Source organism: Methylomonas sp. EFPC1 (genome assembly GCF_016925515.1).
Taxonomy (GTDB): Bacteria; Pseudomonadota; Gammaproteobacteria; order Methylococcales; family Methylomonadaceae; genus Methylomonas; species Methylomonas defluvii.
The window spans coordinates 1-115,343 of the sequence record NZ_CP070494.1; the positions used below are offsets into that span (position 1 = coordinate 1).

The following is a 115,343-nucleotide window of genomic DNA, read 5'->3' on the forward strand; positions in this document are numbered from 1 at the left end:
ATGAGTGTGATTTGGAACAACTGCCTGGCCAAGCTTGAACATGAAATTCCCAGTACCGATTTCAGCACCTGGATCAGGCCGCTGCAAGCAGTGGAAAGCGACAGCCAGTTAAAATTGCTTGCCCCCAACCGGTTTATTATCGACCACATCAAACAGCATTTTTTCGCGATCATCGAAGACTCCGTAAACGAATTTTCCAATGCAACTTTGGCGGTGCAGTTTGAAATCGGCAGTAAAAAATCGCCGGCCATCAAAGCACCGGCACTTAATAAGAGTCCGACGCAAAAGAAGAATCAACCGAATTTTTTAAACAAAGCCTTCACCTTTGAAAGCTTTGTGGAAGGTAAATCCAATCAATTGGCCAGAGCGGCTTCGATGACGGTTTCCGACAATATCGGCAAAGTCTACAACCCGCTGTTTATCTACGGCAGTTCCGGTCTGGGTAAAACCCACTTGATGCATGCCATCGGTAACGCGGTGTTGTTGAAAAAGCCCGACGCCAATATCGTCTATCTGCATTCCGAGAAGTTTGTGCAGGACATGGTCAAGGCGTTGCAACAAAACAGCATCAACCAATTTAAAGAATACTATCGCAGCATCGATATTTTATTGATGGACGACATCCAGTTTCTGGCCGGTAAGGAGCGTTCGCAGGAAGAGTTTTTTCACACCTTTAACAACCTGCTGGATAACAAACATCAGGTGGTTTTGACTTGCGACAAATATCCCAAGGAAATCGACGGTTTGGAAGATCGTTTGAAATCGCGCTTCGGTTGGGGTTTGCCAGTGGCTATCGAACCGCCGGATCTGGAAACCCGGGCCGCCATCTTGATTAAAAAGGCTATGCAGGTCGGTGTGGATCTGGATCAAGACATAGCCTTTTTTATCGCCAAGCGGATACCTTCCAATGTTAGAGATTTGGAAGGTGCATTACGGCGGGTGGTAGCCAACTCACAATTTACCGGCCGCGACATTACCTTGGAATTTACCAAGGAAGCGTTGCACGATTTGATCAGCTTGCAAGACAAGTTGATCAGTATCGATAACATTCAAAAGACCGTGGCTGAATATTTCAAGATCAGGGTAGCCGATTTATCCTCAAAAAACCGCAAACAATCCATCACCCGACCCAGACAGGTGGCGATGTGCCTGGCTAGGGAATTGACCTCGCACAGTTATCCGGAAATTGGTGATGCATTTGGCGGACGCGATCACACCACAGTCATCAATGCCTGCAAGCGGGTGGCTGAGTTGAAAGATGACGATGTGAAGATGGCGGAAGATTACAAAAACCTGTTGAGAACCTTATCGCATTAATTGCGCTTAAGTTGTGGATAAAGTGTGCCGAAAATACCCTATCCAGGTTATCCACAAACCTCATACAAGCTAAAACGGTATCCGGCAACAATGTTTGATACATGCTAAGATTTTGATTTAAATTAGATAAAACCGGTTTTCCACAGCTTTTTGTTTACATAGTAGTAACAATATATAAAAGATATTTATATGAAATTTATTATTAGCCGAGATCAAATTTTGCCGCCGCTGCAGCAAATCGTCAGCGTTATCGAGAAAAGGCAGACCATGCCGATTCTGTCCAATGTGTTGTTGCAGGCTAGCGACGAGCAACTGGTCATGACCGGTACGGATACGGAAATCCAGATCGTTGCTAAGTTAAATATCGAATCAATAGCGCATTCCGGGGAAATCACGGTTCCTGCTAGGAAATTTCTGGATATTTGCCGCTTATTACCCAATGGCGCGGAAATTCATTTCGAGTTGCAAGACGATAAAGTCAAAGTTGTCTCCGGCCGCAGCAGATTTTCCTTAAGTACCTTGCCAGCTGAACACTACCCTGAATTCAATGAGTCAGAGTTTGAACACAGCTTTTTGCTGAATGCCGGCAAATTCAAGAAGGCGTTGGATAAAACCGTGTTTTGCATGGCTAATCAAGATGTACGCTATTACTTGAACGGTTTGTTGTTGAACGTGAGTAATTCCAAGCTAAAGCTGGTCGCTTCCGATGGTCATCGTTTGTCGATTTATGAAGACGATATAGGACAAGCGACCGGTTATGAATCCCGCATTATCATGCCCAGAAAAGCGGTGCAGGAACTTAGCCGCTTGCTGGACGATGCAGACGCTGAACTAAACATCCAGTTTTCCAGCAACAACATCCGAATTTATTACAAGGATGTAGTGTTCTCCTCCAAACTGATCGATGCCAAGTTTCCGGATTTCAGTAAAGTGTTTAATCAAAGCTTTATGAGTCCTTTGCTAATCCAAAAACAAGTCTTGAGAGATGCGTTAACGCGGGTGGCGATTCTGTCTAATGAAAAATACAAGGGCGTGACTTTCGATATATCCGGCGATTTGCTGAAACTCAGTACGCATAATCCTGAGCATGACGAGGCCGAGGAAGAGTTGATCATCGATTATCAAGGTGAGCCGTTGAGTATTTCGTTTAACTCGCAGTACATGTTGGATGCTGTATCTAATTTGGACTCCGAAATGGCGGTGCTAACCATAGCCGGCAATGCCAGCAGTTGTTTTATTGAAGAACCCGAACAGCCTTTATTTAAATTTATTGTGATGCCGATGCGGATGTAGGTTGTCCAGGGATTATGACCTTGTTAAAGCTGGATGTGCTGTCGGTCAGAAACATCCATTCCGCAAGTATCTCGCCGTCGCCCGCCATTAATTTCATCACCGGCGCCAATGCCAGCGGCAAGAGTTCGCTGCTGGAAGCTATTTTTATTTTGGGTAGATCCCGTTCGTTTAGAACGACCCATACCAAGCAGGCAATTTCTTTCGAACAGTCGCAATTGACCGTGTCGGCACAAAATCGGCAACAGTCCGGTTCAGTCAGTACGTTGGGGATACAGATTGACAATAAACAATGCCAGATCCGCATCGATCAGGAAGATCGGCAAAAAGCGGATTTGGCTTACGCATTGCCGGTGCAATTGATTCATCCCAAGAGTTATCGCTTGCTGGACTCCGGGCCGCAAATCCGTAGAGAGTTTTTAGACTGGGGGATTTTTAATCAGCACAAAAACTTTCTGCCCTGTTGGCGCAAGTTTAATAAGGCTTTGCAGCAACGCAACGCTTTGTTGAAAACCCGGCAAATCAAACAGCTTCCGGCCTGGGACAAAGAACTTGTGGAATATGGGCAGGTGATTAACGATTTTCGTTTGGCCTATGTCGCCAGCTTGCAACCGGTGTTTTTAGAAATGGCTGGTCATTTTTTGGATAAGGATGATGTCGATTTACGCTTCTTGCCAGGCTGGGACGATAGACAAGCCTTAGACTTTATTTTGAAAAACGATCTAGACCGAGATATGCGCTATGGCTTTACACATAGCGGCCCGCACCGGGCGGATTTTCAAACTTATCAAAACAAAAGACTGGCGAAAGACTATCTGTCACGCGGGCAACAAAAGCTTTTGGTCTTGGCTTTGTTGTTAGCGCAAGTGACTTTATTAAACCAGGAAAGCCCATACTCGTGCGTCATTCTCATTGACGATCTAGCGTCCGAATTGGATACAGAAAACCGGGCAAAATTGATAAAATACCTCGTTGGATTGAGTTGCCAGGTTTTTATCAGCAGTACCGATATAGCTGATTTTGGCGACTTAAGTACAGTAGAAAACTATAAATGGTTTCACGTGGAACAAGGCGATGTAAAACAATTTTGATGTTTCACGTGGAACAAATAATAAAAATTAACAACTCCCATCACACACGATACAACCGATTCATGCGTGACATGAAGACCGGGCATCGTTGCGGTAAAACACAACACAATGGATATACCCATGAGTGAAAATTACGACAGTTCGAATATCACCGTACTAAAAGGCTTGGATGCGGTCAGAAAACGTCCAGGCATGTACATTGGCGACACCGATGACGGTTCCGGCTTGCATCACATGGTGTTCGAAGTGGTCGATAACTCCATCGACGAAGCGCTGGCTGGTTATTGCAAAGGCGTCGATGTCGTTATTCATGAAAATGGGTCCGTATCCGTTTACGACGATGGTCGCGGTATTCCGGTGGATATACACAAGGAAGAAGGCCGCTCCGCCGCCGAAGTAATTATGACCATCCTGCATGCCGGCGGTAAGTTTGACGACAACGCCTACAAAGTCTCCGGCGGTTTACACGGCGTAGGCGTCTCCGTGGTGAATGCCTTGTCTGAAGAGTTAACGTTGAAGATCCGCAAGAACGGCAAACTGCACATGCAAAAATACGTGCTCGGGGAGCCCGTAGCGCCGCTAGCGGTGATAGGTGATTGTGAGGGCAGCGGCACCTACATCAACTTCAAGCCCAGCCCAACTATCTTCACCAATATCGAATTTCACTACGACATCCTCGCCAAGCGTTTGCGCGAACTGTCGTTTTTGAATTCCGGCGTGCGAATCTCCTTGCGCGACGAAAGAACCGGCAAGGAAGATGTATTCGAATTTGAAGGCGGCATCAGTGCCTTCGTCCAACATCTCAACAAAAACAAAACACCATTGTTTGAAAAAGTTTTTCACTTTGTCGCCGAGAAAGAAGGCGTCACGGTGGAAGTGGCGATGCAATGGAACGACTCCTACCAAGAGAACGTATTCTGCTATACCAACAACATTCCGCAACGCGACGGCGGTACGCATTTGGCCGGCTTTAGAGGCGCCTTGACTCGTACCATCAACCAATACATCGAAACCAACGGCTTGGCTAAAAAAGAAAAGGTCGCCACCACCGGCGACGACGCCCGCGAAGGTTTAACTGCCGTGTTATCGGTGAAAGTCCCCGATCCCAAGTTCTCCTCGCAGACCAAAGACAAATTGGTGTCATCGGAAGTCAAACCCTTGGTCGAATCGACCATGAACGAAAAACTGCAAGAGTTCTTACTGGAACAACCGCAAGTCGCTAAAGCCATTGCCGCCAAAATTATCGATGCAGCCAGAGCACGTGAAGCGGCTAGAAAAGCTCGGGAAATGACCCGCCGCAAAACCACCCTGGATATTGCCGGTTTACCCGGCAAACTCGCCGATTGCCAGGAAAAAGACCCGGCCTTGTCCGAACTGTTCATCGTGGAAGGGGACTCGGCGGGCGGCTCAGCAAAGCAAGGCCGTGATCGCCGTACCCAAGCTATTCTGCCGTTGAAAGGTAAAATTCTTAACGTGGAACGCGCCCGCTTCGACAGAATGATTTCCTCGGAAGAAGTCGGCACCCTGATCACCGCGTTGGGCTGCGGCATCGGTAAAGACGAATACAACATCGATAAACTCCGCTACCACCGCATCATCATCATGACCGACGCGGACGTCGACGGCTCGCACATTCGCACCCTGCTACTGACTTTCTTCTATCGGCAATTGCCGGAGCTGGTCGAGCGCGGCCACATCTACATCGCCCAACCGCCGTTGTACAAAGTCAAAAAAGGTAAACAAGAACATTACGTCAAAGACGACAACGCCTTAAACCAATACTTGATCCAATTGGCGTTGGACAAAGCTCAACTACAAACCGATGCCGACACCCCGGTGATCCAAGGCCAAGGCCTGGAAAAACTGGCGACGGAATTTGCCGACGTGATGAGCATCATCAATCGCCTGTCCAGACGCTACGACGACCTGTACCTGGAGCAAATGACCTACATGCAGGTGTTAAGCGACGAAATCAAAGCCGACCAGCAAAAGCTGCAAGCCTGGTTGGATTTACTGCAAAAAAATCTGAACGAAGGCGGCCATAAGGCTATATTCAGCACCCAATTAAAATATCGCGGGAGCGATGATTTTGATGTGGAAGTCAGCAAACGCTTGCACGGCATCACCAAAAGCTTTGTTTTGCACGCACCGTTCTTTGCCGGCAACGATTATCAAAAAATCGCCCGCTACGTGGAAAAAACCCTCAGCATGTTCGGCGAAACCTCCGTCATGCGCATGGGCGAACGCGAACAGCAAGTGGATAACTTTAAGCAAGCATTCGAATGGATGATGAAAGAAGTCAAAAAAGGCCAGCATATCCAGCGCTACAAAGGTTTGGGCGAAATGAACCCGGAACAGCTTTGGGAAACCACTCTCGACGCCAACGGCCGCCGCATGCTGCAAGTCACCATCAACGACGTAGTTGCCGCCGACGAAATCTTCACCACCCTAATGGGCGATGTGGTGGAACCGCGTCGGGATTTTATTGTGAAGAATGCGCTGGATGTGGCGAATTTGGATGTTTGACTTGTCGGATGCCACAATTAGTGAAAAGTGTGCCAAATTAGTGAAAAACTAATGACACAAATAATGAAATAATCCGACGGTTCTTGCTTATTTTTTCAGACTAAGAACATCGCATCGCAAAAAGCAGGTACTTGTTTTGAGGTACCTGCTTATCTGAATTTAATTTGGATTGGTGGAATTGCCTAATACAAGCTGCTGTTTCCCATGGCCTCGATACTGGTTCCCTGAGGGAAACAGCAACAGCGTATTTGTTCAAAGCGGTTACTTGGCTTTACCGCCTGCCGAAGACAGCCATTATTATCAAGCTCTTCCTAGACAACTTGCCGAGTTAAGTCAGATTCCGGTATTGATTCTGTTAGGTGAACCTGGCTATGGAAAAAGCCACGCTTTAGCGGATGAACGGAAACGGCTCGAAAAGGAACACCTTGAAGATTTAGTCATTTTTGAAGACCTTAAAACCTTTGTCCCTGGCTCTGAACAGCGATTGCTCGATTCGGATACATTTAAGCTTGTTGAACAAGGGCGGCGTTTATGGATACTCCTCGATAGCTTTGACGAATGCACGCTCCCAGCTCCAGGGGATTGGCTAATCAGCAATTTTATTAACAAGATCAAACATCCCGAGCGGGTTTTTGTACGCATTACTTGCAGGCCATCTCACTGGCCGGAAAGATTGGAAAAGGCCTTTTCGGGGCGTTGGCGCTCAGTTACTGAATCTCCCGTCGCGTCTTGGCGCTTATGCCCATTACGTCAAGACGATATACGGCTAGCTGCAAACCTTAGCCAAATTGATGCCGAAGGATTTTTAAATACCGTAACTGAACGTAATGTGGAGCAATTGGCAGCCCTGCCGGTTACGTTGCGATTCATGCTCGGGCTTTTTAAAGAAAATCGTTTACCGAAGTTGCGAACCGAGATTTTCGAGCAAGGATTGGAACTGCTCTGCGAGGATAGTCCGGAGCGGCAAATCAATGGTGTCAAAAGCCAAATTCCGGCTGGGGATAGATTTCGAATCGCTACTAAGATTGCGCTGGGTTATGTCTTGCAGGGTTGTAATAGTGTTTGGTTCGGGCCGCGTGTTCAATGCCCAATCGGTTTGTTCGATGCCAAGCAAGTAGCTTGCAAAGAGGTGGGCCAGGAAATAAGTGATGAAGCCGTCAAAGAGACCCTCGAATTGACCGGAATCTTCGCTAGGGTTGACGGTAAGCATTTTCAATTTGCCAGCCGCACCTTTGCCGAATTTTTAGCCGCTTGGTACATCGCAAAAAGTCCGGTGCCTACCTCGCAAAAGTTAAAGGTGCTTTTGCATCCTGATAGCCAACGGCTGATCCCGGATTTGCATGAAACAACAGCGTGGTTGGCCGCACTAGATATTGATTTTAGAAGTTGGCTAATTAATCACGAACCAGAAGCTGCATTAGAGGCTGATTTTGCGACACTGGCGCAAGCCGACTTGCCGGCTCTCGTTGATGGAATGTTGCGTTTGGCTACAGAGGAGCAGCGTCCTTCATACGATCGGCAAGGTGTTTATCGGGTGCATCCCTCAGCGCTTGTTGAGCGCATGGTTGCCCGAGGTCTTTAGCCTACCCAGCGGTCAAAGGGATGCGCCACCTTAAGGGGGGGTTGAAGGTTTGTTTTTAAACAGGATTTAGTGGTTTCGTTGAGCGTCACTTAGCGGCGCGCCCTTTACCTTTGCGTTACCTAATAATAAAGAATAGATGAGTACATTTCTACTTACATGGAAGCCCGATGAATGGGGTTACGAAAAACTCAAAGAGCGGCTTGATTTACATGGGGCTGGTGAAACTATTCAACGTTGGAGTTGCGGCCGCACCAAAAACATCCCGCTATGCATTTGCAATTTAGCGTGTTAAACGGCGTCGAAGTTTTTCCAGAAATCGGCCCCATGTCGAATTTCGTAAGTTCTTTAAAAAATAACTTGTCCAACTACCTGAAAAAGTTGAATGTTTATTTTGATCAAGAATCGGAGAATTATCCACGCCGGTTAACACGAGTGAGTGCAATGGCCGAACTTGCTTTATAAAAGTGAAGGGTGCGAAATTTTTCAATATTAGTGGCACAAAATCCGGAGTTTTTCATTTTTTGTGTCAAAAGAGGGTATAGTGTATGACACAAAAAATGAAAAACCGCTTTAAATTCAATGAACCATTTTTCACTTAATTTGGCATTCGACATGACTAGTTGTCGTGTGTCAGATCTCATAATTTCTTAAATAAATCTCAGAATTCTTGTACGAAATCTCAAAATTTATTAAACGTGCTCCGAAGTGGTCCGCTAATGGCGGACCATATTTAATGCTGAGTTTTTGTACGCCAAAAAGATAGAGAAGCGATTATTCTGAGAGTCATTGTTCCACCACACCTCATTTACGTTTCAGCACAACAGGTAAAACTCTAAAATTGACTAAAACTGAGGTCATCAAGATAAATTCAGCATAATGAGTTTGAACTTGGAATCTAACCATACAACCAGCTGATTGAATGGCAATGGTCGGTGGTGATAAACAGGCTTAACCCTCTCATAAAGGATTACATGAAGTTCACTGAAGATACGCGCGTCAAGATTCCAGTCATCCTGCATTTGGTTCGCCTCGGTTACCAATACTTATCGCTGAAGGAACAGCAATGGGATTTGGAGACCAACCTATTTCCCGATCTGTTCAAAACCGCAATCAGCAAGATCAATCCCGGCGTGGCCGATGCCGACGTTGATCGTTTGTTGGCAGATGTAAAACTCACGCTGGATAACGACGACCTCGGTCAAGCTTTCTACAGTAAGATAGCGGATCGCTCCGGCACCAAGCTGATCGACTTCGAGAACTTCAACAATAATAGTTTCCATGTCGTTACCGAGCTGACCTATAAAAACGGTGACGAAGAGTTCCGGCCCGACATCACTTTGCTGATCAACGGCATGCCGCTGGTGTTTATCGAAGTTAAAAAGCCTAACAACCGCGAAGGCATATTGGCGGAACGCGACCGGATCAATAAACGCTTTCAAAACGCCAAGTTCAAGCGTTTCGTCAACGTCACCCAGTTGATGATCTTCTCCAATAACATGGAATACGACGAAGGCGACGTTCAACCGATTCAGGGCGCGTTTTATGCCAGTCCGTCTTATCTGGAACCGCAATTCAACTATTTCCGCGAAGAAGAGGTATTGAATTGGACGGCTTTGCTCAAGCCCTTATCCGACGAGACGGAACTGAACGTCCTGAAAGACAATAATCTCGAAGTCATCCGCAGTAATCCTGAGTTCATCACCAATAAAGAACCTAACAGGCCAACTAATCTTATTTGCACTTCGTTGCTGAGCCGGGAGCGATTGGCTTTCGTATTGCGTTAAGCATTTGACGCCAGAATATGCGTTTATCTTGGACAATCTGGACGATAAAACGCGTAGTAGCGTGGAAGAAAAAGAGGCCGATGAAGGCGCGCGTAATGCGCTTATTCCCCCAGAAATATGGATGCAATCCGCTGTGAGTATCTCGCACGATCAAGAAGATGCGATTAAATTGGCCGATGATTTAAGAATCCATCCAGCCATTGTCGCCGGCCGGGTTCGCTACCAAACCAATGATTGGCGATTGTTGAGTCGCTTGATTAAGGGAGGCAGTGTAAGAGAACTGTTTGAAAAACAAGGATAAAGAAAAAGGGCAAAAGTTGGAGCTTTTGCCCTTTTTTTAATTTTTGCCTGAGGACATTGACGTGTCCAACAGGCAAGGCATTGGGTGGTACAGGTTCCCCTTTGCCCTCGTAGTGTGCTTTAAGGCCCTGAAAGTTTAGCAGATGCTACGAGTTTGTCTATTTCCTGTGAAGCATTTTTACAGGAGGTTGCCATGGCAATTCCCTTGAAAACTGTGTTTGTGCGCAGATACCGCCGCCGTAGATTCGGCCAGTGGGAAAACGTTTGTCAGCACAGACGCCGTCCGCCGAGACGTTAAAGGTTGGCAGCAAGGTTGGGTTATCGACTGCCTTGCTGTTTTAACTTTGCCATTACCATTTCAATTTATTTTGAATCAGGACAAATTATGTATATCTGTAAAAAAAGAATCAGAAATATTGATCGTTATGTAAGAAACCTCAGAATTGGGCAGGAAATTATTCTGTCTGTTTCTGCTAACCAAGTCGAGTCTGGAATCTTACAAAAAATTGGATTTAGCGCCAGATTAGAGCCGGGTGAAACTGTTTTGCCGGATGTCATCGGTTCGATTACCGATTTCAATTCAAGCGGTAAATATATCGTGCACAAAGACCAAGATATGGAAACAGTGTATCGGCAGAGCGAATGGAAGTGGAATGAATTTCGTGGGCGTGATAATACGGTAGAGATGTCAAAAATCGTTGAGGTTCCTTATAAACGTTACCCGCGCTATTATCGTTAAGTTCGCCCAGATAGAATTGGGCGTAACGTCGCTGTGCCTGTGGTGTCAGGTCCATTCTTAGGAAATCATCATGCTTGGCGGTTCGGGCAAATTCAAGAATCTGCATCACCCGTAACGCCAAAGCATCTATGGTGATCTGGGGTGTTTCTTTTGGAAATGGCAATATTTCAGACCGTTCCGCCCAAATCATTAAAAACCGATTAGCCAAACCATTCGTCATTTCCCGGGATGTCATCAATGCCATCAATTCATGCGGTGTAATGGCTCCGCTCATGCAAACATGCGGATTACTCGCATATAGCTGGTTGGATTTGGTGGCCGGTTTCAGGCATATGCCGTCCCAGCAATCACGCAAGGCGGCTGACAGCGTGTTGCCTTTGCCTCGGCCATGATGAAGTATATTGGCGAATTCCGATTCAATGACCCAGAGCCGTTTGTCATCAATCGCTGGAATATTTTGTCTGCCGTGCCGGTAGCCGTCGTGAATCAGGGCCACTAGACCTTCGCGGCTAGACAGGCCGCCGCGATGGATTTGCGGTGCGAACTCCGGTTTCAGTTGTTGCATCGCCTGGGCGAGTCGAATGGTCAGCGATACAGCATCGCCTTTGCGGCCCCGACCCGAGCGACCAATATGCAATACGAAAAGTCTTGCGTGATGCCAGGTATTACCAATGGGTAGATACGGGCCACGGCCAATGGCGCAGGAAAGATAGGTCATGAAGTTGGCGGCAATCGCGTAAGGATTGGTTTCTGTGGCCGTGCTGCCAGCCCTAGCCACATCTCCCACCAACCCATACAAACAAATTTCGGAGGGCTGAGGTGAATTTCGATGAATCTCGAAATCGTCATGACATTGCGTATTCGGATCAATATCTACTTCGTCCGCTGGGATATTGCAAATCATCGATTGCCCGCTCATACCCTTGTCCGACAATGAGCCTTATTTATCCAGCGATACCGTCTGGATGATGTTCTCGAATTCGGCCAGCACGTCAGGCTGATGAAGCCGCAGGTAACGCGACACCTGTGGATTATCGAGTAGTTTGGACAAATATCCCTTGGCCAGAACCAAATTTAGAATGACCTCGCCATAGGTTTGCTCGACCAATTTGTACTGCCCATGTAAATTAGTCATTTCTCGTTCCATTTTGCTGATTTGCTCGGGCGTTACGCCATTGATTCGCTTGGCTTTGCTGGGTTCGACCAATAAATTGTCAGGCGTCGCCATCAACAATGCCTGGGCGTAGGGCACGGTCAAATTGTTGGCTGACACCATGAGTTCCACGCATTCCAATTGTCGAATGGGTTTCATTTTCCGCAGCACCGGACTCACATAAGCCGAGAATTCCTGGTCCTTCAAGAGCTCAACTACCTCAGCGCATAAGCCATCCAGTAAATTGAGCTTTTTGTCCACGAAACTGATATCCATGTTCAACGCAATGGCGAGCCGCTCCCGGGAGACACCGCGTTCCACTGCTCGACGAATCATGTAATGTTCATGCACGGTAGAAAGCCGGTTGATACGATTGTTGTAGGTATAGGATTCGTCGTCAGTGGCTATGAGACAGGGGGCATCGTCATATTCAAACTGGCGCAGCACCATCAACCGAATATGGCCATCCAGCAGAATGTGGTGCCCCGTCGCTTTATTAGCCTTGCCGATGGTCAAAGGCTCTATCAGGCCGACTTCGGCAATTGATGATTGAATTTGCTTAAACTTCCGGGAGTTCAGCAAACCCTCTGGCGTTTTTCGAGAAGGTAAAATCCGATCGAGCGGAATCACCAATTGTGACATTTCAAAACCGAGGGGTAATTCTGTCACAGCTAATGGCCTCCCGCCGATACACGCTCTGCCAGGTATTTCGGCAGCGTTTCCAAGCTTTCGGCGCGCAGCAATGTTGTAAAATTTTCATCCGCGAGCAATTCTCGCAAGGCGCCGACGACGAACATCAGACGTTGTTGGGCAAATTCCGCCTTTTTGATCATCAGTTTTTGGCGGTCGACTTCCTTTTGATAACTTCTCACCAAGCTGATCGTCGTAACCTCTTTGGGCGTTTTGCGCGGGGCTGCATGTGCGATGGATCGCCCTAGACTTTGGCGTTGTAAAATAACCTTCCGCGCCTGAGTCAACTGCTTGCCTCTTAACTCACCCGATTCGTAAGCCTCCTGGAGAGCGACTTGTACATCTTTTTCGGCGTTGCCGACGTTTGCAATTTCTAGCGCGGTATTTAAAGGGATTCGTCCGCTTTCAACGGCGACAATCAACCGCTCTTCTCCTTGATCCAGTAACATCAAAATGCCTTGGACATAACAGGCGCTTAACCCCGTTTTTTTGGCAATGATTGCCTTGTCATAACCCTGATCCCTCAATTGCTGAATGCCGGCCAATAACTCAAGCGGTCGACATTGGCGGCGGGCAATGTTTTCCGCCAGGCTCATGATGAAGGCGTCTTCATCGTCGACCTGAATGACTTGCGCTGGAATTCTGGTTTCCCCAAGTTCTTGATAGGCTTTGAGTCGCCCCTCGCCACAAATCAGCAGGAATTGATCTTGGCCATCCGCAGAGAGGCGGGGTGTCACCGTAATGGGCTTCTTGAGGCCAATGGTTTTGATGTTGTTAACGATCTCGCCAAAAACACGATGATTACGATCACGCGGGTTGAGTGCCACAATCAGTTCAATGGGAATCATGTGGACACTACCTTGCCGATGTTGTTTGGTCATGCCGCTCTCCGGATCCGGCTGCGTTCGGCCATGCCGTACAAGTAATCAAGTGTGTGGAACCTGTAACTTTCGAATTCAATGCCGTTGTGTTCACCGAGACTGATCTTGGGTATGCCGAAATCCAGCTTCGGCAATAAGTAGTAATCCAAAGGCGCCTGATTAGGTTGGTCCAAACGGACTACGATGGTGATATCTGGGGCCAAGCTGGTATCGAATCTGACTTTCCAGCGATAATGGCCGTTATCGAGAGTCTGGCACCGAGCCAGGACAACAGAGACTGAAAACTCGCGATTAATCAGCAGCAGATCGGTGGCCGGATCGCGCTCGACACTGCCACCGAGGTTGGCAATTTTCTGTTCGGTTTGCAAAACAATCTGCGGGTGGAGGCGGCGAAGGAACTGATTCACTTCGAGATAGTGGTAATCCCGGTCAGGGTTAAAACCGACGGTTTGGTAGGCACGGATCAGACTGCCGAAGTGGTGAACGTAGGCGGCTTTGGACGGCATGTCATCGGCTTCGTCGATGATCAGCCCTGAGAGGAAGCCTCGGCGTTCGTAGAGATTGCGCAGTTTTTCGATCAGTTCGTCTTTGCTGTATCGATGTGCCCGCGCCCGAATAATGCCTTGTGCCGTGTAGAACAGCTCCGGGGAAACGATGCCTTCAAAAGCGCCTTCCTTCTTGATCCACATATCCGGCGAATTAACGATGCGAAGCTTTTTTAGTTTGAAGGATATGCGGTTGTAAATATTATTCCCGATGTACTTCTCGTTACTCAGGACCTCGCGAACGGTACCGCGCGTCCAGTGACGATCCTGGTCGGTACGGACACCTCGCTCATTCAGTCGATTGGCTATTTCGGTTTCGCTGATGCCTTCATCGACGAACCATCGGTACATCTGATTGACGACCTTAATTTCATTATCCGGACCCGGCATCAGAATGACTCGATCGGTCTGTAGACTTTTATGTTCGCCTCTGGCTAGTTCGCCTTTGTGTGCGCCCGATTGATCAATCAATACCCGGCGTAATCCATAACCGGCAGGTCCGCCTTGGCGGAAGCCCATCTCTATCAGTCGGCACTGCCCCGCAAATACTTTGGTGGATAGTTCGCGACTGTATTCGCCGGCCATCGCGCGTTTGACGCCTTTGACGATGGTGGATACCGGTGAGCCGTCGTTTTCGAACTGCTCAGCGCAATAGGCGACCTGGATGCCGGCGCGGCGGCAAATATATTCGTAATAAGCCGACTCGTCGGCATCCTGAAACCGCCCCCAGCGACTAACGTCATAAACCAAGATGACTTGAAATTCCTGAGTACCGGCTTCGACATCCTTGATCAATTGCTGTAAAGCCTGTCGACCATCAATCCGTAATCCGCTTTTACCCTCGTCAGCGTAAGTTCGCACGATTACCAGGTTACGTCGGGCGGCATATTCTCGAATTTTGTCACCCTGATTTTCCGTGGAATATTGTTGGTGTTCCGTCGACATCCGCACGTATTGAGCGGCTTTAAGTGCAGGAGGATGCCCACTATCGGTTTCATTGGTATCGTCTGATTGCATAGCCCATCCCGTAAGCGCCAATTTGCATGTTGTCCTTGTTCAGCCTGATCCAAAGCCAGTCAATTCGGATCAGATGTGTCCAGTTTCAAGGACTTATTTACGTGTAACGGTAATATCAGCCATTGGTAATGTCTATCAGGTCATCTCTTTGCAATTTTCACGGAATCCGTGCAAACACAGGCATGCACCGTGATCTCTACGATCCACACGTCCATCTTTGCAATAGGGTCGTCTGACTTGCGGCTCAGCTGATAGATGCCTGGAGGTAGCGAATTAACTGGAATTGACGCGTCCCTCTTTGCAATTGAGCGGGTAGCCGCTTGCCGATTTCGACCCCGTTGCAAAGCTCGATTTCGCTCGGCATACTTTGGATGTGATTTGCGATATTGGCGCCAATAGTCAGGATTGCGATCAATCCAGGCCTGCTGTGCGCGATTCTGGTTATCCAGATAATCAGGGTCATTCTGCAACTTGTTCCGCTGCCACTGCTTTTTACGCTGGCGCTGGCAACCGGGAGCTGAGCAATAGGATTGATGTGGAGTTTGTGGTCGAGGTTGAAATAGCTGGCCACATGCAGGGCATTGTTTGTTCTCCATGAAACACTCCACGCAAAAACCTGTATAGAGCATGGAATTGCCGCTTTTGGGTGTAAATGGGTGTATTTATGGATAATGGGTGTTATTGGGCGTAAGATTGGTCACATGATAAACTCTGACACCATCCAGATTACCCCGGAGATTCTTGGCTTAATCGCCAAAATTGATGAGTTCAAAGGTGCCTGGCGTGCATTGGGCACACTGGCGCCTGATCGCCTTTCCGCATTGCGACGAGTCGCAACGATTGAAAGCATCGGGTCATCCACTCGCATTGAAGGCAGCAAATTATCCGACCGCGATGTTGAGCGCTTGTTGTCGAATTTGCAGATCAAGACCTTTACCACACGAGACGAACAGGAAGTGGCGGGTTATGCCGAAGTCATGGATTTGGTATTTGCTTCCTGGGCGGACATCGCGCTGACCGAGAACCATATCAAGCAATTGCACCGCGACCTGCTGGTCTACAGCGAAAAGGATTCCTGGCATCGAGGCAACTACAAATCATCCTCCAACAGCGTGGTTGCTTTTGACGAAAACGGATTGCAACTTGGTGTGGTATTCGAAACCGCTACGCCCTTTGATACCCCAAGATTAATGACCGAATTGGTCACGTGGACTCAGGCAGAACGCAGTTTAGCGCAATTGCATCCGTTGTTATTGATTGGTTTGTGGGTAGTTATTTTCCTTGAAATCCATCCTTTTCAAGATGGTAATGGCCGATTGAGTAGGGTGTTGACCACATTGCTGCTTTTACAAGCAGGTTATAGCTACGTGCCTTATAGCTCGCTGGAAAGCGTCATCGAAATGAACAAGGAAGCCTACTATCTGGCGTTAAGACAGACCCAAGGAACGATTCGAACCGAAGCGCCGAACTGGCAACCTTGGCTTTTGTTTTTCTTGCGTTCGCTTGCCGAGCAAATGCGTCGCCTCAACAAAAAAGTTGAGCGTGAAAAATTGGTTCTGGCGCCGTTGCCCGAGCTATCGCTGCAGATTGTCGAATTCACTCGAGAACACGGTCGCATGACGATGGCAGATGCCATCAGACTAACTGGAAGCAGTCGAAACACCCTGAAGCAACACTTCAGAGCGTTGGTTGAGCTGGGACACCTCAATCAGCTTGGTAGTGGTCGCGGTGTTTGGTATGAGCTTCGCTGATCCAAAATGGACCTCGGTTCAATTATGGAATCGGGAATTGAACTACTTGCCAAACCAGCCTGCGAAACCTCATTAAAAACAGTAGGTTTGTGGCGCTTCAAAAGACCGTAAAAAACTACTTCCCTAACGAACCCGCAACAGCCTGCATCGACTCGCAATAGCAGAGCAGACGCGGTTTGTTTCAAGTGGCGACACCACCACCAATTATCAAAGTCCAACTGGTCTCAGTTGGACTTTGATAATTGCCTGTTACTGCGAGTTCATGCGGGTTTGTGCACACGTAATGTGTTACTAGATTGGTTTATTTTTTGTAAGATATTGAATTTTAATGATTAAAATCAATTTATCAAAAATTATGAGATTTTGTTAGGTTTTAACCTTTAATTATGAGATTTTTTAAAGAAATGAAAATCTCATAATTTATGCAACTGGTTGATTTTTATGAAGGTCAGTTTTTCAGAAATTATGAGATCCGACATGTCGAGTGACACAAAAAGTGAAAAGTGTGCCAAATTAGTGAAAAACTAGTGACACAAAAAATGAAATAATCCGACAGTTTGTTTTTCAGCCATTCTTAAAATTTGGCTTTACGTTAAAACCAGGTAAATCCAATGGTTTACCTGGTTTTATCAATTCACAAGTTATTAGTTACAGAAATTTGTTTGTTAACTTTGTTATTTGGATTGAACAGAGAAAATTTTGAGTCTTGCTGGCGTTCGATCGAATCGTGGTGATCACTACCAAACATTAATCGCGTTTCAATGGGCGTTAAGCATCTATGCAAGCGATGAATATCAATGGTTGGAGATTGATTCAACTTCTCTGGATGCGGGTGGAAAAACTGTATCTGTCGACGATATTGTGATTGGTTGTATTGATGGCAGTTTGATTTGTTGTCAGTGTAAAAAGAACCAGAAAGACTTTAAGCCTTGGTTAATTTCTGACTTGGGCGATGAATTGGAAAAGGCCGCGCAATTCCTCGCGGATAATCAAAATTCTCGAGTCAAATTCTATTCGCGGAATGATTTTGGTGCTCTTGCAAAATTGCGAGAGCATGCAAGGACTCAGCCCAACGATAAGGCCTATCGCCAAAGCCTAAGCTCTGAGCATCAAAAGACGGATGCTGACTTGGCAAAATACTTGTGCAATGCATCTGGCCTAACGACTTACGACTGGCTTCAACGCACTACATTTGAACTTTCGAACGAATTTGAACGTGCGGAAGAACTTTTAAAAGAGCGTCTAAATAACCACGTCTCTAACGCGAATACCGCATTTGATGTTTTGTGGGCAAAGTTAGATAGGCTTGGTGCTCGTACCTATCGTTCAGCTTCCTCCGCTCAACCGTCACATCGGCTAACAAAAGCCGATATATGTGAAATATTGGAAAAATCGGGTGCAACTCGAGTTTCACCAATTTCTCAGCAAGAGTTGCAACACTCATTTGTTAACGCTTCAGCAGTTGGTAGGCATTGGCGTCGCGATATCGCTGGCAAGCGCTTACACATCGATACTGTTGATGAATTAATTGCGGCTATTGAATCATCAGATCGTTCGATATTGGTCAGCGGAATTCCAGGTTCAGGAAAGACTTGCGTACTGCTTGAGTTGCAGGAAGCCCTGGAAAATCGCGCTGATCTAGCCTCTATGTTTATCCAGAGTCGAGAATATGCAAATTGCCTGACGCCAGAAGCTAGATCAGCACACGGTTTGCCGAAGGATTTGGTTGGTGTAGTTGGCAGGATGGCTGATCGAAAACCTAGTGGCGGAATCCTTTGCTGAGCAATCAGTGCTGCATCGTTGATAGAAAACATTGGCAGAATATTCCTGATCGTTTCACGGATGACATCCTAGATGGTGCGGCTACTTATCTTGCCTATCGCTTCGGAAATCATCATCCAAGTAACAACGAATGGAAGCCGATTGATGAACCTAATCCGCAAGTCTTGGCAAGCCTGATTCTTGATGAACTCGAACGGCATTCCGCACATTGGCATCATTGCCGGGCAGCCGCTGAAGCACTTGAAGCCTGCGCAAACGTAATTGATGACGATCGAGACGCGTCTCGATTGCTCTTCATAGCTATTGGCTTCTTGAATTTTTGGGAGGTGGAAAATGATTGGGATGATCTTATTGGTGTAGGAATCAATATGGCCCGTGGCAAGGTGGCTGAGGCCGTCATGATACTTGCGACCAACTGGTCAGAAAAATGTCGACAATTTCCTGAAATACTGGTGCCAACACTGAGACGTCTTGCTCGCGACCCCGGCCCGGCCATTCGCGCGTTAATTTTGCGTCGGTTACCTTATTTTCAAAGTTACTCACCTAAATTAGGTTGGGAAATTTTTCATTTGGCGTTGGAGGATGATGACGAGCGCCTCTGGGTCATTGCTGAGCCCTGCCTCTATTACACTTATCACAATCAATTTGCGCAAGTATCTCCCATTCTGGAGCGCATCGTGACTTCCACAACTGGGAAATCACTGGAAGCTTGGGGACGAATTTCTGCCCTGGCAACATTTTTAGGTCATATTTCATTAAATGATTTTGTTGCCAGGTTATGCTCGCTCGATAGTATTGATGCTTGGAAAGGCGCGGCATCAGTGTGGACCCATCATGAAAACGTGGCACATCATCGCGAGCAGTGCTTTTTCGGGATATTGAAAGGTTTGCAACAATCAGGCGAAATCCCAATTTCAGTTGCTGCAGAAATGTCTTCGTTGTTTCGGAAGAACGATCCATTCACTTGTGTTTCTTTGGAAATTATTAATTTGTACTTTTCCGCAATCGAACAGAAAACAACCGATCAGCGTTTTGATCTGTATGGGTTTGACGATTGGCTGAATGCTATTTCTTTGAATAGCCCTGATGAAGCATTGGCCACAGCTGAGAGATTTACTGTATTTGTCCGACGTAGCAATCATCGCTTGTATGATTTTGGGGTATTTGCACAACTTTTAACGAGGTTGTTTCGAGAAGCAGAGGAGCGGGAAGAATCTGACCAAGGCGTTATGTTACAGCGTGTTATTGCCCTTCAAGATTCTTTTCTGACAATTGGCGTTGATGGTTTACAAGACTGGTTGCGCGCTGCGGAACGACCATAGGTCGTTTTTTTTAATTAAAATAAAGACTGTTATTGATCAGATGGAAGAAATTTAAACTTGAGCATCTCATCCGGGCTTACGGATACCAACAACATCTTGCACGATAAATCGATTCGATGTCTTCAGGTCTTTTGGGAAGCAGTAACCCTTTGGATGATCACGGGAATAGCAGATATGAATTTGAATAATACGATACGCGCAGCAATAAAGCGCAATGCCCGTTGGTTATTGCGCCTTACGGTCTTGCATTTGGACATTGCCGGCAGATGATGGCGATTATTCAATACGATGGAATTTATTGAAAGGATGTTTTTCCAGAAAAATATCAACCGGTGAACGGGTTTCAAAAAGTCGTCAAAAACGGCGTGAACGCGGTATTTACCCGAAGGGCACAAGTGGCAGTGACGGTTTTTGGCGCATTTAATCGAAGACCAAGATGATTTAAATCGGCATATCGATTATATCCATTGGAATCCGGTGAAGCATGGATATGTGAAACGGGTGATGGATTGGCCGCATTCCAGTTTTCATCAATTTGTGAAACGCGGCATTTATTCAAATGATTGGGGAAGTAATGAGCAATATGAAATTCAAGGTGTCGAGTAACGCGAGCGATGCGCCTCCTTACGTCGGCAGCATCCTATCAGCGCATCTTATGGGCTTGTATGGAGAATAACTTCATGAGTAGGATAATGAATGCGGTAAAGAATATTTTTATATTAATAGTATGGCTTTTATTGGGCTTTAAATTATTCATCCCAGCTCAACCTTTTTTATGTAAGGTTTATAGTAATTTTGTAAATTTCCCTAAGCTTAAAGATGCTGTTATTTACGAGGGAACTGTATACGTAGAGGGTGAAGAAAAATGTAGAAGAGGCTCATGCGCCCCGCCTACTTATTATGTAGTCAACTCTTCCGGTAAACATGAGATTTATTGGGGATTGCCAGGTGATAGATATGAACGTTTTCCAAAAAACTCTATACAAGGTGCAACTGGTAAATTTTGGTTTCATCCAATATACGGTTCACTCCAAGAAAACTTCACAATTCATAAAAATGAATTTAACAATTCAGATACGTGGGAAGGACAAAGCTTCTTTCATGGTATCGAGGAAAGCAAAAGTTTATTTGAAGAGCATTTCAAATATAGAGAATACATCCCAATGGCAATTCCATTTTTCATATTTCTCATTTTTTTTTATAGAGCTATGAAAAAACTTTATTTAACGACTAAATCCACTTCGGAAGGATGAGTAAATGAGCGTAGCTACAACTGATGATTACATAAAGGCAGCCGAGATACTTTTTAAAACGTTTGGCACTCCTGGGGATGTTTTCGGCGGCGGTGTTAACTATAGTAACTATATAGCCGATGGGAAGACCACTGATGCAGCTGGTGCCGCGCTAGCCATTGGAAAAATAACCACAAATCTGCTAACTTTAATAACAGATATTCCTGGTGTTTCAAACATCCCTGGAATTGACATCTTAGGGTTAATAAAAAATGTCAATGATTTGACAAATACTCAGAATGATATTGGTATTACTAGTGATAAAGTTGTTGCAGTTATTGGCGACCTATCTGCTATAGGAGCTTTTGCCAGTACGTCCTTGGGCCCTGCTGGATTGCCTTTGCTTATTGGTTTATCAACAGTGAGTTTAGTGGCTTCATTGTATTCTACTTACACCGGAATCATCATTGACCAAGAAAATGCCGCGTTATTAAAATGGACTACAGATAATATCACCTCTTTTGGAGGTATAAATAGTTTGAAATGGGATAACTATCAAACAACAATTTTTAAGGATAGTTTTAATAAAAATCCGGCAATGATGCCAACATTATTGCTATTAAGGGAAATTGACAGCACAATTACTCCAGATAAAGCATTAAAACTAATCGAAAATTCTGGCGTTTCAACATTACTAGACGGACGTATTCCTGAGGTATCCAACACTATAAATTCACTTCATCAATTGCTATTTGGCGTTGGCACTCAGGCAGTAACCACGAAAGAAGGTGTCAATACCTTAATTAATACGCTATGGAATGACTTCAAAGCGAACCCGCTCGCCGGAAATGTCGAAATGGTCGACATAGTCTCTATCCCTCTTAAAACAGCCGACGTATGGACCGATTTTGGCTCCTTTTTGAGTTTGGCTTACCTCACCCCTTTCGCGATCAAAGCAAACACGCCAGAAGCAGAGCAGTTCCTCAATACCATACATGCGGGGATTGCCGCCCAGTGGGAGTTTGACAAAACACTGACACCTGAGCAAATCAGTAATGGCGAAGCCACTTATTCCTATAAATGGGTACAAGATCGGCTTTCCATGTTGAGTTGGTTAGGCGCGTCCTACGCATCGGACACCCAATCTATTTCGATAAATTCAATGGGCATGAATTCATCGAAACATTTCCTCGATATGACCAGCGGCAAAGAAATCAATGTGGTCGGTCTGGGCGATGTGCAACAGATTATTTTCGGGGATGATACCAGTACGCTGTTGCCCGAAGGCGGAAACTTGGATGATCACATCTATGGCGGCGGCGGTGACGATGGCCTTAAGGGCAATGGCGGAAACGATTACCTTGAAGGAGGGGCAGGTAGCGATGTTCTGGATGGAGGCGATGGGAGTGATACCCTGGTCGGCGGCGAAGGTATCGATTTTCTTGAAGGCAGCAAGGGTAACGATAAGTTAATAGGTGGTAAGGGTAATGATATCTATATCTTCAAGCAGGGTGATGGCTTCGACACTATCTCGGATAGCGACGGCTTAGGCAAAATCCAATGGGACAACTTAGAACTGAAAGGCTCGAATACAGATACCCTCGATCTTGCCAAATGGAAAAAATTGAGCAACACCTTATGGCAGGACGAGACCAACGACATCACCTACAGTCTCAAAATCCAAGCGGATGGTAGCAATACGTTGTTTATCAATAAACTGGGTGATCAGATACAAGTTAAAAATTGGACGGATGGTGACCTAGGGATTACGCTAGGCAACATCACAGCACCGACTAGTGCCTTTACCTACACCGGTGACCAAAGAGCACTCATCGTGGGCTCCTCGGGTTCGCTGAAGTACGATTGGGGCGCGACCTCCTGGGCGGCTGACGGTACGCTGACCGGCGGCGTTGTCGAACAAGATTTCAACGATGTGATTTATGGCGACCAGTATGCGGTTAACGACAAAGATGTCATCAACGGCCTGGGCGGCAACGACGCTCTGGATGGGCGGGGCGGCAACGATCAGATCGACGGCGGCGCGGGTGACGACTTGATCGGCGGTGGGGTGGGTTCCGACACCATCCACGGAGGTACCGGCAACGACGAAATCCTCAGCGCCACCGGCTTAAATGCGCCGCAACGCACCGGCCCTAACGATGTCTGGCAAGCGCCCGCCGGCAAAACGGTGCAGACTCAAGGCAGCACCTGGGGAATTTACGATAACGGAAATAATACTTATGTCATTAGTGGCGGCGGATCATTGGCGCTGGATAATGCGCCGGATGTCGTATTTGGCGACGGTGGAGACGACCGCATTGTCGGTGGTCATGGGGACGACTATCTGGACGGTGGCACGGAAAATGATACGCTAACCGGCAACGGTGGTAACGATATTATCGATGGCGGCAGCGGCAAAGACTTTATTCAGGGTGACGGCATAATAACCCCAGGATTTTATTCGACGACCTCCGCATCGCTGCATGGTAAGGACTTTCTGGACGGCGGCGCGGGTAACGACGTACTGTTCGGTAACGGCAATGACGATATTTTGCTCGGCGGTGCCGATAACGATAATTTGTGGGGCGACGATTCGGAAAGTGATTTGGCCTTGCAATATCACGGCAACGATTATTTGGACGGCGGCGCGGGTGACGACAAACTCTACGGCAACGGTGGCGACGATACCCTGATTGGCGGCACTGGTAACGATGATCTATACGGCGGCGCGGGTTTCGATACCTACATCATCAATGCTGGCGACGGTATCGACCACATCATCGACAGCGATTCCGAGAAAAACAGCAAAATCATCTTCGGCAACGGTGTGAATTCGAGCGATGTTAAATTGCGCTTGGGTTCGCTGATGCTTGACCTGGGCAACGGCAACGCCGTGCACATCGAAAACTTCGATCAGACCGACGTCTTTAACAGCTCAGCGGTCAGCAGCTTCGAATTCGCCGACGGCACCACGCTCAGCATCGACCAACTGTTGGCACGTGGTTTTGATTTGGATGGCACCGATCAGGATGACATCATTTTTGGTACCAATACCACTGATCGCATCAACGGAATGGCAGGCAATGACCAGTTGGTCGGCGGCGCCGGCAACGACACCCTTTTGGGGGGAGCCGGCATGGATTATTTGCAGGGTGACGATGGAGATGATTACCTTGACGGCGGAGATGGCGATGACCTTAGCATCCTGAATGGCAACGTGCTGTTTGACGGCGGCCTTTCGGGCGGGGCCGGTGACGATACGCTGTATGGCCGTGCGGGGAAAGATGAACTGGTTGGAGGAGACGGCCAAGACCTGCTCGACGGCGGCACGGAAGACGATTTTCTGTTTGGCGAAGCCGGCAATGACAGGCTATTAGGTGGGGATGGTGACGATAAACTGGGAGGCGGGGACGGCAACGATACGCTCAGCGGTGGTGCAGGTGCGGATTACTTCAATGGCGGCGCCGGTGACGACACCTACCTGGATGTTACTGCGGAGGACGTAATCTTTGACAACCAAGGCAGCGATACCATCGAATTGTTAAGTGCGAACGGGCTGGCCGCAACTGGCGCACTCAGCAAAACCGGCAATTCAAGCGTGGCCGTGAAGCTGGATAACGGCGACACGCTAAACCTGATCAATGCGTTTTATGGCACCCATTACAACTTAAAATTTGCCAATAACGCGATCATTGATCTTGAGGCCATGATCGGCAACACCCTCACTACTGCCGTTTCCCTGGGGCTGGACGACAACGGCGGGCGCTTATACGGTGGTGCCGGCAATGACTTACTCCAAGGTGGCTCTGGTAATGATGTTCTGCTTGGCTATTTAGGTAACGACACGCTTAAGGGGGGCGTCGGTAACAACATTCTGAGCGGTGGGGATGGCAACGATACGCTATTTGGCAATGGAACCGGCATAGGCCTCAGTGGCGATGACGTGCTAAATGGCGGCGTAGGCGATGACACAATTTATGCTGAAGAGGGGAATGATACTATTCGAGGCGGCACCGGCAATGACATCCTGAGTGGTGGCTTGGGGAACGATATTTATTTGTTTGGTCGAGGCGATGGCTATGATGGAATTTATGAAACAGCATACCTAAACGGTTCCAGCGAAGATGTGTTACGGCTTGATGCCGGTATCCTGCCCGAGCACGTGACTTTGCATCGGATGAAAGATCAATACGGCTCTACTCGCATAGCGCTGGTGATCGATGGGTCAAGTACACAAATCCAATTCAATGATTTGACCTCATCGGATTATTCGATTGAACGTATCGAGTTTGACGGTGGTTTAGGTGCTGTATGGACAGCAGCAGATATCAGCGCACATATTCAAGTCGGTGTGCGGAACGATATGGTGGGCACTTCGGCGGATGATGTGTTCATCGTTGACAACGAGTTAGACACCATAATCGAAGCAGCGGATTCGGGAACGGATACTGTTCTGGCCTCACGAACATTTGCCTTGTCTAACAATATAGAAAATCTCACATTAACGGGCTTTCTAAATATTGGTGCTATGGGCAATGCCCTTAATAATACCCTAATAGGGAATAGCGGCAACAATATTATTGAAGGAAACGGCGGTTATGATACTGGTCAAGGTGGCCTTGGGGATGACACTTATTTCACGGTTGAAAACATAGTGGAATATGCGGATGGGGGGATCGATACCTGGGTAAATCCGGGCGGCGGCACTCTATTCGACAATGTCGAAAATCTGAGTTTATACGATGGCAACAATAGCCACTCGATTTATACCGTTTATGCCTATGGCAATGGCTTGGATAATATTTTGACTTCTGGTGGCTATGGGGTTCAGGGTGATGTGTTTGATGGAAGAGCGGGTGCCGATACGGTCATTGTAAAAGGTAATGATGCACCTATCGTATATATCGATAACATAGGCGACAAAATTGTCGGCGTAGCTTACGAAATCCGTAGTTCTATCGATTACAGCTTGGCTCAGCCAGCAGTCAACGTCAACACCGGTCAGCCTGTACCGACGAGCACATCCAACCGATTGGTGCTGGTCGGAGCCGATGCCATTAGCGGCGTAGGTAACGTTCTAGCCAATTTTCTGGACGGCTCACAGAATGCAGCGTCGAACACATTAGTTGGCGGTGTCGGTAACGACACCTATGTGATTAGTTTGAACGACCGCGTTATTGAAGCCGCAAACGAGGGTAGTGATGATGTAAGGTTTTGGACTTTTGCGCCAGACTCGGGTAGCGAAATCAACATCGCTGATTTGATGATGGATAACGTCGAATCTTTCACATTGGCGGGTTATGCCAACAATGCTACGCTGAGGGGTAACGCTCAAAATAATATTCTAAGTGTCGCATTGCAGAATTCTTCCAACGCTGGTCGTTTAATGGGAGAAGGAGGTAATGATAAGCTCTACGGCGGTGCCGGGGCTGACGTTCTGAACGGCGGAACAGGTGCCGATGAAATGCGGGGTGGTATAGGAAATGACCTTTACGTCGTCGATGATATAAACGACAGTGTGATCGAATATGAAAATCAAGGATGGTCAGACGCTGTTGAAACAAGTGTGGGTTTTACTTTGGGAAGTAATCTTGAAATTCTCACTTTGACTGGAGCAGCAGATATAGATGGATATGGCAATTCGCTGGGCAATACACTTACTGGTAATAGCGCCGCCAATACCTTGGATGGCGGTGCTGGTGATGACATTTTAATAGGTGGTGACGGGAATGATGTCTTGATAGGCGGCGCTGGTAACGATTCTTTAACTGGGGGAGGTGCTAACGATGTTTTGATGGGCGGTGCGGGAAGCGATACATACTATTTCGACAGAGGCTTTGGTCAGGACACAATTAACAGTTATGACCTGACTGTCGGAAAAATAGATGCAGTTGAGTTTTCATCGGGCATATTGCCATCTGAAGTCGGCGTTAGCCGCATTGACAATGACTTGATTCTTTCGTTAGCAGGGACCTCCGATACGCTTACTATTCAACATTATTTTGATAACGATGGCGTTACGCCATTCTCGATAGAGCAGATCAGGTTTAAGAATTACCCAACGAACACGGTCTGGAACTTGACTACTATTAATGCCAAGTTGAACAACCAAGCACCAGTCGTGGCAACGCCATTGCCAGACTTGAGCTTGGTCGAGGGAAGGCCTTTCGACTATTTTGTGCCCTCAAATACGTTTGCCGATGACCTTGATCCGTCAAGTTCCCTGGTGTTGGGGGCAACTTTGTCCGACGGAAGCCCTTTGCCCAGTTGGTTGCATTTTTATGGCACATATTTTTCGGGTCGGCCAATTGGGACCGGTACGGTGAGCGTGCGGGTCACGGCACAAGATACTGCGGGACTGAAGGGATCAGATACGTTCGACATTGTGACCTTTTACCAAGATCTGATGATTACCGGTACTCAATCAAACGAAAGCGGCTATGGGGGCACAGGCAACGATTCGTTGTACGGCTTAGGCGGCAATGACTATTTATTCGGATATGAGGGCAACGATGTCCTTGACGGGGGAGCGGGCAATGATGGTCTTTACGGTGGTATGGGCAATGATAGCTATGTGGTTGACAGCCTATCCGACTATACGACTGAGGACTTTAACGAAGGAATTGATTTAGTTCAAAGTTCTATCACTTGGACCCTAAGTGCCAACGTAGAAAATTTGACATTGACTGGCAACGCCGTTGTGAATGGCACGGGCAACGAACTTGACAACGTGCTGATAGGCAACAGTGTAGCCAACACCTTGACTGGTCTCGGTGGCAACGACCGACTTATTGGCAATGCGGGTAACGATACGATGATAGGCGGGACGGGGGATGATATTTACATTGTCGATAGCTCGGCTGATGTAATCACCGAAAACCTTAACGAGGGTCTAGACAGTGTAGAGTCGACTGCTACATACACATTAACCGCTAATGTGGAAAACCTCACCCTTACAGGTACTACTGCCATCAACGGTACCGGGAATGCCTTGAATAATGTTCTTACCGGCAATAGTGCTGTAAACACACTGACAGGTGGTGCGGGCAATGACCGGCTTGACGGCAAAGCCGGTGCAGATAAGATGTTAGGCGGTACAGGCAACGATACGTACGTTGTCGACATCTCAACCGATGTAATCACCGAGAATGCTAACGAAGGTACCGACACCGTTGAGACCGGTATTACCTACACGTTAGGCACCAATGTCGAAAATTTGGTGCTGACCGGTACTGCAGCCATCAACGGCACAGGCAATACGCTCAACAATGTTATCACCGGTAACAGCTCAGCGAATACGCTTTCCGGAGGTACTGGAGCGGATACACTGATTGGCGGTATGGGTAATGACATCTATGTAGTCGATAACACCCTAGATATTGTCACGGAAAATGTTAATGAAGGCGCCGATAAGGTTCAGTCTAGCGTTACCTATTCGCTGGGTGCTAATGTTGAAGATCTTACCTTAACGGGCACTACTGCTATCAACGGGACCGGTAACGGCCTGGATAACGTTCTGACGGGTAATAGCGCGGTGAATACGCTTACCGGCGGTGCCGGTAATGATCGGCTCGATGGTAAGGCCGGTGCAGATAAGATGTTAGGCGGATTAGGCGATGACACTTACGTCGTCGATGTCTCAACCGATGTTATCACTGAGAATACCAATGAAGGCAGCGATACCGTGGAAACCGGCATTACCTACACGTTAGGAGCCAATCTGGAGAACCTGTTGTTGACAGGCACCACAGCCATCAATGGCACCGGCAATACCCTCAATAATGTGTTAACCGGGAATAGCGCTGTCAATACGCTAACAGGCGGTGCGGGTAATGATAGGCTCGATGGCAAAGGCGGTGCTGACAAAATGCTGGGGGGAACAGGCGACGACACCTTTGTTGTCGATGTTTCAACCGACGTTCTCACCGAGAATGCCAATGAAGGCACCGACACCGTAGAAACCGGTATTACATACACCTTGGGCACGAACCTTGAAAACCTGACCTTGACCGGCTCAACTGCCATCAATGGCACGGGCAATGCCTTGAACAACGTGCTGAAGGGCAACAGCGCCGTCAACAGCTTATCCGCTGCGGCGGGTAACGATACCCTGGATGGCGGTGCAGGCGTGGATACGCTGACCGGCGGCACCGGCAACGATACCTATGTCTTGGGTCGGGGCTACGGTGCCGACACCGTGGTCGAGAACGATGCAACGGCGGGTAACACCGACATCGCGCAATTTCTGTCCGGTATCACCGCCGACCAGCTCTGGTTCCAGCATGTCGGCAACAATCTGGAAGCGAGCGTTATTGGTACCTCCGATAAATTAGTGATGAAGGACTGGTATACCGGCACCGCCAACCACGTCGAGCAGTTCAAAACCACCGACGGTGCGTTGACCCTACTGGATAGCCAAGTGGAAAACCTGGTGTCGGCGATGGCCGCGTTCGCGCCGCCGGCCGCCGATCAAACCACTTTGCCGACTAATTACCAGACGGCACTGGCACCGGTGATTGCGGCTAACTGGCATTAAAGGACCTTTCGAGGTACCGGCTAAAGGCCAAAGCGGCGCGAATTGGCGAGTCTGATTCGATGCGGCTTTGGCCTTGGTTTGGTGCTCCGGGTCCCTACCCATTTAATATTTTTACTCTCATTTTTCTTTCAAGCTGTTTTTGCGTGCAATGACCAATTCTTCCCCCTCTCCCGCTAGTGCTGCCCCCGCCGCGCCCCTCGACACCGGCTTGGCTTGCCTGGCGATGCTGGCCCGCCTGCACGGCGTCGCCATCGATCCCGATCAATTGGCTCACCAGTTTCGGCCCAGCGGCCAGCTATTGGGTTGTGACGATATTCTGCTGGCCGCCAAAACACTGGGCTTGCAGGCCAAACGGGTCAAAACCACAGTAGCCCGCTTGGATAAGACACCGCTACCGGCCGTGGCGATTAGTGGCGATGGAACATTTTTCGTCCTGGCCCGCGTCGATAACGGCCAAGTGTTGATTCACGACCCAGCTGCGGCCCGCCCGGAACAAATGCCGTTAGAGACTTTCGCCGAGCGTTGGTCCGGCGCATTGATCTTATTCACCTCGCGCGCCTCGCTGGCGGCCGAACTGGGCAAGTTCGATTTCACCTGGTTTATCCCTGCCATCGTCAAATACCGCAAACTGTTGTTGGAAGTATTGTTGGTCAGTCTGGTCTTGCAGTTGTTTGCCCTGGTCACGCCTTTGTTCTTTCAGGTGGTGATGGACAAGGTCCTGGTGCATAGAGGTTTTACCACCTTGGACGTGATCGCCATCGGCCTGTTGGTGGTGACCTTGTTCGAAGTGTTGCTGACCGGCTTGCGCGGTTATGTGTTTGCCCATACCACCAGCCGTATCGATGTCGAACTGGGAGCCAGGCTGTTTCGGCATCTGTTAAATCTACCGATGGCTTACTTCGAAGCGCGGCGGGTTGGCGACTCGGTGGCGCGGGTGCGCGAATTGGAAAACATTCGGGCCTTTCTGACCGGCAATGCGGTGACGGTGGTGTTGGACTTGTTGTTCTCGGTGGTGTTTCTGGCGGTGATGGCCTATTACAGCGTGGACCTGACCTTGATCGTCTTGGTGTCTTTACCGTGTTATGTCTTACTGTCGGTATTGTATACCCCACTATTACGCGGTCGCTTGCACGAAAAATTCAATCGCGGCGCCGAGAATCAGGCATTTTTAGTCGAGGCGATTTCCGGCATCGGTACCGTCAAGGCCATGGCGGTGGAGCCGCAACTGACCCGGCATTGGGACAAGCAATTGGCCGGTTATGTTTCGGCCGGGTTTCGTACCGCCAGCGTTGGCCTGTTCGCCAATGCCGGCGTCACGTTGATCGGTAAACTGGTTACCGTCGCCACCATGTGGCTGGGCGCCCGTCTGGTCATTGATGGCGAACTCAGCGTCGGTCAGTTGATCGCCTTTAATATGCTGGCCGGCCATGTGGCGCAACCGGTGATGCGTTTGTCGCAGCTGTGGACCGACTTTCAGCAGACCGGCATTTCGATGCAGCGCCTGGGTGACATCCTCAATAGCCGTGGCGAAACGGCAGGCAACAAGAGCAGCCTGCCGCCGATTCAAGGCAAAATCGAGTTCGACCAAGTGGTGTTCCGCTATAACCCGGACGGCTCGGAAGTGCTGAAAGGCATCAGTCTGGACATCGCCGCCGGCGAAGTGATCGGCATCGTCGGCCGTTCCGGTTCCGGCAAGAGCACACTGACCAAGTTGCTGCAACGCCTCTATGTCCCCGAACGCGGGCGGGTGCTGGTGGACGGCATGGATTTGGCCTTGGCCGACGTTTCGTCCCTGCGCCGGCAGATCGGCGTGGTGTTGCAGGAAAACGTGTTGTTCAATCGCAGTATTCGCGACAACATTGCCTTGACCGATCCCGGCGCACCCTTACCGCAAATTATTGCTGCCGCCAAACTAGCCGGCGCCCACGACTTTATCCTGGAACTGCCGGAAGCCTACGACACCATGGTCGGCGAGCACGGCTCGACCCTATCCGGCGGCCAACGCCAGCGCATCGCGATTGCCAGGGCCTTGATCAGCAATCCGCGCATCCTGATCTTCGACGAAGCCACCAGTGCACTGGATTACGAATCCGAACGCATCATTCAGAACAATATGAAAGCCATCTGCCAAGGTAGAACCGTCATTATCATCGCCCACCGCTTGAGCGCGGTACGCGATGCCAACCGTATTATCGTCATGGAGCGCGGCCAGGTCGTTGAGGCCGGCAGTCATAGTGAATTGTTGACCCACGAGTTGGGCCATTACAGCCGGCTGCATCGGCTGCAGATGGGATAATACGATGTTGAAACTTCAAGCAAGCCTAGAACTGTTACACCGCTACCGACAAGCCTTTCGGCACGCCTGGGCTCGTCGGGCTGAACTGGATAGCGTTCCTCGTTTGGCGCACGAAAGTGCTTTTCTGCCCGCCGCACTGGCTTTGCAGGAAACCCCGGTTTCACCGGCACCGCGCTTAGCAATCTGGTTACTAATCAGCTTTGCGTTGCTAGCGGTGTTGTGGGCCGGTTTCGGCCGGATCGACATCGTTGCGACTGCCCAGGGCAAGATCGTCCCCAACGACAGGGTCAAGACGATTCAGCCGCTGGAAACCGCCACGGTCAAAGCCATCCACGTCAACGACGGTCAAGCGGTTAAGGCTGGCGATGTGCTGATCGAACTGGATGCGACCGCCGCCGATGCCGATACCGCCAGCATCGCTAACGATTTACGCACCGCGCAACTGACGGCGGCTAGGGACAGCGCCTTTTTGCAGAGCTTGCAAACCCTGCAAAACGGTAAACCGCAAAAGCCGCAACTCCAGGCGCCGGACGCGATGCCTTCTGAGCAAGTCCAACACGAACAACGTCTGCTGGACGGCGAATGGCAGGAACTGACCAGTAAACTGGAACGCCTGGAAGCGGATAAATCCAGCCGTCAGGCCGCTTTGCGTTCGGTGCAGGCCACTGTGGCTAAACTGGCGCAGTCCGCACCGATTGCCCGCCGCTTGGCCGAGGATTACCAGCAACTACAAGCCAAGAAATTCGTCTCCAGCCACAACTACCTGGAACGCGAACAGGCCAGGATAGAACAGGAAGGCGAACTGGCCACGCAACGGGAAAAGCAACAGGAACTCAGCGCGGCGATTCAGGAAGCCGGCAAACAACAAAGCGAACTGTTAGCCGCCGCTCGCCGCACGGCATTGGATAGGCTGCACGACAGCGAGCAGAAAATCGAAACCTACACCCAGGCAGGCATCAAGGCCCGTCAGCGCGGCCAACTGCTGACCCTAACCGCACCGGTGGACGGCATCGTCCAGCAACTGGCGATTCACACCGTCGGCGGCGTCGTCACCCCGGCGCAACCGCTATTGATCGTAGTCCCGGCCGACCAAGCGATGGAAATCGAAGCCTTCGTCGAAAACAAAGACATTGGCTTTGTGAATCCCGGCCAGGAAGCCGAAATTAAAATCGAAACCTTTCCTTACACCAAATACGGCACCTTGCACGGCGAAGTGACGCATGTGTCCAGCGACGCCATCAACGACGATAAGCGCGGTTTGATTTACTCTTCCCGAGTCAAACTGCCGCGCACGACCATGGCCGTCGAAAACAAGACTGTCAATCTGACGCCGGGCATGGCGGTGACGGTGGAAGTCAAGACCGGGCAGCGTAGGGTGATTGAATATTTCCTAAGCCCACTGATCGAACATGTGGGAGAAAGTTTGCGGGAGCGATAAGTTGGAATGCCCAGGCAGCATTGGCACAGCCAACTTCATCATCGGTGTCATCAGCAGTTTGGTATCTGAATATGCATCGTTGACTATAGGAGCTCCGGGGCGGTATGAAATGCAATAGTCGATTGCCATGCCGTCTAAGTGCTATTCGGATCAGTGTGATACTTTATTACTCAATTTTTCTTAGCCGAAAGGTGTTTTAACTGAGTCAGTATGATATTTCATTTTTTAAGCGCCGATTTATGGCGCCGTTAGATAAGGCTTTCACGTGGTTTCAGTATGAAACTTTATTGCTTTCCTACAATTCCTGTGAGAGAGTAATAAAGTTGGATATTAAGTAATAAAGTAGGAAACTGAGTAATAAAGTTGAATACTGGAGCCGCTGAGTCTAGACTTGTTCCTGGGTCTAGGTTGAGCGGCTTTTTTATGGTGAGAAGAAATAATTCAAATTCAGAGATAACCATTCAGAAATGGATAAAAGATGGGCGAGGCGCTGGTAGCGGTAAAGACTATAAGCCTTGGTTGACCGTTAGGGATGTGTCGTCCGAGGGGCGTTCTCACCGTATTTTCGGCCACAAAACTCAGCGTACGCATCACCTTCTTTCCGACCTCGAACTAGCAGTGTTTTTATTGCTGGAGTGGCATCCGGAAACGGAAGACATTCGGGAGCAGTTTCCTTTGCGCTTGGAAGATACCCAGGCATTAGCTATGGACGCAATAATTTCGCATCCAGCTTACCAAGGTGTAACGCAGATTATGACGTCAGATTTTCTGGTGACTACTGGTAATCACCAGCAGCCTAAATTTGCTCTACAAGCAAAATATTCAGAATCGTTACAAGATACACGGACCATCGAAAAATTAGAATTGGAGCGGCGGTATTGGCATCAAAAATCAATACCCTGGTTTTTATTTGCTAAACGGCGTGCAAAACTTTCCAGGGTCCTGGGGAAAAGAGCGTTGAAAAGTTTCCACCCCAGGTTGTTCAATGTCCGGTTTTTTGCCGGAGAATCCTGGAGTGTTACAAATGGACGTTATTGCCGAAATCAGACGGCGTCATCTAGTCGAGAAAGAGACTATCAGTTCACTGGCTATCGCCTTTAAGCTATCCCGCCCCACCATCCGTAAACATTTAAAGACGGTCGAAACGCCGGCGTATCAGCGCCAACATCAACCCCACCCCATGCTGGGTTCGTTCCATCAGCAGTTACATGCCTGGCTGGAGCAAGAAGCGGATTTGCCGCGAAAACAACGACGCACCGCGCAACGCCTGTATGAATGTCTGCAAGTTGAGGGCTACCAAGGCAGTTACACGGCGGTGCAGCGCTACGTTAAGGGTTGGAAGAAGAAACGATCTCCCCATCCCACCATCAAGCAAGCTTTTGTCCCCCTGGCCTTTCCAGCAGGCGAGACCTGCCAGTTCGACTGGAGCCATGAAACCGTTGAACTGGGCGGCGTGGTTCAGACCATTAAGGTCGCCCACTTCCGCTTAACCTACAGTCGTCAGATGTTCGTGATGGCCTATCCACGGGAAACGCAGGAAATGGTGCTGGATGCGCACCGTCAAGCCTTCGCTTACTTTGGCGGGGTGCCGAAGCGCATGGTATACGACAACCTGAAAACGGTGGTCGATGCGATCTATGCTGGCAAGGAGCGGCGCTTTAATCGGCGTTTCATGGCGCTGGCCAACCACTATCTGTTTGAGCCTGTGGCTTGCACGCCGGAGTCCGGTTGGGAAAAAGGCCAGGTAGAGAATCAGGTCGGGAACATTCGGGAGTGGCTGTTTACGCCGATGGCGAAATTCACGGATTTCGCCGCCCTTAACGTCTGGCTGGCGAAGCGCTGCTGCGAGTTGGCGGGACGCCCCCATCCTGAACAGACCTCACGCAGCATCGCCGAATGTTTCGCTGAAGAACAGCCCTTGTTAATGCCGGTCAAGGCCGCCTTCGATGGTTACGTGGAAGAAATGAAGCGTGTTTCGCCACTTTGTTTGATCCGCATAGACCGCAACCGCTACAGCGTGCCGGCGCAGTGGGCCAATAGCGTGGTGTCCGTGCGTTTAACCGCCGACCATGTCCGTATCGTCGCCGACGGCGCGATGATTGCCGAACATCACCGCCGCTTCGGACGCGATCATTTGATCTGCGATCCTTGGCATTATCTGCCGGTGTTGGAGAAAAAGCCTGGCGCACTGAGGCATGGCGCACCCTTTCAGACTTGGGACTTGCCGGTTGCGATCAAGGTGGTGCGGGATCGTATTCTCAAGCAGGATCAGGGTGACCGCGCCTTTGTCGACCTACTGCTGATGGCGAAAGGTCTGGGCGATAACGGATTGGATGCCTTGGAAGTGGCTTGTGATTTGACCTTGCAGACCGGTGTCATCAGCGCCGCCATCGTCCTGAATGAAATGCGCCGGTTAACCGAAGCGGCCAAGCCCAAAGCACTGGACGACACCCCGGCATCGACGCCGGCATTGACCTTGGAGCCTGTCGCCGATTGCAGTCGCTATGATAGCTTACGGAGCGTTTGCCATGTCCATTGATCGCGCGCTCCAGCTCAAAACGTTACATCTGTTCGGCATGGCGGCGGCCTGGAGTGAATACCCACAGGGCACAAGTGGCAAGCCAAATACAGTAGCCAGCAAAAACCCGTGATGCCGGAAGCCTGGCTGGATCGGTTGATCAGCGCCGAGCAGGCCGACCGCCAAGCGCGCAGCCTGAACTATCAGCTCAAGGCGGCTCGATTCCCGATTCATCGAGACTTGCTACAGATTGACTGGTCGGAAACGCCCTTGCCGCAAGCTCGTCTCGAACAACTGGCCACCGGAAACTTTATGGAGCAAGCCTACAACCTGATCCTGGTGGGCGGCACCGGCACAGGGAAAACCCACTTGGCCACTGCCATTGGCATAGCCGCCATCCATCAAGGCAAACGGGTTCGCTTTTACAATGCGGTCGATCTAGTCAATCAACTGGATAAGGAAAAACAGCTAGGAAAAGCCGGTAACCTCGCCAAGCAGCTAACGCTGATGGATGCCGTCATCCTGGACGAATTGGGGTATTTACCGTTCCCAGCGTCCGGCGGTGCCTTGCTGTTCCACCTCATCAGTCATCTGTATGAGAAAACGTCCTTGATCATTACCACCAACCTCAACTTTGCAGAATGGGTGCAGGTTTTTGGCGACGCCAAGATGACTACGGCGCTGCTTGACACGCCGAAGTCACCTTTGAGATTTTTTCGGCTCTTGCCATTACGTGCATTGCCGCTGGGATTAGTGACGGCTTCATGCTTGGCGTGGCCCAGATGTTCAGTCATTTCTGCCTCTAAAGCACGCTCAACCAAAGCCTTGGTCAATTGCTTCAGCAGGCCATTTTCGCCAATCAGGTCTTCGGGTTTCTGATAACCCGACAACAAGGAATCGAGCAACTCGGTAGGGATGGATTTTGATACGGTCATTTTTTCTCCTCTAGGGAACGGCAGTTTCCTGCCTAATGGCCGTTTACACAAAAATTCTTACACCCTCTTTCTTCAGTCAATACGTCGCAGCTGTTCGCCCTCAGCCGGAATGGTACCTGGACTAACCAGGCTCAAACCCACTCCGGTTGCACCGCCATGCAAGAGTTCGCCCCACAATATTTGTAGTGGTCAACTTTTTTCGGACACCGAGATAGGTTGTTGAGCTGCCATTTTCATTTCATAGCCATTGGGTGGCAGGTAGCCCAATGACGAATGCAAGCGCCGACTGTTGTAGAAGTTAACGATATAGTCGGTCACGTCGCGGGTGGCCTCGGTGTGGCTGGCATACTGTCGGCGCCAAACACGCTCCATTTTCAGATTGAGAAAGAAGCGCTCCATCACCGGTCGAGTCAACCGAAGGGAACCGCCCCCTTCAGTTGCTCACGGAACCGTACGTGAACCTCTCGATTCATACGGCTCTTGTTATTCAGCCACCCAACACCAAACACGCCAATGCGCAAACAAAGTCGGATATTGTCGATATAGCTCTCGCAACCATTGGCTGGCACGCCATTTCCTGCGCTTTAGCGATTTGAATTTCCGCCTCGCCCAACTCAACAGCTTATCGTTGATGTAGCTATAAATGGCCGACAACGCCGATTTTCTGAACTTTCCGTAATAAGTGATCCATCCCTGTATGATCGGATTAATGGTTCTAGCCAATTCCACAACACTTTGACTGTAACCCGCTTTTATCATCGGATGCCCTTTGAGCTTTGCTCTCATGGCTTTCAACGCCTTACGGCTGACGGCCGGTGAGAAGCTGACAAAGAATTTGCCGTTTCTATCGCGAGCACTTCGGGGTCTGAATGTATAACCCAGAAAATCAAAGCTCTGATTTGGATATTGATCGTCTCGACTTGAGTCCTTGCAATATACAATCTTGGTTTTCTCCTGACAAAGCTCAAGACCGCACCGAGTAAACCTATCTCTGATTTGCCGCTCGACCATTTTCAACTGGGGTTCACTGCGACAGTGCACCACAATATCATCGGCATAGCGTTCAAAATGAATACAAGGAAAATGCGTTTGCATCCATTTATCAAAAACCAGATGTAGAAAGATATTAGCCAGCAACGGACTGATAACGCCGCCCTGGGGCGTACCTTTCTCGCGGCGTATCCGGGCACCATTCGCCATTATCACATCGGCCTTTAACCAGCGGTCGATGTACAACAGCGTCCATTGGCAATGGGTGTACTTGGCCACCGCTTTCATGACTAAGCCATGATCCAAGGCATCGAAGAATCCCTTGATGTCCATATCCAGCACCCAATCATCCCGCCAACAGCGTTGCCGTGCCTGCGCAATCGCATCGAGCGCCGACTTTCCGGGACGATAGCCAGAGGAGTCATCATGAAAGTAGGGTTCCACGAGTGGTTCCAGTCGATTCTTGATGACCATTTGGGCAATTCGATCCGATATAGTCGGTATACCTAATGGTCTTAGTTGACCATTCGACTTGGGTATCTCGACACGACGCACAGGTGGCGGAAAGTAGCTACCTGACGATAGCCGATTCCATATCTTATACAGATTGTTCTTTAAGTCAGCTTCAAAATCCCCCATCGTTTGCTCATCAATGCCGGCAGCACCTTTATTGGCTTTTACCGCCAAATAGGCATCCCATACAGCATGTTTGGATAGTTCGAATGACTTTGCCAAGGTTTATTGCTCCTCCCATTAGCGGTTGGCAATAGCACCTGGCTGAATAACGCAACCCCTTCGCTCCACCGCCATTACAGCGTTTTCATCGCTACTATGAGTTGCTCCGCCCCTCTGGCTGACATCGGTACTTGCAAAGCCACTAGACATAGCAACTTCTCTTCCCTTGGCATTCAGCCAGCAGGTTCCCACGTTCCACACAAGAGCTTGAATTAAGTTCATGCAGCCTCTACGCCGAACGCCACCCAGCCCATAAACAGGTACTGTCTGGGTTTGTCCCGGATCAACAACTCTATCCGGTTTTGACGTTGGTTGGTTTGCTTTTCGACATGTCATCGGCTGTTCACTTGCGTTCATCTGCTTAATCCATACCTGACACTTTCAAGTGCCTTTTCCAACGACGCTCACCACCATGACTTTTGATCACAGCAACTCGTGGCGGTTTGAAGCCTGATCCTGTAACCCGACTCCGAGGGGCCTACCCTCATCTCTCATGCAGCATAGCTGCTCGAAGGACTACGTCCTTCTTTGCGCCTTCGTGGCACACCATTGTCCCAGCAATTGCCCTTTCGGCTCATACTGCCTTGAAACCCGTGGTGGCTCAGTAAATCCCGGTAATTGTGACTGGCGTACTGGCTACCCCGGTCGGAATGCACGATCAAGCCTGGCGACGGTCTGCGCTGGACGATGGCGATCTGCAAGGCCGTGCAAACCAGTTCCGCCGGCATATTCGGCGCCATGGCCCAGCCCACGATTTTGCGCGAATACAGGTCCAACACCACCGCCAGATATAGCCAACCGCTCAGCGTCCGTATGTAAGTGATGTCCGAGACCCAGGCCCGGTTGGCCTCGGTTTGCTCGAATTGGCGATCCAGCACGTTTTCGTACACCGGCAGGTTATGATTGCTGTCGGTGGTGTGCACGAACTTAGGCTTCCAGGTTGGCTTGAGCTGGAGCTCCTTCATCAGGCTGCGTACGCGATGCCGACCCATCTCGATACCCTGTCCCACCAAGGCCTTACGCAGACGGCGGCTACCATAGCATTGACCGGTCGCCTCGAACACACTGCGCAGCCGAACCCGCGTGCCACAAAGCGTTTGCGGTTTCAACGCCCGCTGCCGAGCGGCATACCAGCCCGACCGACTGACGCCCAACAACCGGCACACCCGCCGTACCGTCGCGGCCTTCTCTGCGCTAAGCTTCTGAATCACTTCGTGTTTCATCGCAGTTCCTTCGCAAAGATACCCACAGGGCATAAAAGGCCGAAACCTTTTTTAGCAATTCGTTATCCGCGCGCAGTTGACGATTTTCCTGCTCCAACTGCCGAATCCGCTGCTGATCCGGTGTTAACGGCTTGCCGATGCCCGCTTGGCCCGATTGCTCCGCCTGCACCTGCTTCAGCCAGCGACGCACCGCCGTCTCGCCCAGTTTCAGTTCCTGGCAAACCTGCGCCACTGTCAGGCCTTGCTCCTGAATCATCTTCACTACTTGCAGCTTGTACGCCGCATCAAAACTTCGTCTTTCTTGTTTCATTATGCTCACCTGGTAGATTGATAGTTTATCAACCTATCTGGGTGTCCATTTTTATTAGACCACTACAATTCGAACTTATCCGCGATTATTCCGGGTCGTCTTGAAAACCGGAACACAGCGGTATAGCGGACATGCATGCTTGGGAAGAGCCGCGTTTGGATCCCGCTCTGTAGCCGCCCTTCCCATCGATAAACCCTATCAGCCATAGCGAAAGTTTCCCAGGTAGTAATAACTCACTCCCCACCAGGGATGGCGGATGCGAAAATCCAGATAAAACTCGTCTTCTGAAACAGCGCGTTCGCTGATGCTGGCCGAACCCAGCAATAAGTTATCCGGAATATTCAGGCGTAGCGACCCGCATTGCCAGAAATGGCCGTTACTGCGATACAGCAACTCGCCGTTTTCGACGCTGACCTTCAAGCGCAAACCAAAACCAAAGCCTATTAGTTCGACTAACTCGTGGTCGGCCGCATAAATCATCTGAGAACTGAAGTAATCGGTTTTACCGTCCGCATAGGTCATCGTCCGCTGCCAATGCAACAGTTCGCCGACGGCGGTCTTGTCCACTTCGGCTTGTGCCGCCTGCCCGCGCCACAGTAACAAGCCGCCGAACAAATGAATTAGCCAAATCAACGGAAACAGGTAAATTGGATAGCCAATTTCCATCGTTCCGACTAGCCGGCTTTGTTGGCCGTCGCTAATTCGGTAATGTCTTTGAATAACGGCCGGTAATTGTTGCCAGTCGTCGCCCAACACTTTTTGCATTAATGACACAGACATGACTTAGCTCCAGAGTGAATTATGAAACACCATCAAGGTGGTGATGCCTATCATGCCGAAGAAAGCCGGCACGCCTAACCATAGCCAGATCTTGGAATAATAGTGGTACAGATAAGGTAAGGCTCGGCCTTGGTCCAGTGACTCGGTGGCAATGTCGCGCATGCGGATCTGCAAAATCACCACCGGCAACCAGCACAGCCCGGTGATTAAATACAGCACCACTGTCCACCGCAGCCAGCCGTCGCCGAACGAAGCCGACAATTGATCGGCCAATAACACGCCGGTTAGCGGTTGGATAATCACGGTCGGCGTGGTGAACCACCAATCGGCCAACACTACATGTTTACTGGTCGTGGCGATTGCCGCGTGATCGCCGCTTTTATCGGCCATCACTTTGTAAAACACCGTGCCGGAACCCAAGCCAAACAGGACGATGGCGCTGAGGATATGGATCAATTTTAACGATAAATACATCATGACGGCTCTCCTTCCATTACTCTAAACATCAACAAGCACATTAAAAACGGCAGGTTTTTCAGTAGCGGGCCGAACGGGTGGAATACAAATTCCGGTAAACATGCGGCCACTGTCAGGCTGTAGCCGAGGACGATCCAGAACTGCCAAAGCATGAGCTGACTAATCCTAAACCGCGCCAAGGTCGCCAATCCCAAGCCAATATCCATGGCTGCCAAGCCGTATAAGGCTATTGGCGCGCCCACGCCGGTGATGCCGAGTGGTGCCAATAACTGATAACTCAGTTGATGCGGGTAGAAAAACAGCGAGGTGATGCCGCTCCATAGCCAGATGAAGGCAATCACGTATCGCAACAAAGGCTTGAGAAAATACAAACCCGCATGCCAACGCTCGGCTTGGCTGGCCGGTTGCGCAAACCATTGCTCGTTCACGTTGATGGGCGCTCGACCCAAAAACTGCGTAAGTGGGCCCGGATCTGCGCAATTCCCGCGATTCAGCATCGCTACGTTGTCTTTGCTCAAAATCGGCTCGCCCAGCCATTTGCCCATACCCGCCATGCTCAGCGCAAATGGGTAAGGTACGGAGCAAGTTCTGGCTGTTGGTTTGCCCAATCGCCGCCTCAGCCCTTGCAACCAGTCCGTATAACTTAGCGGGCTGGGGCCGACCAAAGCCAAGGTTTTACGACCGGAGACAGCCGGCTCAAGACAACGGCAGACGGTGGTGGCTACATCGGCGAGATGAATGGGTTGCAAAAGCTGGCGGCCACCATCCGGCAGCAAATGCACGGGTAAAGCGGCCAACGCATGAAACAAGCCGCTACTTTGCCCGCCGGGACCATAAACCAGCGACGGTTGCAGTACAAACCAGTCCAGGGCCAAGTCGCGTAAGGCATCGTCGGCAGCTTTTTTGCTGAGGTGGTAATTTGATTCGGCACCCGCGTCGGCACCCAAAGCCGAAACTTGCACGATCTTTTTTACCCCGGCGCACGCACCGGCCTGAAACAAGGCTATCGGTGCTTGACTATGCAACTGGGCAAAGCTTTGGTTATTGTTCTCGGCAATGATGCCCACGCAATTGACGATTGCGTCGACAGCTTGCAGATGCGGCAGCCAGGAGTCGATCGTACCGGCCTGGGCAAAATCCAAGTTTAATCGGATCAGGTTTGGATGATCGATTAGTAGACGTTCGGGGTGGCGGCAACAGGCCGTGACCTGGTGACCCTGTCGCAGCAACTCGTGTAATACGGCGCTACCGATAAAACCGGTCGCGCCGGTTAATAGAATATTCATGGTTTTGCTCCAAATGTTGAGAGGCAGGAGCAGATTAACGACCGCGAAACGGCGGAACTTCCGGAATGATAGGACAGGAATAGAAATAATTTACGCGGGATATAAATCCATAGACATCAAAGTGTTACGGATTTACAAAATGATAAAACTGGAGTTTTTTGTTTAGCCGGCGTGTGTTTTTCGATACTGTCCGGGCGCGACGCCGACGATGTCGCGAAACGCCGCATAGAAATTGGACTGGGTGCTAAAGCCCACCGTCAAGCCTATGGACAATACCGACGCATTGGGTTCCGCCAATAGCAATTTTTGGGCGGCGGCGATGCGTTGTTCGCGAATGTAGCGGGAAAAGCCTTGTTGAAATTCGGTATTGATCAGTTCGGACAACTGATGCTGACTCAATCCGAGTTGTTCGGCCAGCAAACCTAGGTTCAGGGTTTCCAGTACATATAGTTTGTCCTGTGTCATCAATGCATCCAGTTTGGCCAGCACTGCCGGTTTATCGATATTTTTTAAGGTCGATTCCGCATAAGCCGCCTGCACCGCTTCCGACACGTCGGCGGCAATGCCGGGAAAACGCAATAAGGTCAACGCCACCGCGAAAAAGGCCAAACCGATCAAGATGCTGTAAGCAGCGATAAAGTCTGCTTCATCCAGTAGCGGCCAGATGAAGCCCAACACTAAAACCGCCACCGCAATGGCAAACAAAATCCCCAGCGCCAATAGCTCCCAATGAAAGCGCTGTCTTTGTCCGCGTAGCGCATAGACGGTTTTTGCCAGCCACAGCAAATAGCCGCCGCCAACCAAAAAAGCGCCGGGCAGGGCCAATCGATAAGGCAAAATCATGCACAGTGCAAACGGCAAGACATGCAATACATCGTGCCGGCTATAACCGGCGTCATTACGTAACAGTTGCCGGCTGTAAAAATAGAAGCTGGGAGCAATCCCGTACAGCAGAAATAGGTAGAGCGCGGAATGCACCAGATCGTATCGATTCAGCAAGTAGCCTAAATGCAGGCTCTGGATACCGGCCAAGCCGGCTATCAATAGAAATCCGGCCAATTTCGACGTAAAGCGTACGGGTTCCCTGGCTTGCAAGATATTGCCGGCCAGCAACAGCAAGGCCGCACCGAACGAGAAACCGATAAATAACAACGCAACGATAGACATGGACGACCAAGCAAAAAAAGAGTTTTGAGTTTAGCCCGAGTTTTTAGGCTGGCCAAGGTTTGGGCCGACACTATCTATTGACGACTCTAGCCGTTAAAATCGCTGGCGGGTAAACACGAGGACATGCACATGGCTTTAGCGGAAAAATTATCGATCAGCGTCGCGGATTATCTGCAAGGCGAATTAGTCAGCGACATCAAGCATGAATATATTAATGGCGAGGTGTATGCGATGGGCGGCGTGAAACGGGCACACGACACCGTCGCAACCAATTTAATCGCTTTTTTGCATACTTACCTGCGCGGAACACCTTGCCGGGTTCATTCCGGAGAAATGAAAGTTCGCGTGCAAACCGCCCACGACGACTGTTTCTTCTACCCGGATTTACACGTCACCTGCTCGGCAGCCGACACCGCCGAGCACTACAACAGCCAGCCGAAACTGATTATTGAAGTGTTATCGGACGCTACTGAGCGCTATGACCGAGCCGAAAAGTTTCATCACTACCGCAAGTTGCCCAGTTTGGAAGAGTATGTGCTGATCGCTCAGGACACGCAGCGCGTGGAGTGTTACCGCCGCGCCGAGCAATGGGACTTACGGCTATATCAAGCCGGCGAGCGGGCGTTGTTGCAATCCATCGGCTTGGAACTACCGGTCGCCGAGATTTATGAAGGCATCGTGTTTGAAGGCGCGGCGTAAACTCCCTCTCGCACTAAAGCCTAAGCCAGCACCACCGGAATCTTCCCAATTTTTGATTGCCACTCTTTCGGCGCGATCGCATGAATCGACTCGCCGCGACTATCCACCGCCACCGTCACCGGCATATCCTCCACCACAAACTCGTGTATCGCTTCCATGCCTAATTCAGGAAACGCCACGACCTTCGCCTGTTTGATGGCCTTGGATACCAAATAAGCCGCGCCGCCGACCGCGATTAAATACACTGATTTATGCTTGGCGATGGCCTCAATCGCTTTTGGGCCGCGTTCGGATTTGCCTATCATGCCTAGCAAGCCGGTTTTTTCCAGTACCGTGTCGGTGAAACTGTCCATCCGAGTGGCGGTAGTGGGGCCGGCCGGGCCGACCACTTCATCGCGCACCGCATCGACCGGGCCGACGTAGTAAATGAATTTATCTTTTAAATCGACACCTTCCGGTAAGGACTCGCCTTTGTTCAACAGATCGACGATACGCTTGTGCGCGGCGTCGCGGCCGGTCAATAAGGTGCCGCTCAGCAGCAAGGTTTCGCCGGGCTTCCAGTCGGCAACGTCTTGCTTGGTCAAACCATCGATATTGACCCGGCGAGCACTGCTGGCCGATTGGGTAATTTCCGGCCAGTCGCTTAGCTTGGGCGGGGTCAGCAGCGCCGGACCGGAACCGTCCAATACGAAATGCGCGTGGCGGGTGGCAGCGCAGTTGGGGATCATCGCCACCGGCTTGTTGGCGGCATGGGTTGGATAATCCAGAATTTTCACGTCCAGCACCGTGGTCAGGCCGCCCAAGCCTTGCGCGCCGATGCCTAGCGCGTTGACTTTGTCATAAAGCTCCAGACGCAGTTCTTCAATAGCATTCGATGGCCCGCGGGCGATCAGCTCCTGAATGTCGATCGAACCCATGCAAGCCTTTTTGGCCAGCAACATGGCTTTTTCGGCAGTGCCGCCGATGCCGATGCCGAGAATGCCGGGCGGACACCAGCCAGCGCCCATGGTCGGCACGGTTTTTAACACCCAATCGACGATGTTATCGGCCGGATTCAGCATCACGAATTTGGACTTGGCTTCCGAACCGCCGCCTTTCGCTGCCACTTCCACGTCCACTTTGTCGCCAGGCACCAATTCCATATGCACCACCGCCGGGGTATTGTCCTTGGTATTGATGCGCTTGCCGGCCGGATCGGCCAGGATGGACGCCCGCAACACGTTGTCCGGATGCAGATAAGCCTGGCGCACACCTTCGTTAACCATCTCGGTCACGCTCAATGCCGCATCCCAGCGCACGTCCATACCAATTTTTAAAAAAACCGTAACAATACCGGTATCCTGGCAAATCGGCCGGCGGCCCTCGGCGCACATCCGCGAATTGATGAGAATTTGCGCCATTGCATCTTTCGCCGCCGGGCTTTCCTCTTTTTGGTAAGCCACATACAAGGCGTCGATGAAATCCTTGGGATGGTAATAGGAAATGAACTGCAAGGCATCGGCGATGCTTTGGATGAAATCGGCTTGGCGAATGGTGGTCATGGTGGTCGTCGGGCTACGAAGGAGAATGTATGGAAATTTATCACGAACCGCTACCGCCCTGAATCAAAAACTGATAGCCCAAGCCATCGGTATTAAAATATAAAACGACAACTTGGAAGTCAGGATGATTTCATCATCCACCCCGCACTGCGGGCGCTAAATTACCGGATTATCTGATTTACCCGTCAACCCCGGCGCATTGTTGGCTAAGGATGCAAGATTAATAATCGGCACAGCCTGGCCATTTTCAAAGGAGACGAACTCAGAAAAATGCTCGGACCTTGTAATAGGGTTGTCACGACGCATCGACGCCTTCACTTTAACGATGTCAGACACCTCATCAATGCCGATAGCCAGGTAATTGGCATCATGTTTGGCAAGCAGGACTAGGCGTCTTTGCAGGTCGACAACCAATTCAATCGTTGAGTCGAAAATATTCAAAAGCTCCGTTAACGTGCCGTGTTTAGCCTGATTCAAAGCCGACAAGGCTTCATCGACACGGCCGGTTTCCGCCATATTCAGCAATTTATCGGCTAGTTCATGTATGGCGGCGTGCGGCCTTTCGAAACAAGACAACAGCAAATGCAGTCTTTTGTGTCGGGGTGTGTAAGCGTAATACCACTTACCGAATGCGCATTCTCTGGGGTTTCTGGCCTTGCTGAAGGTGCCGTGGTTGCGGACCGAATATTCCAGTTCGGCAATCCATTCCAGGTGATCTTTTCTGCGAATTTCCAAAAAGGACTTTAATTCCTCATATTCAAAGTATTTCGACTTGATATCCAATAAATCCCAAAGCGACACATAAGGAAAAACCTCGCCATCGATACCGTAGAAGGGATCGGAGTTCTGCCCGCTGTAGGGATAAACCGGGGAAATGGGCACAATCCTTTTGACGCTGGATAGCGGTAGGCAAAAATATTTTTCACCTATAAGAAAAAGTAACAGTTCCATGCTTGCTCCTCCCAACCGATGAACCGGTGGGCTTCGTTAATTTCCCAATAATTTGCAGGTCCTCTGCTTTCGAACGACATTGCGGCGAAGGCCTTTATAGATGCTGAGCCGCCCAATCGGCGGGACTTGCCGACCTATCGGGTTGGCACAGCTAGATAGCGGATGCATCTTTTTGGCGTTGCTTAACCGTCAGCATAAGCAAATGCAACCAGAGTCTAACCTAATTCGCCATGGTCTAACATCCAAAGCAAGTATAGATTAGCACGCTCTAATATTTTGTGGCGATCATTGCGTAGCGGAGAGCGATGTTCAAACCGCTACGCATGCAGGATAAAGCATGGCCGCTGCAAGGCAATAACTCCAACATTAGCAATAGCGTAATGCGCCGAATGATTTAAGGCCAACATACGGCACAACACGGTAACGCCTATTGACGCCCTACCAATTGCGCCTTGGCCTTGGATTATATCCACCTGAATCCGGTTAAATGCGGTTATGTTGATTTACCGGAGCATTGGCGTTATTAAATTGCCTGGAATTATGCCGGGTAGGATGGATTATTGCCGGTCTATCGGGATTGGTTTTAGCTCACCGCAGCGCGGTTTGCTTGCATTCCCACGCGGCGCGTGGGAACGAGATGAAAAACCGTGCCCACCCTACCTTACTCATCTCGGTCTCAGGTCTACTTCTACGTACACAACAACCAGATCATGAGCCAGATTGGGGTTCAGTTGCACCGCCAAGTCACGGCAGCAAGATGCGCACAGAGGGCACATCACTCGGTTAACTGGAATATTCGCCGCCGACAGTCGTGGGAGTGCTTCTTCATATGACCAGTGAAGAGCAACATCTAGTTCTGCGAACTCCCACGGGTAGTGATAGAAAAACGACTCTTTCTTGCCGCCCTTCGCTTCGCAGGCAACACAAAGATAACGGCCGGGTACGTGATGAAAACCACGGTACCTTCCGCTTTCGACTATCTTGAATATGGCCTCTTTTTTGGAATGTGGCGCATGACATTTTGTAAAGAACTCTGCCTTGCGTTCGGTAGATATCGCTGCTTGTAAGTGGCACATGTTGCCGGATAGCTTGCATACCCAAACGTCGGAAGGGAGGTCAATTGCCCCCTCGGGGCAATTGACTTGACCATCTGGTCTTGACCAAAACGCTACCCAGTCTTTTCCTTGAGCATGCGCTACATCGGAGCAAAATTTTTGTGCAACCCCAAGTGCGTGCTTCCGTTCAAGAGCCGCATAGGGGAGTGAAAGTCCCGGTCGAAAGAACGTTAGATGCGTTCCTCCATCGCTCGATGATGTGATTTTTACAAGCGCTTGAACTTTCATGCTGCTACAGCTGAAGTGGCCTAGCAAGTAATTATATGGCTTCCGTATATCATCTATATCAGCTGGATATACGGAAAAAATTCATCATCCCGCCCTCTCAATCATCCCCTCAGCCTGCTTAGCAAACGCCTTCAAATCGCCTTTCTTGACCGTGGCGCGCGGAATCACAATCGCCGCATCGATATCCACATAGATGTAAACATAGTCCTTATGCTTCTCCACCCGCAGCATGTCTTTCCAGGGGGTTTTGCTTTTGCCGCCGGGGGCGCGTTCCTGCAAAAACTCCGGCTCAATGCTCAGCCAGTGGATACCAAACAGTGCCTTTTTTTCCGCCTCGGTGTATTTATTGAAAAACTGGCGGCGCATGTCCATCTTCATGATAAACGGCGACGCAATCGCCCAGGCCAGCGCCAGGATGGTGATATAGGCGGTAGTGGTCATGTCCACGTAATACACGTAATAAAACAAAGCAATCGCCATCATGACGCCGGGGGCGAAGATGCGGTTTTGGCGGATTTTTTTCTGCATTTCCGGGTCTTTTTTCAGCCTTTCCTCGTTAAAGTGGACCAGGTCTTCTTCGCGGAATTCGTATTCGATTTCTAACATCTGTATCGCTCGGTGGAGTTGTGGGTTAGTGCATTTTCATTTTGGCGTGGGTGCTGCGCCGGAACAGATTGGATAAGGTCAGCATCGCGGTGCGGAAGTAACCGTGGATGGCCACTTGGTGCATTTTGTACAAGGACAAATACACGCCATAGGCAATCAATCCGCCGACGCTGACCGTGCCCATCAAGCTCCCCATCAAGGAACCAACCGTACTGAATTTACCCAGCGATACCAGCGAGCCATAATCGCGATAAACAAATTTCGCAGCCGGTTTGCCTTTCAAGCGGTTGATGATGGTTTTGGCTACGGTAGAGGCCATTTGGTGGGCGGACTGAGCGCGCGGTGGCACATTGCCGCCGTGGCCGACCCATTCGCAAGCGGCGCAATCGCCGATAGCAAAAATGTCGGGGTCGCTGGTTTGCAAAGTTTGATCGACCACTAATTGGTTGATGTGATTGGACTCCAAACCATCCAGGTCTTTCATCCAATCCGGGGCTTTGATACCGGCGGCCCAGACTTTTAAATCCGCATCGAACACTTCGCCATCGTAAGTGTGTACTTCGGTTTCGGTCACTTCCGTGACCTTGCGGCCTAGTTTTAACTGGATGCCCAGTTTGATCAATTGCTCCTGGGTAGCTTGCGACAGCCGTGGCGGCAGGGCTGGCAACAATTTAGTCGCGGCTTCAATGATGGTAATGTTGACGTCTATCGAACCTTCCAGCCCGTAGGTTGCCAGTAGTTTGGTCACTTCGTGCAACTCGGCGGACAATTCCACGCCGGTGGCGCCTGCGCCGATGATGACAATCGACAACGGCTTGTCACGTTGATGGCTCTGGTTGGCGTAAGACTGAATGTAATAGGTTTCCACCAGCTGTTTTTGAAAGCGGAAGGCTTCCTTGGTGGTATCGATAAACCGGCAATATTTATCCACGCCCTTGATGCCGAAGGTGTTGCTGACACTGCCGACCGCCATCACCAGCGTGTCGTACTTGAAGCGGCGTTGCGGAATGATCTCTTCGCCTTTCTTGTTGGTAATCGCGCTGACGATAATTTCCTTGTTGGTCCGATCCAATCCTTCCATTCTGCCGAACAAGAAGCGGAAGTGATTGCTGTGTGCTTGGGCCAAGTATTCGATTTCCTCGGCTTCGGCTAAGGTGCCGGACGCCACTTCGTGCAACAACGGCTTCCAAATATGGGTGGACGCGGCATCCAGCAAAGTGATTTGCGCCTTGCCGGCTTTGCCAAGTTTTTGCCCCAATTCGGTGGCCAACTCCAATCCCGCCGCGCCGCCGCCAACAATCAAGATTTTATGTAATTCACCCGCCATGTATCTTTCCCCCTCAAGTGGCGTTTGCCGCCTCGGCAAACAAAGAAATCGCTATCCCGGCCCTAGTTGTCTATTTCCTGATGCCGGCATTATAACCAAACCCGTCAGGGCTGACCGATTTTGACGGGATGAACTCGCCCCGGCAACGGTCGGCTATTCGGAAGACGGGAAAGGCGCTGATAAAGCAAACGGATTTTAACGGGAGCTTTAAATTATGCTTAGATTATTGCCAGTGCATGCGCGCCAAATAAATTACGCCCTGTGGAGTTATCGAATGCCGCGAAACCAACTAATCCAGGCACTTGCCCATCCAGGTTTTTTATTGATTTTACTCAGCCTGCTAGCGGGTTGCGCATCCGAGCCGCCGCAGCCTTCCATGCCGGCCCGGTTGCCGGCGTACCAAAACAACGCCGCTTACAACAAGCCTTACACCGTCAAAGGCATCACGTATTACCCTTTGGCATCGGGAAATGGTTACCGGGAAACCGGCTTGGCTTCCTGGTACGGCGCGGAATCGGGCAATCGTACCGCCGACGGCAGTCGTTTTGATCCGCAAGGCTTTTCGGCGGCGCATAAAACTTTGCCGATTCCGTCAAAAGTGCGGGTTACCAATTTACGCAATGGCCGTTATGTGGATGTGCTGATTAATGATAGAGGTCCGTTCAGCCCGAATCGGTTGATCGATTTATCGCAAGGCGCGGCCAAGCAAATCGGCATCAGCGGCTTGACGGAGGTAGAGGTAAGTTATCTGGCAGCGCCGTCCGGCGCGGAATGAAGTCGCAAACCCGCTCAAGCCTTTACAAAACAACAGGAACGGGTTTGCCAGCTTTTAATGTGCTGCTATTGAATTAGACAATGGCGGTGGATTTCACTGTTACCGCAAAACGCCGCTTGCTGTTGCCGGCTAACTTGAACATTACAAACACCGAACCAAACAGCCAAAACGCGCCAGGGAGCGGTACGACTTGCACGGGTTCATTGATTGCATCGGGAGCGAAATCGGAGATTTGTCCAAAACCCGCAGGCAGAGCCCCGTCGCGCGGCCAGAGATTCCAGGTGTAGCTCGATTTGGCAAGACCATTCGAGGGCAGCAAGCTCGCGGCAATGTCGGCAATCAACTGGTTGTCTTTAATTTTGGCGGTCCCCGCGGCGAAAGCGGTAGTGGAAGAAGTCGGAGCCAACAGGCTTACCACGCCGCTGCCGTCCATGTTGAAACGCACGACCGAATCGAACAGTACTTGCGGCAAGCCGTTTGCGGTAAACCGCCCGCTGCCGGCGCCCCGGTCGAAGCCCCAAATGTAGAAACCGGACGGCGAGCCGCCGAGGTTACCGGCAAAGGTACTTTCGAAATGAAAAAGATCGCTGGCCGGATTGTAAGTAACCGAGGCACTGATCACATCCAGATCGCCGGTCTTACTGCCGAAATAAGTTGCCAGATAATCGCCGGCGGCATCATGCACGGCACTGGCATTCGCTGGCGCCGCACCGATTAACAAAACGGCGGCAATTACTGTTTTAGCAATGTTTAATCTCATACTTCTATCCTCTGTCGATAAGATCATTAAGGTACAGCTAACCGGCGGCAAGCCTCAGGTTGGCTGCGATTTTTGTTCCATGGGAACCTTTGCTGTTGCGTCGGCATTTTGACCAACTGCCTAGCGCGAATGCGACCCTGCCTTGAGGCAACTTAGGGGACTTGCTCAAAGCGAACTGCATTCCGAGGTTAATTCCGCCAAGTAGTTGCCAAGTTCAATGCGTTTGAAATTTATTTTTCGGATAATTGGTAGAGGGATAATTTCAGCAATGCGCTGACAACAACTATCGAGTAGGTCAAAACGGTAATTTGCCGGGAGCGTTATTAACCCGGCCCTTAAATAGCATTCGCCTCAATGCCTTTGCCCGGTCAATAAACGCCACCGATGCCGTAAACTCGTTTAGCGGTGCAGCACGATCAAATAATCACCAAACCGCGTTGAGCGCAGTTGCAGAGAGGTTTCCAAGGCCGCCAGCACCGATAAGGCTTGGTCGGTACGAAACACACCATTGACGCGACGTTGGGCCAGTTCAGGATCGTTGATCAGCAAAAAGCCGCGATGATAGCGATTCAGCTCGGTAAGCACTTCGCCCAGGGGCCGGTTTTCGAACACCAGTTTGCCGCGTTGCCAGGCGGTAACGGCCTGGCTATCGATGTGTTGCAAATTGCCCATTCCCGATTCGGCGCTATAGGCTATTTGCTGACCTTCGGCAACCACGGTGTGCAGCGTTTTGCCGTCGGCTTGTTGCAAGTCCACCGCCACGCTGTGTTCCGTGACACTGACTTCGGTTTTATCGTGATGCAGCCGCACGTTAAAGGCCGTACCCAGCGCGGTGACACTGCCGTGCTCAGTATTTACCCGAAACGGCCTGGCTTTGTCGGGGCTGACTTCAAACCAGGCTTCGCCTTGTAGCAGGGTCAATTGCCGCTGTGCGCCGTCGATATGTACTTCCAATGCGCTGTTGCTATTCAGATGCACCGTCGAGCCGTCGCTAAGATGCACGTCGCGCCGCTCGCCGAAGCCGGTATGAAAATCGGCGCGCAATATGAGCCATAGCGGATTGAACAACCACAAGGCCAGGCAGCCCCCGGCTAAGGCAGGCAGCGCCCACTGCCATCGCCAAGCAAACTGCTTGGGTTTGCTGGCGGCCGGAATCGTTATTTTCGGTGCGATAGCGTCCAGCGCTCCCCATAACTCGCGTAATTGCTCGTAAGCCTGACGATGCAAGGGATCGGCAGCCAACCAGCGGGTAAATTCGGCGTGCTCATTAGGGCTAAGTTTGCCGCTATCCAGCCTGACCCACCAGTCGCGGGCAGCGGCTTTAATCTCGGCAGAGATTTTCATTGCCTATGTCCGTTTACAGCCGACAGGCGGCAATGCATCCTGCTGCGTAGCGGTGAGCGATAAAGGCTGAAGTTTTTCATCGGGCGCAATTCAGGGTTGGTGGCTCGCCATTATAGGACGCATAACCCTGTGAAAACAGGAGCGAATCAGCTAAAAATCGTCGTGTTCTTGCAAGGCGGCCAAGGCATTGCGTAGATGCTTTTCCACCATATTGCGGGATATGCCTAGGCGCTGGGCGATTTCGGCGTGGCTCAGTTCCTCGAACTTGCGCAGTACGAAAACCGTCCGGCATTTGCCGGGGAGTCTATCTATCGCCGCGACCAAGCGGTCCAAGCGCTCGCGCGCCAGACTGATTTGCTCCGGATCGATACCATCGCTAACCTGCAAGGCCGCGTCGCCGGTATCGTCATGCTCTACATGTTGATTGCGAGTATTGCGGCGGCGTTCGTAATCGGTGGCCAGATTGGCGGCGATGCGATGCAGCAAGGCGCGCGGGTTGTCGGCCTGCTGCCACAAATTGCCGGTAAACATGCGCTGGTAGGTCTCCTGCACGATGTCGGCGGCGGTATCCAGGCAGCCGCAGCGTCTAAACATCACCCGGCGTAATTCCTCGTCGTAAGCCTCAATCAGGCGGGAGATGTGGAGAGCGTTGCTCATGGTTAGGATATGCGGATTTTGGTGTCGTTAATTGGGCGAACAACCAAGATTCATGCCAGAGCACTAAAATAGCGGTATTTAGGGCATTTGGCGGCAAATTGCCCGGGATTACCGGAGCAACACGCTACAAATAATGCGGTATATGACCTAATTGGAAAAGTTATTTAACATAGTTAATTTCTATCCAGCGCAGTTGGAGCCGATAGCTTATTAACCCGGCAGTATTTTATCTCGGGTAATCCGTCCGGGCTGAGCTCGTCTGAGCCCAGGTGAGTGCGTCCATCGACAGGCTGAGTTCGCTCAAGAGCAAAAGGCGAACGGTTTTTAATAGCCCTGTCATAACACTAGAAGCAGCACCGCAACGAACTCCGCATTTAAAATACTGTAATCAAATGCCTCCGCCAATGTAACCATCCGCTGACATTCCTTTGCAAAATCCCAGGCAGGCCAAGTTGCAACCGTGTCGGAAATAAGACAAAAACCTGCACGGGAATATAGCTTTTAACGCTAACTGACTGACAGGCAACTAAGTTATGGTGTTATCCACAAAAGCTGTGGATAACCTTGGGGATAAAAAGTTTTTTCGCTCTCTAAATGCCTAATTTTTGGGGCCTTTGCTTAAATTGACTCAATTTTAGACAACAGTTTATACAATTTAAAATCAATAACTTACATGCAATATACGAAGATTAGAGCCCAGGACCAGGCAGTCTTTGGCCGCCGACAGTGTCAAGTAGTTTTTTGTGCATAATTAAAATTAATCTCTTGCATTTTTGCCTAAATAATCTAACCGTTTTCCACCTGAAACCATTCTAAATGTGCCTGGGAGCATTCATCTTATTGTCATTAAATACCCAACAATTGCCGTATCGGACACAGGCTGTTATTCAATGGCTTTGACCAACGTCAATGTCGTCAAAAATCGTGAATGGCTGGTTAATTTGGCGGACCTTTACCGGCCACCAAGGAAATGATTTGGACAAACCCTCAACTTAAGGCCTTTTCGCAACGTGCAGCATAAACAGCCCAGTTGCGAAACATTCAATATTCAAGAAAAGAAGCTGCCGGCATCGACATGACCCAGCCTATACCTGCTAAGACCGGGGTGCGCCAATGATGGGTTGTTAGGCGAATGACGGACGTTTGCCTGTAAGAACCGACATAGGTTAAGCCGCGTTTTATTAACTTTAATTCGGCATAGCGACCAAGACTGCTCATTCATCGCAAAAAAAAACCGGTAGTCAAAACAATTGACTACCGGCTTGGGAGAAACAATGAATAAGCTATTGCGCGGAGCAAATTTTCACACCCCGCGCTTGCGTTGACCGGAAGTCATTTTCAAAGTTCCATTTTAATTTGAAGCTATTACTCCCACTCTATCGTCGCGGGCGGCTTGCCGGAGATGTCGTAGGTGACGCGGGAAATGCCCGGCACCTCGTTGATGATGCGACGTGAGATCAAATCCAGGAAATCGTAAGGCAGATGCGCCCAGCGCGCGGTCATGAAATCTATGGTTTCGACAGCGCGGATCGCGATCACATAGTCGTATTTTCGGCCGTCGCCCATCACACCCACCGATTTAACCGGCAGGAATACCGCAAAGGCTTGGCTGACTTTGTGGTAAAGGCCGTGGCGATACAGTTCTTCTATAAAAATTGCATCGGCCTGGCGCAATAAGTCCGCATATTGCTTTTTAACTTCGCCGAGGATGCGTACACCCAGGCCGGGGCCGGGGAACGGGTGGCGGTGGATCATGTCAGCCGGCAAGCCCAGCTCCAAGCCCAGTTTACGTACTTCGTCCTTGAACAGTTCTCGCAAGGGTTCGACCAGTTTCAACTTCATGTTTTCCGGCAGGCCGCCGACGTTGTGATGCGATTTGATCAGATGCGCCTTGCCGCTTTTCGCGCCCGCTGATTCGATAACGTCCGGGTAAATGGTGCCTTGCGCCAGCCATTTGGCGTCGGTGAGTTTGCCGGCCTCTTCGTCGAAGATTTCCACGAACAGGCCACCGATGATTTTGCGCTTTTGTTCGGGGTCGTTAACGCCGGCAAGTGCCGCCATGTAACGGGCTTCGGCATCGACACGGATTACCTTGATACCCATATGTTGGGCGAACATCGCCATCACCTGATCGCCTTCGTGCAAGCGTAGCAAACCGGTATCTACGAACACGCAGGTTAGTTGCTCGCCGATGGCGCGATGTAGCAAGGCGGCGACTACCGAAGAATCGACACCGCCCGATAGGCCCAGAATGACTTGATCGCTGCCGACTTTTTCGCGGACTGCGGATATGCTGTCTTCAATGATATTGCTGGCATTCCACAACGCTTGGCAGCCGCAAATTTCCAACACAAACCGACTCAATATCCGGCCACCCTGCTTGGTGTGGGTCACTTCCGGATGAAATTGCAGCGCGTAGAAGTGTTTGTCCTCGTCGGCGATACCGGCTATTGGCGCGCCGTCGGAGCTGGCGATCAATTTAAAACCGGTTGGTAATTCAACGACACGGTCGCCGTGACTCATCCACACATCCAATAAGCCGAAACCTTCCGGTGAAGCGTGATCTTCGATGTTCAACAACAATTTGGAATGGCCGCGAGCGCGAATCTGCGCGTAGCCGAATTCGCGGTGATCGGACGATTCTACTTTGCCGCCCAACTGCTCGGCCATGGTTTGCATGCCGTAGCAAATACCCAAGACCGGCACGCCCAACTCAAAAACAATTTGCGGCGCGCGCGGGGTGTCGCTGCTGGTCACGGTTTCCGGCCCGCCGGAGAGGATGATGCCGTTGGGTGCGAAGTTTTTGACTTCATCGGCGCTGCAATCGCAGGAGTAAATTTCGCAATACACACCAATTTCACGGATGCGGCGGGCGATCAATTGCGTGTACTGCGAACCGAAATCGAGAATCAGGATCTTGTCGGAATGGATGTTGGCGGCGTGGGATGACATGACGGGAAACCTTTCAAAAATGTGGGGTGGGCCGACTAGCGTACCCACCGGAAAATCTAAGTGACGAGCGTACTATAAGCCCCGATACAATTGGTCAAGCAGGCTTTTATTGTTATCGAAACCTTTGACGTCCCGACTTTCGAATAGCGAACGACTCATGCGTTTGATAAACCGCAAATAAGGGGCCGCGCGCATGTAATGCCGTAAATTGGTGTGGCCGCGTACAATCGCGGAGATTCGTTCGGCATTTTCTGGGATTCCCCAACCCATAGCTTGGTCGGCCGGGTGTTCGGCTTTTTTGAAAAACAGCGTGACATTGCCGCCGTCTTCGGAAAACACATGTCTTTCCTCAATTAAACCGGCTTTTTCACCCATGCGCCGCAGTGTCGCCAAATTGAAATTGTACAGATGCGCCTCATGAAAAGTGCTGCTCGGCGATTGGCAAGTGGCCTCGATATTCGGTACTTCCACTACTAACACGCCGTCGGCTTTCAACAGGCTGCGCAACTTGCCCAATACAAAAAACGGGTCTTCGGTGTGTTCCAGTACATGCCAAATGGTGATCACATCAAAACTGTTTTCTGCAAACTGTGCATCTTGAATAAAGCCGAACTGTAAATTCAGATCGTATTGCGCAGCGGAATATTGGCCGTAACCCTTGTTCGGTTCGATGCCGTGCAAATCGTGGCCCAGCGATTTGATTAAATAAGCAAACTCACCGCCGCCGGTGCCCACATCCAGTAGGGTTTGCGGTTTATGCAATAAGTGCTGGATTTTTTCATGCCTGGTCAGCGCAACTCGCCCGGCACGCAAGATGTGTTTGGCTTTGGGGGCATAGGTGTTTTTGTATGCCAGCCGATAATCTTCTTCGTAAAACTGCCGAGGATCGTGCGGAAACGGATCGCTCCAGACCAGTCCGCAGTCCTTGCAGATGACGCTACGTAACTCTGCGCCGCTGCGGCTGCGCATGGATAACACGGCAACGTGGTTGCCGCCGCAAAGATTGCATGGAGTTGAAGACGTTTCGGACATTAAGCTATTTCTGTGATTTGTGTTCGATTAAAGCGGGTCGACGCGAAAGCGCAGACCCGAGAGCAACAGCCTGAGGGCCGGTTTTAGTTCATATGGTAATTCGGCGCTTCCTTGGTAATCGTCACGTCATGCACATGGCTTTCGCGCATGCCGGCACTGGTGACACGCACAAACTGGGCATTGTCATGCATCGCCGCAATCGTGCTGTTGCCGGTATAACCCATGCTGGAGCGGATGCCGCCCAACAACTGATGCACAATCGCCAACACGCTGCCTTTATAGGGCACCCGGCCTTCAATACCTTCCGGCACCAATTTTTCGACTTGCTCGGTATCTTCCTGGAAATAGCGGTCACTGGAACCCTGCTGCTGCGACATCGCACCCAAAGAGCCCATGCCGCGATAAGATTTGTAGGATCGGCCTTGGAACAGTTCCACTTCACCCGGCGCTTCTTCAGTACCCGCGAACAAGCCACCCAACATCACCGCATGCGCTCCGGCCGCCAAGGCTTTGGCAACGTCGCCGGAATAGCGGATGCCGCCGTCGGCAATCAGAGGTACGCCTGTTCCTCTTAACGCATCTGCGACATTGCTAACGGCAGTGATTTGCGGCACGCCGACACCGGCGACAATCCGCGTGGTACAGATAGAGCCCGGACCGATACCCACTTTGACGCCATCAGCGCCCGCTTCGACCAATGCCAAGGCGGCCGCAGCGGTGGCGATATTGCCGCCGATCACCTGGACTTGCGGGAAGTTTTGTTTTACCCAGCGCACTTTATCCAGCACGCCTTGCGAATGACCGTGAGCGGTATCGACGATGATGACATCGACACCAGCTTCCACCAACGCGCCAACCCGTTCGCCGGTATCGGCACCGGTGCCAACCGCCGCACCGACGATCAGTCTTTCCTGTTCGTCCTTGCAGGCTTGCGGGTTGTCTTTGGCTTTTTGAATGTCTTTGACGGTGATCATGCCGCGCAAATGAAAGGCATCGTTGACGACCAGCACTTTCTCGATGCGGTGCTTGTGCAGCAAGTCTATGACTTCCTTGTGCTTAAACGACTCATGGACCGTTACCAGTTTGTCTTTCGGCGTCATGATGGAACGGATGGATTCGTCCAACCGAGTTTCGAAGCGCAGATCGCGGCTGGTGACGATGCCAACCAATTCTTCGCCATCCACCACCGGAACGCCGGAGATGTTTTTAGCGCGGGTTAATTCCATTACCTCGCGAACCGTCACGTTAGGAGAGACGGTAATCGGGTCTTTGATCACGCCGCTTTCGTATTTTTTAACCCTTCTGACTTCCGCTGCCTGCTGCTCGACAGTCATGTTTTTATGGATGATACCGATGCCGCCTTCCTGAGCAATCGCGATAGCCAGGCGGGCTTCGGTCACCGTATCCATTGCCGCGGACACCAGCGGGATGTTCAGCTTAATTTTGCGAGTCAGCTGGGTTTTTAGTTCGACTTCGCGCGGCAGTACGCTGGAGTGGGCGGGCACCAATAAAACATCGTCAAAGGTGAGAGCTTCTTGAATGATTTGCATAATCACACCGGGTGGCTAATCGTAAATAAGCCAGCCATTGTACAACTTAACCTGCAATCCGAAAAATCGGAAATAGTCAATGGTATTTAGGTCCGTGCTGGTTTTCGCTTGAGAGTGCCGCCGCAATCGCTAAATATTCCCTGGTATTGGGCTTATGCAGGAAAACTCCCAGCACGCCCATCGCACTAAAAATATACAAGGTGTTAAATCCATCGCCGAGCAAGAACATCGCGAAGCCGAACAAACTTACGAGTTCGATCAGAAACTGCGTGACTATTATCGTAGACAAGTAGCGCTGCTTAGCGGTTTTCGGTCCCGGCATGGTTTGATTCAGACGCAGCAGGATGTGCCGCAGCAGTTTAGTAACAGGAAACAACAAAATCGCTAAGCCGTAAAGCACACTCCTGATCAGCACTCGCTGCGCTTCGTCAACGCCTAGTTGCAATTCGCTGGCCCATAAATGGCAAGCCAGGTTGTAGCCCAGTATCGTTAGCAACACGCCTGCACAGATAAGCCAGTGCGGACGCAAATCTTCGGCTGATGGCTGGGTTTGAACGGACATCGATAACTCCTAACGAGCGCGGTTGCGGTAGTCGCGGAGGATAACAACAAACGCCACAAAGTCATAAACGGCATGAATCACCATGGGCACCAGCAGATTGCGTTCACCGCCATAATCCAGCATAACCCCCATATACAAGCCCATCAACATCGCTAAAACCGCGTAAAGCGGCGTGACCGCATGCACCAAGGCAAACAGCACATTGCTAACCCACAAACCTACACTCGCACCCCAGCCATTTTCCAGCCAAGGCTGTAAAAACCCGCGAAACAGCGCTTCTTCGGCAAAGCCGGCAATCGCAGCCAGTATCAGCAAATCGGTCCAATGCCGATATGCCAGCCTAGCACCCAAGGTTTCCAGCAGTAATTCGCGAATCTTTTGGATGGGCGGATAGCTAAGCTGTTGCATCGCAAAAAACAATACCAGTAGCGGCCCGGTTGCGAACAAGCCAATCCCTAATGCCGCCTCGGAAAACGCCAGACTGGCGAACGGATCGAGGTCGGCAAGCCAGCCCAAAGCCAGCGCCAATACCGCTAAAGAACCCTCAAAATAACAGGCAATTCTGAAAAAAGCGTTTGAAGCGGCGGACTGGTTTTCCATGATGTTGGGCATTAGGCAAACGGGGACTGAAAATTCTAAACAAAAACCATTAGAATTGGCAGCATTAGCGATCACAGGTCATCATCATGCAATGTTTCATCTATAAAAGCCTGAAAAAAGACGAACTCTATTTATATCTGGACAAAAAAGACGACTTTTCCGCGGTGCCGGAAGCCTTGTTCAAAAGCCTTGGCCGCTTAACATTTGTGATGGAGTTGCAGTTGAGCCCGGATCGCAAATTAGCCAGGGAAAATCCGGAAAAAGTCATTGCCTGCCTGAAAAGCAAAGGCTTTTTCGTGCAATTACCACCGACATTGATCAGTGCCATGCCGGCGTCGCTGGACAAGCAACTGCACTGAAATCGGGCGCGCCATATTGGTATATCCGTGCTAACATGCTCACAAAAAATCTTTATCGGAAAGCACGGTTTTTGCTCACTTATTTAGTCAGACCAGGATACGCACCACATGTCAGATAATCCATTAGCTTACGAAGACGCAAAGTCTAAGGGCATACTTTGGGGTTTTGGTTCGCTGTTAGGCGTTGTTCTGATTGTCATGCTGGTGTTAGGCGAATGGTGGAGCCGCGAGCCCGAGCAATTCAGCGTTCAGGACGAAGCGATCGAACGGATGAATGTCACGCATACCGATCAAATGCCGATTGGGTATGTGTATGCCAATACCCTAGCGCATATCGCCGACGTCATACTGTTCAAATCCGGCGGTTACCTGTCCAACGACGTGGCGCCTCCCGGTCTGTTTTGCGATAACATTCAAAACTTCGAGTATGGCGCACTGGTCATGTTGCGCGACGGCACGACCGCATTACGTAACCATTTCGCCCGCGACCAATCGCAATCTGCGGAAGACCCTGATTTGGCAAAAGCCGAACCGTATTTTTACTACGAACGTAACTCCTGGGCCTTACCGTCCACCGAATCGGAATACGTAAAAGGTATCGAAGCGCTGCACGCTTACATGGTTCGCCTGCAAAACCCGTCTTCCACTTCAAAGGCCGCGCAGTTTCACTCCAGAGCGGATAACCTGTGGCAATACACCGAGGTGGTGATTAAACGGCTGGGCGGTCTCTCCACCCGTTTGGCGGCCAGTACCGATAAATTTTCCGGCGCAACCCACGGCGATCCATCCAATCCGATCGACATCAATATGCCCACCATCGGCCAAACGCCTTGGATGGAAATCGATAACGTATTCTACGAAGCGCGTGGTTCTTGCTGGGCGTTATTGCACATTCTGAAAGCCATCAAGCACGATTTTTCCGACATTTTGCTGGATAAGCGGGCGATGAATACCTTGGATAATATGATCCAGGCGCTGGAAAACGCCTTGTCTCCCACCTTAAGCCCGGTAGTATTGAACGGCGATGGCTTCGGCATTTTCGCCAACTATTCGCTGGCGATGGCTAACTACATTGCTCGCGCCAACGCGGCTGCGCTGGACTTGCGGGACGTGATGAACAGAGGTTAATGCCATCATGCAGGAACAAATTAACGAAAACCTGAAAAAAATCGAGACGTGGAAACGCATCATTTTCATGCTGGTGTTCGCGGCCATCGACAGCGTGGTTAAACTGTTGTTGTGGCTGGTAATCTTGCTGCAGGTCGGTTCCGTGCTGTTTACCGGCGATGCTAATGCCAACATCCTTAACTTCGGCCGTAGCCTGTCCACTTACCATTATCATATTCTGCTGTTTTTGACGTTCAACACCGAGCAACTGCCGTTCCCGTTTTCCGATTGGAACGAAACCGCCAAACTGGAATTGCTCGGCAAGCAGTAAACCTCAATGGAAGCATCGCCGCGCAAAATCATCCACATCGACATGGATGCATTTTATGCGGCGGTTGAACAACGCGACCATCCCCACTATCGAAATAAACCCATCATTGTCGGCGGCAAGCCCGATTCGCGCGGCGTAGTCGCCACCTGTAGTTACGAGGCCCGCCAGTTCGGTGTGCGATCCGCCATGCCTTCCGCGCACGCTTACCGGCTCTGCCCGCAAGCCGTATTCGTCAAGCCGCGTTTTGATGTTTACCGGGAAGCCTCCGAAATTATCAGGGGTATTTTTGCTCGTTACTGTGAGCGTTTCGAACCCTTGTCGCTGGACGAAGCCTATCTGGATGTTAGTGATAGCGAACTATACCAAGGCTCCGCGACCTTGCTGGCCAAGCACATCAAGCAGGAGATACGCCGACAAACCGAGTTAGTGGCATCCGCCGGCATTTCCTACAATAAATTTCTCGCAAAAATCGCCTCGGATCTGGGCAAACCGGACGGCTTGTATCTGATTACGCCCGAACAAGGTCCGGAGTTTGTGGAAAATCTGGCTATCGGCAAGTTTCATGGCATCGGCCGCGCCACCGAACAGAAAATGTACGACTTGGGCATCGTCACCGGCAAGGATCTAAAGCAACTGCCATTGGCGGAATTGCAACGGCATTTCGGCAAAGCCGGCCAACATTATTACAATATCGCCCGGGGTATTGATCCGCGCCAGGTCAATGCCAATCGAGCCCGCAAATCGGTGGGTATCGAAACCACGTTCGATCACGATATAGCTGATTTGGCCACCATTCTGCGCTATTTGCAGGATTTGCTGGAAAAAGCCCTAATCAGATTGGCGGAAAAACAGCTGACAGCTTATACGCTAACTGTGAAAATCAAATATCAAAACTTTGTGCAAATTACCCGAGGACGCACCTTGGCAGAACCGATCAGCGATAGCCCGAACACTAGACTGCTATTAACGGAATTACTGAAAAATACCGGCATCGGCACCGCCAAAGTTCGATTACTGGGCGTGACCTTATCCGGGTTGGAAAATGGCGATAAGCGCTTGGGTCAGTATAGGCAGATGGATTTGTTCGACCTGGGCTGAAGCGGATTTGCCATAATACGAGGCTATCATCGGGGCAGTTCCTTTCTTCAAGATAGTGGCTTTCACGACAGTCTTAATCGGGGTGGGGGATTGTTCGGCTCAACAAGCTTTGAACCCACCGGAAATACTTCGGTTTCAACATTGCGGTTTCAAATATTGTCAAACTTAATGTCATTGGCTCGAAAAATTAGCGCGGTGACGGAAATGCGGCAGGCCGAATGGATTTTTATCTGCGGATTCCTTATCCATCTCGGCATCATGTATCCGGGCTTCATGTGCTATGACGCGGTCAATCAAATCCTTGAGGCTCGCGAAGGCGTCTATTCCGACTGGCATCCGCCGTTAATGGCTATTATCTGGCGTTTCACCGATAGCATCGTGCCGGGTCCGGCAGGCATGCTGTTTCTACAACTCGGCTTGGTATGGGTCGGCGCTTACCTGAGCTTTCAAGCCTTTTTTAAGCCCTATGGCGGCAAGACCTTAGCGGCATTACTTGGCGCGATATTATTTTTGCCGCCGTTGTTCGGTATCAGCGGCGCAATTTTGAAAGACGTGCTGATGTGGGGCGCGCTATTCACCGCTTTTGGCATGGCCGGACATATAAAAAATCATAACGAACAAATCCCGCGGATTGCGTTTCTGTTGTTCGCACTGACAGTTTTGGTTTTATGGTTAGCCATCCTGATCAGGCACAATGCATTGTTCGCCACAATCCCCATACTCAGCTTTGCTTTATATCGCTTATATCCCAAAAACAGCCTACTGGGCTTGGCACGCGCAGCAATTCCCGGCGCGGCGCTTACACTGGTGTTATTTTTAGCGACAGGAGCGATAAACAACCGGCTTGCCGACAGACATACCTATCCCTGGGTGGCCAACGCCTCATTTGATATTGCCGGCGTCATCAAACGGCTTGAGGATAAAGGCAGGCAACAAGCCATTTTCGATCAATTGGCTGGCAGCCTAAATTCAACGGGTTCTGTCGAGCCTTTGCTAAAAGCCTATACGCCTATGTATTGGCGAGAGGTTTTCCGCACCAAGCCGCCAACCTTGCAACTGCCAACAAATTCGATGGAATCGCAGATCCATGGCTTTGAAAGCCTCTCCGACCAGCAACGGCAAACGCTGCATACGCAGTGGATAAACACCATACTCGCAGAGCCGGTTTTATGGGCGCGTCACCGCTTGGCCGTGTCGAGATATGTTTTAGGTTTGGTACCGGATAACAGTTGGAGCCCGGTGATGATGGCTAAAGATTTTCCCGGCGACTTAGAACACTTTTATGGATCTCATCCAAAAGCGAACAAATTACAGGAGTGGCTAGAGGCTGGCATGTCGAAGTATGTCGAATACTGGTTTTTTCAACCCTGGCCCTATTTTGTGCTGACAATTTGTCTATTTTTTGCCGCTGTGTTTCGCCAAGGAACAGCCAATATCGAAGTCATTTGTCTAACTTCCAGCGCCATCCTGCATGAGCTGGGTTTGATGTTGGCTGCCCCATCGCCCGATTTTCGCTATTCGCACTATATGGTTTTTTGCAGCCTGCTCGGTTTGCTGCTGCTGGCGCGCCACTGGTTGGCAAAACGGGAGTCTGTTCACTGGCAAGCGTTTAATGTTGTTGATAAACGGCGAGCGCGCGTTGAATAGCCTGTCTATAATATGCAAATTGATGATTTTATTGCCGATAAATCCGATGTCCATTTGCCTATCTTACCGCCGTGCTTTATTACTGCTGGTTCAGATAGTGGCGGTTGCCATGCTGAGTCCGCTGACCGGCTGCGCCAGTAAGGAAAAAGCACCGCTGACCGTGTTGCCGGCGCCCGAAGGCGGCAACCGGATCGCAGCGAATGATGCGCTGCAATTACAAGGTGCGCCTTATGTTTACGGAGGGGAGTCTCCCAGCCAGGGCTTTGACTGCAGCGGTTTGGTGTATTACGTGTATAACCGTCAGGGGATGCGCCTGCCGCGCGACACCCAATCTTTAGCCAGACAATTGCCGGCCGTACAGCCAGAGCAAAAACAACCGGGCGATTTGTTGTTTTTCACCACCGAGCGGCCGTTTTCGCATGTGGGGATTTATATTGGCGGTGAGCAGTTCGTGCACGCGCCAAGTAGCCGGACCGGGCAGGTGATGGTGTCCGACTTAAGGCAGCCGTATTGGCGCGAGCGCTTTATCGGGGTGCGCCGTCCTGTGGCGCGTTATTCCTTGTCGCTGAACGACAGCGATTACAGCGGCTGCCGTCTGAATTAATCCAGCCAGCGTACCACCGCATCGCGCGATTGCCGGGTCTTCGGCCGCGCCGGAGGATTTTTCCGGTAGCCAAACGCCACCATATATGCCGCGGACCAGTGTTCTAAATTTACGTCGGCGTCTTCCGCTAAAATCCGTTCTACTTCCACACGCTCAAAACCTTCTATCGGACAGGAATCGATACCTATCAGCGCCGCCGCCGTCATCATATTCGCCAACGGCAGATAGGTTTGCCGGGTGGCCCAGTCGGTCAGCGTACGTTCGGAACCCAGCAAGTCAAAATCGCTGCGCTGAAACTTCTCAATCAAGCCGCTGCGCAATTCGATGATGTCTTCCGGAAACTGCTGCACCTGGCGCATGATGTGTTGCAGATAGGCGCTGTCGTAGCGCATGAAATGGCTTTTCCGCACCAGCGTCAAAACCACATGGCTGGCGGTAGGCAACTGCTTTTGCCCACCCCAGGTAACCGCCCGCAGTTTTTCCCGCAGGTCCGGGTTTTGCACGACTAGAAACTGCCAAGGCTCCAGCCCGAAAGAACTGGGCGAGAGTCTGGCAACTTCCAAAATAAAATCGAAATCCGCGCCGGCAATCTTGCGCTCGGCGTCGAATTCCTTACAGGCGTGACGAAATTGAAATGCGTCGAGAATGTCCTGCTTACTGATGCTCATATTACAAGCTGTCGCCTACTTCACGTTGATAGAACGGCCATTTCTTCACATGTAAATGTTTTCTGATCGGGGTTTTGATTACCGATACGCACAACGCAATCGAGAACAAACACCATACCGCGCAATACTCGTTCGGATCGTTGGTGGTCACGTCGGAAATCCAGGGTCCGATCAAGTAGTGAAACCCTACAAAGCGCCAGGATCCGTAAATAATAGGCAGGTAAAACGCCGCCAGAATGTACGAAAATGCGTGCAAGCCCCAATTAAACCCAAACAACCAAGTCACGGGTTGCGACATCAAACCGTTTAACGGCATTTGCCAGGCAATGTGCCACTCGCCGGAGACTGAGCAGGTCTGTACTCCGCAAAAGCCTTCAGTACCGGGCACGCAGTCGCCGGCCCAGGCGAACGGATACATCTTGATTAGCATCGCCAACGAACTGATGGCACATAAGGTGTAAACCGTGGTTCTAATCTTTAATTTGACGCTTTCCGGAATGAAGTACATCGCCACCATGTTTACAAAAAACGGTTGGAAAGCGATATGCAGATAACCGAGCAGGGTGAGCACCTGATTATTGGGGTTATCGCACAAGTTGATGTACACGTAGGTTGCCGCTTGTAGCAGTTCCATCAGGGCAAAATACGTTAACGGAATCCATAATTCCTTGGATTCACCTTTGTAAGCCACGTAAACGGCGGTCGTTAAACCTGCGGCAGCCAGAACGCCTGACGCTTCTCCACTCCAACACATTGAAAAATACCTTCTTTATTTTAGTTATAGGCATAGACATCTAGTTTGTAAGCGTGCCATCCAACCGCGCTTAAGTTACTGATTCAGATGTCTATGGGTTTTGCTACGGTCCGTCGTAAAGGGCGGGAATTATTACATAAACCGGACTAAATCGCCGGATTTTGGCGGGTCAGGCTAGTACAAATCCACCGGATCGACATCCAGCGACCAACGCACCTTTTTGGCTTCCTTCAACGCATAAATGGCAGGCAACAAATTGTCCAGCAAGTGGTGTAATTCTTTGCGCTGCGGACTCTGCAACAGCAACTGGTAACGGAACAAACCTGCGCGTCTGGCCATCGGTGCCGTCACCGGCCCCAGCACCTGAACCTTACCGGGATTTAGCTCGCTGATTTTCCGGCAAACCGCTTGCAAAAACTGTTGCGGTTCCTCGGCCTTGCCAGCTTGCACCCTCAGCAAGGCCTGATGACCGAACGGCGGCAAGCCGGCCTGCCGCCGCTCCTGGAGCGCACTTTGTGCGAAAGCCCGATAGCCTTTGCTTAGCAAGGTCTCCAGCAAAGGATGTTGCGGATGGCGGGTTTGCAATACCACCTTGCCGGGTTGGTCGGCGCGGCCGGCGCGGCCGGCAACCTGCACGATCAATTGCGCCAGGCGCTCGCTGCCGTGGTAATCGATACTGAACAGGCCGCTGTCTATATCCAGAATGGCGACCAGCGTCACCCCCGGAAAATGGTGGCCCTTGGCGAGCATTTGCGTCCCGAGAATAATATCGACACCACCATCGTGAATTTGCTCCAGGTAGTGTTCCAAAGAACCCTTGCGCTGCGTGGTATCTCGGTCCAGGCGCACGATTGTCTTGTCTGGAAATAAGGTTTCCAAGGTTTGTTCAATACGTTCGGTACCCAAGCCCAGCGCCTGTAATTCGCCGGTTTTACAGGCCGGACACTGCTTGAGCAAGGCTTGTTCGCTGCCGCAGTGATGGCAGCGCAGCAAGCGGTCGGCGGCGTGAATCACCAAATTGGCATCGCAGCGCCGGCAACGCGACACCCAGCCGCAGCCATGGCAAATCTGCACCGGCGCGTAGCCGCGGCGGTTGAGAAAAATCAGCGCTTGTTGTTTTTTGGCCAGCGTGGCTTGGATTTCCGCCAGCAGCGGTTCGGACAGGCCGGCTTGCATTCTTTTATTGCGTATGTCCAATAACTGAAAGCTCGGTGCCGTGGCATTGCCGGCCCGATTGGGCAAATGCAGTAATTGGTAGCGGTGCTGGGCAACGTTCGCCATGCTCTCCAGCGACGGCGTCGCCGATCCCAATAACACCGGGATACCCAAACCCTTGGCCCTGGCAATGGCGACGTCCCGCGCGGAAAAGCGAAAGCCTTCCTGTTGTTTGAACGAACTATCGTGCTCTTCGTCGAGAATGATCAGGCCGGGGCGCGGCATCGGCGTAAACAACGCGGACCGGGTGCCGAGCATGATGGCGGCATGGCCTTGCTGCATACTCAGCCAGGCCTGCAAACGCTGGTTATCGGTTAATTTGGAATGGGTGGACACCAGGTTCACGGCAAAACGCTTTAGAAAACGTTGCTCCAATTGCGGCGTCAGGCTGATCTCCGGCAGTAAAACCAGCACCTGTTTGCCCTGCGCCAACACCTCGGCGATGATCTGCATATACACTTCAGTTTTGCCGCTACCGGTCACGCCCTCCAACAAGGATACGGCAAAGCGGCCCAGATTGGCGATGACCGCATCGATAGCAGCCTGCTGTTCGGGGTTGGCCGGTAACGCGGTCTTAGTGACGGCTAATCCGCCGCCCGGAGCGAATTCTTGCGCCGTGACCAAGCCCTTGTCGAGCAAGGCTTTCAACGCCGGCTTGTAGGCGCTAAGCGCGGCAGCTGTCATCGCACTCCCGGTGGACTGCAACAAAGCCAATAGTGCTTGTTGCTTGGGTGCGCGGCGTAATTGTTCCGGGGAAACCAGCCGACCCTGCGGGCTGAGGCCGAAACAGGGTTGGTGTTGCAGTAAAGCCGGCCGGCCTTGGCGCAAGGCCACCGGAAACGCCGCGGCCAGCACTTCACCAATCGGGTGGTGATAATAGCGGCTGGCCCAGCGTAATAACTGAATGTCGGTGTCCGCCAATAGCGGCTGGGTATCCAAAATGGCGATGGCCGGTTTGAGTTTATCCATCCGGACGCTGGAATTCTCCGCGACAGCCAGCAAAATCCCTACTTGCTGGCGCTTACCGAAAGGCACCAACACTCTGACACCTGCTTGCAATTCCGACACATTAACGCCAAGTGGCGGCAAATAATCGAATAAGCGGTCCAGCGGAACTGGCACGGCAACTTTCAAAATTAAATTGCCGGAAGTATCACAGTTAGGCATGTCTCGTGATGTTTTTTTGATATTAGATCGCTAAGTGGTTAACAGGATTGAGGAATCTGAGTTACCCACAAAAGCTGTGGATAACTCTGTGGATTGGCTTTTGAGAGAATCGCTTAGTGTCGGTTTTTATTACACATTTGTTAAATTGTGCAAATTTAAGCCAGCTAATTTGCCGATTATAAATCAATAACTTACGTAAAAAATTAATCTGTGTTAAATATCGCAGGCACTATTGCGATGCTACGCAAGCTATGCTCCGTTTTTGTGCATAACCTGTTGCGAAGCTGTATCGATTCGACGCGGTAACTGCTGCAGTTGCAACAATTGGGTGCCGCGAAAAAATCAGGGAGCTAACACCGGCGACTTTTGACATGGCTGTACCTATTTGCGAATCCCGTAGCTAGACGGCATCGGCATCGTTAAAAAATTGCAGGCATGCCCAACCCGCCAACAACAAAAACGCGAATAAGGTCCAGGCCGGAATACTCAGGCCCAGCAAGGTCCAATCGACTTTCGCGCATTCGCCGGTGCCGGTCAGCATCAATTTGATCGTATCCGCCAGCGGGAAATGTTGAAACACGTATTCCAGCCCCGGACTGCATTCCGGCACCTCTTCGGGCGGCAGATGTTGCAACCAGACATGCCGGGCCGAGACGCTGGCGCCGATCAGCGCGGCAGCGGCACTGCACAGCGCATAAACTTTGCGACCGCGATTATGCAAACCAGCGATTAAAAAAATCACGCCTGTCGCCAAAATGGCCAAGCGCTGCGAAATACACAGCGGGCAAGGTTCCAACTCTTCGACAAATTGCAAATAAGCACCGACCGCCAACAGCCCAGCGCAAGCGGCAAAGCCCAGGAAAAAACAAATACGCGGATTAAATTTTAAAAAATTCATTTTCTATGTCTTGGATTAATACGGAAACTGCAAAACTTCGGTTTAGGGCAAAAGCTGGCTCAAACCCTGTTCATGCCAAAGGAGAAACAAAACCGTCCGGCTTGACTGCGAGCACTGAACAGTGGATACCGTTAAGGATGACTTCGGCAGTGTTGCCGATGATCAAACCTTTGATGCCGGTACGCGCCACCGTTCCCATCACCAGTAAGTTAACGTCCAATCTTGCCGCCAAAGCCGGAATATCGTCCCGCGCACTCCCTCTGACCAAGTGCAGCCTCGGCGATAAGTAATTGTAAGCCTCATCGCCTATCCAATGCCGTAATTTAGCGGCCAAGCCATCGAGCCCGGCCTGGTAGCGGGCTCTTTCGGCTTCAATCTGCATTTCGACGGTTTTATGTGGAATATCGCCTGCCCACGCGCTCAGCATCGAGTCCCAAACGTGTACCAGATGCAGTTCGGCGAAATCGGCGAGCGCGACAGAACTAGCGAGCTCCAAAATTCTGCGGTTCAAACCGTCGTCCGCCCCGTCCGCGGACCAGGGATCGAAATCGACGGCGGCCATAATTTTGGCATAATTGGTTTTTTCTTCCGGCCGCATCAACCAGACCGGGCGCGGACATTTGCGTAACAAATGCATGTCCGTACTGCCGAACAAATGGTCATGGATACCATGGTCGTCGGCGGCCAATTTAATGACCAAATCATGGTCGCCATCCAGAGTCTGGCGCACGATTTCGATAAACGGGCTGCCAACCCGGATTTGCACATCAACGGGATTGACGCTGCTGTAGCCAAGCAGTAAAGCTTCCAGCTTCTGGCGCTCCTGCTCGCGCAGCTGATTGTCGATTTGCTCCGGCGTATAAAGCTCAAGCAAAGCGCCCAGACGCGGTTGTTCGACGACCTGTAAAAACGTCAATCTGGCTTGATTGTTTGCCGCCAACGCGATCACCCGCTCGATAGCCTTCCGCTGGTCGACGGCAAATTCGGCGACATACAGGATGTTTTTGAATCGGTTCATAGCCATGGTGTTGAGATCGTATAAATAGCCGAAATGCTTATATTCCGGCTATATTGTCCGGGCAATCGAAAGCCACTTTGGCGGCGGATGTGCGTCCCGTACCAAAAAATTCCGTTTTCAGCGGGGCCATGCAATTACACTCCGGCCTCAGACTTTACCGCGTCACGGCAAGTGAGGCAATCGCCGCTGTTTATCGGCACGGCACAAATCGACGTGGGAAGTAAGACACGATTTGCTTGGACCGAACATGCCGGCTCAAGCTTGCAAGACCGCTCATTTGCCCATACATCTTAACTACCGTAAATTCCTGATCACAGAGAATCGCCCATGCCCTCCATTGAATTGGTCAGTCTAGTTAGCGCCAGCCTGCTATTAATCAGCGTGTTTTCCAGCAAACTGGCCAGCAAAGTGGGCATTCCTTCGCTGCTGTTTTTTCTCTTGACCGGCTGGCTGATCGGCGAGTTCGGCGGACCGGAACTGCATAGCCCGGAAATTGCAAAATTTATCGGCGATTTTGCATTGATTTTTATTTTATTTACCGGCGGCCTGGACTCGCATTGGCCCAATATTCGCCCGGTGTTATGGCAGGGGTTATGCCTTTCCACACTGGGCGTGTTTATCACGATGCTGCTGTTAGGCAGCTTTGCTTGGTTTATCCTCGGCTCATTCAGCACCTTTTCGCTGGGCGTTCATGGCATTACGCTGACTCAAGGTCTGTTGCTGGCCGCTATTGTCTCTTCCACGGATGCTGCCGCGGTGTTTTCCGTGCTGCGCTCCAGTCACATTGTTTTGAAGGGCAAGTTGCAACCTTTGCTTGAGTTGGAATCCAGCAGCAACGATCCGATGGCCGTGCTACTGACTGTTACCTTGCTGAATTATGCGACCGGGGCCGAATCGGCTTTTCTGGAAGGCGGCATGTTTTTGGTTATGCAACTGTTAATCGGTGTGGCCGTGGGTTATGGCGGCGGGCGTTTCATGGTCTGGTTGCTGAATCACATGGGCTTAAGCTCGGCCGGCTTGTATGCCATCGCCTCCATAGCATTGGTGCTGCTGACGTATAGCGGCGCTACGTTCATGCATGGCAATGGTTTTCTGGCCGTTTACGTGGCCGGTATTGTGGCCGGGAACCGAGAGGTTACCCACCACCACTACATCAATGCCTTCCATGACAGCTTCGCCTGGCTAATGCAGATCATCATGTTTTTAACCTTGGGCATGCTGTCGGTACCCTATCGCGCCGAATTGTCGTCCTTGGCCAGTGTGGCCGTGGCGATTAGCTTGTTCCTGATGTTTGTAGCGCGCCCGGTCAGCGTCTTCATGAGTTTACTGTGGGCCAAGATCAGTTTTAAGGAAAAGCTGCTGGTTTCCTGGGTGGGTCTGCGCGGTTCCGTACCTATCGTACTGGCAACGTTCCCGTTGGCGGCCGGTATAAAAGAGGCCGGAGAGATTTTTGTCCTGATCAGTTTTATTGTGGTGATGTCGGTGCTGATTCAGGGCTTTTCGCTAGCGGCTTTGGCGCGCTGGCTGGGATTGGCGGAAAAAAAATAAAATCGGCAGGGCGCAGTTCAAGTGCCGGCTAGTGCTTAGTTGCGTTATTAAGCGCTAATAATGTAATCTTGTAGGGATGTCACGAGTAGCCCCAAAAATTGAGTGTTCCGCGGAAGTACGGGCAGAGTTAGAGCGGCGCGCAGCGAGCCGAACGGAAGAAGCTCGAATGGTCGAGCGAGCCCGAATGATTCTGGGCTGTCTGGATGGCGCGCAAGTCCAAGCGGTTGCCGCGCAATGCCGAACGCGAGCCAATACAGTCATCAAGTGGCGAAACCGCTTTATGGCTCAGGGGCTTTTGGGGCTGTCAGACGAACCTCGGCCGGGCGCACCGAAGACGTATGATGAGCATTTTCGACAGCGTGTCTTGGCAATCCTTGAACTGCCACCGCCAAAGGGACAAGCCGTCTGGGATGGTCCCGCTGTAGCTAGGGCCCTGGATAGTTCGGTTTACGCGGTTTGGCGCGTGCTCCGTAAGGAAGGGATTTGTCTGCAACGACAGCGATCCTGGTGCGTCAGTACCGACAAAGAATTTGCGGTAAAGGCGGCGGACATTGTTGGCTTGTATTTGAGTCCGCCCGAGAATGCCTTAGTCATCAGTGTCGACGAAAAACCCAGTATCCAAGCGCTGGAACGAATGACCGGGTACGTTGAAACCGACAGTGGCAAGATCGCGCGCGGATTCCAGAGCACCTATAAGCGTCATGGGACACTGAATTTGTTTGCAGCTCTGCAGGTCGCAACCGGTAACATCATCGCCCAGATAACCGAAACGAAGCGGCGTGAAGATTTTCTCGGGTTCATGGACACGATTGTTGCCGAGACGCCGGCTGGCCAAGAGTTGCATGTGATTCTGGACAATTACTGTACCCACAAAAAATGCGACGCCTGGCTGGCTCAGCATCCGAATGTCCATTTCCACTTTACGCCCACCTCAGCCAGTTGGCTGAATCAGGTGGAAATCTGGTTTGGCATCCTGTCGCGCAAAGCTTTACGCGGCGCCAGTTTCCAAAACATCGCAGCCCTGCGGCAAGCGATTGAAGACTTTATTGCCGCTTACAATCCAACGGCTACACCTTTTCGATGGCGGAAACGCGAGGTCCGCGGTGCGCAATTACGAAATACTATCGCTAACTTACGGAATTAAGCACTAGATTTTACAAAACTCATTTTCGACGTCTTTTTTAAATGCTCTAATCTCCCGCGAGGGCCCCAAAATCACCAATATATCGCCAACACTCAAACGGCGATCAAATTCTTCCGCCACAAAATGCAGGCGTTCGCTGACTTGTTTATTGACGATGCCGATCAGTATCAAATTGTACTGCGAACTTAAATGCAGCTGGCTGACGTGGGCATTCTCCAGATAGCTGTTTTCCGGAATCGCCACCTCGGCCAGATGTAAATCGTGTCTGCCGAAGACGGTGTGATCAAAAATATCATTGATGTCCGGCCGCTTCAGCATATCGTGAATTTTCCGCCCGCAGATTTCATACGGGTCGATAATCTTGTTGGCGCCCGCCGCTATGAGTTTTTCCGCCGACTCCGGACTATCGACAATCGCCACGATATTCAACGCCTTATCCAGTGCCCGCGCTGATAGCGTCAGAAATACATTTTCCGAGTCCGTGTCGAAAAAGCAAAACAGCGTATCGATATGCGCACCAATGCCGATCAGCTTCAAATCGTCGTCGCTACGGAAATCGATATTGGCGGTTTCGAAGCCGTTTTCCCGCGCCAGCGCCGCTTTGGTGGGGTCGTGATCGATCACGGTGATTTGATAGAGCTCTTTGTCCAGCCGGCTAATCGCCTCGAACGACAGCCGGTTGTAACCGAATACGGCGATATTTTTCATTTGGGCTGCCTGCTGAATAAACGGCGTTGTTCCACCTGATCGCGAAAATGATCGATGCCGTACTTACGGCCCAATAACACCAGCATGTCGCCGTGCCTCAGGATAAAGTCCACTTCCGGATTGAAATAAAAATGTTGCTGATTCACCTGGTATTTATTCTTATGTTTCAGATGAATCGGATTGTCGCTGATCACCCCCAACAAGGTGAGCTTACGCTGCTGCAAATCCAGTTGGCCGATTTTTTGATTATCCAGCGGCGACTTTTCGCTGACCAATACCGACTCCATCACCGTCTCGGTTTGATTATGCAAAATGCCGGAGATGGCCTCGAAAGCAACGGGCTGACCGACAAATTCCGCCGCCAGCAATCCGGCAATCTCAAACGGCCTGATGACGTTATCAGCGCCGGCCTGGTAGAGCTTATTGACGTTGTCATGCCGATTGGCACGGGAAATTATGCGCAGGTTTTTATTTAAATGCCGGCTGGTTAAGGTCACATAGACGTTAATCACATCGTCGCCGGTAATGCACAGAATGGCGCTGGCACCGCGGCAAATACCGGCGTTGATCAACACTTCATTGTTACTGGCATCGCTTTCTATCGCCAGATAACCGCGTTTCTTGGCCAAATCAATCCGCGCCGGCACTCTATCGATGATTAAAAATTTTTGTCTGTCGTTGTGTAAATGCCGGGCAATCTCTTGCCCCACCCGGCCAAAACCGCAAATGATGATGAAATTGTCATAGCGGTCCAGTTCGGCGTAGGTTCTGGATTCACGCACCGACAGCATTTTCTCGCTGAAGGCGGCAATCAGGATGGAGGTGAAGAACGACAACACGCCCAAGCTGGCCAGTATCAAAAAAATCGTCACCCAGCGGCCGCCGGTGGTCTGCGGGGTGATGTCGCCAAAGCCGACCGTCGCCAAGGTAACAATGGTCCAATAAAAGGCGTCGAATAAATTATGGATGCCGCTATCGGTGGCCTGATACTCGAACATGTAAATCGACACGCTGGCGATAAACACCAAAAAGCAGGTGAATATCAACAAAGTCATCAATTCGAAGCGTTTGCTGGCCAAAGCGTCGGCGAACAATTTGGCGCTATTGGAGTAACGAAATAGCTTGAACAGCCGGAATATGATGAAGATACGCAGGATCGCCAACGGCCGGTAGCTGGGCAAAATGGCCAGAATATCGATAATCGCAAACGGCGAGGTGATGTACTCAATATCCCTGACGAAGGCTTTGCGAAACACCCCGAGCAGATTGAAATCCAGATTCAAATACAGCGCTTTCTCGTATTCCTCAATGATGACTTTATAGGTGTCCGAATAAATCCAGCCCCTGACCAGATATTCGACGATGAATACCATCAAAATCGCCAGTTCGAAATAACCGCCCATCTTGCTGTCTTCGTGCTCTATATCGTAAATCAGAAAAATCACGCTCAAAATCAGCAAGCCGATCATTGTCGCGTCGAAATATTTCTTTTTGCGGCTATGGCTGTTTTCTAACAAATCGTAAAAAAACAGCTTGGCTCTGCGATACCCGTCGGCGGATTTGAGGTAATAAGCGCAATAAACGATGAGTTTGGCTAGCATGTGGGGTTATTTCTTAAATTCGATCACTTTGCTGGAGGGGTTTAAATTGATTTCGTCGATGACGCAATGCGGGCCGGCTTGCAGAATATAAGAAACCGCATCGGCAATGTCCTCCGCCAGCAAGGCTTGGCCGGACTGTTTGCCGGGCGCGAACGACAAGGTAGCAAAAAACGCGGTATCGACCATGCCCGGATTGATCAAGGACACCCGCACCGAACTTTTACCGCATTCGTCACGCAAAGCCTGGCTAAAGCCGCGTAAGGCAAATTTGCTGGCGCAATAGAGGCTGCCGTTGCGACTGCCTTTTAATGCGGCTTCCGAGCCGATATACACCAAGTTGGCATGGGCTTTTTGCTTCAGTTTCGGTAACAACGCCCGCGTTAGATAGGCTTGGGCGGTAAAGTTGACGGTCATCAGCGTCTCAATTTGCGCGTAGGAAAACTGCTCCAGACCGCCGAATTGGCCGTAGCCGGCGGCAAATACCACCGCATCCAATGCCGGGAAATCGCTTTGCAGCTGCTTGGCAAACGGCGGCAGGTCGGCCAATTGCGCTAGATCCAGCTCGCGGCCGATAAAATGAGGGTGATGTTTGGAAAACTTCCGGCAGTCGCGCGATGTGCCAATCACTTGATGACCTTGCGCCAGCAATTGCCGGGCAATCGCCCGACCGATGCCGGAACTGGCGCCGGTCACCAATACCGTGCGCTTTACAGTGTGCATGGAAAATAGACGCTGTGCGGGATGTATTCCAGCAACATTTGCGCGCAATCGGCCATCATCGCCTGTTCCAAATCGGCGCGGTAAGACACCATGCCGGACGCAGTTTGCAGCGGGCTGGCGAACAGTTTTTCATCCGGGTAAAGTTTATGAATTTTTTTGAAATATTGTTCCGGCAAACGAAACACCCCCAAGCTGACCGAATGCAAGGCTTGCGCGTCGATCACCGCGAATACCTGTTCGAACAAGGCCCGGTATTGCTGCCGATAATCGTGCTGATAAATCAACGGGTCGAAACGCAAACCGATTTGCCAGCCCTGTTGCTGCAACTTGGCAGCGGCTTCGATGCGTTTGGCTACGTTTGGCGCCTTGGCTTCCACTTTATCGGCTACCGCATCCGGCGACAGGCTAAACGCCACCACGCAGCGCGGCACCACCTCTCGATTCAACAGGCTTCTGATCTGTGTGCTCTTGGTACGCAGTTCCAGCCAGGCATTGGGTAATTCGGCAAACACCGGCAAAAACTGTTCGGCAAAGTCGGTGACCGGTTCAAAAGCCAAGCTGTCGCAATCGTAACCCGAGAAAAAATACACATCCTGATCGGGCGTTTCCCGGCAGATTTGGCGAATCTGCTCCTGAAAGTCCTCGTAATTCACGAACAGCACATAATTGGCCGACTGGTACATGCCCTGTAAAAAGCAGTAACGGCAGTCGTACAAGCAATTGAGCATGTGCGAAAAGTAATAATTACGCTGCCCGCCGATACCGTAGCCGGCCGGCGCGGGCAACACGAACTTTTGGTATTTTTCCGCCAGAATCAGCGCCGGATGTTGCTTTTGTAAGCGAAAGTTTTGCGCCTTTGGATTAAACACCTCACCGTATCGCTCACAAACCACCGTCCGCGCTTGCGGAAAACGCCGCCGAATCGTCGCTACGCGCGGGTGCTGCTCGATAGCGGATTCGATGTATAGCGTGTCTATCATGATGGCTGAATGCGGCAAAAGGCGGGAGAGCATTATAAATGATTGCCAGCGACAGGACGCCAGCTTGCGCCCGATAAATCTGCAAATCCGCGCGTTGCGGCCACTTGTCGCAACTGCCCGGCGCAAATGGTCCGTTGCCGGCACGCTAAATCCGTTATGATGGCGCTTGAAAAGCAATAACGTTTTTCAATTGGACCCAGTAGGAAAAAAGATACTTCCCATCAGCATGGATTTGCTTCAAGCCTTTTGCCGGCTATATGGCAAAGGGTGCTGTGCCGGTGCTACTTCACGACGAACTTAGACCTATAAGTTGCCGGTGCAAAAAATCTATTCTGTGATGACGTGTTTTTTAGGGCATTGGACCTATTAACCATCACACGAAATCTACTTAATGAAATTATTTACAAAAGCAGTGTTAACTCTGTCATTGGCAGCATCTTTGAGTCTGGTCAACGTTTGTGCCTTTGCTGCTGAAGAAGCGCCAGTTGCAGCAGCACAATCAGGCACCGCAGGCATTATCGCTCACATCGAAAAAGCGCTGGTTGAAGTGAGCAAAAGCGATTTCTCCGCTGCGCAGATTCATCTGAAAGCCGCCAGAACCAGTTCAGAAGCGATTGCCGGCACCTCCGAAGCGACTAAAAAAGCTCATGCCTCTTTGATGCAAGGACAGATCCAGTCTAAAGCCGGTAACGTAGCTAAAGCGACTGAAGAATTGACCAAGACTATCGAACTGTATAAAGCGCTGTAAGGCTTGAACAGGGCTGGGCTGTTATGTCGGTCCAGCCTAATTCAGGGGCAAACCATAGCCCCTACATCCCAAAATAGGCATAGCCGGTCACGGCTATAACGCCGATTCCGACAATCTTGATCTTATCCGCCAGCGCTTGCTGGCTCCAAAAATAAAGACAACTGGCTTTTTTGCGGCACCAGAAGGCTATCAGGCTATTGCCGGCCCGCCGACAATTCCGGGGAATAATGCGCCAAAGGAAGTACAGGCCGATCAGGCCGATCGTGCATAAAATATAAAAAACGATGACTTGGGTAGCATGCGTATCGGTATGGAATGCGTGTTCGATGACATGGTCCAGATTATATTCGGCATACTCGAACATCAAGTGCGCTACATGCAAAACCACTTCGAAAACATGATGGACCAAGCCCATTAACAACCCGAATGCGGCATCCGGCATGGCCAGAATTAATAAGGCCAGGCTTAACAGCAGGCCGTTCACGGCCCGCTGTTGTGTTTTGGTTTTGTCGATATGCTTGTTTAACAGCGCCGTGTCTTCAGGCGTCAAATTGACGAATTGGGCGCCGATTAAATACGGATAACGGTCGTTTTCGTAAGGGTTGCTGGGCTTGCAATACACCACCTTACAGCAGGTCATGATTGCGGTCATATTGGATAACAGCAATATTCGCAGCATTAGATAATCGCCGGCTTGCAGCGGCTCTTGCGCAGTAAAGGCGATACCGCTGGCGCTGATATTGACGTTGAGCGTGTCGTTTTCCTGGCTTTGCGAATCGGGTAGCGCTTGAGGCGAGACGGTATCGGGCGGATTGCTGTTGCCGAGTAAATCATGGAAATTTTCCGGCGCTTGCATTTGTCCATCATGATCAAGCTTGCGATAGAACAGATTGGCTTGCTCATGGATGCGAAAAGCCACTCTGCGATTCAATTTCTTGCCGTTTACCTTAGCCATATTCATCAAACCCTAAAAATCGCCTGTTACGTACTGTCGATGATAGTCCAAGACCGTAAACTCTCAATCCGCATGAAAATAACCCGGACGCAGATTGGCGCGTTTGCTCAGGTGTCGTCTTTACTGACCCACTGTTTTACGGCAGGCGCCTGGTAACTGACATAGCGGTCCAGCAACAAATTTGGGTCGGACTCGACCATTAACATGCCGCGGTGATGCGGTTTGACGAATTGCTCCGCCGTGACGTGATCCAGAAAGCTGATTAAGGCATCGTAATAACCCGCCACATTTAACACGCCGCAGGGCTTTTGGTGAAAACCTAGCTGCGCCCAGGTCCAAATCTCGAATAACTCTTCAAGCGTGCCGATACCGCCGGGTAGAGCGATAAAACCGTCCGCCAGTTCGGCCATCAGCATTTTTCGCTCGTGCATGGATTGGGTGACGTGTAATTCGGAGAGGTTAGGATGGGCGACCTCCTTGTGCGCCAAGGCTTTGGGAATAACGCCGATAGCCTGACCGCCGAGCTTTAACACCTGATCCGCCACCGTGCCCATGATGCCAATCCCGGCGCCGCCATAAATCAAGCGAATGTTGCGGCTGACCAGGGCTTGGGCCAGCGCCTGCGCGGCCTCGCCATACGCATCAAGCCGGCCGGGACTGGAGCCGCAATAGATGCAAATGCTGTTTATCGTTGTCATGTCGGGTATGCCGGAGAATTAGGGTGGCTTATATTCGGTGGAAAACCATGACGCGGCAAGACGAATTTTACTGCCGCCCCATGCTCGGGCAACAGCTGGCATGGTCGCTCAGCGGTGGTTACTGATAGAATTAGGCTTTTTAGTCAGACAGCCATCATGCGCCTAATCAGGGGTTTAAATCATCTTGAGCCGTTACGCGACGGCTGTGTGTTGACCATAGGCAACTTCGACGGTCTGCATCTTGGACATCAGCTGGTAATCGAAAAGCTGGCGGAGCACGGCCGGCGTTTGCAATTGCCAACGGTGGCAATGGTCTTTGAACCTCAACCGTTGGAGTATTTCCTCGGCGACCACGCACCGTCCAGACTGACCCGGTTGCGCGAAAAAACCATTCAGTTTGCTAAATTACCGGTCGATGAATTGCTGGTTTTACCCTTTAACCGCAGCCTGGCCGATTGCGATGCGGAGCATTTCATTCGCGACATTTTGGTCGAGCGCTTGCGCGTCAAGCATTTGGTGGTTGGGGACGATTTTCACTTTGGCAAGGCGCGGCGCGGCAATTTTGCGCTGTTGCAGCATCGCGGCGAGGAGTATGGTTTTGCGGTAGAAGATAGCCATTCTTTCGAGCTGGCCGGTTTGCGAGTCAGCAGCACGCTGATTCGCGATGCCCTGGGCGAAGGCCAATTGGAGCAGGCCAAGCTGATGCTGGGCCGGGATTATTCGGTCTGCGGCCGGGTGGCGCACGGCGACAAGCGCGGCAGGGAGTTGGGCTTTCCTACGGCCAATGTCAGAATGTTTAGAAAGAATACCCCCGTCGTCGGCGTATTTGCGGTGACGATGACCGGCTTGAATGGCAACGAGTACCAAGGGGTCGCCAATGTCGGCACCCGCCCCACCTTCGACGGTGGCGCTAAAGTGGTCTTGGAAACGCATTTATTCAACTTCAATCAAGACATTTATGGGCATTACGTGGAAGTGCATTTTAAAAAGAAGCTGCGCGACGAAATCCGTTTTGCCTCGCTGAGCGAATTGAAACTGCAAATCAGCCGGGATGTCGAACAGGCTCAGCAGTTTTTCAGTGAAACATTGGACATGAAATGATTAACTCCGCAAACTTCCCGGCATCGCCTTGTGTCCGTAACTGTTGTCTGAACGACGAGGATATTTGCTTGGGCTGTTACCGCTCACTGGATGAAATCCGCCTGTGGTCTAGCGCGGACACGCAGACTCGCGAACTGTTTTTGCAGCAGGCTGCCGAACGGCGCAGCAAGATTTTGCAAGCCACTCGGTTGAGGTCTGCTTATGTCGAACAGATGCCGAAAGCTTAAGCGCTGCGCCGCCTTTGTAATATCGGCCTGACATCCAGCCAAGCCGCAATGCCTATATACGTAGCCAAGCCCAGGCTACCTGCCAGCCAGACATTCACCTGATAGCTATCCAACACGTAGCGATTGGCAAAATATAGCGCCAGACCCAATGCAAAATAACCGGTGATCTTGAAGAGCGGATAGCTCACCGGATAATAGTGCCGGCCCAAAGCCCAAGATAAAACCACCATAAACAAATAACAAGCCAGCGTTGCCCACGCCGAGCCGACATAGCCCCAAACCGGTATCCAACAGATATTCAAAACAATCGTCAGACCTGCTCCTGCCAGCGACACCCAGGCGCCAAGTCCGGTGCGGTCGCTCAGTTTGTACCAGACTGACAGATTGACATAGATCCCCAACAGCAAATTAGCCATCAGTAATATCGGCACCACCTCCAGGCCGACTCGATACTCCTCGCCGATAAAATACTTGAACAGATCGATGAACAGCATCACCACTAAAAAGATAAACACCCCGGCAATCACAAAATACTGCATCACCAGTGCATAAGCGCGTTTGGCGTCTGCGCGGCCGGCATAGGAAAAGAAAAACGGTTCGCCGGCGTAGCGAAAGGCCTGCACGAACAAACTCATCAAAATCGACAGCTTGTAGCAGGCACCGTAGATGCCCAGCATCTTCAGGTTGGTGGACAAATCGTAAGGCAGCAAGACCTTCAGAATCGCCCTATCCAGCATCTCGTTGACCATGCCGGCAAAGCCGATGATGACCATGGGCAGAGAGTAACGCAGCATCGGTCCGAGCACGCGAGGGTCGAGCTGGAAGCGCACCGCGCGAAATTGCGGCAGTAACAGCAGCAGCTTGCAAACACTGGCGGCCAGATTAGCTAAAAATATGTAACCCACGCCCAGTTTAGGGTCGTAATAAGCGGCCAGCTCGCTATCCGGCCATAAAGTATTCAGCTTCGGCCAGACCAGCAAAAACAAAAGATTCAAGCCGATGGCGATGAATATCTCGGTCATTTTGATGCCGGCGAAACGCCAGGCCCGGTTCTCGGCGCGCAATCGGGCAAACGGCAGTGCCGCCAGGGCATCCAGCGCCAGAATCCAACCGAACCACAGCAAATACTCCGGATGTCGCGGATATTGCAGCCAGTCGGCCAATGGCTGTTGCCAATAGTAGATTGCCGCGATGAAACCGAGATTGGCGATCAGCAAAAAGCTTAAAGCGCCGCGGTAAACCTCGTCGCTGCTAAACTCCGGCCGCTGCCGAAAGCGGAAATAACCGGTCTCCAAACCTAGCACCAACAACACCGCAAAAAATCCGGCATAGGCGTAAAACTCGGAGACCACGCCGTATTCGCCGGCGCTGAAGGTGTAGGTGTACAGCGGCACCAGCAGATAATTCAAAAAACGGCCGACGATGCTGCTGAGACCGTAGATGGCGGTTTGGGAGACGAGTTGGCGTAGTGAGCTCAAAAGCAGTTGGATCCAAAGAATGATAAGACCTCTCGTTGAGGTCTATGGTAGCCATATTGTAAGGTAGTTGCCGGCTTATCGCTCTAGACGACACAGCCAGCTGCCCGGGTTACGTTTATTCTGCGCAGGCTAAACTTTGTTCGATCAGGACTTTCGCCGCGGCGGCGGCGGTGCGCATTGCCCCGGATTCTCGGCGTCTCTGTTCGCTAACGATGGCCCCGGAAATCAGCATTGCCAATTGTTGGGACAGTGCTTCCGGATCCCGCGCGCCGGCTTGTCGGGCTAAATCTGTCAATACTTGTTGGAAGGTGTCGGAAAACTCTGCGGCGGCCCGTTGAACAGGATTGGCGGCCTCGGCAAATTCGGCAGCGGCATTGATAAACGGGCAGCCACGAAACTCCGGGCTGGATGATAATTCATCGAATACCGCAAACACCGCCAGCAACTTTTGCTTGGGTTCGCTGGCGCGCTGTTCCATACCGATAAGGATACGATTCAGCATGGCCTCCCGGCTTTTGCTTAGATGCGCCAAGACTAGATCGTCTTTTGACGGAAAGTACTTATACAGACTCATTTTGGTGGTGCCGGCGGCTTTTACTATTGCATCGACGCCGGTGGCCTTGATGCCTTGGCTGTAAAACAGCGCAGAGGCGGTTTGCAAAATGTGATCTTGGAGATTACGGGCCATAATTTAAGTACCTGGAAAAAACAGCTTGCAACTATACAGACCGGTATGTATTATTTCAATAGACTGACCGGTCTGTTATAGCGCAGTCTTTAATTCAACTACTGGAGATTATTCGATGATTACTTTGTACGGCGTGGCAATCAGCAACTATTACAACAAAGTCAAATTTGCGTTGATGGAAAAGGATATAGCATTCATTGAAGAGTTTACGCCACCTAGCCAGAGCGAGGATTTGTTGCAACGATCCCCGCTGGGAAAAGTCCCGTTCATCAAAACCAGCGACGGTTATCTGTCCGAATCGCAAGCGATACTGGAGTATCTGGAAGATGCATTTCCGGAACATCCGCTGTATCCGGCCGATGCTTACGAGCGCGGCAAATGCCGGGAGTTTATCCAACATCTTGAATTGAACGTCGAACTGATTGCGCGCCGCCTGTATGGGGAGTTTCTGTTCGGCAACACCGTATCGGCAGAAACCAAGGACGAAGTCAGAGCCAAGCTCGATACCGGATTAAAGGGCTTAGCCAAACTGCTGAAATTATCGCCCTATGCCCTGGGCGACCGTTTTAGTACGGCAGACATCGTGGCTTGGCCGCATCTGCAATTGGTGGGCTTTGCCACCCAAAAAATCTACGGGGAGAATTTGGTGAATACGCATATTCCGGGCATTGAAGCTTATATACAACTGATCGAAAGCCGGCCGCACGCGCAAATAGTGGGTGCCGACCGGGCAAAGGCGTTAGAAGCCTTTTTTCGGAATAAATAGTCCCCGCTCTGCTATTCCTCAGGTGATTTAGCACAAGACCCTCTTATCACTTTCTGGCATTAAGCCGTCGGCGTAATGATGCCGGCGGCCACTCCATAGTGATTTGCGTATTCCGATCAAATCAGTTAAGGCGGACCGACCGAGTGGAGTCCCTGCTGCGCTAGGGCTTCGGCGCCTGCTATTCAGGACATTTACGCATAGACCAATTCAGAATTAATTGTCTATACTTCGCTTCCTAACGGCTATCACAATTTGTTTTCGAACATTTAGCGGGAGCCAAGCTCCGCAACCTTCAATTTAGGAATTTACTCATGCGACTATTAGCCACTGAACCCGCCAGTATTGCGAAAATTTTGGATGCCAGTATCAAACTGTACTCGGCCTGCTTCAGCAGACTATGGGGCATTCTTTCAATACTTGCCGTGCTGTATATCGCCATGGGTTTGCTGACTGCAACTTTGCAGCCCGATCCGGCCGCACCACAGACTGCGGCGCTGGAATTATTGTCTGAAAACCTGTTACTGATATTAGCGTTTGTCATTGTCTTCTCCTTGGTGTCTTTCGTGCTCTATGCCGCCCTTATTTACCGCTTGGATAATTTGACCAATGAACGGGAAGACAGTTTTTCCGAAGCGATAACGGCTGGATTCAGAGCCTTTCCCTCGATGTTCTTCGCCGCGTTCCTTTACATGGTTGTGATAATCGTGGGCTATATCCTGCTGCTGATACCGGGCTTGATCTTGACCTTATCGCTGATGTTTTATCTCTATTTCATCGTCATCGACGGCCTTGGCGGCTATAGAGCTCTTAGAGCCAGCCACTCTTTAGTTTGGGGACATTGGTGGCGGACTGCGACAATCTTTACCGTACCGATGATCATCTGGATGGCAGTGATGTTTGCGCTGGGGTTTTTGATGGCCTTTCTGGCGCCGGCAGACAATCAAGTCTTGATGCAGATTTTGATGAATTTATTGTCGGTGTTTTTCATGCCCTATTTTTTCGCGCTGGGTTACGTGCAGTTTCACGACTTGAAGTTGCGTAAATCGGGCAGCGACCTTGCCTCTCGCCTAGGCAGATAATGCGGTTTGCTGCTTTATTGCTGTTGTGTCTGGCCGGCTCATCCCAGGCGCAAGACAACAGCTTACAAGCCTGCCTGAACCTTGCCCGGCAACAATCCGGGCAACAGCTAGATATAAAAAAACACTGTCCGGCTCTGTTCAAGGAATTGGCAAACCAGGGCCTGTTGACCAGTTTCGATCCACCATTAACTGCCGGCGTTAGTGCCACGCAACTGGCGCTTTTAGCCGACAGCCTGAATGATTCTGGGACCATCCGTCAGGAAGGCCTGACGCTATTGTTAGCTGAAATTTTGATCACGCCAACCGACGACTCGCAAGCGAATTGGTGGCAAGCCGTCCTGAACTGGCTGAATAGCCTCAAGCCGGCGGACCATGAAGACCAATACCAGCAGTTGCAGCGCTGGCTCGCGGCCTTGAAGCCATCGCAACAAGCGGCAGAGATTATCATCTACGTGTCGATTGCCTTATTGCTGGCGCTATCGGCCTGGCGGGTGATTAGCGAGTTGTATCAGGCCGGGGTTTTTCGCAAATTTTCCGGCAAGCGCCAGCCCGTCACTCCCGCCGATAAGCTCGCTGAAACGCAGTCAGTAGCTTCGCATCCGGCGATTAAGACCGTAACCCCGCAAGCTCAAATCGGCGCATTGCTGACGCAACTGATAAACGCACTAATCCAGCGCCAACTGCTTCCGGCCGACCCCAGCCTGACCCATCGGCAACTCGTTAGTCATTTTCAACAACAAGCCCGACAACCGGATTCGGCATTTTCCCGTTTGGTCCGCCAAGCCGAACCCTTGCTTTACGGCCATCGCCCTGTAGATGCGGACTTGGTCGGCAATTACCGGCGCGAGGTGCACGCGCTATTGGGCAATTTGCGCTCATGAAAGAACGCCTGATTACCCTTCTAACCGCACTGGCGGCATTGGCGCTGGTGATTTTGTTGTTGTCGCCGCGCCATCCCGATGCGCAGAAGCCGCTATCGCTACCGACCAGCGAAGACCGCGGAGCAGATGGTCTGAAAGGGCTTTTTACCTGGCTACAACGCGAAGGACTGAATGTCGTCAGTTTTCGCAAACGCTACAGCGATCTACATAAGGACAAAACCCTTCCGGAGCGCGGCAATGTGCTGATTGCCAGCATGCCCGCTTCCAAAGAGATCCGAGAAACGGAGTGGCCGGCGCTGGCGGACTGGCTGGAGCAAGGCAACACGCTGATCGTTCTAGGCGCCGTGTATCAACACCCGGGCTGGGCCGCTGCCGAGGATTGCTTTTGCGATGTTAAGGAACTTTTGTCACGCTACGACTGGATCCTGGATTCCGCAGATCAACAAGACGAGCCAAACACCCCGGAAACACAGACGGATAAAACCCTGCAAAGTACCCTAAACACCCTACAAAACAGCCTCAAAGGCGCTCTCCCTCAAGACAGCCAATTGCTTGCTCAATCCTCGCACCCTCTGCTGCAGGGCGTCACCAGCCTACAGACCCAAACCTCGGCAGACTTGTTAAAAGCCGCATGGACGCTGAGCGGCAGCGAACCTGAGAATCTCTCGCTGCGCTTGCTGTCCGAGCGCGATAGCCATCTCACCACCGCCTGGTGGATGAATGCCGGCGCCGGCCGGATCGTGTTGCTGCTGACCCCGGATTTGTTTAGTAACCAGCGGTTGGGGCAAGCAGACAACGCCCGGTTTATCGGCAATTTGCTCAAGCAATCGCTGGCGCCGGCAGGCCGATTGTTGTTCGACGATTACCATTTCGGCTTGTCCGAACTGTACGATCCCGAGCACTTTTTTAAAGACCAACGGCTACATCAAACCTTGTGGTGCTTTGGCATATTCTGGCTGCTTTACGTGGCCGGCTACACCAGCCGCCTGGCGCCGGTGCGCCAAGCCGGCAGTCAACTATCCACCCGGGACTTCATCAAGGTTAACGCCGAATTTTTCGCGCGCCGCCTGAACCAGCCTGTATTGGCCGAGGCCCTGGTCAAGCATCTGCTGGCGGATATTCATGCTCGGCGGGGAATGCGCAGCGAAGCGGAAGTCTGGCTTTGGCTGGAACAGCATAGCCGGGTAAGCAACGATCAGATCACACTACTAAAACGGGCGTTAGCCAAACAACGTCTTTCATTACTGCGTTTATCCAACACTATTACTTACATCAGGACAGTCACGCTATGAGCAACAACGCAGCGCAAAATTTGAATCTCCACCTGCGGCAACAAATAGGCAAGGTGGTATTCGGCATGGATGAGGTGCTGCACGGCTTGGTCGTCGCCTGGATTGCCGACGGCCATGTGCTGCTGGAAGGTGCGCCGGGCCTGGGGAAAACCCTGTTGGCCAAATCACTGGCGCAATTGATGAGCGGCAGTTTCGGGCGCATCCAAGGCACCGCCGATCTGATGCCGTCCGATATTACCGGCCTGCATATCTTCAACACCGAGGCTAACAGTTTCGAATTCGTCCCCGGCCCCTTGTTTAACGAAGTGGTGCTGGTTGATGAAATCAACCGCGCCGGCCCCAAGACCCAATCGGCATTGTTGCAAGCAATGGAAGAAAAACTGGTGACGCTGGATAGAAAAACCTATCCGCTAGCAGAAAACTTTTTTCTGATTGCCGCTCAAAACCCCTTCGATTTCGAGGGCGTTTATCCCTTGCTGGAATCGCAACTGGATCGCTTTTTGGTGCGTCTGGACATTAACTATCCGCAACTGCCGGCGGAGGTGGCGGTGCTCAGGCACTACGATAAACCGGGCGGCGGGCACAGCACGGCGTTGCAACAAATCCAAGCCCTGCCGGAAACGCTGCTGCGGCAAGCGCGCCAAGAGGCCGCCGCTGTTCACGTTGAAGACTGTTTGTACCATTATGCCATCATGCTGGCGGAAGCCAGCCGTAACCATCCGCGTTTAAGCCTGGGCCTGTCGACCCGCGGCGCACTTGCCGTGATGCGCTGCGCACGGGTGGAAGCGGTGCTGGACGGCCGCGATTTCCTGATCCCCGATGACATCAAAGCGGTCGCGCCGCTGGTAGTCGGGCATCGTTTACTGCTCAGTTCCGAAGCCATGCTGGAAGGTTACTCCGCCATCCAAATCTACCGGGAAATCGAAAATCAGGTCGCCGTTCCCCGCAGTGCGGAAGCGAAATAATGTCAATATCGCGTTTGACACTGCTGCTGGCCGGCTTGATTATTCTGCTAGCCATCATCGGAATCTGGAGTGGCGAGCCGCTGCAAGGTTTCTGGCGATGGCCGGCGGCCTTGCTGATAACGCTGATGGCTTGGGAACGCTTCAGGTTGACGGACAATATCGAGTTGCACAGGCAAGTTCCGCCCACTTTGGCACTGGGCGAGTCAGTCGACTACAGCATTCAAGTCTGCAACCGGGCCGGTTCCAAGGTCCGCTTCGAAACCCAAAGCGACTACCCTGCCGCCATTGTCGGCGACAACTCGCTGCAGCGTTGGCTACTGGGCGCGCATGAAACCCAAAGCCGGCAGTTTTCGATTACGCCCACCCGCTTGGGCGGCACCTCCTTGGGCAGTTTGTATGTAAAACAGCTGGGCGCGTTCGGCTTGTGCTGGTGGACGCGGCGGATAGACGACGACATCGCCATGCGGATAGAACCCGCCCGGCTGAACAACTTTGTAGACCTGTCCGGCATGCAGCAGCTTGGTAGCCGCGGCAGTGCCCAGGCTCGCAGTAGCGGCGTCGAGTTTTTGGATTTAAGCGAGTATCGGCGCGGCGATTCCTTGCGCAGCATAGACTGGAAGGCCACGGCCCGGCGCGGCAAGCCCATGGTGCGGCATTTCGAGCGCGAACATTTGCTGGAAATTGCGGTGCTGATCGATTGCGGCTTGAGCAGCCGCCTGCAAAGCGAACAGATGGACCGCTTGCATCATTACATCAACGTCGCCGCCAAATTGACGGAATTTGCCAGCTACCAAGGCGACCGGATCGCCTGTCTGGCCTACGCCCAACAAACCGTCGATAAAACGCCGATGGCCGGCGGCATGAACTCGGTCCGGGCCATACGTCAGCTATTGAGCCGGCTCACAGTCTTTAACGAGAACGCCAATGCCCTGAATGCCGCACTGGAGGTCAAGCAACTGCTGAAACGGCGCGGTCTGGTAATTTTTCTGACCGAACTGGAACAGCCGGAAGCCGCTTTGCAGTTGGTTCAAGCCGGGAAATTACTTTCCGCCAAACATCAAGTCCTGGTCGCCACACTGGATGAACCGGCGATTGGCGATGATCTGAAACAAAGCGGGCGCTATTGGCAGGACCCTTATCGGAAATTCGCCATTCTCGAATACCTGCGCGGCCGCGAGTTGACCCGCAAGCGTTTACAGGGCAGCGGCGTAGCGGTAACCAGCGCCACCGCACAGAATCTGGACCGGCAGATACTGGCTTATTACCGGAACAAGCGCGACACCATCGCGGCAGCCTGATGCTAAATACCCGGTACCAACCTGTGTAAACAACTGACCTGTTTTTAATAAGATGATGAATAACACCCTGAATAAACCCGGTTCGTTCCAGGATTATCTGCACATACAATCGGCAGACGGTATGGATTACCAGTTGGAAATTGCCGGAATGGGCGCACGTACCTATGCCTTCGTCATCGATTGGCATATACGGCTGTTGTTGGCGATCAGTTGGGTTGCGATCTGCGGCGTGGCGTTTTTTAACTGGGAAGAACTGCGCAACGTGTTTAAACCGGGACATCCCGGCTATACCGGCCTGATTTTAATCTTGCCGACCCTGCTGATATATTTTTTGTATCACCCGGTGCTGGAAATCCTGATGGCCGGACGAACGCCGGGCAAGCGCATGACCGGGGTTCGCCTGGTGGATTTACAAGGGCATACCCCCGGCATCGGCGCGCTGTTGTTGCGCAATGTGTTTCGCCTGATCGACTCGCTACCCGGCTTTTATTTTCTTGGCCTGGTGGTTGTCGCCTTCACCGGCAAACACCAGCGGATCGGCGATTTGGCGGCGGGCTTGGTATTGGTGTATGACAACGTCGACAAGACCCATTCCTTGCAGCAAATTTCCACGTTAACCCTGCATTCCCGTTTAAGCGGCGACGATCAGACCCTGCTGCTGGATCTGTTGAAACGCTGGGACGAACTGGCCTCCGAACGCCGGATCTTGTTCGCCACACAATTTTTAAGCCGAATCGGCCGCGACATTCCTGAAGCAAGTGGCAAACAGACGCAAGAACAGGCCTTAAAACGGGCTCTGAAAAGCTTGTTAAGCAACTCCTGAGTCGGCGATGCAGCAGTTAAACAACCCATCTCAAGCGCTGTCCCATTGGTTAAATGCCCGGAAAAGCCAATGGGAAAGCCTGGAAAACACTCTTAAACTGACGGCTAGCCGCCGCGACCAGGAAATCAGTGATGCCCGCCAGCTGTTGTCAGGCTATCGCGCCCTGTTGAGCGATTTGTCCTTGTCGCGCCGGGTAAACGGCAAAGCCATGATTACCCGTTACCTGGAAAACCTGTTCTTAAAAGCCCACGAAGAAATCTACCGTCCCGCCAATCATCCTTTGGCGCGGCTGATCGATTTATATCATTGGGAAATACCGCGGCTGGTGCGGGAATTGAAAACCGCAATCTTCAGCGCCTTTGCGCTGTTCGCGCTGGGTATTGCCGGCGGCTGGTGGCTGATTGGCAGCTATCCCGATTTGATCGGTCTGCTGGCCTCGCCGAAGATGATAGACCACGTTCAGAAAGGCGAATTATGGACCGACGGCCTGCTCAACGTCGCGCCGTCCTCGGTATTGTCCCTTAGCATTGCCGCCAACAACATCACGGTGACACTCTTCGCTTTTGGCTTGGGGGCATTCTACGGCGTCGGCACCCTCTACATCATCGGCTTCAACGGTTTCATGCTGGGCGGAATCTTTGCCTTTACCGCCGCTTACCAGCTGGACGGGCGGTTGTTTGCCTTCATCATTGGCCATGGTGTAGTCGAATTGAGCGTCATCATCATCGCCGGCGCGATGGGCTTGCAACTCGGCGAAGCCCTAATACGGCCCGGCGCCCGCAATCGACTGCAAGCGTTTCAGGAAACCAGCATCAGTGCCGGCAAAGTACTGCTTGCGGTAACCCCATTTCTGATTTTCGCCGGGTTGATCGAAGGCTTTGTCTCTCCCGATCAAGCCTTCAATTTGCCGCAAAGAGCGGTAATCGGCTGCTGCAGCGGCATGATATTCTGGCTGATATTGTTGTTCGGCGTACCGGGAAAATCCAGACAGCCGTGACAGTACTTCGCAGCTATTCGGCATAGGCTAATACTGCTTAAGGGATTGCCTTGCCGATAATAGCGATAGCTTGGTTGTTGAAACGATAGGTTGAATTGGAGAGGACGAGGTAGAGGCTTGCGGCTTTTTAAGCTCGGCTAGCGCCAGTCTTGTATTGAAAAGCGCGAGAAATAAGTCTGGCAAAAGCGGCGCGGACGGGCCTGTGAGGACGCCGGCCCGCGCCTTCTAAAGCTTAAGCTTCGTAGTTGGCGCTGGCGAATTCCCAGTTAACCAAGGCCCAGAACGCTTCCAGATATTTAGGACGCAGATTGCGGAAATCGATGTAATAAGCGTGTTCCCAAACATCGCAAGTTAACAACGGCGTTTGGCCGGCGGTCAACGGGCAACCGGCGTTGCTGGTGCTAACCAGTTCCAGACCGCCTTTATCGTTTTTCACCAACCACGCCCAGCCTGAGCCGAAAGTGGTGACTGCGCATTTGGTGAATTCTTCTTTGAATTTCTCGAAAGAACCGAAAGTTCTGTCAATGGCATTTGCCAAACCACCGGTAGGTTCGCCGCCGCCGTTGGGAGACAGGCTGTTCCAATAAAAGGTGTGGTTCCAGATTTGCGCTGCGTTGTTGAATACGCCGCCAGAGGATTTTTTCACGATCTCTTCCAGGGACAAGCCTTCAAACTCAGTGCCGGGAACCAGATTATTCAGGTTGGTGACATAAGTTTGGTGATGTTTGCCGTAGTGAAATTCGATCGTTTCTGCGGAAATGTGCGGCGCCAATGCGTCTTTTGCGTACGGTAATGCAGGTAATTCAAAAGCCATCTTTATTCTCCAGATTGATTGAACAGCAGCAGTGATTAGGCGCGGGCTTACCGCCCAAACCTAATTACCCAGCATTATAATAAAGAATTATTGCTTAACACTACCTAATCTAAGGAAAACAACGATGGCACTTGAGGTTGAACATAAGTTTTTGCTGGCGAACGACGACTGGCGCGGCGAAATCGATCATTCCGTACACTACAAACAGGGCTATTTAAGCAGCAGCCCGCTCAGTTCGGTGCGCGTCCGAATTTCCGACAAGCAGGCTTGGCTGAATATCAAGAGCGCCACTATCGGCAGCCATCGTCAGGAGTTTGAGTATGAAATCCCGTTGAATGACGCCAACAGTATTCTCGACGAGCTATGCCATAAGCCGTTAGTGGAAAAAATCCGTCATTTTGTCTATCGCGACCGGCATGTTTGGGAAATTGACGAGTTCATGGGCGATAACCAAGGTTTGATTGTCGCCGAAATCGAATTGTCGGCAGTAGGCGAGGCCTTTGTTAAACCAGATTGGGTCGGCATGGAAGTTACCGACGATATACGTTACTACAACAATAATCTCTGCAAGCATCCGTTCAAGGATTGGGGCAAATAACCGGCAACAATCCAGACAGGCGATAAAAGTTGCCGTTTTCAGAGGTTTGCGGCGCTTGTTGCAAAACTGGGACAAGATATTCGCAGAGTCGCTACAACGCTACAAACCTAGACCTAACCTGCTTGGCGAAAGCCTGGTGGTTAGCGAATTTTTGCTACAGGCAATACTTTGTTAAAACAATAATTTAAAGGACGTATTGAAATCCAAAATGCAATGCTCTATATTAAATGTATGAGCAAAGCTACTATTGTTGTTTTATTGATACTTTTTGCCGGTCCGCTGCATGCATCGGAGCTGGCGACCGCTATTGCCCGCTTGGAAAGCGAGTGGGCCAGCGTTTATTATCAAAGCGACGAAACCCGGCAAAGACAAACTTATCCGCAATTGCTGGAAACTGCCGCCGAATTAACCAAACGCTACCCAAACGCCGCCGAGCCGAAAATCTGGCAAGCGACGATTATCGCCACCAATGCGGCGTTTCAATCTTCGTTGAGCGCCTTGTCCAGCCTGCAAACCGCCAAGACACTGTTGGAAGAAGCCATCGCCCAAAATCCCAATGCGCTGGATGGCGCGGCCTATGTCACGCTGGGCACGCTGTATTACATGGTGCCTGGCTGGCCGGTATCTTTTGGGGATAATCAGCTTGCGGAGCAAATGTTGAAAGCCAGCTTGAAAATCAACCCCAACGGTATCGACGCCAATTACTTCTACGCCGATTATTTGCTGCAACAGGATCGCAGCGCGGAAGCTGAGGAATATTTGCACAAGGCCGTCCAGGCCCCGCTGCGCAAACAGCAAGTATTTGCCGATAGCCAGTTGCAAAACGAAGCCAAAATGGCGCTGGCACACACCCAGCAACGTAAATCCAACGCCGGCAAAAATAAATTTCAATCGTTGTTCACTTCCGCGACAGCCGACTAAATCCGCCTGGCCCGTTTGCCTTTGGCTGTAGAATAACCCTACTTTCAAAACAGGCCACGACTGGCATTTATGAAAAAAACCATTTTCGGACTGTCCTCGGTATTTTTTTTACTGTTTTGTACGTCCAGCACCGCTGGCACACCCGCAGCAAATCAGCCGCTGGAACCAGTAGCGCTACAATTGAAATGGTTTCACCAATTCCAATTTGCCGGTTATTACGCGGCTATCGAGCAAGGCTATTATGCCGAGGAAGGCTTGCAGGTAGAGATACGTGAGCGCAATCCTGACCAGGACTACGTAGAACAGGTCGCATCCGGGGAAGCCGAATACGGCATCGGCGATTCCGGCATCATTGCCCAGTATGCCAACGGCAAGCCCATAGCGGCTCTAGCCGCCCTATTTCAGCACGATGCGCTGGTGCTGTTCAGCAAACAAGCTTCCGGCATCGTCAGCCCCTACGAAATGGCCGGCAAGCGCATCATGTACGATGTGGTGGGCGAGAATAATGCGCAGATTCGCGCCTTACTCGCCGAGGCCGATCTAAACGAAAGCCGCTATCAAAAAGTTGCCGAGACCTTTAACAACGCCGACTTTATTGCGGATAAAGTCGATGTGATGTCCGGCTATATCACCGACCAGCCATTCAGCTTTCGCGCCGCCGGCATCAAATTCAATATTATCAATCCGCAAAATTACGGTATCGACTTTTACGGCGACTTGCTTTTCACCAGCCGCAAAGAGCTACAGCAACATCCCGGCCGCGCCGAGCGCTTCCTCCGGGCCAGCCTGAAAGGCTGGGAATATGCGCTGTCTCACCCCGATTGGCTGATCGAGCTGATCCAGCACAAATACCCAAGCAAACTCAGTCCGGAGCAACTGCGCTACGAAGCCGAGGAAACCCGTAAGCTGATCATGCCGGACTACATCCCGCTGGGCCAGATAGAAGCTGCCCGCTTACGCCGGGTAGCCGACATTTATGCCAACCTGAAATTAGCGCGTCCTTTAAGCGACGGCCAACTCAATGAGTTTGTCTATGGCAACAGACAATCCGCCGATTTGCCATTGAACGACGCGGAACGGCAGTGGCTGGCCGAGCATCCAGAAATTCGGGTGGGCATAGACAGGAATTTTCCGCCGTACGAATGGCTGAATGCGGCTGGCGAGCATCAAGGCATGGTTGCAGAACACCTCAAGCTAATCGAGCAGAGATTGGGCGTGAAGTTCGTCCTGATCATGGACAAATCCTGGCAGGAAGTGCTGGACATGGCCAAACGCGGCGAACTGGACATGCTCGCCGGGGTGACCAAAACCCCGGATCGCAAGCAATATTTAAGCTTTACCCAGCCTTATATCAGCACGCCGACGGTGATCATCGGCGACAAAAGCAGTGCTTATATCGATTCCCTGCCACTACTGACGGGGAGACGGGTCGCTATCGAACAAGGGTATTTTGTGCAGGAATTGCTGAGCAGAGACTACCCAGGAATACAGTTGCTGACAGCCCCCTCGGTGCAAGAAGCGCTGAATCTGCTGGCCGAAGGCAAGGTGGATGCTTATATCGGCGATGCGGCTTCGGCTAGTTATGTGATCAAACAACAAGGCTTATTGAATCTGCATATTGCCGGCCAACCTGGCTACGTCAACGAAACCCGGATGGCCGCACTCACATCTCAGCCGCACTTGCGGTCGCTACTGGAGAAAGCTCTGTCCAGTATCAGCCAAGCCGAACATGACGCCATTATTAACCGCTGGATGGCTTTGAAGGTCGAGCAAGGCATTCAACTGGACGCGCTATTGAGATCCGCCGCCGTTGCGCTGCTGGCCCTGTTGTTTTTCGTCTATTGGGTGTTCAGGCTGCGTAAGGAAATCAAGGCTCGCAAACGTAGCGAGGCCGACCTGGCGCGGCTTTACACCAATATGTCGCTGGGCTTTGCGCTACATCAGGTAATACGCGACGACAGCGGCAAAATCGTCGATTATCGCTATCTGGATATCAACCCGGCCTTTGAAAAAATGACCGGCATTGCCCGCGAAAACTGGATAGGCAAAACCGTGAAGCAGGTTTTGCCGAATACCGAGGGAGCCTGGATCGCCAGTTTTGACGGGCTTGATACCAGTGGCGAGCCGCAACATTTTGAAAACTGTGTGACCGATCTGGGCCGCTGGTATGCCATCGATAGCTATAAAGCCGGCCCCGACCGTTTCGTCGTGTTAGTCCAGGACATTACCGAGCGCAAACAGACCGAACTGGCACTAAAAGAGAGCGAAGAACGCTTTCGGATCAGCCAAATCTATGGCGGCGTCGGTATTTGGGAAGCAGATTTGTTGAAAAACCGCCAGTTCTGGTCGGAAATCGTCACAACTGAATTGGGTTTTCCGCATAAGCCACTCAATACCTGGAATGATTTCCTGGAAGTGGTTTGTCCGGAGGATAGGCCTTTAATTTTGGAAGCGACCCGCGAGCACCTTGAACGCGGCGCCAATTACGATGTGGAATACCGTATCCAAACCCCTAACGGCGAAAAGCGCTGGATGCGCTCGGTGGGCCAGGTCGAGCGCGACGGTAACGGCAAACCGGTGCGGATGCGCGGGATTGTCCATGATGTTAGTAAACGCAAAGCGGCCGAGGAAAAACTGCGGCTGTCGGCGCGGGTTTTTTCGGACGCCCACGAAGGCATCATCATTACCGACCTCAACGCCTGTATCATCGATGTCAACGCCGCCTTCACGGACATCACCGGCTACAGCCGCGAGGAAGCATTGGGACAAAATCCCAGCTTTCTGAAATCCGGCCGGCAAGCGCCGGAGTTTTACGAAGCCATGTGGGCCATCATAAACCAGACCGGGCATTGGCAAGGCGAAGTCTGGAATCGCCGGAAAAATGGGGATTTGTATGCCGAACTGTTAACGATTTCGGCTTTGCGCGATGACGCCGGCAATATCATCAATTATCTGGGCTTGTTCTCGGACATCACCGAGAGTAAGCAACAACAGCAAGCCCTGGAAGTGCTGGCGCATTTCGATCCGCTTACCCAATTGCCCAATCGCGCCTTGTTTGCCGACCGCTTTGCCCAGGCTATCGCCCACAGCAAACGCGCCGAATCGCTGTTGGCGGTGTGTTATCTGGATTTGGACGGATTCAAGCAGGTTAACGATAACTTCGGCCACGAAACCGGCGACCAGTTGTTGGTGGAAGTGGCCAAACGCATCAAGTTAAAGCTGCGCGAAGGCGATACGGTTTGCCGGCTGGGCGGCGACGAATTTGCGTTGTTATTTGAAAACTTGCAATCGGTGCAGCAATGCGAGGATGCCTTGACCCGCATTCATCAGGCCATGGCCGAACCGTTCGAGTTGGAAAACCGCCATGTGCGGATTGCCGCCAGTAGCGGCGTGACCATCTATCCGCTGGATTTGGAAGATCCGGATATTCTGTTGCGCCACGCCGACCAAGCCATGTATCAGGCCAAACTGGATGGCCGCAACCGCTATCGGATTTACGATCATTTGCCCGGACAATCGAGCAGCATCAATCATCGTCCCAGCCGCTTGGAGCAAGCCTTGGCCGAAGTCGGCCAGGCGCTGATGGATAACCAGTTTTGCATGTATTACCAGCCCAGAGTCAATATCAAAACCGGCGAAGTGGTCGGCGCGGAAGCGCTGATCCGTTGGCATCATCCGCAACGCGGCGTGTTGCCGCCGGCCGAATTTCTGCCCATAGTGGAAAACACTACCTTGGAAATTGACCTGAGCAACTGGGTGCTACGGCAAGCCTTCAAACAATTGCAGGTCTGGCACGATCTCGGCCTGAATCTGCAAGTGAGCGTGAATATATCGCCGCGCCATCTGCAATGGCCGGATTTCATCAAAACCCTGGAAACCTTACTAACGGAATACCCGCAAATTCCTTCCTGGCAATTGGAATTGGAAGTGCTGGAGAGTAGCGTACTGGAGGATTTGATCTCGGTGGGGGAGACGCTGAAACAATGCTTTCACGACCTGGGCGTACCCTGTGCGCTCGACGATTTCGGCACCGGTTATTCGTCGCTGGCGCATTTGCGGCATTTGACCATCAACACGGTAAAGATCGATCAGAGTTTTGTCCGCAATATGATAGACGACCCGGATGACATGGCCATCGTCGAAAGTGTGATTGCGCTGGCCAAAGCCTTCAAACGCGAAGCAGTTGCCGAAGGCGTGGAAGATATAGAACACGGGATTTTTCTGATCGATTTGGGATGCAGCATCGCCCAAGGCAGCGCCATCGCCGAAGCCATGCCGGCTGACGCGGTGTTGGCTTGGGTCAACAGCTATCGCAACCCTCAGGCCTGGACCGATTGCGCCAGACTTTCGCTGACGAATTGGCAAAACCAATTGGAATTACTGAAACTTCAGCAGCAGTATTGGTTGCGCCGTCTGGAGCAATGTCTGCATCCCCCAACCGGCAGCAGTCCGCGCTGGCCTATCCTGAACTCGAAAAAATCGCATCTGGGTAGATGGCTGGAACGGCTCAAACACGAACGCGGCATTGATGCGCGTTTACTGGAACAACTGGAGCGGGCGCAAGCCCGTCAACAAATCCTGGCGGAACAACTCCAACGTCATCGGCTGGACGGCAGAAGCGGCGACAGCGCAGATTTTAGCCAACTACGCGAGGCCAATCTGCAAATAGTGCAGCTACTGGAGCGCCTAGAACCCGCGGCCTAAGCCTGTTCTGATCACCCCCAGCAAGCTGCCGATACAAAGTCAGGCGGATTTTGAACCCGTTAGACCAGCCACAATCCGCCTGACGAAACAAACACTTGACGGGCCACCTCCACATGCTTAAGGGCAAAGCCACAAGGGAGGGTGTAAGAATTTTTGTGTAAACGGCCATTAGGCAGGAAACTGCCGTTCCCTAGAGGAGAAAAAATGACCGTATCAAAATCCATCCCTACCGAGTTGCTCGATTCCTTGTTGTCGGGTTATCAGAAACCCGAAGACCTGATTGGCGAAAATGGCCTGCTGAAGCAATTGACCAAGGCTTTGGTTGAGCGTGCTTTAGAGGCAGAAATGACTGAACATCTGGGCCACGCCAAGCATGAAGCCGTCACTAATCCCAGCGGCAATGCACGTAATGGCAAGAGCCGAAAAAATCTCAAAGGTGACTTCGGCGAATTGCCGATTGAGATTCCGCGAGACCGGCACGGCAGTTTCGAGCCGCAAATCGTCGCTAAACATCAGACGCGCTGGACAGGTTTCGACGACAAGATCATTTCACTGTATGCCCGAGGTATGACGGTGCGGGAAATCCAGAGTCATCTGGAAGAGTTGTATGGCGCCGACGTGTCGCCTTCGTTGATTTCCTCGGTCACCGATGCGGTAGCCGATGAAGTCAAAGCCTGGCAATCACGTCCGCTGGAACCGATTTATCCGATTGTCTATCTCGACTGTATCCATGTCAAAGTCCGCGACACCGGCGCCGTGCGGGTCAAAGCCGTCTATCTGGCGATTGGTATTAATCTGAACGGCGAGAAGGAAGTCCTAGGGCTGTGGATCGCACAAACCGAAGGTGCCAAGTTCTGGTTACAGGTGGTCACGGAACTGAAAAATCGCGGCTTACAGGACATTTTCATCGCCTGTGTCGATGGTTTGAAAGGCTTTCCCGAAGCCATCGAAGCCGTTTATCCGCAAGCCGCCGTTCAGTTATGCATCGTCCACCTGGTGCGTAACAGTCTGAACTATGTCGGTTGGAAAATGCGCAAACGGATTGCTGATGACCTCAAGCGGATTTATCAATCGGCTACCGTAACAGAGGCCGAGCAGCAACTGGTTGAGTTCGAGGCACAATGGAGCGGCGATTATCCCTCGATTGCCCAAATATGGCGGCGTAATTGGAGCCGCATCATCCCATTTTTCGACTATCCGCCCGAAATACGCCGTATCATCTACACCACCAACGCCATCGAGTCGGTCAATATGAGCCTGAGGAAAATCACCAAGAATCGCGGCTCTTTCCCCAATGACGAGGCACTATCGAAACTGTTTTATCTGGCACTGATTAATATTAGTAAAAAATGGACCATGCCCTTGCATGACTGGAAAGCCGCTTTAAATCGGTTTAGCATTCAATTCGACGACCGAATGCCAAGCCTATAACTGAAACCCCGTTTACACAAAATTCAGGACACCCTCTGAAGAAATCCAGCATGGCTGGTTGGCGCGTCTTGACCAACTGTTTTTACCAAGCCGGATGTCCAAAATATCGCCAGATTTGGCTGGAATTATTGCAGGATATGGCGTTGTCTGAAGTTCCGCGTGGCGATTAAGCTTTCTCTGTGGGCCTCGCAAAACTCTGGCGTGTAGCATGTGTGGTTCCCGCTTGCGCGGGAACCACAAGATTTTTAGCCCACTTCCGCTACCAAACTCGGGTAATCGGTATAGCCAACTCTCGGATCCTGCCCCGCGGCCACATAAAAGGTTTCAGCATGATAGGGGTTAAGGGCCACATTTAGTTGCAGACGCCGGACTAAATCGGGATTGGCAATATAGTCCTTGCCAAACGAAACGGCATCCGCTTCGCCGGCTGCAATGACTTGCTGCGCGGTTTCTCTATTAAAGCCTTCGTTGGCAATCAACACGCCGCCGAAACGCTTTTTCAACGCCGGGCTGATGCGGTTTTCTCCGAGCGATTCTCGGGTAAAAATGAAAGCAATGCCGCGTTTGCCCAATTGCTCGGCCAGATAGCCAAAGGTATTTAAGGGATCGGAATCACCCATCGTATGCGAGTCGCCTCTGGGCGCAAGATGCACACCCACGCGACCCGGTCCCCATACCGAAATAGCGGCATCGGTCACTTCCAACATTAAGCGGGCGCGGTTTTCAATCGAGCCGCCGTAGGCATCGGTCCTTTTATTGGTGCTGTCCTGCAAAAATTGGTCTAACAGATAACCATTGGCGCCGTGAATCTCCACGCCGTCAAAACCGGCAAGTTTGGCGTTTTCCGCGCCTTTGCGGTAAGTCTCGACAATGCCGGGGATTTCGCTGATGTCCAAGGCTCTGGGCGTCACGTAATCCCGCATCGGCCGCAGCAAGCTGACATGCCCCAAGGGCGCAATCGCACTGGGCGCGACGGGCAACTCGCCGTTTAGGTAGTCCGGATGCGACACCCGGCCGACGTGCCAGAGTTGCAGGAAAATTCGTCCGCCCGCTGCATGTACTGCTTGGGTTACCTTGGTCCAGCCCGCCACTTGCTCATCCGACCAAATGCCGGGCGTGTCCGGATAGCCCACACCTTGCGCGGACACGCTGGTGGCTTCGCTTAAAATCAGCCCGGCATCCGCTCGCTGTGCGTAGTATTCGGCCATCAATTCGTTAGGCACCCGGCCGGCGCTGGCTCGGCAGCGTGTCAAAGGTGCCAGCACGATGCGGTTAGGTAAATTGATGTCCCCCACTTTGATCGGCTCAAACAGGTTGCTCATATCGTCTCCATGTTAAATGCAATTGTTAGCTGTTTTACCTGACACCATACCATCCAGCCAGGTATTTTATGGAAATATGCAATCAGGCGGCACCGTTCATGCCGTGCGCGGAAAAGTCTTATTAAGAATTATCGTCAGTTAAGAGATGTTTAAGCCTGCGGGTGAACAATGAGCCGCAACTGAAGATCCCGGATAAGGAGGATTTATGTTCAGGCTTACCACACCATTGGCAACCATCTTGCTATTTTCGAGCGCAACATTTGCGCATGACGGCAACTGGGGCGGTAGACATCATCATAGTTACCAACGCGAGCACTACGGGTATCACTATAACAATCCGTATTACCGCGCATACGTGCCGCCGCCCGCAGTCGGCTATTACCAGGCGCCGGCAGATTATTACGGGTTGCCGCCAGTGAGAGGGTTTGTCTATCAACAACCCATCCCCGCACCGCGGTGTGATCGGAATATACGGCAAGGTTGGTAGTCGTGAACACGCGAATACGCCTCGCCCTGATGTTTTTGAGTCTGACTATGTTGAGCGGTTGTGTGGCTTACGCACCCTATGCCGAGTCTTATCCCGCGACGTATACGCCGTATGGTTACGGTAGCTATAGTTACGGCTATTCGGCGCCTGTTGTGCCGGTCCCTGTGCCAATGTTTCGCGGCGGGTGGGGATACGGAGGCCATAGGGGCTATGGCGGGCATCACGGTCACGGACATTTTGGTCACCACGGGCATCATTAAACTGCGTTTCAGCCAGGTGGCGCGTGACATTATGTCGCATTCCAGGCATTAGGAAACACTGATACTATGCTCACCATTGCAGAGATGTTCAGCGCAATAACTTCCTCCCTTAATCCGGCCTCGTGTCGGAATTTTTTTGCCTAAAAAACAGCCGTCCGATACTGGGCAAATAAAGACCAGTCATATTAAGGACCAGCTTAATAGTCAGGACTTTATTTGTCTGAGCGGCTCGAGCAAAGGTTTTAGGCCGTTGTGATCCATTTCCTGCATCAATGCCAATAGTCTGCCTAATTCACCGGCAGGAAACCCTTCGCGCGCGAACCAATTGAGGTAGTGGCCGGGCAAATCGGCGATAACGCGGCCCTTGTATTTGCCGTAAGGCATAGTAACGCTGACCAGTTTTGGTAAATCTTCGGGTTTCATGGATAAGTTTCCCTGGCTATTCCCTCTGCCCTGTTAAGCTTAAATAACGTGCATCGTCCTACTTAGTTTGAAATGACAGGAAGTTGCACAAGATAGCGAAATGGTCTTCAAACAGCGCTTCTTCCAGTGCCGGCAGCTGCGTGATCGGTATCCAGGCCACGCTTTCAAGATCGTCCGCTGCTTTTATCTCCGGCCGAGACCCATCAAGCCAAGGAGTTGCCAAAGCAAAGTGATGCGCATGCGTGATGACGCGGCCACGGCACGATCTTCTGGGGTGGGAAAACACTTTAACCTGTTGCAGGCAGTCTCGCAAAGCGGCATCCGGCAGGTTCAGGCTGGTTTCTTCCTTCAATTCGCGGATCGCGCCTTGCAGCAAGGATTCGCGTTTCTCCAGAAAGCCGCCGGGGATAGCCCACAAGCCTTTGCCGGGATAATGTTTGCGCTTACCCAGCAATACATGATCGTTGACAGTGACTACCGCATCGACGGTGGTGGCAATAATATCCCAAGGAATACCAGCATAGACTTGATTCTCTGCATCGATTTTGGCGTATTCCGCTTTTAATACCGCGTACTCGGGATTCTTTGCCCAATCATTTAAAAAATCCCGCACCGGCACAGAAATCCGCCTGGCGATGTTTGTCAACGCGGTCTCCGCGCTTTCCGCCGCAAACAGCTGGTGGCGCAGCGCCGTAGCATCAATATCCAGCTCGGACTCTATCGCTTCCATCGCCCAATCCGGAAAATTATCCAGGTAGTACGTGGACTCGTCCTTGTTAAAGCCGACCAACGCAACCCGTTCGCCGTCCGCCACACATGCTCCAACTTGCCGCCTGACATCGGCATTCCACAGCGTATCGTCGTAATAATCCCGCACCGGTAAAAATGTCAGGCGGGTTTGCTCGCTCTCCTGCAGCGTGGCGGTGATCATGGCCGCCCGCTCGGTCCATTTAAACGGATTGCGGATATTTCTGGACTGAAAGGACGAACCGACAATCACCAGCACCTCGTCAGCAATCTCCAAGGCCCGGCGGGTTAGTTGCTCGTGCCCCTTGTGATAAATTTGGTAACGGCCAATCACAATGGCTTTTTGGTATTTAGTCATCGCTCTAGCCTTAATGCTTGGCCGCTATCGGCATTTGCCGGCCGGCGCCGAACGCTTTGGGTCGCACCCGAATGATGGGCGGTGCTTGTCGGCGTTTGTATTCGTTGCGGGCTATCATGCCGACGATGCGTTGGTACACCGCTTCGCCGGCGGCGCTGGCTCGATAGCCAGTCACAAACTCCTGGGCTTGTTGATATTCCCGCTCAGCCAACTGCTTGCCTTCGATCAGCAGTTTCAAGATTTCATCCAACACCTCGTAAGGCGGCAAGCTATCGGTGTCTTTTTGATCGGGCGCCAATTCGGCGGAAGGCGGTTTGGTTAAAATCGCCGCGGGAATAATCTCGCGATTGGCGCGTTGGTTAATGTAAGCGGATAGCCGGTACACCTCAGTTTTGTACAAGTCACCAATCAGGCCCAAGCCGCCGTTGGTGTCGCCGTACAAGGTGCAATAACCCACCGATATTTCGCTTTTGTTACCGGTAGTGAGGACCATCGCGCCGGAGTGGTTGGAGTACGCCATCAGGATGGTACCGCGTAGGCGGGCTTGCAGATTTTCCAGGCTCAAGCCGCGCAATTCATCGTTAAAGCTGCTTTGAAATTGCCCCCCAAAATCATTGACCAGCGCCTTGATCGGATAGCTGTAAAGCGTTACCCCCAAAGCCTCGCACAGTAACTGCGAGTCGCTTACCGACCCGCTACTGGAAAATGCCGACGGCATCGTGATGGCGATGACATTTTCCGGTCCCAAGGCCTCGGCGGCAATCGCAATCGTCAACGCCGAATCAATACCGCCCGACGAACCCACCACGACTCGCTTAAAGCCGCAGCGCCGCACATAATCGCGTAAGCCCAGCAGGATATGTTGAAGAATGAATTCCTGATCATTATCAATTTGGGGCTGGGCCGATTGCGCAATGGTTTGAAATCCGCCTTCTGTAAAACGCAGCGTATCTATCACCGTTTGGAAAGCCGGCCATTCGCGCGCAATCTCACCATCGGCATTCACGGCAAAGGAAGCCCCGTCAAACACAATGCTGTCTTGTCCGCCGACTTGATTGACATACAGTATCGGCAAGCCATGCCGGCGGGCGGCGCCGCAAATCACTTGTTGGCGTTGCGCGCGTTTGCCGATATTGGACGGGCTGGCATTGATGCTGACCACCAAGTCCGGGCGCATCCGGGCAAGTGCTTCGTAAGGATTAACCGGATAATCGTCGGCGTCATCATTCCAACCGTCCTCGCAAATCATCAGCCCTACTTTATAACCGCCGACATCTATACTCACCGCGCCCTGTTGACCCGGCTCGAAATGACGGCGCTCATCGAAAATATTGTAGGTGGGCAACAGTTGCTTGTGATATTCCGCAATAGTCTCGCCGTTACGGATGGCGATCAGCGCGTTATACAGCGGCTTACCGGGGCCGTTTGCTCTTATCGGCGTGCCGACAATCGCAACGAGGTCCGGAAACTGCGTTGAAAAAGCAGTCAGCTCTGCCAACGCTTCGTAGGCTTTGCGAATAAAGGTCGATTCGTTTAACAGGTCGCCGGGGTAATACCCGCACAAGGACAACTCCGGGAACACTAACAATTGCGCCTGCTGCGCGCCGGCTTGGCGATAAGCATCTTTGGCAATCGCCAAGTTGCCGGCAAAATCGCCGACCATAGGATTGATTTGGGCGATGGCGACGGTTAAGGGACAAGTAGACATAACAATTCCTATGCAGAATTTAGGCGTAGTGATTAAAAATCTGCCGCAAGTAGGCGATAAAGGTTTGGTCATTGCATAAAGTTTTGCCGGGGGCGTCGGACAATTTCGCCACCGGGTCGCCGTTGCAGCGCACCAGCTTCATCACAATATTCAAAGGCTTGGGGCCGCCAAGATCGTTGGTTAAATTTGTGCCGATCCCAAAGCCCAACTGAATGCGATCACCAAAGTGCTGATAAAGACTGATTGCCTTGGGAATATCCAGTCCATCCGAGAACACCAAGCGTTTGCCATGCGGATTGATGCGTAGTTTTTGATAATGGCCGATGGCTTTTTCGCCCCAAATCACCGGATCGCCGGAGTCATGCCGCAGGCCGTCAAACAACTTGGCAAAATACAAATCAAAATCGCGCAAAAATGCATCCATCCCAATGGTGTCGGTCAACGCCACACCCAAATCGCCGCGAAACTCCTGCGCCCAATCTTCCAAGGCCATACGTTGAAACTCGCGCAGCCGCACCACGTGGGCTTGGTAGGATTGCAGATATTCATGCGCCATGGTGCCGATCGGCGTTAAACCAAATTTTTTGGCCAAATAGACGTTGGATGTGCCTTTAAACAAGCCGGGCACTTCGGTTTGAAAGGTCCGCACCACTTCTTCTTGCCAGCTACTCCAGGCGCGCCGCCGTAAACCAAAATCGAAAATCTCGAAGGCATGGGTTTTTGCGGGTTGCTCGGCAAAGGCTTTAAGGGTAGCTAATTTTGCCTGCAAGCGGCGTCTGCCTTCCGCCAGCAGCGCCGCTTGATCGAAGCGGCGAAAATACAGTTCCGAGACGATGTACAAACAAAATATCTCGAAATTCATCACATGCACTTGCGGACCCTGGGCTTGAATTCTCAGGGTGTCGCCTTCCGCAAATGCCTTGATGTATTTGCTTCTAAACCGAAACAAGGACAGGAACTCGATGAAATCGGGTTTTAAGTAACGTAGTTTGGCTAAATAGACCAACTCGTCGTCGGCAAATTGCAGCGAACAAAGGTGGTCCAGCTCTTGTTTGACATCAGCCAGCAAGTCGGCCAGCGGGTATTCCGGCGTACTCCGGCAGATAAAGTCGTATTCGGCGCTGGCTTCCGGGCGCTTATGCAGCATGGTTTGCCACATCGGAAATTTGTACAAATCGTTTTCGAGCAGGCTTTTGACGATGGGAGTCATGTGCATTCCTTAGTATGGGTTATTTTCGGGGACCAGTTCCAAAGCCATTTCGGCGCTGGTTGCCAAACGAATGCCTTGTGCGCGCAGTTCGGTAAAAAATTGTTCGACCGCCGCTTCGAATCCACTGATAGGACTCATGCAGTCCGTCAGGATCACTAGCTTGCGTTTTAGCTCGGCGGCGCCGAACTGCAAGATGTCGCTGATCGTCTCCTTGACGCAATGGCTGCTGGCTTGGCCGGCGATTAATAAACGATCCGACTCAGCGAGTATTTCCAGTAGTGCTCGATTCAACTGCGTGGCCTGATCGGCAGGGTCCGGGATGACGGCTTTTAGTGCGGAAAAGCTTTCCGTCCAAATGTTTTCGCCTTTTTGCGCCAGCGTAACGGGTTTGCAGGTTCGCGTTTCCCAATGGCTTAAGGCTTGCGCCAACTCGGGGTTAAGCTTGTGTCCCGGTGTCCCGATTAAACAATGCGGCGGCCAAAGGATAAAAGGCCGCTGCATCTGCTCCAGTTGTTGCAGGTAGTTTAGAACATAATCGTTTTGCTCCGGTGACACCGGTGTGACGGCCAGGCGATAACGGCCTGCTAAAAAGTCAGCGGCAGTCACCCGGGAAAATGGGGGTGGGGCTACACCCTCTGCAGTTAGCCAAGAGCTGTTGTGTGCCAGATCGATCATGTGATGGGTATCGAGCGTGGCGATAACGCCGGCAATGGCAAGTCCGGCTTGTTCAATCAACTGCGCCAGTCTCAGGCAATCCTGATAGGCGCCCGGCACGGGCAGGGCCGGAGCATAGCCTTCGGGGGTGTTATCGCAAAAGTCGTTTTGCGCATCAATGATCAGTAATTGAGTATTTGCCATGAGCTTTAACCTGCGACGATAGTTGAGATGGGCTTAGCTTAACCCTGTTAGTTACATAATGCAACTAACAAAAATTTATCGTGCGCTATTTTTTATGCAGGTATAGTTATAATTCTTTACTAACTAAGATGCCTCAAGTAGCCCAACTCAATATTGCTATGCTCGAACCCATTATTTCAACTGTTGATATTGTCTTGCTGATCATCCAAGAAGATCGCTTGTGCGTTACGCTGTCCAAACGCGACAAAGAACCTTACGCAAACCAGGAAGCCTTGCCCGGCGGGTATATTCACGCGCAAGACGATAGGGATTGCCTGGACGCCGCGGTACGCATCCTGCAACAAAAAACCGGTTTGCTGCCGCCCTATTTAGAGCAACTGAAAACCTTTGCCGGCGCAGCGCGGGACCCACGCGGCTGGTCAATCTCGGTGGTGTATTTTGCTTTGGTCGATGCCGATTTGATCTTGTCCGCAAACCATCCCGGCCTGACTATTTGTGCAGTGGATGCCTTGCGGCGCCTACCGTTTGACCATAACGACATCATTGCCGCGGCGGTGGAGCGGATTCGTAACAAGTCGCAGTATTCCTCCTTGCCTTGTTACTTGGCCGGTGAAACCTTTAGCTTGCCGAGATTGCAGAAAATGTACGAGGCTTGCTTAGGCGAGACCCTGAACAAAGTCAGTTTTCGACGAAAAATGGAGGAACTGGGGGTGCTGGAAACAGTAGAAGGGCAAACCGAAACAGCCGGCGCGCATAGGCCCGCGCAGCTTTATCGGTTGAAAAGCGAATTTAAAAATCAGTTAAAACTATTGGTGCGCGGATTATAGAGTCCGGCCTTTTTCGGCATCGCTTTTTTGCATTAAGCCATCCAGCGTCAAGCCGCAACTCGGCGCAAACGCCTGCATAAAAAACACTACTTCCGGCTGTTGCAATTCATGAATATTCTGAGCCAACTGCGCGGCGGCCATTTCAAACTCGGTGTTGCCGGCTTTGAGTTCGGCCTGGCATTTTAGATAAGCGGAAATCTTGTCGGCTGCTTTGATGATGTGCTGATGAACATCCGGCAGGTTTTCGTGTTGAATAAACGAGCGAAAATCCTCGCGCAATGCGCCCGGCAACAAGTTCAACAGCTCGGTTTCGGCCTGTTGTTCGATTTGCTTGTAAGCACCCAGAATCGCTGGCGAGTGGTATTTGATCGGCGTCGGCAAATCGCCGGTAATCACTTCGGTTACATCATGATACAACGCGGCGGTGGCGACCGCATTGGCATCGAGTTGGCCGTCAAAATAGCGATTTTTGATTAAGGCCAGCGTGTGGGCAATCACCGCCACTTCCCAGCTATGCTCCATGACATTTTCTTCATGGGCGTTGCGCTTCAAACCCCAACGCTTGATCCAACGCAAGCGCGATAGGTAAGCATAAAAACTGCTGCTAATGGCCGGCATTAATGATCGCTATAGGTTGTTGTGCAAACCTGGCGTTCATCGCAATGCACGGTTTTTTTGATGGTCGTGGGCTTTTTGGCAGATTGATTGGCGGCCAAGTTCTCCAGGCTGTCCACGTATTGGCTGGCCGGTCTGATGCCGGCTTGGTTATTGGCTAACAAAGTCAGCGTATTGCCGGTTTGCGTGATCTGGAAATATTTTAAAGTATTCATGCCAATCAACACTTCATCCAGGTGGTCGTTGATGTGCGCATCAAGATTTTTAATGACAGCACTACCCAGAACCAAGCTTGTGATTTGAGTCGCGCGATCCGCTACTTTGCCGCCAGCAGTATTGGATTGCACCACGCCGCCGAAGGGCAAACCGGCTTGGATTGCCATACTGCTCGGAATCACGGTTTTGGTCGCTCCGGTGTCGATTAGAAAAGGCATAGGCACATTATTGACTAACACCGTACCGCGAAAATGGCCTTGCGGGTCGGTTTTTAAAACCACGCCGCCGGCTTTGGGAGTAATCAGATTAGATTGTGGTTGGGCTTGCGGAGCCATAGCCGCCGGAAGCGGTATCTCCGTCTGCCTTTTGGACTGTTGGAACCTCAAAAAGGCATCGGCGCCGTACCACAGGGCGGCAATGGTTAAGACCGGAAACAAAAGATAGCGAATGCCGCTGTGACCGGATTTTCCGCGATCCCGCTGCGTCGTCCGATGAGCGACCACATCAGGGCCGGCAATTTTAGACCCTGGTTGATATTTTTCCCGGTAGTAGTCGCGATCCTGTATGCCCATGTTCCGTTCCGACAATCTGCGTTCAGCGAAAAAACTCGTAGCATTCTCAGCTAGCGCCGATTATTACCTAAAACTTATCATACCGGTGAGCGGGAGTGAGAAAACGGGGCTCCCGCTTAAGCGGGAGCAACGATGTTTGAGGGCCGGGTTAATAAAACCGGGTTAACCGGGTCCAGTGCCGATCAATCCACCGCTTATGCGAAATACAACGCGCGCAGCTCACTTTGCGATGCAGCGCTCAACTCTTTGCCATCGCTTTTGCGGGTGACTGTGTACACACCTTTACCGAGAACGATTTCCTCGCCATCGCTGGCAAAGCCAACGACGTTATGATTGGCGTCGAAAGGAATCCGATGCAAACCGCCGTTGTGGCTGTTGAAGTCGGCGATAATACCCATATGCGGCGGGTTTTTTACCGAATCCCACCAAGGCAGCTTGCCGGCATCCTGCGCCCAAGTTTCACTTAAGGCTTCCGGCGGCAGGCAACGTTCGACCAGGCGCTGGCCAATCACAGCAAATTGCATACGCGCGATTCTCTCTGGTTCGGTGCCGACCATATCCCGCGTTTCCAGAATATCACCACTCAGATACGCATCGCTTGTTGAAACAACGCGGTTCCATGTGCCGTCAAGATTTTTGTGTTCAAACATTTTATTCCCCTTAGTCGATTTGATTTGGACAGGCATTAACCGCCAAGCAAAATCATGACCAATTTCCGTCGGTGCCAAAATTCGGCAATAACTGTTTGTTTTTAAAACTTAAGGCCGCTTCGAGTAAGTCTTCCGTCAGGCTCAAGGCGAAGCATATGTTATTGATTCCGTTCGTGGTAAGTTTGTCGGGCACGCCAGTGCAATCAATGTGTTAAAGGCTTCCTTGTAAGTAGACCCCCAGCACTTTCATCGCTATCTCAAAACCCGCAAAAAGCTCTATCTTCGGGAACGCTTGCCAACTGTCCGACAATTTATCGAATTCCCGACAAAAACGCTCAGTATCGTAAGGTCAATCTGAGTGAAGAGATGTCGAAAGCCTGCTGCCCTTTTTCATGCTAAAGATCAATAATTCGTTTTGCGGCTACCAGCGTCCGCGTTGGTGATTCTCGAATCCCGGCATTTGCTGAGGTTGCGGTGGGTAGACGAAACCCCTTACTGGCGGTAACCCATAATAGTCGGCGGGAGCCTGATAGCCGGTCGGAGGCTGAGGAACGTAGCCGCGATAGCCACCTCGATAGCCCTGAAAACCTTGATTGCCTTGATTTCTTTGATAGTCTTGAAAATCACGATCACGATCACGATCACGATCACGATCACGATCACGATCACGATCACGATCCTGGTCATCATAGTCATTGCTGGAATAGTCTCGGCGATTGTATTGCCGCTGCTCGGGTTGCTGCCGGTATTGTCTTTGCTGCGGTTGCTGACGTGGCGTGTAGACCCAGTCATCTTGATCGCCGAAGGCCGTGCCTGACAAAAGCCAGCCAAATACCAAAACTATCGCTTGCTTAACCATAAATCCTCCTAAAGTTGGATTTTAGTGAATACTCGTCAGTTTACTAAAAGATGGCGTCGGACTCAGTCATTTAGGTGTAGAGCAATCGTGCGCTCAGACCGATAAATATCTAAAAATTAAATATACATATGCAATTTAATCATTAATAGGCTGAGTGGCTGCGCTGGCATAATGAAGTCACTTATCGAATATTATGAAGTTTAAGGTGATTGTCTATGAATTTAATGTATACGGCATCCGGTTTTGCCGTGGGTATGTTGGTGGGTGTTACCGGGGTTGGCGGCGGTTCGTTGATGACGCCGCTTCTGGTGTTTTTGTTTGGCTTTAAACCCGCCGTCGCGGTAGGCACGGATTTACTGTATGCGTCGATTACGAAAACCGCAGGGGTGTTTGTTCATCACGGTAAGCACGGTTCGGTAGATTGGAAAATCGTCGGCTGGTTGGCGTTGGGTAGCTTGCCTTTTGCAGGTGTAACACTTTATGTGTTGAAAAATCTGATGGAGGTTGGCAAGGAAGTGACCGGTGCAATTACCTTTACCTTGGGTGTGGCTTTGTTGCTGACCGCTCTGGCCTTGCTGGTTCGCAGTATTCTGTTGCGCAAAGCGTCCAAGAGTGCGGAGATTGATGACGAACACAGCAACCAGGTAAATAGTGGCCGATTTTCACCACGGTGGGAAAAAGTTGCCACGGTTTTTACTGGTGCGGTGCTGGGGGTGTTGGTGACATTGTCGTCGGTTGGTGCCGGAGCTTTGGGAACCGTTGCTTTGCTATTTCTTTATCCAAGAATGACGACCTTGAAAATTGTCGGCACCGATTTGGCGCACGCGATTCCTTTAACCGCGGTAGCTGGTTTGGGGCATTTGAGCCTGGGGAATTTCGATCTGGATTTACTGATCAGCTTGCTGCTGGGGTCGGTGCCGGGTATTTGGGTCGGCAGTCATCTAAGTGCAAAGATTCCCGAATATTTTTTGCGTCCGGTGTTAGCGACTTTACTGCTGGTGATAGGCTTAAAATTCGTATTGCAATAAGCCCAATCTGGTTTTCTGAATAAAAAAGCCGTGCTCGTCTTTGCGACGAGCACGGCTTTTTTGTTTGCCTATTTCGGTGCGCGTTTGCGTTCGTTTTCAGTCAATAAGATTTTACGTAGACGAATTGATTTAGGTGTCACTTCGACCAACTCGTCATCGCTGATAAATTCCAAAGCTTGTTCCAGCGTCATTTTTTGAATTTTGGCGCAGGTCAAGCTGTCGTCAGAGCCCGCCGCGCGAATGTTGGTTAAAGGTTTGGGCTTGGTCGGGTTAACCACTAAATCGTTACCGCGAGAATGGATACCGACCAATTGACCTTCGTAGATTTCATCGCCATTAACCACCAGCAACTCACCGCGAGCTTGCAGCGGATACAGTGAATAATCGACCGCTTTACCTTTGGCCATGGAGATCAACACGCCACGCACGCGATTGCCCACCGCGCCTTCTTTCACCGGACCATAATGATCGAATACGTGATAGAACAAACCCGAACCGGAGGTTGCGGTCAGGAATTCCGTTTGAAAGCCCAACAAACCGCGGGAAGGCACGACATATTCCAAGCGGATGCGGCCTTTACCGTCCGGCACCATGTCTTTCAGGTCGCCTTTACGGTCACCCAATTTTTCCATGATGGTGCCTTGATGCTGCTCTTCCACTTCAATCGTGACATTTTCAAACGGTTCTTGTTTGATGCCGTCAATTTCTTTGATGATCACTTGCGGGCGCGAAACGCCCAGCTCGAAACCTTCGCGGCGCATGTTCTCGATCAATACCGACAAGTGCAACTCGCCACGACCGGACACTTTAAATTTATCCGGATCGTCGGTGGTTTCAACACGCAGGGCCACGTTGTGCTGCAACTCTTTTTGTAAGCGGTCGTAAATTTGGCGAGTGGTAATGAATTTACCTTCTCTACCGGCAAACGGCGAATTGTTGACCTGGAAGGTCATGCTCACGGTCGGTTCGTCGACCGATAGCGGCGGCAAGGCAACTACATTGTTAGGGTCGCACAAGGTTTCCGAGATTTTTAAATTCTCGATACCGCAGAAGGCAATGATGTCGCCCGCTTGCGCGGTTTCCACTTCTACCCGCTCCAAGCCATGGAAACCATACAGTTTCAGCATGCGGCCACTACGGGTTTTGCCTTCGTTATCGATAATGGTCAATGGCATGTTGCGCGAGACTTTGCCGTGCTTGATACGGCCGATGCCGATTACGCCGACGTAGGAGTTGTAATCCAGACTGATGACTTGCATTTGGAACGGTGCGTCCACATCAACCGGCGGCGGCGCTACTTTATCGACAATAGTTTGGAACAGCGGTGTCATATCGCCGCCGGATACGTCGGCTTCCAGGCCGGCGAAACCATTTAACGCCGAGGCATACACAATCGGGAAATCCAATTGCTCGTCGGTGGCGCCGAGGTTATCGAACAAGTCAAAGGTTTGATCGACAACCCAATCAGGGCGAGCGCCAGGGCGATCCACTTTGTTGATGACGACGATGGGTTTTAAACCCAAGGCAAAGGCTTTTTTGGTGACAAAGCGGGTTTGCGGCATCGGGCCGTCGACCGCGTCAACTAACAATAAAACTGAATCCACCATCGATAAAACCCGTTCAACTTCGCCTCCGAAGTCGGCGTGGCCTGGGGTGTCGACGATGTTGATGTGATAGCCGTTCCAGTCGATCGCGGTGTTTTTCGCCAGAATGGTAATGCCGCGTTCTTTTTCCAGCGCGTTGGAGTCCATCACCCGTTCGTCGACTTTGGTGTGCGCGTCGAAGGTGCCGGATTGCTGTAAAAGTTGGTCAACTAACGTGGTTTTGCCGTGGTCGACGTGGGCGATGATCGCGATGTTTCTGAGTTTTTCTATCACAATAATTTACTAGATGATTTTTAAGGAACAGATAGGCTGAACGGACAATCCGCCCAGCGGGATTTAGTTTTGGTTTCCGCGCTGGCGCGGACCGATTGGCTGAGGGATTAACTTTGTTGCCAAGGCAAGCCGTGAAAACGCCAGCCGCCAGTATTGCCGCGATGCTTGTTTTCATCCAGCGGGCCTTCGAAGCCTTCCAGAATGTTGATCAGGTGCTCGTAGCCCGCTGCTTCCAGCGCTTTGGCAGCGTCTACAGAACGTTGTCCGCTGCGGCACAACAGCAGAATCGGCGCGGTTTTATCCGGGGCATGCTGCTGAACTTGGTCTACGAAACCCGTGTTTAATTGCATGCCGGGAAATTCTTTCCAGGCGACATGAATCGCTTGCGGCGGGTGGCCGACAAAGCTGTGTTCGATGGCTGTCCTGACATCGATCAGTACGGCGGCCTGATTAGTTTGTAATACAGCCCAGGATTGTTTGGGGTCGAGATTTTCTATCATTAATTTACCGCTTTATTTTTGCCCGATAAAACAGGCTTCGTTTCTATTGCCGAATCGCACATCGCCGAGTTTTGCGTATTCTTGGTAAAAAACTATGCTTAAGGGGCTGAATAGCCGCAATAACTCGTTGTTTGCCAGTAAATACTCGGGATTGCTGGGGCCTTGTTGGTCAAGTTTGTTACGGGTAAATGTTTGATAAAACAGCAGGCCGCCCGGTTTCAAGGCTGCCATTATCGCATTACACAGGGCTCGGTCAAGAAAACGACAGATGACAATCACATCGTAAGTCTGCTGCACCAGCGTTTCGGCGCTGATATGGCATTGCCGAGTGGCGATGGAAAGGCCTTTTTCGGCAGCCTGTTGTTGCAATATTTGTAAAGCGACCGAGGAAATATCCCAAGCA

Annotated in this window: 98 protein-coding genes and 5 pseudogenes (1 of these 103 running past the window's edge); 49 read left to right on the forward strand and 54 right to left on the reverse strand. The window is 51.3% G+C overall.

From position 1 onward, the window contains the following. From dnaA to JWZ98_RS00035, 7 genes are all read left to right on the forward strand, one after another. Positions 1 to 1,317, forward strand: coding sequence for a chromosomal replication initiator protein DnaA (gene dnaA / locus JWZ98_RS00005; protein WP_205452398.1), 1,317 nt, complete (start codon positions 1 to 3; stop codon positions 1,315 to 1,317). A gap of 189 nt (positions 1,318 to 1,506) precedes the next feature. Beyond that, a complete protein-coding gene (gene dnaN, locus JWZ98_RS00010; protein WP_020484043.1) occupies positions 1,507 to 2,610 on the forward strand; it encodes a DNA polymerase III subunit beta in 1,104 nt (367 codons plus the stop codon). 14 nt (positions 2,611 to 2,624) lie between these two features. After that, positions 2,625 to 3,698, forward strand: coding sequence for a DNA replication/repair protein RecF (recF, locus tag JWZ98_RS00015; RefSeq protein ID WP_205452399.1), 1,074 nt, complete (start codon positions 2,625 to 2,627; stop codon positions 3,696 to 3,698). Positions 3,699 to 3,818: 120 nt separating this feature from the next. Continuing rightward, positions 3,819 to 6,224, forward strand: coding sequence for a DNA topoisomerase (ATP-hydrolyzing) subunit B (gene gyrB, locus JWZ98_RS00020; protein ID WP_205452401.1), 2,406 nt, complete (start codon positions 3,819 to 3,821; stop codon positions 6,222 to 6,224). Positions 6,225 to 6,489: 265 nt separating this feature from the next. Continuing rightward, positions 6,490 to 7,806: an NACHT domain-containing protein gene (locus JWZ98_RS00025; RefSeq protein WP_205452409.1), complete on the forward strand. Its 1,317-nt coding sequence runs from the start codon at positions 6,490 to 6,492 to the stop codon at positions 7,804 to 7,806. 971 nt (positions 7,807 to 8,777) lie between these two features. Further along, the gene (locus tag JWZ98_RS00030; RefSeq protein ID WP_205452411.1) at positions 8,778 to 9,590 is read left to right on the forward strand and encodes a type I restriction endonuclease; all 813 of its coding nucleotides are present in this window, start codon (positions 8,778 to 8,780) and stop codon (positions 9,588 to 9,590) included. A gap of 28 nt (positions 9,591 to 9,618) precedes the next feature. Beyond that, positions 9,619 to 9,891 (forward strand): hypothetical protein, encoded by a 273-nt coding sequence (locus tag JWZ98_RS00035; protein WP_205452413.1) that lies wholly within the window; start codon positions 9,619 to 9,621, stop codon positions 9,889 to 9,891. A gap of 574 nt (positions 9,892 to 10,465) precedes the next feature. Here JWZ98_RS00035 and JWZ98_RS00040 read toward each other — a convergent pair. From JWZ98_RS00040 to JWZ98_RS00060, 5 genes are all read right to left on the reverse strand, one after another. Next, the gene (locus JWZ98_RS00040; RefSeq protein WP_205452421.1) at positions 10,466 to 11,548 is read right to left on the reverse strand and encodes a DUF3987 domain-containing protein; all 1,083 of its coding nucleotides are present in this window, start codon (positions 11,546 to 11,548) and stop codon (positions 10,466 to 10,468) included. A gap of 21 nt (positions 11,549 to 11,569) precedes the next feature. Beyond that, positions 11,570 to 12,451 (reverse strand): plasmid partitioning protein RepB C-terminal domain-containing protein, encoded by an 882-nt coding sequence (locus JWZ98_RS00045; RefSeq protein ID WP_205452423.1) that lies wholly within the window; start codon positions 12,449 to 12,451, stop codon positions 11,570 to 11,572. Positions 12,452 to 12,453: 2 nt separating this feature from the next. Then, positions 12,454 to 13,353, reverse strand: coding sequence for a plasmid partitioning protein RepB C-terminal domain-containing protein (locus tag JWZ98_RS00050; protein ID WP_205452425.1), 900 nt, complete (start codon positions 13,351 to 13,353; stop codon positions 12,454 to 12,456). Beyond that, entirely contained in the window at positions 13,350 to 14,915 is a 1,566-nt protein-coding gene (locus tag JWZ98_RS00055) for a recombinase family protein (protein WP_205452426.1), read from the reverse strand. Before JWZ98_RS00055 ends, JWZ98_RS00050 begins: the two co-directional genes overlap by 4 nt. A 244-nt stretch (positions 14,916 to 15,159) precedes the next feature. Then, on the reverse strand, positions 15,160 to 15,486 hold the full coding sequence (locus tag JWZ98_RS00060) for a hypothetical protein (RefSeq protein WP_205452427.1): 327 nt from the start codon (positions 15,484 to 15,486) through the stop codon (positions 15,160 to 15,162). 10 nt (positions 15,487 to 15,496) lie between these two features. On the opposite strand from JWZ98_RS00060, the gene JWZ98_RS00065 reads away from it, so the two are divergent. The 12 genes and pseudogenes from JWZ98_RS00065 to istB all read left to right on the forward strand — a co-directional run. Then, positions 15,497 to 16,666: a Fic family protein gene (locus JWZ98_RS00065; RefSeq protein WP_205452429.1), complete on the forward strand. Its 1,170-nt coding sequence runs from the start codon at positions 15,497 to 15,499 to the stop codon at positions 16,664 to 16,666. Between the two features lie 699 nt (positions 16,667 to 17,365). Next, the gene (locus JWZ98_RS00070) at positions 17,366 to 18,448 is read left to right on the forward strand and encodes a hypothetical protein (RefSeq protein ID WP_205452431.1); all 1,083 of its coding nucleotides are present in this window, start codon (positions 17,366 to 17,368) and stop codon (positions 18,446 to 18,448) included. After that, on the forward strand, positions 18,442 to 19,770 hold the full coding sequence (locus JWZ98_RS00075) for a hypothetical protein (RefSeq protein ID WP_205452432.1): 1,329 nt from the start codon (positions 18,442 to 18,444) through the stop codon (positions 19,768 to 19,770). Before JWZ98_RS00070 ends, JWZ98_RS00075 begins: the two co-directional genes overlap by 7 nt. 411 nt (positions 19,771 to 20,181) lie before the next feature. After that, a complete protein-coding gene (locus tag JWZ98_RS00080; protein ID WP_205452434.1) occupies positions 20,182 to 20,376 on the forward strand; it encodes a hypothetical protein in 195 nt (64 codons plus the stop codon). A 74-nt stretch (positions 20,377 to 20,450) separates the two neighbouring features. Beyond that, entirely contained in the window at positions 20,451 to 21,023 is a 573-nt protein-coding gene (locus tag JWZ98_RS00085) for a hypothetical protein (RefSeq protein ID WP_205452436.1), read from the forward strand. 4 nt (positions 21,024 to 21,027) lie between these two features. Further along, positions 21,028 to 29,538, forward strand: a complete 8,511-nt coding sequence (locus JWZ98_RS23320) for a calcium-binding protein (protein ID WP_205452438.1) — start codon at positions 21,028 to 21,030, stop codon at positions 29,536 to 29,538. A 148-nt stretch (positions 29,539 to 29,686) separates the two neighbouring features. After that, a complete protein-coding gene (locus JWZ98_RS00095; RefSeq protein ID WP_205452440.1) occupies positions 29,687 to 31,834 on the forward strand; it encodes a type I secretion system permease/ATPase in 2,148 nt (715 codons plus the stop codon). Positions 31,835 to 31,838: 4 nt separating this feature from the next. Continuing rightward, positions 31,839 to 33,272, forward strand: a complete 1,434-nt coding sequence (locus tag JWZ98_RS00100) for an HlyD family type I secretion periplasmic adaptor subunit (protein ID WP_205452442.1) — start codon at positions 31,839 to 31,841, stop codon at positions 33,270 to 33,272. 423 nt (positions 33,273 to 33,695) lie between these two features. Then, the gene (locus tag JWZ98_RS00105) at positions 33,696 to 34,373 is read left to right on the forward strand and encodes a TnsA endonuclease N-terminal domain-containing protein (protein WP_205452443.1); all 678 of its coding nucleotides are present in this window, start codon (positions 33,696 to 33,698) and stop codon (positions 34,371 to 34,373) included. Beyond that, on the forward strand, positions 34,297 to 35,811 hold the full coding sequence (gene istA, locus JWZ98_RS00110; protein WP_205452444.1) for an IS21 family transposase: 1,515 nt from the start codon (positions 34,297 to 34,299) through the stop codon (positions 35,809 to 35,811). The genes JWZ98_RS00105 and istA overlap by 77 nt, the downstream gene beginning before the upstream one ends. Then, positions 35,801 to 35,923 (forward strand): hypothetical protein, encoded by a 123-nt coding sequence (locus JWZ98_RS23325; RefSeq protein ID WP_275899109.1) that lies wholly within the window; start codon positions 35,801 to 35,803, stop codon positions 35,921 to 35,923. Before istA ends, JWZ98_RS23325 begins: the two co-directional genes overlap by 11 nt. 11 nt (positions 35,924 to 35,934) lie before the next feature. Next, a pseudogene (istB, locus tag JWZ98_RS00115) lies at positions 35,935 to 36,480 on the forward strand (IS21-like element helper ATPase IstB); the annotation flags it as partial. 2 nt (positions 36,481 to 36,482) lie between these two features. Here istB and JWZ98_RS00120 read toward each other — a convergent pair. The 9 genes and pseudogenes from JWZ98_RS00120 to JWZ98_RS00160 all read right to left on the reverse strand — a co-directional run. After that, positions 36,483 to 36,725 (reverse strand): annotated as a pseudogene (locus JWZ98_RS00120) (transposase); the annotation flags it as partial. Positions 36,726 to 36,914: 189 nt separating this feature from the next. Further along, positions 36,915 to 37,127, reverse strand: a pseudogene (locus tag JWZ98_RS00125) (IS3 family transposase); the annotation flags it as partial. Positions 37,128 to 37,208: 81 nt separating this feature from the next. Then, a complete protein-coding gene (gene ltrA, locus JWZ98_RS00130; protein WP_205452445.1) occupies positions 37,209 to 38,450 on the reverse strand; it encodes a group II intron reverse transcriptase/maturase in 1,242 nt (413 codons plus the stop codon). An 18-nt stretch (positions 38,451 to 38,468) separates the two neighbouring features. Further along, positions 38,469 to 38,807 (reverse strand): hypothetical protein, encoded by a 339-nt coding sequence (locus JWZ98_RS00135; protein ID WP_205452446.1) that lies wholly within the window; start codon positions 38,805 to 38,807, stop codon positions 38,469 to 38,471. Positions 38,808 to 38,992: 185 nt separating this feature from the next. Then, a pseudogene (locus JWZ98_RS00140) lies at positions 38,993 to 39,983 on the reverse strand (IS3 family transposase); the annotation flags it as partial. Between the two features lie 198 nt (positions 39,984 to 40,181). Beyond that, a complete protein-coding gene (locus tag JWZ98_RS00145; RefSeq protein WP_240348149.1) occupies positions 40,182 to 40,763 on the reverse strand; it encodes a DUF4166 domain-containing protein in 582 nt (193 codons plus the stop codon). A gap of 3 nt (positions 40,764 to 40,766) precedes the next feature. Further along, positions 40,767 to 41,240 carry a DUF2269 domain-containing protein gene (locus JWZ98_RS00150; protein ID WP_205452447.1) on the reverse strand — a complete coding sequence of 158 codons (474 nt, stop codon included), beginning with the start codon at positions 41,238 to 41,240 and terminating at the stop codon, positions 40,767 to 40,769. After that, a complete protein-coding gene (locus JWZ98_RS00155; RefSeq protein ID WP_205452448.1) occupies positions 41,237 to 42,526 on the reverse strand; it encodes an NAD(P)H-binding protein in 1,290 nt (429 codons plus the stop codon). Before JWZ98_RS00155 ends, JWZ98_RS00150 begins: the two co-directional genes overlap by 4 nt. Positions 42,527 to 42,688: 162 nt before the next feature. Further along, complete coding sequence (locus tag JWZ98_RS00160) at positions 42,689 to 43,693, reverse strand: helix-turn-helix domain-containing protein (protein ID WP_205452450.1); 1,005 nt, start codon at positions 43,691 to 43,693, stop codon at positions 42,689 to 42,691. Positions 43,694 to 43,822: 129 nt separating this feature from the next. Here JWZ98_RS00160 and JWZ98_RS00165 point away from each other — a divergent pair, with 129 nt between their 5' ends. Beyond that, on the forward strand, positions 43,823 to 44,392 hold the full coding sequence (locus JWZ98_RS00165; RefSeq protein WP_205452452.1) for a Uma2 family endonuclease: 570 nt from the start codon (positions 43,823 to 43,825) through the stop codon (positions 44,390 to 44,392). Positions 44,393 to 44,412: 20 nt separating this feature from the next. On the opposite strand, the gene JWZ98_RS00170 is transcribed toward JWZ98_RS00165, so the two are convergent. Both JWZ98_RS00170 and JWZ98_RS00175 read right to left on the reverse strand, forming a co-directional pair. Further along, the gene (locus JWZ98_RS00170) at positions 44,413 to 45,933 is read right to left on the reverse strand and encodes a fumarate hydratase (protein ID WP_205452454.1); all 1,521 of its coding nucleotides are present in this window, start codon (positions 45,931 to 45,933) and stop codon (positions 44,413 to 44,415) included. Positions 45,934 to 46,089: 156 nt separating this feature from the next. Continuing rightward, positions 46,090 to 46,884, reverse strand: coding sequence for a chemotaxis protein CheW (locus tag JWZ98_RS00175; RefSeq protein ID WP_205452455.1), 795 nt, complete (start codon positions 46,882 to 46,884; stop codon positions 46,090 to 46,092). Positions 46,885 to 47,342: 458 nt separating this feature from the next. Between JWZ98_RS00175 and JWZ98_RS23090 the strand changes: the two are divergent. After that, a pseudogene (locus JWZ98_RS23090) lies at positions 47,343 to 47,411 on the forward strand (transposase); the annotation flags it as partial. Between the two features lie 138 nt (positions 47,412 to 47,549). Here JWZ98_RS23090 and JWZ98_RS00180 read toward each other — a convergent pair. From JWZ98_RS00180 to JWZ98_RS00190, 3 genes are all read right to left on the reverse strand, one after another. Then, positions 47,550 to 48,227: a hypothetical protein gene (locus tag JWZ98_RS00180; RefSeq protein ID WP_205452456.1), complete on the reverse strand. Its 678-nt coding sequence runs from the start codon at positions 48,225 to 48,227 to the stop codon at positions 47,550 to 47,552. A gap of 84 nt (positions 48,228 to 48,311) precedes the next feature. Continuing rightward, positions 48,312 to 48,833 carry a YcxB family protein gene (locus JWZ98_RS00185; RefSeq protein WP_033156909.1) on the reverse strand — a complete coding sequence of 174 codons (522 nt, stop codon included), beginning with the start codon at positions 48,831 to 48,833 and terminating at the stop codon, positions 48,312 to 48,314. Positions 48,834 to 48,858: 25 nt separating this feature from the next. Next, the gene (locus JWZ98_RS00190) at positions 48,859 to 50,160 is read right to left on the reverse strand and encodes an NAD(P)/FAD-dependent oxidoreductase (RefSeq protein ID WP_205452457.1); all 1,302 of its coding nucleotides are present in this window, start codon (positions 50,158 to 50,160) and stop codon (positions 48,859 to 48,861) included. Between the two features lie 274 nt (positions 50,161 to 50,434). Between JWZ98_RS00190 and JWZ98_RS00195 the strand changes: the two genes are divergently transcribed. After that, positions 50,435 to 50,935, forward strand: a complete 501-nt coding sequence (locus tag JWZ98_RS00195; protein ID WP_205452458.1) for a septal ring lytic transglycosylase RlpA family protein — start codon at positions 50,435 to 50,437, stop codon at positions 50,933 to 50,935. Between the two features lie 73 nt (positions 50,936 to 51,008). Here JWZ98_RS00195 and JWZ98_RS00200 read toward each other — a convergent pair whose 3' ends face one another. From JWZ98_RS00200 to JWZ98_RS00235, 8 genes are all read right to left on the reverse strand, one after another. After that, on the reverse strand, positions 51,009 to 51,695 hold the full coding sequence (locus tag JWZ98_RS00200; RefSeq protein WP_205452459.1) for a hypothetical protein: 687 nt from the start codon (positions 51,693 to 51,695) through the stop codon (positions 51,009 to 51,011). A gap of 399 nt (positions 51,696 to 52,094) precedes the next feature. After that, on the reverse strand, positions 52,095 to 53,039 hold the full coding sequence (locus tag JWZ98_RS00205) for a FecR family protein (RefSeq protein WP_205452461.1): 945 nt from the start codon (positions 53,037 to 53,039) through the stop codon (positions 52,095 to 52,097). 150 nt (positions 53,040 to 53,189) lie between these two features. Next, entirely contained in the window at positions 53,190 to 53,696 is a 507-nt protein-coding gene (locus tag JWZ98_RS00210; RefSeq protein ID WP_205452469.1) for an RNA polymerase sigma factor, read from the reverse strand. A 1,365-nt stretch (positions 53,697 to 55,061) separates the two neighbouring features. Further along, on the reverse strand, positions 55,062 to 56,648 hold the full coding sequence (gene guaA / locus JWZ98_RS00215; RefSeq protein ID WP_205452472.1) for a glutamine-hydrolyzing GMP synthase: 1,587 nt from the start codon (positions 56,646 to 56,648) through the stop codon (positions 55,062 to 55,064). 72 nt (positions 56,649 to 56,720) lie between these two features. Further along, positions 56,721 to 57,680, reverse strand: a complete 960-nt coding sequence (locus tag JWZ98_RS00220) for a class I SAM-dependent methyltransferase (protein WP_240348151.1) — start codon at positions 57,678 to 57,680, stop codon at positions 56,721 to 56,723. Positions 57,681 to 57,763: 83 nt separating this feature from the next. Beyond that, on the reverse strand, positions 57,764 to 59,230 hold the full coding sequence (gene guaB, locus JWZ98_RS00225; protein WP_033156917.1) for an IMP dehydrogenase: 1,467 nt from the start codon (positions 59,228 to 59,230) through the stop codon (positions 57,764 to 57,766). 76 nt (positions 59,231 to 59,306) lie between these two features. Continuing rightward, positions 59,307 to 59,792 (reverse strand): hypothetical protein, encoded by a 486-nt coding sequence (locus JWZ98_RS00230; protein ID WP_240348152.1) that lies wholly within the window; start codon positions 59,790 to 59,792, stop codon positions 59,307 to 59,309. 9 nt (positions 59,793 to 59,801) lie between these two features. Further along, the gene (locus JWZ98_RS00235) at positions 59,802 to 60,392 is read right to left on the reverse strand and encodes a CPBP family intramembrane glutamic endopeptidase (protein ID WP_205452473.1); all 591 of its coding nucleotides are present in this window, start codon (positions 60,390 to 60,392) and stop codon (positions 59,802 to 59,804) included. Between the two features lie 86 nt (positions 60,393 to 60,478). Between JWZ98_RS00235 and JWZ98_RS00240 the strand changes: the two genes are divergently transcribed. The 6 genes from JWZ98_RS00240 (at position 60,479) to JWZ98_RS00265 (ending at position 65,538) form a co-directional block, all read left to right on the forward strand. Beyond that, the gene (locus JWZ98_RS00240; RefSeq protein WP_205452475.1) at positions 60,479 to 60,751 is read left to right on the forward strand and encodes a YcgL domain-containing protein; all 273 of its coding nucleotides are present in this window, start codon (positions 60,479 to 60,481) and stop codon (positions 60,749 to 60,751) included. Positions 60,752 to 60,859: 108 nt separating this feature from the next. After that, a complete protein-coding gene (locus JWZ98_RS00245) occupies positions 60,860 to 61,879 on the forward strand; it encodes a DUF2333 family protein (protein WP_020484171.1) in 1,020 nt (339 codons plus the stop codon). A 7-nt stretch (positions 61,880 to 61,886) separates the two neighbouring features. Then, positions 61,887 to 62,189, forward strand: a complete 303-nt coding sequence (locus tag JWZ98_RS00250; RefSeq protein ID WP_205452476.1) for a DUF4389 domain-containing protein — start codon at positions 61,887 to 61,889, stop codon at positions 62,187 to 62,189. Between the two features lie 6 nt (positions 62,190 to 62,195). After that, the gene (dinB, locus tag JWZ98_RS00255) at positions 62,196 to 63,287 is read left to right on the forward strand and encodes a DNA polymerase IV (RefSeq protein WP_205452479.1); all 1,092 of its coding nucleotides are present in this window, start codon (positions 62,196 to 62,198) and stop codon (positions 63,285 to 63,287) included. Between the two features lie 168 nt (positions 63,288 to 63,455). Next, positions 63,456 to 64,934, forward strand: coding sequence for a hypothetical protein (locus tag JWZ98_RS00260; RefSeq protein WP_205452482.1), 1,479 nt, complete (start codon positions 63,456 to 63,458; stop codon positions 64,932 to 64,934). A gap of 46 nt (positions 64,935 to 64,980) precedes the next feature. Continuing rightward, on the forward strand, positions 64,981 to 65,538 hold the full coding sequence (locus JWZ98_RS00265; RefSeq protein WP_240348154.1) for a C40 family peptidase: 558 nt from the start codon (positions 64,981 to 64,983) through the stop codon (positions 65,536 to 65,538). Here the strand turns inward: JWZ98_RS00265 and JWZ98_RS00270 are convergent. The 5 genes from JWZ98_RS00270 to JWZ98_RS00290 form a co-directional block, all read right to left on the reverse strand. After that, positions 65,535 to 66,206 (reverse strand): NAD(P)H-dependent oxidoreductase, encoded by a 672-nt coding sequence (locus JWZ98_RS00270; protein ID WP_205452484.1) that lies wholly within the window; start codon positions 66,204 to 66,206, stop codon positions 65,535 to 65,537. The two genes, JWZ98_RS00265 and JWZ98_RS00270, sit on opposite strands and share 4 nt — an antisense overlap. Position 66,207: 1 nt before the next feature. Continuing rightward, positions 66,208 to 66,960 (reverse strand): DUF5765 domain-containing protein, encoded by a 753-nt coding sequence (locus JWZ98_RS00275; protein WP_171697153.1) that lies wholly within the window; start codon positions 66,958 to 66,960, stop codon positions 66,208 to 66,210. A 174-nt stretch (positions 66,961 to 67,134) separates the two neighbouring features. Continuing rightward, entirely contained in the window at positions 67,135 to 69,342 is a 2,208-nt protein-coding gene (locus JWZ98_RS00280; protein ID WP_205452485.1) for a primosomal protein N', read from the reverse strand. A gap of 400 nt (positions 69,343 to 69,742) precedes the next feature. Beyond that, complete coding sequence (locus tag JWZ98_RS00285) at positions 69,743 to 70,240, reverse strand: disulfide bond formation protein B (RefSeq protein ID WP_101052790.1); 498 nt, start codon at positions 70,238 to 70,240, stop codon at positions 69,743 to 69,745. Positions 70,241 to 70,310: 70 nt separating this feature from the next. Continuing rightward, complete coding sequence (locus JWZ98_RS00290) at positions 70,311 to 71,264, reverse strand: universal stress protein (protein ID WP_205452487.1); 954 nt, start codon at positions 71,262 to 71,264, stop codon at positions 70,311 to 70,313. A 321-nt stretch (positions 71,265 to 71,585) separates the two neighbouring features. Between JWZ98_RS00290 and JWZ98_RS00295 the strand changes: the two genes are divergently transcribed. Together JWZ98_RS00295 and JWZ98_RS00300 are read left to right on the forward strand one after the other, a co-directional pair. After that, complete coding sequence (locus JWZ98_RS00295) at positions 71,586 to 72,806, forward strand: potassium/proton antiporter (RefSeq protein ID WP_205452489.1); 1,221 nt, start codon at positions 71,586 to 71,588, stop codon at positions 72,804 to 72,806. A 76-nt stretch (positions 72,807 to 72,882) separates the two neighbouring features. Next, positions 72,883 to 73,950 (forward strand): IS630 family transposase, encoded by a 1,068-nt coding sequence (locus JWZ98_RS00300; protein ID WP_205450279.1) that lies wholly within the window; start codon positions 72,883 to 72,885, stop codon positions 73,948 to 73,950. Positions 73,951 to 73,953: 3 nt separating this feature from the next. Here JWZ98_RS00300 and JWZ98_RS00305 read toward each other — a convergent pair whose 3' ends face one another. Genes JWZ98_RS00305 through JWZ98_RS00320 form a run of 4 tightly spaced genes read right to left on the reverse strand, consistent with a single transcriptional unit; the run spans position 73,954 to position 77,959 of the window. Next, entirely contained in the window at positions 73,954 to 74,658 is a 705-nt protein-coding gene (locus JWZ98_RS00305; protein ID WP_205452493.1) for an NAD-binding protein, read from the reverse strand. After that, positions 74,655 to 76,259, reverse strand: coding sequence for an NAD-binding protein (locus tag JWZ98_RS00310; protein WP_205452494.1), 1,605 nt, complete (start codon positions 76,257 to 76,259; stop codon positions 74,655 to 74,657). The genes JWZ98_RS00305 and JWZ98_RS00310 overlap by 4 nt, the downstream gene beginning before the upstream one ends. Before the next feature lie 6 nt (positions 76,260 to 76,265). Continuing rightward, positions 76,266 to 76,979, reverse strand: coding sequence for an SDR family oxidoreductase (locus JWZ98_RS00315; protein ID WP_205452495.1), 714 nt, complete (start codon positions 76,977 to 76,979; stop codon positions 76,266 to 76,268). Continuing rightward, the gene (locus tag JWZ98_RS00320) at positions 76,967 to 77,959 is read right to left on the reverse strand and encodes a spore photoproduct lyase family protein (RefSeq protein WP_205454360.1); all 993 of its coding nucleotides are present in this window, start codon (positions 77,957 to 77,959) and stop codon (positions 76,967 to 76,969) included. The genes JWZ98_RS00315 and JWZ98_RS00320 overlap by 13 nt, the downstream gene beginning before the upstream one ends. A 391-nt stretch (positions 77,960 to 78,350) precedes the next feature. Here JWZ98_RS00320 and JWZ98_RS00325 point away from each other — a divergent pair, with 391 nt between their 5' ends. Beyond that, entirely contained in the window at positions 78,351 to 78,707 is a 357-nt protein-coding gene (locus tag JWZ98_RS00325) for a hypothetical protein (RefSeq protein ID WP_205452496.1), read from the forward strand. A gap of 61 nt (positions 78,708 to 78,768) precedes the next feature. Here the strand turns inward: JWZ98_RS00325 and JWZ98_RS00330 are convergent, their stop codons facing one another. Next, complete coding sequence (locus JWZ98_RS00330; RefSeq protein ID WP_205452497.1) at positions 78,769 to 79,668, reverse strand: PilZ domain-containing protein; 900 nt, start codon at positions 79,666 to 79,668, stop codon at positions 78,769 to 78,771. Positions 79,669 to 79,769: 101 nt separating this feature from the next. Continuing rightward, a complete protein-coding gene (locus tag JWZ98_RS00335; protein ID WP_101052829.1) occupies positions 79,770 to 80,360 on the reverse strand; it encodes a TIGR00730 family Rossman fold protein in 591 nt (196 codons plus the stop codon). 156 nt (positions 80,361 to 80,516) lie between these two features. Here JWZ98_RS00335 and ribF point away from each other — a divergent pair, with 156 nt between their 5' ends. Both ribF and JWZ98_RS00345 read left to right on the forward strand, forming a co-directional pair. After that, complete coding sequence (gene ribF, locus JWZ98_RS00340; protein WP_205452499.1) at positions 80,517 to 81,461, forward strand: bifunctional riboflavin kinase/FAD synthetase; 945 nt, start codon at positions 80,517 to 80,519, stop codon at positions 81,459 to 81,461. Further along, complete coding sequence (locus JWZ98_RS00345) at positions 81,458 to 81,688, forward strand: DUF1289 domain-containing protein (protein WP_205452501.1); 231 nt, start codon at positions 81,458 to 81,460, stop codon at positions 81,686 to 81,688. Before ribF ends, JWZ98_RS00345 begins: the two co-directional genes overlap by 4 nt. On the opposite strand, the gene JWZ98_RS00350 is transcribed toward JWZ98_RS00345, so the two are convergent. Together JWZ98_RS00350 and JWZ98_RS00355 are read right to left on the reverse strand one after the other, a co-directional pair. Then, a complete protein-coding gene (locus JWZ98_RS00350; protein WP_205452503.1) occupies positions 81,685 to 83,166 on the reverse strand; it encodes an oligosaccharide flippase family protein in 1,482 nt (493 codons plus the stop codon). The genes JWZ98_RS00345 and JWZ98_RS00350 overlap by 4 nt on opposite strands. A 115-nt stretch (positions 83,167 to 83,281) precedes the next feature. Beyond that, complete coding sequence (locus JWZ98_RS00355) at positions 83,282 to 83,854, reverse strand: TetR/AcrR family transcriptional regulator (protein WP_171697123.1); 573 nt, start codon at positions 83,852 to 83,854, stop codon at positions 83,282 to 83,284. A 115-nt stretch (positions 83,855 to 83,969) separates the two neighbouring features. Here JWZ98_RS00355 and JWZ98_RS00360 point away from each other — a divergent pair, with 115 nt between their 5' ends. The 8 genes from JWZ98_RS00360 (at position 83,970) to JWZ98_RS00395 (ending at position 91,955) form a co-directional block, all read left to right on the forward strand. Next, positions 83,970 to 84,620 (forward strand): glutathione S-transferase family protein, encoded by a 651-nt coding sequence (locus tag JWZ98_RS00360; RefSeq protein WP_033156937.1) that lies wholly within the window; start codon positions 83,970 to 83,972, stop codon positions 84,618 to 84,620. Positions 84,621 to 84,931: 311 nt separating this feature from the next. Then, entirely contained in the window at positions 84,932 to 85,699 is a 768-nt protein-coding gene (locus JWZ98_RS00365; protein WP_205452505.1) for a YciC family protein, read from the forward strand. Continuing rightward, a complete protein-coding gene (locus JWZ98_RS00370; protein ID WP_205452507.1) occupies positions 85,699 to 86,580 on the forward strand; it encodes a DUF4129 domain-containing protein in 882 nt (293 codons plus the stop codon). Before JWZ98_RS00365 ends, JWZ98_RS00370 begins: the two co-directional genes overlap by 1 nt. Further along, on the forward strand, positions 86,577 to 87,872 hold the full coding sequence (locus JWZ98_RS00375; protein WP_205452508.1) for a DUF4350 domain-containing protein: 1,296 nt from the start codon (positions 86,577 to 86,579) through the stop codon (positions 87,870 to 87,872). The genes JWZ98_RS00370 and JWZ98_RS00375 overlap by 4 nt, the downstream gene beginning before the upstream one ends. Continuing rightward, entirely contained in the window at positions 87,869 to 88,837 is a 969-nt protein-coding gene (locus tag JWZ98_RS00380) for a MoxR family ATPase (protein WP_101052847.1), read from the forward strand. Before JWZ98_RS00375 ends, JWZ98_RS00380 begins: the two co-directional genes overlap by 4 nt. Beyond that, positions 88,837 to 90,135 carry a DUF58 domain-containing protein gene (locus JWZ98_RS00385; protein ID WP_205452509.1) on the forward strand — a complete coding sequence of 433 codons (1,299 nt, stop codon included), beginning with the start codon at positions 88,837 to 88,839 and terminating at the stop codon, positions 90,133 to 90,135. The genes JWZ98_RS00380 and JWZ98_RS00385 overlap by 1 nt, the downstream gene beginning before the upstream one ends. A 52-nt stretch (positions 90,136 to 90,187) precedes the next feature. Then, a complete protein-coding gene (locus tag JWZ98_RS00390) occupies positions 90,188 to 90,958 on the forward strand; it encodes an RDD family protein (RefSeq protein WP_101052851.1) in 771 nt (256 codons plus the stop codon). A gap of 7 nt (positions 90,959 to 90,965) precedes the next feature. Next, positions 90,966 to 91,955: a stage II sporulation protein M gene (locus JWZ98_RS00395; RefSeq protein WP_101052853.1), complete on the forward strand. Its 990-nt coding sequence runs from the start codon at positions 90,966 to 90,968 to the stop codon at positions 91,953 to 91,955. 232 nt (positions 91,956 to 92,187) lie between these two features. Here JWZ98_RS00395 and sodB read toward each other — a convergent pair whose 3' ends face one another. Next, positions 92,188 to 92,769 carry a superoxide dismutase [Fe] gene (gene sodB, locus JWZ98_RS00400; RefSeq protein WP_033156944.1) on the reverse strand — a complete coding sequence of 194 codons (582 nt, stop codon included), beginning with the start codon at positions 92,767 to 92,769 and terminating at the stop codon, positions 92,188 to 92,190. A gap of 124 nt (positions 92,770 to 92,893) precedes the next feature. On the opposite strand from sodB, the gene JWZ98_RS00405 reads away from it, so the two are divergent. From JWZ98_RS00405 to JWZ98_RS00420, 4 genes are all read left to right on the forward strand, one after another. Then, complete coding sequence (locus JWZ98_RS00405; protein ID WP_205452510.1) at positions 92,894 to 93,367, forward strand: CYTH domain-containing protein; 474 nt, start codon at positions 92,894 to 92,896, stop codon at positions 93,365 to 93,367. A 231-nt stretch (positions 93,368 to 93,598) separates the two neighbouring features. Further along, a complete protein-coding gene (locus JWZ98_RS00410) occupies positions 93,599 to 94,288 on the forward strand; it encodes a tetratricopeptide repeat protein (RefSeq protein WP_205452511.1) in 690 nt (229 codons plus the stop codon). Between the two features lie 69 nt (positions 94,289 to 94,357). Next, complete coding sequence (locus JWZ98_RS00415) at positions 94,358 to 98,992, forward strand: EAL domain-containing protein (protein WP_205452512.1); 4,635 nt, start codon at positions 94,358 to 94,360, stop codon at positions 98,990 to 98,992. A gap of 204 nt (positions 98,993 to 99,196) precedes the next feature. Next, positions 99,197 to 100,423 (forward strand): IS256 family transposase, encoded by a 1,227-nt coding sequence (locus JWZ98_RS00420; RefSeq protein ID WP_205452513.1) that lies wholly within the window; start codon positions 99,197 to 99,199, stop codon positions 100,421 to 100,423. Positions 100,424 to 100,668: 245 nt separating this feature from the next. Here JWZ98_RS00420 and JWZ98_RS00425 read toward each other — a convergent pair whose 3' ends face one another. Next, positions 100,669 to 101,745, reverse strand: a complete 1,077-nt coding sequence (locus tag JWZ98_RS00425) for an alkene reductase (protein ID WP_205452514.1) — start codon at positions 101,743 to 101,745, stop codon at positions 100,669 to 100,671. Positions 101,746 to 101,950: 205 nt separating this feature from the next. On the opposite strand from JWZ98_RS00425, the gene JWZ98_RS00430 reads away from it, so the two are divergent. Both JWZ98_RS00430 and JWZ98_RS00435 read left to right on the forward strand, forming a co-directional pair. Beyond that, on the forward strand, positions 101,951 to 102,232 hold the full coding sequence (locus JWZ98_RS00430) for a hypothetical protein (protein WP_205452515.1): 282 nt from the start codon (positions 101,951 to 101,953) through the stop codon (positions 102,230 to 102,232). Positions 102,233 to 102,234: 2 nt separating this feature from the next. After that, entirely contained in the window at positions 102,235 to 102,492 is a 258-nt protein-coding gene (locus JWZ98_RS00435) for a hypothetical protein (protein WP_205452516.1), read from the forward strand. Between the two features lie 204 nt (positions 102,493 to 102,696). On the opposite strand, the gene JWZ98_RS00440 is transcribed toward JWZ98_RS00435, so the two are convergent. The 5 genes from JWZ98_RS00440 to JWZ98_RS00460 are packed head-to-tail and all read right to left on the reverse strand — an operon-like array spanning position 102,697 to position 107,796. Beyond that, positions 102,697 to 102,915 (reverse strand): DUF3820 family protein, encoded by a 219-nt coding sequence (locus JWZ98_RS00440; RefSeq protein WP_205452518.1) that lies wholly within the window; start codon positions 102,913 to 102,915, stop codon positions 102,697 to 102,699. 58 nt (positions 102,916 to 102,973) lie between these two features. Next, a complete protein-coding gene (locus JWZ98_RS00445) occupies positions 102,974 to 104,020 on the reverse strand; it encodes an NUDIX domain-containing protein (protein ID WP_205452519.1) in 1,047 nt (348 codons plus the stop codon). A gap of 10 nt (positions 104,021 to 104,030) precedes the next feature. Further along, entirely contained in the window at positions 104,031 to 105,728 is a 1,698-nt protein-coding gene (locus JWZ98_RS00450; protein WP_205452520.1) for an NAD+ synthase, read from the reverse strand. Between the two features lie 19 nt (positions 105,729 to 105,747). Further along, positions 105,748 to 106,938 carry a nicotinate phosphoribosyltransferase gene (gene pncB, locus JWZ98_RS00455; protein ID WP_205452521.1) on the reverse strand — a complete coding sequence of 397 codons (1,191 nt, stop codon included), beginning with the start codon at positions 106,936 to 106,938 and terminating at the stop codon, positions 105,748 to 105,750. Positions 106,939 to 106,947: 9 nt separating this feature from the next. Continuing rightward, entirely contained in the window at positions 106,948 to 107,796 is an 849-nt protein-coding gene (locus JWZ98_RS00460; protein WP_205452522.1) for an isochorismatase family protein, read from the reverse strand. Positions 107,797 to 107,954: 158 nt separating this feature from the next. On the opposite strand from JWZ98_RS00460, the gene JWZ98_RS00465 reads away from it, so the two are divergent. After that, a complete protein-coding gene (locus JWZ98_RS00465) occupies positions 107,955 to 108,623 on the forward strand; it encodes an NUDIX domain-containing protein (protein WP_240348156.1) in 669 nt (222 codons plus the stop codon). Here the strand turns inward: JWZ98_RS00465 and yfbR are convergent. From yfbR to JWZ98_RS00485, 4 genes are all read right to left on the reverse strand, one after another. Continuing rightward, positions 108,618 to 109,241, reverse strand: coding sequence for a 5'-deoxynucleotidase (yfbR, locus tag JWZ98_RS00470; RefSeq protein WP_205452524.1), 624 nt, complete (start codon positions 109,239 to 109,241; stop codon positions 108,618 to 108,620). The genes JWZ98_RS00465 and yfbR overlap by 6 nt on opposite strands. Continuing rightward, on the reverse strand, positions 109,241 to 110,026 hold the full coding sequence (locus JWZ98_RS00475) for a retropepsin-like aspartic protease (protein WP_205452525.1): 786 nt from the start codon (positions 110,024 to 110,026) through the stop codon (positions 109,241 to 109,243). Before JWZ98_RS00475 ends, yfbR begins: the two co-directional genes overlap by 1 nt. A gap of 194 nt (positions 110,027 to 110,220) precedes the next feature. Beyond that, positions 110,221 to 110,754, reverse strand: a complete 534-nt coding sequence (locus JWZ98_RS00480) for a hypothetical protein (RefSeq protein ID WP_240348158.1) — start codon at positions 110,752 to 110,754, stop codon at positions 110,221 to 110,223. Positions 110,755 to 111,168: 414 nt separating this feature from the next. Further along, positions 111,169 to 111,468, reverse strand: coding sequence for a hypothetical protein (locus JWZ98_RS00485; protein WP_205452529.1), 300 nt, complete (start codon positions 111,466 to 111,468; stop codon positions 111,169 to 111,171). A 282-nt stretch (positions 111,469 to 111,750) separates the two neighbouring features. Here JWZ98_RS00485 and JWZ98_RS00490 point away from each other — a divergent pair, with 282 nt between their 5' ends. After that, on the forward strand, positions 111,751 to 112,563 hold the full coding sequence (locus JWZ98_RS00490) for a sulfite exporter TauE/SafE family protein (RefSeq protein WP_205452531.1): 813 nt from the start codon (positions 111,751 to 111,753) through the stop codon (positions 112,561 to 112,563). Between the two features lie 68 nt (positions 112,564 to 112,631). Here the strand turns inward: JWZ98_RS00490 and typA are convergent, their stop codons facing one another. The 3 genes from typA to JWZ98_RS00505 form a co-directional block, all read right to left on the reverse strand. After that, positions 112,632 to 114,440 (reverse strand): translational GTPase TypA, encoded by a 1,809-nt coding sequence (gene typA / locus JWZ98_RS00495; protein ID WP_346015185.1) that lies wholly within the window; start codon positions 114,438 to 114,440, stop codon positions 112,632 to 112,634. Between the two features lie 107 nt (positions 114,441 to 114,547). Continuing rightward, on the reverse strand, positions 114,548 to 114,940 hold the full coding sequence (locus tag JWZ98_RS00500) for a rhodanese-like domain-containing protein (RefSeq protein WP_205452533.1): 393 nt from the start codon (positions 114,938 to 114,940) through the stop codon (positions 114,548 to 114,550). Positions 114,941 to 114,952: 12 nt separating this feature from the next. Continuing rightward, on the reverse strand, positions 114,953 to 115,343 hold the 3' portion of the coding sequence (locus tag JWZ98_RS00505) for a methyltransferase domain-containing protein (protein WP_205452534.1). It continues 179 nt past the right edge of the window; the window shows 391 of its 570 coding nt (coding positions 180-570); its start codon lies beyond the right edge, outside the window; its stop codon occupies positions 114,953 to 114,955.

Coding starts and splice junctions, on each gene's coding strand:
- dnaA (WP_205452398.1), top strand. CDS start 1: ATGAGTGTGATTTGGAACAACTGCCTGGCCAAGCTTGAACATGAAATT.
- dnaN (WP_020484043.1), top strand. CDS start 1,507: ATGAAATTTATTATTAGCCGAGATCAAATTTTGCCGCCGCTGCAGCAA.
- recF (WP_205452399.1), top strand. CDS start 2,625: ATGACCTTGTTAAAGCTGGATGTGCTGTCGGTCAGAAACATCCATTCC.
- gyrB (WP_205452401.1), top strand. CDS start 3,819: ATGAGTGAAAATTACGACAGTTCGAATATCACCGTACTAAAAGGCTTG.
- JWZ98_RS00030 (WP_205452411.1), top strand. CDS start 8,778: ATGAAGTTCACTGAAGATACGCGCGTCAAGATTCCAGTCATCCTGCAT.
- JWZ98_RS00040 (WP_205452421.1), bottom strand. CDS start 11,548: ATGAGCGGGCAATCGATGATTTGCAATATCCCAGCGGACGAAGTAGAT.
- JWZ98_RS00050 (WP_205452425.1), bottom strand. CDS start 13,353: ATGACCAAACAACATCGGCAAGGTAGTGTCCACATGATTCCCATTGAA.
- JWZ98_RS00055 (WP_205452426.1), bottom strand. CDS start 14,915: ATGCAATCAGACGATACCAATGAAACCGATAGTGGGCATCCTCCTGCA.
- JWZ98_RS00085 (WP_205452436.1), top strand. CDS start 20,451: ATGAGTAGGATAATGAATGCGGTAAAGAATATTTTTATATTAATAGTA.
- JWZ98_RS23320 (WP_205452438.1), top strand. CDS start 21,028: ATGAGCGTAGCTACAACTGATGATTACATAAAGGCAGCCGAGATACTT.
- JWZ98_RS00095 (WP_205452440.1), top strand. CDS start 29,687: ATGACCAATTCTTCCCCCTCTCCCGCTAGTGCTGCCCCCGCCGCGCCC.
- JWZ98_RS00100 (WP_205452442.1), top strand. CDS start 31,839: ATGTTGAAACTTCAAGCAAGCCTAGAACTGTTACACCGCTACCGACAA.
- JWZ98_RS00105 (WP_205452443.1), top strand. CDS start 33,696: ATGGTGAGAAGAAATAATTCAAATTCAGAGATAACCATTCAGAAATGG.
- istA (WP_205452444.1), top strand. CDS start 34,297: ATGGACGTTATTGCCGAAATCAGACGGCGTCATCTAGTCGAGAAAGAG.
- JWZ98_RS23325 (WP_275899109.1), top strand. CDS start 35,801: ATGTCCATTGATCGCGCGCTCCAGCTCAAAACGTTACATCTGTTCGGC.
- JWZ98_RS00135 (WP_205452446.1), bottom strand. CDS start 38,807: ATGAACGCAAGTGAACAGCCGATGACATGTCGAAAAGCAAACCAACCA.
- JWZ98_RS00145 (WP_240348149.1), bottom strand. CDS start 40,763: ATGTCTGTGTCATTAATGCAAAAAGTGTTGGGCGACGACTGGCAACAA.
- JWZ98_RS00150 (WP_205452447.1), bottom strand. CDS start 41,240: ATGATGTATTTATCGTTAAAATTGATCCATATCCTCAGCGCCATCGTC.
- JWZ98_RS00155 (WP_205452448.1), bottom strand. CDS start 42,526: ATGAATATTCTATTAACCGGCGCGACCGGTTTTATCGGTAGCGCCGTA.
- JWZ98_RS00160 (WP_205452450.1), bottom strand. CDS start 43,693: ATGTCTATCGTTGCGTTGTTATTTATCGGTTTCTCGTTCGGTGCGGCC.
- JWZ98_RS00165 (WP_205452452.1), top strand. CDS start 43,823: ATGGCTTTAGCGGAAAAATTATCGATCAGCGTCGCGGATTATCTGCAA.
- JWZ98_RS00170 (WP_205452454.1), bottom strand. CDS start 45,933: ATGACCACCATTCGCCAAGCCGATTTCATCCAAAGCATCGCCGATGCC.
- JWZ98_RS00175 (WP_205452455.1), bottom strand. CDS start 46,884: ATGGAACTGTTACTTTTTCTTATAGGTGAAAAATATTTTTGCCTACCG.
- JWZ98_RS00180 (WP_205452456.1), bottom strand. CDS start 48,227: ATGAAAGTTCAAGCGCTTGTAAAAATCACATCATCGAGCGATGGAGGA.
- JWZ98_RS00185 (WP_033156909.1), bottom strand. CDS start 48,833: ATGTTAGAAATCGAATACGAATTCCGCGAAGAAGACCTGGTCCACTTT.
- JWZ98_RS00190 (WP_205452457.1), bottom strand. CDS start 50,160: ATGGCGGGTGAATTACATAAAATCTTGATTGTTGGCGGCGGCGCGGCG.
- JWZ98_RS00195 (WP_205452458.1), top strand. CDS start 50,435: ATGCCGCGAAACCAACTAATCCAGGCACTTGCCCATCCAGGTTTTTTA.
- JWZ98_RS00200 (WP_205452459.1), bottom strand. CDS start 51,695: ATGAGATTAAACATTGCTAAAACAGTAATTGCCGCCGTTTTGTTAATC.
- JWZ98_RS00205 (WP_205452461.1), bottom strand. CDS start 53,039: ATGAAAATCTCTGCCGAGATTAAAGCCGCTGCCCGCGACTGGTGGGTC.
- JWZ98_RS00210 (WP_205452469.1), bottom strand. CDS start 53,696: ATGAGCAACGCTCTCCACATCTCCCGCCTGATTGAGGCTTACGACGAG.
- guaA (WP_205452472.1), bottom strand. CDS start 56,648: ATGTCATCCCACGCCGCCAACATCCATTCCGACAAGATCCTGATTCTC.
- JWZ98_RS00220 (WP_240348151.1), bottom strand. CDS start 57,680: ATGTCCGAAACGTCTTCAACTCCATGCAATCTTTGCGGCGGCAACCAC.
- guaB (WP_033156917.1), bottom strand. CDS start 59,230: ATGCAAATCATTCAAGAAGCTCTCACCTTTGACGATGTTTTATTGGTG.
- JWZ98_RS00230 (WP_240348152.1), bottom strand. CDS start 59,792: ATGTCCGTTCAAACCCAGCCATCAGCCGAAGATTTGCGTCCGCACTGG.
- JWZ98_RS00235 (WP_205452473.1), bottom strand. CDS start 60,392: ATGGAAAACCAGTCCGCCGCTTCAAACGCTTTTTTCAGAATTGCCTGT.
- JWZ98_RS00240 (WP_205452475.1), top strand. CDS start 60,479: ATGCAATGTTTCATCTATAAAAGCCTGAAAAAAGACGAACTCTATTTA.
- JWZ98_RS00245 (WP_020484171.1), top strand. CDS start 60,860: ATGTCAGATAATCCATTAGCTTACGAAGACGCAAAGTCTAAGGGCATA.
- JWZ98_RS00250 (WP_205452476.1), top strand. CDS start 61,887: ATGCAGGAACAAATTAACGAAAACCTGAAAAAAATCGAGACGTGGAAA.
- dinB (WP_205452479.1), top strand. CDS start 62,196: ATGGAAGCATCGCCGCGCAAAATCATCCACATCGACATGGATGCATTT.
- JWZ98_RS00260 (WP_205452482.1), top strand. CDS start 63,456: ATGTCATTGGCTCGAAAAATTAGCGCGGTGACGGAAATGCGGCAGGCC.
- JWZ98_RS00265 (WP_240348154.1), top strand. CDS start 64,981: ATGTCCATTTGCCTATCTTACCGCCGTGCTTTATTACTGCTGGTTCAG.
- JWZ98_RS00270 (WP_205452484.1), bottom strand. CDS start 66,206: ATGAGCATCAGTAAGCAGGACATTCTCGACGCATTTCAATTTCGTCAC.
- JWZ98_RS00275 (WP_171697153.1), bottom strand. CDS start 66,960: ATGTGTTGGAGTGGAGAAGCGTCAGGCGTTCTGGCTGCCGCAGGTTTA.
- JWZ98_RS00280 (WP_205452485.1), bottom strand. CDS start 69,342: ATGCCTAACTGTGATACTTCCGGCAATTTAATTTTGAAAGTTGCCGTG.
- JWZ98_RS00285 (WP_101052790.1), bottom strand. CDS start 70,240: ATGAATTTTTTAAAATTTAATCCGCGTATTTGTTTTTTCCTGGGCTTT.
- JWZ98_RS00290 (WP_205452487.1), bottom strand. CDS start 71,264: ATGGCTATGAACCGATTCAAAAACATCCTGTATGTCGCCGAATTTGCC.
- JWZ98_RS00295 (WP_205452489.1), top strand. CDS start 71,586: ATGCCCTCCATTGAATTGGTCAGTCTAGTTAGCGCCAGCCTGCTATTA.
- JWZ98_RS00300 (WP_205450279.1), top strand. CDS start 72,883: ATGTCACGAGTAGCCCCAAAAATTGAGTGTTCCGCGGAAGTACGGGCA.
- JWZ98_RS00305 (WP_205452493.1), bottom strand. CDS start 74,658: ATGAAAAATATCGCCGTATTCGGTTACAACCGGCTGTCGTTCGAGGCG.
- JWZ98_RS00310 (WP_205452494.1), bottom strand. CDS start 76,259: ATGCTAGCCAAACTCATCGTTTATTGCGCTTATTACCTCAAATCCGCC.
- JWZ98_RS00315 (WP_205452495.1), bottom strand. CDS start 76,979: ATGCACACTGTAAAGCGCACGGTATTGGTGACCGGCGCCAGTTCCGGC.
- JWZ98_RS00320 (WP_205454360.1), bottom strand. CDS start 77,959: ATGATAGACACGCTATACATCGAATCCGCTATCGAGCAGCACCCGCGC.
- JWZ98_RS00325 (WP_205452496.1), top strand. CDS start 78,351: ATGAAATTATTTACAAAAGCAGTGTTAACTCTGTCATTGGCAGCATCT.
- JWZ98_RS00330 (WP_205452497.1), bottom strand. CDS start 79,668: ATGAATATGGCTAAGGTAAACGGCAAGAAATTGAATCGCAGAGTGGCT.
- JWZ98_RS00335 (WP_101052829.1), bottom strand. CDS start 80,360: ATGACAACGATAAACAGCATTTGCATCTATTGCGGCTCCAGTCCCGGC.
- ribF (WP_205452499.1), top strand. CDS start 80,517: ATGCGCCTAATCAGGGGTTTAAATCATCTTGAGCCGTTACGCGACGGC.
- JWZ98_RS00345 (WP_205452501.1), top strand. CDS start 81,458: ATGATTAACTCCGCAAACTTCCCGGCATCGCCTTGTGTCCGTAACTGT.
- JWZ98_RS00355 (WP_171697123.1), bottom strand. CDS start 83,854: ATGGCCCGTAATCTCCAAGATCACATTTTGCAAACCGCCTCTGCGCTG.
- JWZ98_RS00360 (WP_033156937.1), top strand. CDS start 83,970: ATGATTACTTTGTACGGCGTGGCAATCAGCAACTATTACAACAAAGTC.
- JWZ98_RS00365 (WP_205452505.1), top strand. CDS start 84,932: ATGCGACTATTAGCCACTGAACCCGCCAGTATTGCGAAAATTTTGGAT.
- JWZ98_RS00370 (WP_205452507.1), top strand. CDS start 85,699: ATGCGGTTTGCTGCTTTATTGCTGTTGTGTCTGGCCGGCTCATCCCAG.
- JWZ98_RS00375 (WP_205452508.1), top strand. CDS start 86,577: ATGAAAGAACGCCTGATTACCCTTCTAACCGCACTGGCGGCATTGGCG.
- JWZ98_RS00380 (WP_101052847.1), top strand. CDS start 87,869: ATGAGCAACAACGCAGCGCAAAATTTGAATCTCCACCTGCGGCAACAA.
- JWZ98_RS00385 (WP_205452509.1), top strand. CDS start 88,837: ATGTCAATATCGCGTTTGACACTGCTGCTGGCCGGCTTGATTATTCTG.
- JWZ98_RS00390 (WP_101052851.1), top strand. CDS start 90,188: ATGATGAATAACACCCTGAATAAACCCGGTTCGTTCCAGGATTATCTG.
- JWZ98_RS00395 (WP_101052853.1), top strand. CDS start 90,966: ATGCAGCAGTTAAACAACCCATCTCAAGCGCTGTCCCATTGGTTAAAT.
- sodB (WP_033156944.1), bottom strand. CDS start 92,769: ATGGCTTTTGAATTACCTGCATTACCGTACGCAAAAGACGCATTGGCG.
- JWZ98_RS00405 (WP_205452510.1), top strand. CDS start 92,894: ATGGCACTTGAGGTTGAACATAAGTTTTTGCTGGCGAACGACGACTGG.
- JWZ98_RS00410 (WP_205452511.1), top strand. CDS start 93,599: ATGAGCAAAGCTACTATTGTTGTTTTATTGATACTTTTTGCCGGTCCG.
- JWZ98_RS00415 (WP_205452512.1), top strand. CDS start 94,358: ATGAAAAAAACCATTTTCGGACTGTCCTCGGTATTTTTTTTACTGTTT.
- JWZ98_RS00420 (WP_205452513.1), top strand. CDS start 99,197: ATGACCGTATCAAAATCCATCCCTACCGAGTTGCTCGATTCCTTGTTG.
- JWZ98_RS00425 (WP_205452514.1), bottom strand. CDS start 101,745: ATGAGCAACCTGTTTGAGCCGATCAAAGTGGGGGACATCAATTTACCT.
- JWZ98_RS00430 (WP_205452515.1), top strand. CDS start 101,951: ATGTTCAGGCTTACCACACCATTGGCAACCATCTTGCTATTTTCGAGC.
- JWZ98_RS00440 (WP_205452518.1), bottom strand. CDS start 102,915: ATGAAACCCGAAGATTTACCAAAACTGGTCAGCGTTACTATGCCTTAC.
- JWZ98_RS00445 (WP_205452519.1), bottom strand. CDS start 104,020: ATGACTAAATACCAAAAAGCCATTGTGATTGGCCGTTACCAAATTTAT.
- JWZ98_RS00450 (WP_205452520.1), bottom strand. CDS start 105,728: ATGTCTACTTGTCCCTTAACCGTCGCCATCGCCCAAATCAATCCTATG.
- pncB (WP_205452521.1), bottom strand. CDS start 106,938: ATGACTCCCATCGTCAAAAGCCTGCTCGAAAACGATTTGTACAAATTT.
- JWZ98_RS00460 (WP_205452522.1), bottom strand. CDS start 107,796: ATGGCAAATACTCAATTACTGATCATTGATGCGCAAAACGACTTTTGC.
- JWZ98_RS00465 (WP_240348156.1), top strand. CDS start 107,955: ATGCTCGAACCCATTATTTCAACTGTTGATATTGTCTTGCTGATCATC.
- yfbR (WP_205452524.1), bottom strand. CDS start 109,241: ATGCCGGCCATTAGCAGCAGTTTTTATGCTTACCTATCGCGCTTGCGT.
- JWZ98_RS00475 (WP_205452525.1), bottom strand. CDS start 110,026: ATGGGCATACAGGATCGCGACTACTACCGGGAAAAATATCAACCAGGG.
- JWZ98_RS00485 (WP_205452529.1), bottom strand. CDS start 111,468: ATGACTGGGTCTACACGCCACGTCAGCAACCGCAGCAAAGACAATACC.
- JWZ98_RS00490 (WP_205452531.1), top strand. CDS start 111,751: ATGAATTTAATGTATACGGCATCCGGTTTTGCCGTGGGTATGTTGGTG.
- JWZ98_RS00500 (WP_205452533.1), bottom strand. CDS start 114,940: ATGATAGAAAATCTCGACCCCAAACAATCCTGGGCTGTATTACAAACT.